Below are 110,389 nucleotides of genomic sequence, written 5' to 3' on the forward strand. Positions count from 1 at the left end.
ATACATATCCCTTGGTCATGTGTGCGGGCCGGCCGTGGGCATGGCGGGCCGAGCATTTATTGTCTTGCGCCGCGCCAGATCGACCCCCCCTCCGTCGAGCTTCGCTCGACACCTCTCCCCCGATCGACGGGGGAGAGGAAGGGCTCTCTTCCGCAACCGCCGCGGAGGACGGGCGCACAGGATAGGAACAGCGCCGCCACTTGGAAGGAATCCTGAAGCGGTCTCCTGAGAAGAACGAGGCGGGATCAAGTCAATCTGTTAAGTCAGCGCCATCCACCCGCAACGCGGTATGACCAGCCGATGCAAAATCGTTTCCTGCCCTATCTGCTGACGCTCCCCAGCCTGCTCTTGGCGGCGGTGGTGATCTTCTGGCCGGTCTGGGATCTGCTGCAGATCTCGACGCATGACGTCAACCGCTTCGGCCAGTTGCGCGAGTTCAGCGGCTTCGCCAACTTCGCCGAGTTGTTCGCCGATCCGGATTTCGTCGCGGCGCTCTGGCGCACCGGGCTGTGGACCGTGCTGGTGGTCGGCGGCGCGCTGCTTTTGTCGGTCCCGGTGGCGATGATCCTAAACATGGATTTTTATGGCCGCAGCCTCGCCCGCGTCATCATCATGCTGCCCTGGGCAGTGTCGCTGACCATGACCGCGGTGGTCTGGCGCTGGGCGCTCAGCGGCGAGAGCGGCATGCTGAATTCGGCACTGATGAAGCTCGGCCTGATCAGCCAGAACATCCAGTGGCTGGCGAGCGCCGAGACCGCCTTCCCGATGCAGGTGCTGATCGGCATATTGGTGACGGTACCCTTCACCACCACGATCTTCCTCGGCGGCCTGTCATCGATACCCGACGATCTCTATGAGGCCGCGGCACTCGAGGGCGCCACGCCTTTCCAGCAGTTCCGCGAGATCACCTTTCCGCTCTTGAAACCCTTCATCAACATCGCGATCGTGCTCAACACCATCTACGTGTTCAACTCCTTCCCGATCATCTGGGTGATGACTCAAGGGGGGCCGGCGAACTCGACCGACATATTGGTCACGCATCTCTACAAGCTCGCCTTCCGCATCGGTAAGCTGGGCGAAGCCTCGGCGGTGTCGCTGGTGATGTTCGCCATCCTGCTCGTCTTCACCATGATCTATGTGCGGCTTGCCATGCGGGAGCAGCGCGCATGACCAGCAAGCTGAAACGCACCATCATCGCCTGGCTGCTGCTTTTGCCATTGATCGTGGTGACGATCTTTCCCTTCGCCGTGATGTTCCTCACCGCCGTCAAGCCGCGCACGGAGGTGCTCACCCCCACCTGGTGGCCGAGCGAATTCCGCTGGTCGAATTTCGCCGATATGTGGGTGGCGACCGGCTTCGGCCAGGCCCTCGTCAACTCGCTCTATGTCTCGGCGCTGGCGACCATCGGCGCCATCCTGATCTCGGTGCCGGCGGCCTATGCGATGTCGCGCTTTCGTTTTGCCGGCCATGGCGCGTTCCGCCAGTTCCTTTTGATCTCGCAGATGATCTCGCCGATCGTGCTGGTGCTCGGGCTGTTCCGGCTGATGGCCGCCTGGGGCCTGGTCGAATCGACCACCGCGCTCGGCTTCATCTACATGGCCTTCAATGTCGCCTTCACGGTGTGGATGCTGCAGAGCTATTTCGACACCATTCCGCGCGACCTCGAGGAAGCCGCCTGGATGGAAGGCGCCGGCCGCTGGCTGACCTTGCGCAAGGTCTTCCTGCCGCTCTGCCTGCCGGCGATCGCCGTGACGGCGATCTTCACCTTCATCAACGCCTGGAACGAGTTCGTCGTCGCGCTCACCATGCTGCGCAGCCAGGAAAGCTACACGCTGCCGATCCAGGTTTTCTCGCTGGTCGCCGGCCGCTATACGATCGAGTGGCACCATGTCATGGCAGCCACGCTGCTGGCGACACTGCCGGTGGCGATCCTCTTCATCTGGCTGCAGCGCTATCTGGTCCGCGGACTGGCGCTCGGCGCGGTTAAGTAGCTTCCACCATACGGAGCGTTCATGCGCATCTTCACCGCCTCGCTGGCGACGGAAACCAACACCTTCTCGCCGGTGCCGACCGACCGGGCCTCGTTCGAGATGGCCTTCTATGCCGGTCCGGGCAAGCACCCGGAGACGCCGACGCTCTGCTCCTCGCCGATCGTGGCTTTGCGCAAACGCGCGGCCAGGGAAGGATTGACCGTCATCGAAGGCACCGCCACCTGGGCGGAGCCCGGCGGCCTCGTGCAGCGGCAGACCTATGAGGCGCTGCGCGACGAGATCCTCGATCAGCTCAAGGCCGCGCTGCCGGTCGATGCGGTGATCCTCGGCCTGCATGGCGCCATGGTCGCGCAGGGCTATGACGATTGTGAAGGCGATCTGCTGGAACGGGTGCGCGCCATCGTCGGCCCAAAGGTGGTGATCGCCTCCGAGTTCGATCCGCATAGCCACCTGACGCCGAAACGCGTCGCGGCCTGCAATGTCATGGCCTATTTCCTCGAATTCCCACACACCGATTTCTACGAGCGCGGCGAGCACGTCGTCGAGCTTGGCCTTGCCGCGGCGCGCGGCGAGATCAAGCCGGTGATCTCGACCTTCGACTGCCGCATGATCCAGGTGCTGCCGACCAGCCGCGAGCCGATGCGCTCCTTCGTCGACAGGATCAAGGCGCTGCATGGCAAGGACGGCGTGCTGTCGGTCTCGGTCATCCACGGCTTCATGGCCGCCGACGTGCCGGAGATGGGCACGCGCATCCTGGTCGTCACCGACAACGACAAGGAAAAGGGCGACAAGCTCGCGGAAACGCTGGGGCGCGAGCTCTACGCCTTGCGTGAAAAGACGGCGATGACGATGCTTTCCGCCTCGGCAGGCATAGAGCAGGCGCTGGCTGTGCGGGCCGAGCGCCAGGACAAGCCGGTCGTGATCGCCGACATCTGGGACAATCCGGGCGGCGGCGTGCCGGGCGACGGCACCATCGTGCTGCGCGAGCTGCTTTCGCGCGGAATCGACAAGGTCGGCGTGGCGACGATCTGGGATCCGATCGCGGTCACCTTCTGCCATGCGGCCGGCGAAGGCGCCGTCATCGACCTGCGCTTCGGCGGCAAGGCCGGGCCTCAGGCCGGCGAGCCGATCGACGCCCGCGTCACGGTGCGGAAGACCACCAATGAGGGCTGGCAGAGCTTCGGCCCGAGCCGCGTGACGCTGGGGCCATCGGCGGTGGTGCGCATCGAAGGCACCGAGGTCGAAATCATCTTGAACACCAACCGCACCCAGACCTTCGAGCCGGATATCTTTTCCAACGTCGGCATCGATCCGCTGGCGAAAGACATCCTGCTGATCAAGTCGACCAACCATTTCTACGCCGCCTTCGCGCCGGTCGCCGCCGAGATCATCTACGTAGCGGCACCGAGTTCCTATCCGAGCAACCCGGCGAAGACGGATTACAGGAAGCTGACGAGGCCGATCTGGCCGAGGGTGGCGGATCCGTGGAAACTGCCAATCTCCCCCCTTGTGGGAGATTAGCCAATCACACCAGCCCGCGCTTGACCATCATCGCCTCGGGCGAAGGCATCTTGCCGCGAAAGGCCGTGTAGAGCTCTTCCGGGTCCTTCGAGCCGCCCGCGGCATAGATGTTCTTCCGCAGCCGCTCGGCGAGCGCGGGATTGAAGGGATTGCCCGTCTCCTCGAAAGCCGCGAAGGCATCGGCGTCGAGCACTTCCGACCACATGTAGGAATAGTAGCCGGCTGAATAGCCGTCGCCGGCGAAGACATGGCCGAAATGCGGGGTGCGATGGCGCATCGCGATCGTGTCGGGCATATGCAGCTTTTCAAGCGTCTCGGCTTCGTATCGAAGCGGCTCGGTGGGTGCGTCCGGCCGCGCGTGATAGGCCATGTCGACCAGCGCCGAGGCGGTGAACTCGACCGTCGCGAAGCCGGCGCCGAATGTGCGGGTGGCGAGCATCTTGTCGAGCAGCGCCTTCGGCATCGGCTTGCCGGTCTTGACGTGCAGCGCGTGCTTTTCCAGCACCGCGGGCACCGTCAGCCAATGCTCGTATAGCTGCGAAGGCAATTCGACGAAATCGCGGCTGACCGACGTGCCCGAAACCGACGGCCAGGTGACGTCGGTCAGCATGCCGTGCAGCGCATGGCCGAACTCGTGGAACAGCGTCTTGGCCTCGTCGACCGACAGAAGTGCTGCCTCGCCGGCCGGCGGCTTGGCGAAATTCATGATGTTGTAGACGACCGGCTTGGCGCCATGACCGAGTTTATAGCCGGACTGCAGCGCGCTCATCCACGCGCCGGAGCGTTTTGAGGGCCGCGCGAAATAGTCGGCCAGGAACAGGCCGCGCTCGCTGCCGTCGGCATTCTTGACTACGAAGACACGCGCATCGGGATGCCAGGCGGCGATGCCCTTCTTCTCCTCGAAGGTGATGCCGAACAGTTTGGTGGCGACGTCGAAGCAGGCCTCGATGACCCGCTCAAGCTGCAGGTAGGGCTTCAGCTCCGCCTCGTCGAATGCGAATTTCTCGGCGCGCAGCTTTTCCTGGTAGAAGCGCCAGTCCCACGCCGCGAATTTCTCGTTGCTGCCGGCTTCGGTTGCCAGCCGCTCCAGCTCCTTCTGGTCGGCGGCGGCTTTTTCGAGCGCCTTCTCCCACACAGGATCGAGCAGGTCGTGCACGGCCTTCGGCGTCTTGGCCATCGTATCGTCGAGCTTGAGCGCCGCGAACGAGCCGTAGCCCAGCAGCTTCGCCTTCTCGGCGCGCAGCTTCAGCATGTCGCGCACGACATCGGTGTTGTCGGAGGCACCGCCATTCTGGCCGCGCATGATGAAGGCTTTGAACGCGATCTCGCGCAGGTCGCGGCGCTCGGAAAAGGTCGAGAACGGCTCATAGATCGAGCGCGACAACGTCACCGCATAGCGGCCCTTCTGGCCGCGGATCTCGGCCGCTTCGGCCATGGCGCTCTTCAGGAAATCGGGCAGGCCGGCAAGATCGGCTTCGTCGAGGAACAGCGCCCAGTCGCGCTCGTCGGCCAGCACGTTCTGGCCGAATTTGGTGCCGAGCGAGGAAAGCTCCTCATTGATGGCCGCGAGCCGTTTCTTGCCATGGGCGTCGAGTTTCGCGCCCGACCGGACAAAGCCCTTCCAGGTCTTCTCCAGCACGCGCAGCGTTTCGGCATCGAGCTTGAGGCTGTCGCGCCGCTGGTAAAGGTCGTCGATGCGGGCAAACAGTTTTTCGTTCATCGAGATCGCCGAGAAATGCCGCGACATCTTCGGCGAAACCTCGCGCTCCATCGCCTGGATCGTGTCGTTGGTATGGGCGCCGGCGCGGCACCAGAAGATTGACGAGACATGGTCGAGCGCCTCACCCGCGAGTTCGAGCGCTGCCAGCGTGTTCTCGACGGTCGGCGTCTCGCTGTTGCCGGCGATCGCGTCGATCTCGGCCTGGTGCGCCTCGAGCGCCGCGTCGAAGACAGGCCCGAAATCATTGTCGCCGACGCGCGAGAAATCCGGCAGGCCGAGCGGCCCCTGCCAGACGGTCAGCGGATGGGCGGCGAGATCGACGGTTTTTGACATGGGCAGATCCAATGGGGAGTTTCGATAGGCGGAGGGCAGCCCGGATGTAGGGCGGTGTCGCGTACGGCGCAACTCGGGCTTCGCCTCAATAGGCGCTGCAATCCTGCGCCACCGCCGTCTGCGTGATGGCGACGATGCGGCCGCCGGCGACGGTGAAGGTCTCGCGCATCAGCGTGTCGTTGCTGGGGAAGTCGTAGCAGGCGAGCACCGTGGTCTCGCCGTTCTCGCTCCTTTCGACGCGGTGGCGGATCGCGGCGCCCGCGACCGCGCCCTGCCATTCGTCGATCGAGGCGATGAAGTCCTGTTTGGTCTGGACGACACCGATGTCGTCGAGCTTCATGCGCACGTCGTCGGCAAGCAGGTCGGACAATTCGGTGCGGTCGGCGACCAGCAGCGCCGAGTACCAGCGGTCGATGATGGCGCCGTCATCGGCGCTGGCGCGGGCGATCGTGGACATGAGCAGCGTCGCCGCGAGAAAGACCTTCCACCGGCTCCGGGGCATTATCCCTCCGTCACAGCTCCGGCCGCTCGAAATCGCCGGTGTCCTTGTTCATCACCCAGAGCTCCCCGGTCGAGATGTCGAACCAGGCGCCGTGCAACGAGAGCCGTCCCTTGCCTTCGAGGATAGAGACGCAGGGAAAGGTCCTGAGATTGGCGATCGAATAGCGGATGGAGATGCGCTCCAGCGCCGTCTGGCGCTCCGTCGCCGTCATCATCGTGCTGGCAGCCACCGTCTCGGCGGCGGGCGCGATCAGGCTCATCCATTTGCCGATGAAATCGCCAGGCGACAGCGGCGCCGCATTGGTGTCGAGCGCGGCGCGAATGCCGCCGCAGCGGCCGTGTCCCATCACCACGATGTTCTTCACCTTGAGGCGCTGCACGGCGAATTCGAGCGCGGCCGAGGTCGAATGGAACTCGCCGTCCGGCTCATAGGGCGGTACCAGATTGCCGACATTGCGCAGCACGAAGAGCTCGCCCGGCCCTGCGTCGAAGATCGCTTCCGGGGCCGAGCGGGAATCGCAGCAGGCGACGATCATCGTCTCCGGCGCCTGGCCTTCCCGCGCCAGCGAGCGGTAGCGGTCGCTTTCGGTAGGATAGCGACCGGTCATGAAGTTGCGGTAGCCGTTCAGCAGGTGCTCGGGCAGATGGGGCATTGGCGGCTAGAGCCTTTCCGGGGGTTGAGACGGCAGCTCGTTGCGATGGAAAAAGGCTCTAACGGCAAAAGCCGGTCGCGGGCAATGCCGAATTGCGGATCGCTGCGTCGCAATCGTTGCGGCAATCATGGCTCGGCCCGATATGCGTCACGCCCAGATGGCAACGGGGATGCCGAAACGGTCGGCCAGCGGCGGATCGGGCGACGGTCGCGCCTCGCCGCTGGCGATCCGCCCGGCAATCAGCATCATCGCCGCCGCATCGAGGAAGTCGTCGCTCGCAGCGCCTCGCGGCGCTGCCTGGTCGAGAAAGGCTTTCTCGTAGCCATGCCGGCAAAGCAGCGCCTTGCGCTCCTCCATGCCGGCCGGGTTGACCGCGCCCTTGATCTTCTTCGGCAAGGCCATCGCCGTGCCGCCATTCAGCCGGCAGAACGCCATTTCCGGATGCGATTCGAAGATGCGGCGACGCAAATCGGGCCGTGCGATCACCAACTGGTCGATCTCGCGGATTTTTGAAAAAATACCGAAGGCCTGTATCGAAATGCCGCGCGGCGGGTCGGAGGTCTCCATCGCCACCGCGCTTGCCAGCCGGTGCGCCGCATACCAGGCCTCGATCGTGGTGAAGTCGCTGGTATCGGCATAGAGCGCCGCTCGGGAGGGGATGGCGAACACGCTCGATTGCCGCGCCCCGAGCAGCGGCCGCACCAGCGCTTCCGGTCCGCGGCCGCCCTTGCGCGAAAAATCCGGCAGGCCGATCGGCATGTCGACGGCGATGGTGACATTCGGCAGCGCGTCGAGCAGCGACTGGAAGCTCGGGAAGACCGAAACCGACGGCGCGACGCCCGCTTCGCGGTGGACGGCGATCCAGCCGGCCTTGCAGCCGTCGACGCCGGCCAGGCCGCCGTCTGGCGTCACGCCCGCTTGTCCCGCCCCGGATGCAGCAGGTGGCGCAGCTGCACCATGGCCATCGGATGCGACAGGCTCTGCGCGTCGGTTTCGAGCTGCAGCTCGTCGCCGCCGCGCTTGGCGGTGCGGGCGAGGATCTCGTAGACCGCGGCGGTGGTCGATTGCAGCGCCTTGACCGGCGCCTGGCCGGAGAGAACGCGCGCCAGATAGACGGCGGCCGTCAGGTCGCCGAGCCCATTCGGCGGCTTCTCGATCACGCGGTGCTCGGCAAGCAGCGCCTGGCTGCCGTCGAGCAGGAAATTGCCGGTGCCGCCCATCATCATGGCGGGTGCCGAGGTCACCAGCATAGTCGAAGGGCCGGCATGAAGCGCCGCCGCCGTCACCGCCTTGATGTCGGGCAGCGGCGCGCCCGCCATCCATTCCAGCTCATAGCGGTTGGGCGTCGCGATATCCGCGATCGGCATCAATTTGTCGCGCATGGCAACGGCCGTCGGTTCAGGCACGTAGAGCCCGCCGGAATCGCCCATCACCGGGTCGCAGACGTAAAGCGCGTTCGGCGTCTTTTCCCTGACGGCGGCGACCAGCGAGGCGACCGCGTCCGCCTGGCCAGCCTCGCCGAGATAGCCCGAAAGCACGGCCCTGACCTCGCCCAGCCACGGCGCCCGCTCGAGATCGGCCATCAGCGCCTTGAACTGATCGAGCGGCGGCACGATGCGCGTGGCCCGGCTGTGGCCCGGATGCCAGGGCAGGATGACGGTGGGCACTGCCCAGACCGGGAAACCCAGCGTCTCCAGCGCAAAGACCGCGGCGCGGTTGCCGACCGAACCGCGGGCGACATGGCTGGAGATGACGATGACCGCGCGCGGCGCGTCGGTTTTTTCTGCATTCATGGAATCTGAATCCTAGCCGCCACGTGTGGCGGCATACACCAGCCAGGCCAATAGCCCAATGGCAATGACGAAACCGAGCGTTCGGCCAATGCGGGTTCCCCAATATTCGATGGGATCGGCTCGGTCAGCATCGGCGGCGGTGACACGGTCGCGCGCGTCCTTCGCCGTGCGTGCGATGAACGAGGCGCCACCCGGCGCCGTCTCGCGCGCCACGCGCTCGAGGATGCGGCGCGATTCGGTCTCGTCGTCCCGGCGCTCGGCCATGCAATTGCCCTTTCCTGCCCGGAGCTTAGAGCAATTCCAGGAAAAGTGCGAAGCGTTTAGACTCGGCGACTTCGCCGTGGCCTTCCGACCGGAATTGCGTCAGACAAAGAGAGGGAATCCTGTTCGCTCGACTATTCACAGCGGCTCGCGCCCGCGTCGGAATCGGCGTCATCGGCCGGACATTTTCTTACGCGTGGATTGTGGTAATGCTTCGCATGCAACTTCTGTCGAGGGACCAACCATGATTACAGAGCGCCTCTCACCACCTTCCGTCTTCCGCAATCTGCCTGCCTTCCTGATGATGGCTTTCGTGCTGCCGCTGCTCGCCGGCTGCGGCTACAACACCATTCCGACGGCGGAAGAGAACGCCAAGGCGGCCTGGAGCGAGGTGCTCAACCAGTATCAGCGCCGTTCCGACCTGATCCCGAACCTGGTCGAGACGGTGAAGGGCTATGCCTCGCATGAAAAGGATACGCTCGATGCGGTCGTCCAGGCGCGCGCCAAGGCGACGCAGATCACGGTGACGCCCGACACGCTGAAGGATCCCGAGGCGCTGAAGAAGTTCCAGGATGCCCAGGCCGGGCTGACCAGCGCGCTGTCGCGGCTGATCGCGGTGTCGGAAGCCTATCCCGACCTCAAGGCAAACCAGAACTTCCTGGCGTTGCAGGCTCAGCTCGAAGGCACCGAGAACCGCATCGCGGTGGCGCGGCGCGACTACATCCAGGCGGTCAGGGACTACAATCTGACGCTGAAGACCTTCCCGTCCGTGCTGTGGGCGACGTTGTGGTTCCGCGGCAACGAACCTTACGCCAACTTCACGGTGGAAGAGGACAAGATGCAGGTGCCGAAGGTCGATTTCGGCACGAGCACCACCAAGCAGGGCGGGTGAGAGCCTCGACTGAAATTTAATCGAGCTTGCAGGCCTTGAGTTCCTTCACACCCCCCTCTGTCCTGCCGGACATCTCCCCCGCAAGGGGGGAGATTAGCAGCTTCTTTGCCGACGCCTCTCCTGCAACGTTGGCGATTGGCGAAGACCGCATTGAAGTCCAATCTCCCCCCTTGCGGGGGAGATGGCCGGCAGGCCAGAGGGCGGTGTGCCGGAGCGCCTTCGCCGGTGTTTTGCTCGCTCTCTTCCTCCTCCCCCTCGCCGCCCTCGCCGCCGACCTCCCCGCGCTGACGGGCCGCGTCGTCGACAATGCCGGCATCATCGATGCCGGTACGCGCGCGACGCTGACCCAGAAACTTGCCGACTTCGAGACAAAAGGCTCGGACCAGATCGTCGTCGCCACCATACCCAGCCTCGGCGGCGAGGAGATCGAGCCTTACGCCAACCGGCTGTTCCGCTTCTGGAAGCTCGGCCAGGCCAAGGAAAACAACGGCGTGCTGCTCCTGGTGGCGCCCAACGACCGCAAGATGCGCATCGAGGTCGGTTACGGGCTGGAAGGCACGCTCACCGACCTGCACACCAAGCTGATCATCGAGAACGACATGGTGCCGGCCTTCCGCGCCGGCGATTTCTCCGGCGGCATCACCAAAGCTGTCGACGACATGATCATGGTGCTGGAGGGCAATCCGGAGGAGCTCGAAGCGCGCGGCAAGCGCAACGAGCAGGCGCCGTTCAACTCGGATGACCTGTTCTTCGCCATCTTCATCACCATCTGGGCGCTGATCTTCTTCGGCGGCATCGCGATGACGGTGCTGCCGCCGATCTTCGGCCAGAAGATCGGACCCGGCCGCTACCGCTGGCTCGGCATGACTTTCGAGCCTGGCCGGCGATCCTCCTCGTCGAGTGGCGGTGGCTGGTCGTCGGGCGGCGGAGGCTGGTCGTCGGGTGGCGGCGGTGGCGGGTTTTCCGGCGGCGGCGGCTCGTCCGGTGGCGGCGGCTCCTCGGGAAGCTGGTGAGGCATCATGGCAACGCGATCGATCAGCGCCGAGGACCATGACCGCATCGCCGAGGCGATCCGGACGGCCGAGTTGAAGACCGACGGCGAGATCTACTGCGTCGTCGCTCGAGCCAGCGACGGCTACTTCTTTCCGGCTGCGTTCACGACGACGATCGGCCTGTTCATCGCCAGCCTTGCCGTCGCCTACGGGCTGGAGGCCTGGTGGTTGACCATCCGGCTACCGCATTTCGTCCTGGCACAAGTGCTGGCGCAGGCCTCGGTGCTCGCCCTGCTCTGGTTTCTGCCCGCCTTGCGCATTCATTTCGTGCCGAGAAGGCTGCGCTATCAGGCGGCGCACGCCAATGCGATGAAGCAGTTCCTGGCCCGCAACGTCCACCGCACGCAGGCGCGCACGGGCGTGCTCATCTTCGTCTCCATCGCCGAGCGCTATGCCGAGGTCGTCGCCGACTCCGGCATCGATGCCAAGGTCGGCCAGCATGTCTGGGACGGCGTTGTGCGCGACCTGACGAAGCATGCCGGCGACGACCGGCTGCCCGACGGCTTCGTCAAGGCCATCGGCACGGTCGGCGCGGTGCTCGCCGAGCATTTCCCGGTGACCGAAGGCGACGCCAACGAGCTCGACGATCATCTCGTCGAAATCTGAGGCGCCTTGTCCGCTCACGCGCCTTTCGCCTGTGCGAAAGCGTCGAAGGGGTTTGGCGGACTCTTTGCAATCAGCCGATGCGGGTTTATGGTTAACCAATCATGAACACGCTGACGATCGACATCCGGAAGGCAGAGCCGCGCGACGCGAGCGCCATTGCCGAGGTGCACCAGCAGGCCTGGCGCGGCGCCTATTCCGGCATCATCCCGCACCGCACGCTGACCTCGATGATCAACCGCCGCGGCGTCGACTGGTGGGCCAACGCGATTCGCCGCGCCGCCACCGTGCTGGTGGTCGAGATCGGCGGGACGGTCGCCGGCTACGCCACGATCGGCAAGAACCGCGCCCGCGAGCTCCGCCAGCAGGGCGAGATCTACGAGCTTTACCTGCGTCCCGAATATCAGGGCATCGGGCTCGGCAGCCGTCTGTTCAAGGCGGCCAAGGCCCGGCTCGCCGACCATGGCCTGCGTGGCCTGGTGGTCTGGGCGCTGGAAGACAACCACAACGCCCTGGCCTTCTATGCCGGCAATGGCGGCCGTGATATCGCCGAAGGCGTCGAGGTCTTCGAGCAGAAGGCGCTGAAGAAGGTCGCCTTCGTCTGGAATGACTAGCGTCGCCTAAGTTACAGGCCATCACAAACTGTGCGCTTTCATTAGCGTTCAGTGCTATTCACCGCATTGCACCATGACGTTTCGCCCGCTATCGGTCTTGGAATCGAGAGAGGGATAGATCATGCGTATCGAAGCGATTGCGACCGGAAAGAACCCACCTGACGACGTCAACGTCATCATCGAGGTGCCGATCGGCGGCGAGCCGATCAAATACGAGATGGACAAGGGGGCCGGCACGCTGTTCGTCGACCGCTTCCTGCACACCTCGATGCGCTATCCCGGTAATTACGGCTTCGTGCCGCACACGCTGTCGGGCGACGGCGACCCGATCGACGTTCTGGTCTGCAACACGCGCGCGCTGGTGCCAGGCTGCGTCATCAATGTTCGGCCGATCGGCGTCTTGATCATGGAAGACAATGCCGGCCAGGACGAGAAGGTGATCGCCGTTCCCTCGCCGAAGCTGACGCTGCGCTACGAGAACGTCACCGAATACACGCATCTGCCGGAAATCACGCGCCAGCAGGTGCAGCACTTCTTCGAGCATTACAAGGATCTCGAGCCCGGCAAGTGGGTCAAGATCGAGGGCTGGCACGACTCCAAATATGCCAAGAAGATGATCGTCGACGCGATCGCGCGGGCCAAGGCCGCTAAATAGGGCTTCAATGCAATCCCGGACGGAAGACCGTTTGCTCAGTGGCACTGCACGGGGATTTTGACCGGTCGGCTTTGTTTGTGTTGGCAGGTGCATGCGTTCGAGATTGGCCGAAACGCCCATCGCGATCGTCATTCTAGGGCGGAGCAGGAGCGAAGCTCCGTCGCGAAGACCCTGGAATCCATGCCGTTACCTTCACCAGGGAGTACAGCGGAGCAAAATTCTGCACGGTGGCGACGCCTTGACGTAACGGAATGGATTCTATGGTCTGCGCCGCGTCGCTTCGCTCCTTGCTCCGCCATAGAATGACGAGGTTGCGGCGGCTTCAACCAATCCCCGGCGTTTGCGCTGATTTCACGGACATGAACGGAAAATCTTGCGCCAAGACAAACGGTAACCTTTCAAAATCCCTGTGTCGGGGAATTAGGGCGATCCCAGGAAAAGTGTGAGCGGTTAGGTTCGGCGGTTTCGCCGCAGCCTTCCGTCCGGAATTGCGTCAAAACAAAGAGATAGAGCGGTTCGCCGTTTCCGTGAAACGGTGAAACGCTCTAGCGCACCGCCTTCTCGCCGCCGGCCGCCGTGATTACGCCGACGATGATCAGTCCGGTCAGCACCAGCCGCACGCCGGCGCTGACGCCGAAGGTGTTGAGCATGGTGAGCAAGAGCACCAGGAACAGGCCGGCGCCCCAGACGCCGGGCACGTTGGCCTTGCCGCCGGCGACCGAGGTGCCGCCGATGACCACGACCGCGATCGAGGCCAGCAGGTATTCGTTGCCGATGTCGACATTGGCGCCGCGGAAGTAACCGGCGAGCAGCGCCCCGTCGATGCCGCCCAGCGCGCCGCACAGCGTGTAGGTGAGGAAGCGGATGCGGCCGACATGGACGCCGGCGAGCCAGGCGGCGCGGATGTTCTGGCCGATCGCCAGCACCGATCGGCCGTAGATCATGCGCTGCAGCGCAAGCGCGGCGCCGACGGTGAAGACCACCGTCAGCATCGCCAGCGCCGGAATGCCCAGCACCTGCCAGTTGGTGAAGTCGGCGAAGCCCGGCGGCGGCTTGATCTGCAACCCGCGGCCATAGCTGATGTCGACGGACTGGATGATGAAGCTCGCCGACAGCGTGGCGATGATCGGCGGTATCCTCAGCGCCCAGATCAGCAGGTAGTTGATGGCGCCGATCGCGGCGCCGCAAGCAAGTGCCGCGAGCAGCCCGACGACGATCATGGCATCGCTGCCGCCCATCACCTTCATCGCGACCGCGCTGGCCAGCCCGATATTGGCCGGCAGCGACAGGTCGACATTGCCGGGTCCCAGCGTGATGACGAACATCTGGCCAACGCCGACGATGACGGTGAAGACGGCAAGCGAGAGCGCCGCCGTGACCATGCCGCCGGCGCCATAGCCGCCGGTGAAGACAATCGTTGCCAGCCAGACGACCAGCGCGCCGACGAAGGACCAGATCCAGGGTTTTTCAAGCACCATACGCAGCGAGGCCATCGCTACCTCTCCCTGCGGCTGATCAGCACCCGCGCGGCAAGCACGATGATCAGGATCGCGCCATTGGCGGCCACCTGCCAGTCGGGCGGGATGTGCATGAAGGTCAAGAGCGGTGATGCGGCCAGCGCCAGCGTCAGCGCCCCGAGCACCGCGCCGATCGGCGACACGCGCCCGCCGACGAACTCGCCGCCGCCGAGGATGACGCCGGCGATCGACAGCAGTGTGTAGCCGTTGCCGATATTGGCGTCGGCCGAGGTGGTGATGCCGATCAGCGCCATGCCGGAAAGCACGCCGAACAGGCCTGTCAGAGCGAAGAGCACCACCTTGGTGCGGAGCAGCGACCAGCCGGCGCGCCTGAGCGCCGCGGCGTTGCCGCCGGAACCGCGCAGGATCACGCCATAGGAGGTGCGCATCAGGCCGAAATGCACGACCGCGGCGATCAGCAGCGCGGCAAGGATCGGAAACGGGATGTAGGGCGGCTTGAAGGACATGATCGAAAGCAGCCAGTCCGGCGCCTTGCCGCCCGGCTTGGGCAGAACCAGAATGGCAAGCCCCTGCCAGACGAAACTCATGCCGAGCGTGACAACGATCGACGGCAAATTGCGCAGATGGATCAGCGCGCCGAGCAAGGCATAGACGCCGATCGATCCCAGCAGAACCACGATGCCGATGAGCGGCGCATCCCTAAGCCAAGTTGCAGTCACGCAGCCGACGAAGCCGACGAATGTCCCTATGGACAGATCGAGCTCGTTGCCGGCGATGACGAACATCTGCGCGATCGTCGCCAGCGCGATCGGGATCGCCAGGTTGAGCATCAGGTTGAAGCCGAAATAGCTGATGGCGCGCGGATTGAGCCAGGCGATCGCGATCAGCACCAGCGCCAGCGACAAGGCCGGCAAGAGGCCGCGCAGCAGGCGCGCCCGGGCAGCGTTGCCGCGCGGCGAGGATTTCGGGAGCGTGCCGGGAGCGATCGCGGTCATCTCAGGCCGCATCGCCGAACGAGGACTGGATGATCTTTTCCTCCGTCAACTCGTCGCGCCCAAGATTGGCGACGATGCGGCCGTTCTTGAAGACATAGACATGATCGCAATTGTCGAGCTCCTCGGTCTCGGTGGTGTACCAGAGGAAAGTGCGGCCCTTGGCGGCCTCCTCGCGCACGAGGTCGTAGACTTCGAGCTTGGTGCCGATATCGACGCCGCGCATCGGGTCGTCCATCAGCACGATCTCGGCGTCGGAGCCGAGCGCGCGGGCAAACAGCGCCTTCTGCTGGTTGCCGCCCGACAGCGAGAAGATGTTGTTGTTCATGTCCGGCGTGCGGATGCCGATCTTCTGCTTCCAGAATTCGGCGAGCTCGGCCTCGCGCTGCGGCGAGATCAGCAGGCCGTTGCGCAGCCGGGCCAGCGAGCGGATGCCGATATTCTGCGCGATCGACCATTGCGAAAAGATGCCGTCCGACTGGCGGTCGCCGGCGACCAGCGCCACCGGCGCGGTGACCTCGATGCCTGCCCTGGCGCGGGAGGCAGCTGAGAATATGGCCAGGAGCAGGTCCGTCTGGCCGTGCCCAGCAAGGCCGGCAAGCCCGATGATCTCGCCGGCGCGGGCGACAAGCTCCTTGCCGTCCTGCTGCCTGGCCGGGCGCGCGCGAACCCTGAGCGCGCCAGGCTCGCTCTTGCGGGCCTCGGCGGCGGCTTTGTGATGCCCTTCGGCGCCACCCATGGCGGCGACCAGCTTATCGCGATCGAAGGCATTGGCGGCATCCGCCGCGACCACCTTGCCGTCGCGCATCACCACGATGCGGTCGGCGTTCTGCAACACCTCGCCCAGCACATGCGAGATCAGGATGCAGCTGCCGCCCTTTTCGACGAAGCGGCGCACGAATGAAAGCAATTGCCCCGCCGTATGCGCATCGAGCGAGGAGGTCGGCTCGTCGAGGATGACAAGGTGCAGCGGCTCGCGGGTCAGCGTGAAGGCGCGCGCCACCTCGACCATCTGCCGCCTGCCGATCGAAAGGTCGCCCGCGATATCGTCCGCCGAAATGCCGTGGTCGGGAAAGATCTCGTCGAGCTTGGCGCGGATGAGATCCGCGGCCTTGCGCCGCCAGCCGAAACCGGTGAGCGAGGGGTGGTTGATGCGCGTATTCTCGGCAATGCTGAGATTGGGGCAGAGCGACAATTCCTGAAACACGCAGCGTATGCCGAGCTCGAGCGCCCGCGCCACCGAATAGCTCGCCTCCTGATTGCCGCGCACGGCGATCTGCCCGCCATCCGGCCGCAGCGTGCCGGCCACCATGTGCATGAGCGTCGACTTGCCGGCGCCGTTATGCCCGACCAACCCGACGCATTCGCCAGCGCCGACATGGAAGTCGACGCCGTTAAGCGCCCGGACGGCGCCGAAATGCTTTTCGGCGCCGTCCAGTCTGACGATATCCGCAATAGCCTGGAGCATCCTCAACTTTTATCCGGTTGGCGATGCGGGCGGCAACCTGCCCACCACTATTGCTTGATGTTGGCCTTGATGGCCGCGATGGCGTCTTCCTGCGTGTATTCGTGGGTGGCGACGCCGCCTTCCTTGATGTTCGGCAGCGCGGCCTCGAAATCGTCCTGGGTGAAGGCCAGATAAGGCACCAGCAGATCGTGCGGGATGTCCTTGCGGCCGTCGAGCACCTGCTGCGCCACCCAGAAGGCCAACGTCGACACGCCGGGCGCGATCGAGGCCGACCAGGTCTGGTAGCCGTCCTTTTCCTTCTGCTCCTTCCACCACTTCAGCTCGTCCTGGCGGTTGCCCATGATGATGGTCGGGCGCGGTTTGCCGGCTGCGGCGAAGGCCTGCGCGGCGCCATAGCCGTCACCGCCCTGGTCGACGATGCCGACGACATCGGGCAGCGATGGCAGGATGGTCGCCACCGCCTTCTGCGCCGTGGTCTGGTCCCAGTCGCCGGTCACCGAACCGACGATCTTGAACTCCGGATGGGCGGCGACGCCTTCGAGGATGCCGGCATGGATGGCATCGTCGATCGAGGTGCCGGCGAGACCGCGGATTTCCAGCAGATTGCCGCCCTTGGGCTGGAACTTGGCCATCTGCTCGACTTCCTGCTTGCCCATGTCCTTGAAGTCGACGACGACGCGGTAGGCGCAGGGTTCGGTGACAGTACCGTCGAAAGAGACGACCGTGATGCCGGCATCGCAGGCCTGCTTGATGGCGCCGTTGAGCGCATCAGGCGAGGCGGCGTTGATGACGATGGCGTCATAGCCTTGCAGGATCAGGTTCTGCACCTGCGCGGCTTGGGTCGGCACTTCCTTGTCGGCGGTGGTGAAGACGTCCGCCGCGGCGACGATCTTGTCGTCGACCGCCTTCTTGGTGACGATGCCGTAGCTGTCGAGCATCGCCTGGCGCCACGAATTGCCGGCATAATTGTTGGAGAAGGCGATCTTCTTGCCGCTGGTGTCGGCAAGCGCGGTGCCCGAGGCGAGCATCGCCGCAAGTGCACTCAATACGAGCAGTTTCTTCATGTCGGTTCCTCCCGAGGTTGCTGATATTGCCTGATGATCGTTACGTGCAGTGCCTGTTTTTTATCTATTGTCAGACAAATTCAGACGAACCGCAAGCTGTCAACTGCAAAGCCTTGGCGCCGTCGATCAACTTGCGGTGCGACGATTGATAAGCCGCCGCGTCATGGTCTAGGAACACGGGCAGGAGACAGATTGCATGGCAGTGACGCCGACCGTTGCTCGAGGCGCGCCCGGAATACCGGCACGCTGGACATCAAGCGCCAAAAGCGGTGTCGGCACCGCGCTTTCGGCAAAAAGCCCGCTCTGGTTCACCATCAGTCACGGCATTCTGAACGAAATCTATTATCCGCGCCTCGACAGCGCCTGCACGCGTGACCTGGGGCTGGTCGTGACCGGTCCCGGCGGTTATTTTTCCGAAGAGAAGCGCGATGCGGCCCACACCGTCGAACCTTTCGAGGACGGCGTCCCCGGCTACCGGCTGACCAACGTCGCTTCCGACGGCGCTTACAAGATCGAGAAGCGCATCGTTACGGATTCGAAACGACCCGTCCTGCTGCAGGAAATGCATTTCACCGCCCTCAAGAGCCAAGCTGCCGATTACCGCGTCTACGCGCTGCTGGCGCCGCATCTCGTCAATGCCGGCATGGGCAACACCGCCTGGATCGGCGAGCACAAGGGGGAGCGCCTTCTCTTTGCCACCGGACGCGGCGTCTCGCTCGCGCTCGCCTCCTCCCTGCCCTGGGGCGCCTGCTCGGCCGGCTATGTCGGCTTCTCCGACGGCTGGCAGCAGTTGCACGACAATGGCGGGCTCGATCCCTCCAGCCGGGCGGCCGAAAACGGCAATGTCGCGCTGACCGGCGAGATCGGCTTTTCGGCCGGCAAAACGGTTGCCTTGCTGGCGCTGGGCTTCGGCGCTTCGCCGGAGGAAGCCGCCGACCTTGCGCTTGCAAGCCTGCAACAGGGTTTCGAGCCGGCGGCGAAAACCTATGTCGAGACCTGGCGGACATTCCAGGCAGGGCTGGAAAAACTCGACCGTCACGCCGCCTCCGGTCTGAACGCCTACCGCGTCAGCAGCGCGGTGCTGGCGACGCATCTCTCCCTCGCAAGGCCCGGCGCCGCGGTCGCCAGCCTGTCGATCCCCTGGGGTTTCAACAAGGGCGACGACGATCTCGGCGGCTATCACCTCGTCTGGCCGCGCGACCTGGTCGAGACGGCGGGCGGCTTCCTCGCCGCCGGCGACGGCAGGCAGGCGCTGCAGATCCTCACCTATCTGCGTTCGATCCAGCAGCCGGACGGCCATTGGCCGCAGAATTGCTGGTCCGACGGGACCGCCTATTGGCCCGGCATCCAGATGGACGAATGCGCCTTTCCGCTGCTGCTTGCCGATGCGTTGCGCCGCGCCGGCCATCTGCAGAAGTCGAGGCTCGCCGACTTCCTGACCATGATCGAGAACGCGGCCGCCTATGTCGTGCGCAACGGCCCGGTCACCGGCGAGGATCGCTGGGAAGAGGACGCCGGCTACAGCCCGTTCACGCTGGCCGTGGAAATAGCCGCATTGCTCGCAGCTGCCGACATGCTGGACGCCTCCGGTAAAAATGAGCCGGCAAACTACCTGCGCGAGATCGCCGATTGCTGGAACGACCAGATCGAGCGCTGGACCTATGTCACCGGCACCCCGGCAAGCACCAGGGCGGGCATCGAAGGCTATTATGTCCGTATCGCCCCGCCCGACGATGGCGGCGCCGCGTCGCCGAAGAACGGCTTCGTGCCGATCAAGAACCGGCCGCCGGCCGATACCGACAGACCGGCCGAGGCCATCATCAGCCCGGATGCCCTGGCGCTGGTGCGTTTCGGGCTCAGAGCCGCTGACGATCCGCGCATCCTCAACACCGTCAAGGCGATCGACGCCGAGCTGCGCCGCGACCTGCCGCAAGGGCCGCTCTGGTACCGCTATACCGGCGACGGCTATGGAGAGCATGAGGACGGGGCACCCTTCGACGGCACCGGCCGGGGGCGGCCGTGGCCGCTGCTTGCCGGCGAGCGCGCCCATTACGAGTTGGCCGCCGGCCGCAAGGACAAAGCGGCGCAACTGCTTGAGACTTTCGAACGCTCGGCGGGCGTCGGCGGCCTTCTGCCGGAACAGGTCTGGGATCGCCCGGACATGCCGGACCGTGAATTGCGGCTGGGCGCCCCTTCCGGCAGCGCCATGCCGCTGGTCTGGGCGCATGCCGAGCACATCAAGCTGTTGCGCTCGCTGCGCGACGGCGCCGTCTTCGACCTGCCGCCGCAGGGCGTCGAGCGCTACATCAAGGGCAAGACGGTCTCGCCGATGCGGATCTGGCGCTTCAACAACAAGATCCGCTCCATTCCCGCCGGCAAGGCTCTTCGCGTCGAATTGTCGGCGCCCGGCGTCGTCCATTGGAGCAGCGACAAGTGGCTGACCGTGCAGGACAGCAGGACGGCCGAAAATGCGTTCGGCATTCATCTGGTGGATTTGCCCGTTAGCCGCCTGCGGCCGGGAACCACCATCGTCTTCACTTTTTTCTGGCCCGGGGCGATGCGTTGGGAGAATGTCGACTTCAGCGTCGGCATCGACGCGTCATAAATCGACGCAACAGGGCCAGTAGATTTCTCCTTTCCTCAAGCAATCGGGATGAAACCATGCAGATCGGAATGATGGGACTGGGCAGGATGGGCGCCAACATGGTGCGGCGCCTGATGCGCGACGGCCATGAATGCGTCGTCTACGACATCAATTCGGCAAGCGTCGCCGGCATGGTCAAGGACGGCGCCATTGGCGCGGCCTCGCTGGAGGAATTCGTCGGCAAGCTCGCCAAGCCGCGCTGCGCCTGGCTGATGCTGCCGGCCGCGATCACCGGCAAGATCGTCGACCAGGTCGCAGCACTGATGGAGCCGGGCGACATCATCATCGACGGCGGCAATTCCTACTACCACGATGCCGTCGACCAGGCGGCGAAGCTGGCGGTGAAAGGCATCAACTTCGTCGATGTCGGCACCAGCGGCGGCGTCTGGGGCCTGGAGCGGGGTTACTGCCTGATGATCGGCGGCCCCGACGATGCGGTTAAGCATCTCGATTCGGTCTTCGCCACGCTGGCGCCAGGCGCCGATGCGGGCGCCAACCCGCCCAAGGATGCCGGCACGGCGCCCTTCGGCTATCTCCATTGCGGGCCGAGCGGCGCCGGCCACTTCGTCAAGATGGTGCATAACGGCATCGAATACGGCGTCATGGCCGCCTATGCCGAGGGCATGAACATCCTGAAGTCGGCCAATGCCGGCAAAAGGCAGCGCACCGCCGACGCCGAAACCAGCCCGCTGGAAAACCCGCAATACTACCAGTTCGACGTCGACTTGCCCGCCGTCGCCGAGGTCTGGCGGCACGGCAGCGTCATCGGCTCCTGGCTGCTCGATCTCACCGCCGGCGCGTTGAAGAGCGATCCGGCGCTCGCCCAGTTCGGCGGCCGCGTCTCCGATTCCGGCGAAGGCCGCTGGACGCTGAAGGCGGCGATCGACACCGGCGTCCCGGCGCCGGTGCTGTCCTCGGCGCTGTTCGACCGCTTCTCCTCGCAGGGCGAATCGCAATTCGCCGACAAGCTTTTGTCCGCCATGCGCTACGCCTTCGGCGGCCATATCGAAAAGCCGAAGGCGTGAGGGGAGAAACGGCATGAGCCAGGAGAGGTCCGACACGCTGGTGCTTTTCGGAGCGACCGGCGACCTTGCGCACAAGAAGATTTTCCCGGCGCTCTACCAGATGGTCGCCAAGGGGACGCTGACCGAGCCGGTGATCGGCGTCGCCTTCGACCCCTGGGAACTCCCCAAACTGGTGGACCGCGCCCGCGACGGCATCGTCACGGCGCTGGGTTCGATCGACGACGGGGTCTTCGCCAAGCTCGCCTCGCTGCTGCGCTATGTCAGCGGCGACTACCGCGACGGCGCGACCTTCGAGAAGCTGAAGACGGCGCTGGGTTCCGCGCAGCGGCCGCTGCACTACATGGCCGTCCCCCCGACCATGTTCGAAACCGTCGTGCAAGGACTGGAGCAGTCCGGCACCGCGCGCGGCGCGCGGCTGATGGTGGAAAAGCCGTTCGGCCACGATCTGCAGTCGGCGCGCTGGCTGAACCGGGTGCTGCATCTGGTGTTCGACGAACAGTCGATCTTCCGCATCGACCACTATCTCGGCAAGGAAGCGATCCAGAACCTGCTCTATTTCCGCTTCGCCAACGCCTTCCTCGAGCCGATCTGGAACCGCAACTTCGTCGAAAGCGTGCAGATCACCATGGCCGAGGATTTTGGCATCGAGGGCCGAGGCAAATTCTATGACGACGTCGGCTGCATCCGCGACGTGATCGAGAACCACCTGCTCAACATCCTGCTGCTTTTGGCCATGGAACCGCCGGTCGGCCGCTCGGCCGACGACTTGATCGACGAGAAGGTGCAGGTGCTGCGCGCCATTCGCACGCTGACCAAGGGCGATGTCGTGCGTGGCCAGTTCGACGGCTATCTGGCCGAACCGGGCGTCAGGCCCAACTCGCCGGTCGAAACCTTCGCGGCGGTGCGCTTCTTCGTCGACACATGGCGCTGGCAGGACGTGCCTTTCTTCATCCGCGCCGGCAAGAACATGCCGGTGCACGCCACCGAGGTGATCGTGCGTATGAAGCGGCCGCCGCTCGACGTCTTCGACCCGATCAAGCCGGGCGACGCCAATTATGTGCGCTTCCGCATCGACCCGCAGGTGGCGATCTCGATCGGCGCCCAGCGCAAGGTCGCCGGCGACGACATGATCGGCGAGCAGGTTGAGCTGACCGCGCTCGACGACACCAAGGGCGACATGCCGCCCTATGAGCGGCTGATCGGCGACGCCATGAACGGCAACGGCCAGCTCTTCACGCGCCAGGACGCGGCAGAGCTTGCCTGGCGCATCGTCGGCCCGGTGCTCGGCGACACCACGGCACCGGCAATCTATGCGCCCAAGACCTGGGGGCCGGCCGATGCCATGAACGGCTTCGGCCCGCCCGATGGCTGGATCAATCCGAGCAAGTAACTTCGGGGAGGACGGGATGGCGAAGACAGCAAAAACCGCCGCGGCGAGCAGCGATCCGATCGTGCTCGCCATCGATGTCGGTGGCTCGCATGTAAAAATCCTCACCAGTGCCGGCGGTGAGATGCGCCGCGTCGCGTCCGGGCCGAGCCTGACCCCTGACCAGGTCGTCGCTTCGGTGAAGAAACTGGCGGAGGACCTGGACTACGACGTCATCTCGATGGGCTATCCCGGTCCCGTGCGCGACAACAAGCCCTCGCTCGACCCCTTCAATCTCGGCAAGGGCTGGAACGGCTATGATTTCACCGCCGCCTTCGGCAAGCCGGTGAAGCTCGTCAACGACGCGCTGATGCAGGCGATCGGCAGCTATGACGGCGGCCGCATGCTCTTCCTCGGCCTTGGCACGGGCCTGGGCGCCGCCATGATCATCAAGAATGTCGGGCAGCCCATGGAGCTTGCCCACCTGCCCTACAAAAAAGGCGCCAGTTTCGAGGATTATGTCGGCGAACGCGGCCTGGTAAAGCGCGGGAAGAAGAGATGGCGCAAATACGTATTCGACGTGGTCGACAGGCTTCGCGCCGCCTTGCAGCCGGACTATGTCGTGATCGGCGGCGGCAATGTCGACAAGCTCGATGAATTGCCTGAAAAATCCCGGCGCGGCGACAACACTCGCGCTTTCGCGGGTGGATTTCGACTATGGCGCGACAAGGCGCTGATCGTCTGATATTGTTACATTTCAGTATAATTGTTCAAAACAGCGTGTAGTGACACGACAGATCATTGCGTCGCGCAGATTTGCCGACTAGGAATTCGCGGGCCTGCGGCGCCAAGCACCTTTCCGGATTCGCAAAACAACGCTCGCGGCGCTTTGACATTACACACCGCGAAGACCGCAGCGTTTTCGCGGCCTTGCGGCAATATGGAGGGACTACGTGGACGAGGACACCAGCACAGCCAGGGAAGTCGACCTGCTCGAACTCACCGCTCACATCGTATCGGCTTATGTCGCGAAAAACCGCCTGCCTGCTTCGGGCCTGGGCGAACTGATCGCCAGCGTCGCCTCCTCGATCGGCGGGATAAGCCGGCCGGCGGAGCCCGCGGCACCCCCGCCGGTTCCCGCCGTCAATCCCAGGCGCTCGGTGACGCCGGATTACATCATCTGCCTCGAGGACGGGAAGAAGTTCAAATCGCTGAAGCGCCATATCGGCGTGCATTTCGGCCTGACGCCCGAAGCCTACCGCACCAAATGGGGCCTCCCCGTGGATTACCCAATGGTCGCGCCCAACTATGCGGCGTCGCGCTCGCAGCTCGCCAAGTCGATCGGCCTCGGCCGCAAGGCGGAACCGGTGCCGGCGAAGCCCGCAAAGGGCAGGAAGGCCAAGGCGACGGCCTGAAATAACGCGCCTGCACCAATGGTTTAAGCAAGCCTGCCGAGGAATCCGCCTTGGCAGGCTTCCTGCTTTTATGGCTTGGATGCGGCCGGAGACCAGAGCAATTCCAGGAAAAGCGTGAAGCGTCCGGAATTGCAAACAGGACGATCGGTTTGTCGTTTCCATGAACGATCAACCGCTGGGGGACATAGCCATGAACTACGCCAGAATGGTGATCGAGAAGGAAGCGCCGGAGGAATACGGCTACGGCCGCATCCGCTACAACCTTTCCGAAAGCTCGATCGCCGACCAGAAACTGTCCGACATCGGCCTCGCGCTGCCCGACCTCACCTTGTTCTATGGCGAGCATCGCGGCGACAAGGACTTGCGGGCGCTGATCGCCGGGCAGGACAGGGGCGTTTCTCCCGACGATGTGCTGGTGACCGCGGGTGCGGCCGGCGCGCTGTTCATCATCGCCACGTCGCTTCTTTCGGCCAGCGACCATCTCGTGGTCGTGCGGCCGAACTACGCCACCAACATCGAGACACCCAAGGCGATCGGCTGCGCCATCTCCTATGTCGATCTCGATTTCGACCAGGGCTTTGCCGTCGACATCGACCGTGTGAAGGCAGAGCTGCGGCCGAACACGAAACTGATCAGCGTCACCTGCCCGCACAACCCGACCGGCACGATGATGACACGCGCCGATCTCGACGCGTTGATTACGCTCGCCGAACATCGCAAGTGCCGGCTGCTGGTCGACGAGACCTATCGCGACCTCTCCTACGGCGAACGCCTGCCCGCGGCGGCCTCGCTCAGCCCAAGCGCCATCAGCGTCTGCTCGCTGTCCAAGGCGTTCGGAATTCCGGGCATCCGCATCGGCTGGCTGGTGACCCACGATCCGGAACTGCAGGAAACCTTCCTCGCCGCCAAGGAGCAGATCGGCATCTGCGGCAGCGTCATCGACGAAGCGATCGCCCGCACCACGCTCGAACGCCGTGACGCCCTTCTCGCCTCGCTTCTCCCCGAAATGGCCAGGCGCCGCGACATCGTCCAGGCCTGGATCGAAGGCGAGCCTCTCGTCGACTGGGTGCGGCCGCAAGGTGGTGTCGTCGGCTTCCCCCGACTCAACGTCGATGCCGGCTTCGACCTCGACAAGTTCTACACCAGGCTGCTGGAAGAGCACGGCACCTATGTCGGTCCCGGCCACTGGTTCGAGATGCCGAAACGCTTCTTCCGCCTCGGCTTCGGCTGGCCGAAGGAAGCGGAGTTGCGCGGCGGGTTGGCGGCCATCTCGGCTGCTCTAAGGCGGTAACTTCCTCGTGCAATCGGCTGAAAAGTCCAAAAGCCCTTGATCCAAACTCGATTTTGAAGCATATGCCCCGCGAACTTTATTAAGTTTCATTGGCCGGAACAGCGCCCATTCGGGAAGTGCCCCGCTGGCCAATGTTTTTCGAAACGGGGCCTACCTCCATGACCGCAGAACAAGTATCGCCGGAGCAGCGCTACGCTGCTTTCCGCCACCGCCCGTTCCTCAGCTATTGGACGGCGCGCTTCCTCACCACCTTCGCCACCATGATCGTGTCGGTCGCCGTCGGCTGGCAGGTCTATGATCTGACCCGCGACCCGTTCGACCTCGGCATTGTCGGCATCGTCCAGTTCCTGCCTTCGCTGCTTCTGGTCCTGGTCACGGGCGTGGTCGCCGACCGCTTCGGCCGCCGCCTGATCATGACCCTGGCGACTCTGGTCGAGGCCGGCTGCGCGTTGGCCCTGCTGCTTCTGACGCTGCGCGGCCTGACCAGCCCGCTGCCGATCTTCATCGTGCTGGTGATGTTCGGCATCGCCCGCGCCTTCTACGGCCCGGCCTCGTCCTCGCTGTTCGCCAATCTCGTGCCGCAGGAGGATTTCGCCAACGCGATCGCCTGGAACTCGTCGGCCTGGCAGACGGCGACCATCGTCGGCCCGGTCGCCGGCGGCCTGCTCTACGGCGTTTCGGCGGAAGTCGCCTACGCCACCGCCGCGGTGCTGATGCTCGCCGCGGCCGCGCTCATCTTCACCATTCCCAAGCCCGCCCAGCAGACGGCCACCGACAAGCCGACGATGCAGACGCTGTTTGCCGGCTTCGGCTATATCTGGGGCGAGAAGATCGTCCTCGGCGCGATCTCGCTCGACCTGTTCGCCGTGCTTCTGTCGGGCGCCTCGGCGCTGCTGCCGGTCTATGCGCGCGACATATTGGAGCTCGGCCCCTGGGGGCTCGGCCTGCTGCGCTCGGCGCCGGGCATCGGCGCCATCTGCGTCGCCGTCTGGCTTGCCGGCCATCCGATCCGCGACCATGCCGGCAAGATCATGCTGGGCTTCGTCGCTCTGTTCGGCGCCTTCACCGTGCTGTTCGGCGTCTCGACCATCACCTGGCTGTCGATCGTGGCGCTCGCCCTGCTCGGCGCCACCGACATGTTCAGCGTCTATATCCGCGAGACGCTGATCCAGCTCTGGACACCGGACGAGGTGCGCGGCCGCGTCAACGCCGTCAACCAGGTCTTTGTCGGCGCCTCCAACGAGGTCGGCGAATTCCGCGCCGGCACGATGGCGGCGCTGATCGGCACGGTTCCCGCAGTGGTGATCGGCGGCATCGGCGCCATCGCCGTCGCCGGCCTGTGGGCCTATCTGTTTCCGGCGCTGCGCCAGGTACAGCACCTCAACAGCCGCAACTGATAAAGTTCTGGATCTAGGCCACTGGATCCGACACTCGGGCCAATCAGGCGCCGCCGTCGCTTAATGAGATAGGAGCAGCTTCTACTCCGAAAAACTCACGCTAACGCCGCGCTGCCGAAAATAGGCCTGCATCAACTTGCGGCCGGCGCGGTTGTTCTGCACCAGCCTGGTTGGATCGAACACCGCCTGTTTTTTCCCCTCTCGCGCCAGCGCTGCCTTGAGTGCCGCGATATGGGCGTCGATATCGGCATTGTCCGCTCGGAGTGAGGCGTAGATGCTTTCGGTCGCCTCGGCCACGGTCAGTTCGTTCACAGGGTGTCGTCCTTTGATTGATCGGGCGGCGCATAACACAGATTCGTGGCCGCGCCGATACCATCCATTTTTGTTCCTCGCGTTTTGAGGGGATGGCTTCTATTTTGGACAGGGCCCGATGCCGATGTGGAGAGGCGGGCTCTCACCTGACAGGAGGATTACGTTGTGAAAATACGCACGACGACGCACAATCATCCCGGAGAACCAGGCGTCATTCTGCTGGATCAGCCATTGGCGAACATGGCCGTGGCGACCGACATTCGCGATGGCGCAGCGACGCTGTTCGGAACCGTTGATCTGCAGGTGAACTATTCCGGCAAGTACGACATCAGAGTTGAATTATCACCGGACGAACTCACGCGCGTCTACCAGCTGCTCGTCAAAAATCTCCTCGGGAAAATACAGGAACTTGCCGCTGAACCAGTGCCTTGAAATTCCTTAACCCCGGGGATTTCGCACAAGCACCTGATACCGAGCGGCGCGAAGTTCGGCGTGGTCTCCTTGACATCCCACGACCGAGACCAGGCGCAAGTGCGGGGCGCATAGGTTTCGGTACCACTTATCCTTTGACGATCTCCGTCATGCAGTGGACGTAGTCCATCCGATGGCCTTCGGGGGCGCGCGCGACATCGGCTTCGTACGCGCCGTAAAGAGCGTCGACGATTGCGGAACGATCGGCCGCGGGACGCGAGGGGTCGAGCGCGTTGGCAAAGACGGTTTCCGACCAGGAGCGGAGCGTCGGCACATAGGCCCTGGCGAAGGTCTGCGCATTGCCATGGACCCGGAAGGCTTCGGCATAGGGGCACGGCGTCACCATGGTGAAGATGTTTTCCAGCCTCAGTCCGGCCTGCGACACCGGCGAAGCCGGATCGCGGAAGGGTGCCGCGAACTCGCCCGGCGTCTTGTAGAATTGCTGGAACGTCGCGTTGACATATTCCGTCTCGCTGATCCGCCCCGCCTGAGCCAGGTCGCGCCAATGGCGCGCGAAGCCGTCGAACATATCGACCCCGGTCGTGTGTCCGAGATAGCGCCCTTCCTCGTCGACGCAGAAATTGGCCAGCGCCAGCCTGCCGCCCGACCTGAGCTCGCGCGCCCTGGCCAGCAGGATCGTCTCCCAGTCGCGCAGCCCCTGGGCCCGAAACTGCGCCCGCTCGGCATCGGTCGCGCCGACAGCCTGGACATGGTCGGCGATCATGCAGGGCCGCTTGCTGATCCAGTGCATCGCCGTGGCGGAAAAGCCGAACGAGAGCGAATTGTCCGGCACGATCTGGCGATAGAAGCTGGTGCCGCTGCCGAAGATGTAGAGCCCGGGTGTCTCGGCCAGCGGAACCTCCGTCGAGGTGCCAAGCAGTCCCTGGCTGAGCCGGAACAGCGTCGAGAAATCATTGTGGGGCAGGTCGGTGTAGGTGATCGATATCGCCCGGTCCGGTTCCCTCTCCCGAACGGCGCCGACCAGCCGCCGCATCATGTCCATCGAGGTGCCGCCGTCGGCCGCGCCGAAATCGGCGATGGCGAATGGCTGGCCGTCGGCCAGCCGGGGCATGCCGGCGACGGCCTCGACGACGAGATCGCCGACCTTGTCGATGACGTATTTGGCGCCCACGGTGTTGGCCGAGTAATAACCCGCTCCGCGCATGGCGATCTTCTGGCCGTCGGCTGCGCTCATTTTTTTCTCCCCTTATTCGTCGTCCACCCGGCCGCCGCCGGCACCACGCACACGCGACCCTTCGCTTTCCGGCACATAAGTTCTGGTGGCGAAGGAATTGAGCGCCGCAAGCGTCCGCTCGTCGATCGCGCCGCGCCGGCCCGAGGCGGGTTGCTCGATTTCGGGGCGGCGTTCGATGACGACATCGGCGCGCGTCACCGGCCCCACGGGCCGCGCCATGCGCATGGCCGAGCGGCGCAGCATGGCGTCGAGCCAGATAGGCAGGCCGACATCGATGATCGCCAGCGGCAGCGCGCTCGCTGGAAGCGGATCGTCGAGCAGCAAAGCCGCGGTTCGGATCGGGCAAAGCGGCGTTTCGGCCGGCTTGTCCGTCTCGCCTTTTCGCCAGCGCGCCGCGCGGGCAGGGTCGGGCGCCGCGAAGGACTGCGCGTTTTCGGCAAGGCTCAGCATGGCTACGCCCCATTTGTCGTCCTCGACCGCGATCCGGCGTGCCGCGCGGCCGATATCCTCGGCCAGTCCCCATGAAAATCCGGCGCCCCGCGCCGCCTTGGTGCTCAGCGTTTCCACCTCGTTGAGCGACAGGTCGATCACGCCGCCTCTCCTGCCGGCGCCATGGCGGCGACATCCTCGATCAGGGGCTCGCCGCTGAACAGCGCGATCCGCAGCCAGCGGTCGGAGCGCGGATCGAAGCTGCGCGCGCCGAAGAAAGCGAGCTTTGCGCGCAAGATGTCGACGGGCCGCAAGTCGGCGCCGATCAGATTGTCGTGGATTTCGGCATAGGGAAACCTGGCGACGATCTGGGCCCGCCGCACCGCGTGGCGCCATTCGGGCCGGCGCAGCAGGAAGTCCGCGACACTGGCCGTGGGTGGCTCCCCCGCAAGAGCCTCGACCAGGCTGAGCGCGTCGCGCGCGGTGGCCAAAGGCTGTTCGAGATCGGCGCCGTCCTCCTCGAAGCGTTCGCCGAGCCGGGGCTCGAGCTTCTCCGCCGAGACATACCAGAAGCGCGCGTTGGCGGACGGCTCAGCGAAGTCGACCTTGGCCGCCCAGGAATAAGAGGCGACAAGCGCCTGACGAAGCGAGGCGCAGCTCATGGCGCCGTCAATGGCATGGCCGGGCGTCTCGTCGGCCTTCATCGTGTCGCCGAGCTCGTCAATCAGGGCACCGTGCGGCTCGAGGATCAGCGATAAGCAGGCCTCCTGCCCCTCGAGCGAGAAATGGTCTTCGGCGAAGCGATAGAGCGCATCCCAGGGGCGGGGCTGCGCCAGAAGCCGGTCGAGGTTTTCGGCCAGCGCGTCGAGATCGGCGGCCAGCGACAAGGTCGCGGCGGCCTGGCGGGCATCGTCGCTATGCCAGCGGGCAACGCGCTGGCGCAGATCGGCGAGCGCTTTCAAGAAACCGTCTCGTTCCGTCGCACCGGCTTGCGGTTCGACGCGCACCCGCGCCAGCGCGGTTTCGCGGGCCAGGAACCAGCTATGCGTCAACAACGGATGGCGCACGAGAAACGGCGCCATGCCGAGCCCCGTCGCATTGCCCACGCCGAGCGCTCGGCGCAAATCCGGCGCCAGCCTTGCCGCGCCGGCCGGATTGCGGCGATAGGCGATGTGGTCGACAAGATCGAGCGTGAAGGATCGGATCAGCCAGACCGTGAGCATTTCCGCCTGGAAGGATCCCGCAAGCTCCGGCCGTGTTGCGATCTCGTCGCGATCGGCGATGCCGAACTTGCCATTGCCGTAAACCGCCGTGGTGCGCAGCAGATAGCCGACGCCGAGCAACTGCTCCTCGTCCGGCTGTCGTCCCTGTGCCAGTGCCGCGGCGACTTCCTCGAACAGCCGCACGCTCTTGTTGGCACGCGCCAGCACCAGTTCGCTTCTGGTGTAGCGGCCTGCCTCCTGCAGCGGCGCATTTGCCTCCAGCCGCGCGATTTCGGCGGCGTCCGGCAATCCGTCGTAAAGCACGTAGCTCGTGTCCCAGGCCTGCGCGATCACCCGGTCGGACCGCTTCTCGTCGTCGAGCGGGGTCGAGAACGCGACCAGGCTGTAGGTCCTTGCCGGCGTCTCGACCGCATAGACCGCGCGCCCGAATCCCTGGTCGTCGAGATCGAACAGGTGCTTGCGCACTTGCCATTTCTCCCTGGTGGCGCGGCGGATCAGCTGGCGCAGAAAACTGAGCCGCGTCGGATGCGCGGCGCCCAGCCGCTGCAGGCGCATGACGATCTCGGGCGGGCGCAGCGCGATCGCCGTCATGCGGCGGTCCCTGCGAGCTTTTCCAAGGTGGCAAGCGTTTCCGCCGCTACCTCGATGCCCTCTTTGGCGTTCTGTTCGCGCGCGCCGAAGCGCCTTGTGCCCGGAAGCCTCGCCTCGCCGATGAAGGCGCCGGCGACGGTTTGCAGATTGCCCGCGAATGCCCCGGCCGATGTCGCTTCGGGCGAGACCGCCAGGAAGAATTGGCCGGTTCCAGGCGGGCCGCCGGCCGTGCCGGAGAAGGGGCTGGCGACCAGCCCGGGATTGGCTCCCGTCAGGCATGCGGCAAAGATCTCCACCAGCAATGCGGAGCCGACGCCCTTGTAGGCGCCCGCCGGCGCCATCGTACCCTTCAACGCTTCGCCGGCATCGGTGGTCGTCTCGCCGCTTGCGTCGAAAGCCCAGCCGGGCGGGATCGGCTCGCCGGCGCGGGCCCGCTTGATGACCTCACTCTTGGCGACGACGCTGGCGCTCTGGTCGATGACGAAGCGCGCGCCGCCGTGCCCGTCCGGGACGGCCAGCGACCACGGATTGGTGCCGAGGGCCGCCTTGCGGCCGCCCCAGGGCGCGATCGAGGCCGGCGCGTTGGTGAAGCCCAGACCGACCAGGCCGTCCCGGGCGATACGTTCGGTGTGATAGCCGAGCGCGCCGCAATTGTAGGAATTGCGGATGGCCAGCGCCGCCACGCCTTGCGAGCGCGCCGCCTCGATCAGCGCCGGCAGGCCGATGGCGATGGCCGCGTGCGCAAAGCCGTTGCCGGCATCGACGGCGACGACCGCCGGAGCCGGACGCGTCAAGCGCGGCTCGGCCTGTCCCAGCACCTTGCCGCAGGTCAAATGCTCGCAATAGGTCGGCAGGTACATCAGGCCATGCGACTTCAGGCCGTCGCGTTCGGCTGCCGCGATGGCTGCGGCGAGCGCACGGGCCTGCGCCTCGCTGGCGCCATGGCGCAGCAGCGCGGTGTGGGCTAGCCTCTCGATGCGGGCTTGCGTCAGGCGCGTCATCCGGTCATCCGCCAATCATGCCGCCGCATAGCCGAACTCTCCTTCGCTCGCCCGCGTCTGCAGGCGAATGCATTCGATGAACCGCAGCGACGCCGGCTGCAGGTTGCGGCCTTCCTTGGCGATCCAGCCCACGGTCCGGCTCGAGCGCGGGTCGGCAAGAGGAACGAAGCGCACGTCATGGCTGCTTTTCCAGCGGCAGAGCCGGGGCAGGATGGTGACGCCGAGCCCTGCCTCCACCATCGCCAGGTTGGAGCTCACATTGGTCGCGGTGAGTTTCGAGCCGGCGGCGAGCGCCTCGGTCTCGGCAAGCCCGAGCGCCGCGGCGGCGCCGTTTCGAATGAAGTTCTCGCCGTCGAGCTGCGCCCATTTCAACGGGCGCTTGGATTTTGCCAGAGGATGATCGGCCGGGCAGACGAAATCGAGCGGTTCGTGGAACAGGGGCTCGAAGCTGAGCTGCGGCCGCCTGGCGGCGAGCACGCACAGCCCCACTTCCACCATGCCGTTTTCGACGGCGTCGACGATGGCGCTGGAATCGCTGTCGCGGATGTGGATGTCGAACCGGCTGCCCTCGGCGCGAAGCTGGGCGATGGCGCGCGGCAGCAAGGTCACGGCGACCGAAGGCACGCTGGCAACGTCGCAGCGGCCCTGCCGGTCCGCCGCATAGCTGGTCATTGCCAGGCAGGCACGGTCGTAATGCGCGATCATTGCGCGCGCCTCGTCGAGCACGATGCGGCCGACCGGCGAAAGCGCGCCCTTGCGCTCGCTCTCGAACAATGGCGCGCCGATGTCATCTTCCAGCTGTTTCAAGGTCATCGACACGGCCGACGGGGTGCGGCCGATCTGATCGGCGGCGGCGCGCACGCCGCCGGTCTCACAGACCGCGACGAAGCTGCGCATGCCGGTCAGGCTGATGGTTTTGGTCACTGTTAAGCTTGCCTGAACATTTGCGCCAAAAATTGAGCTTGATTGAAGTTCACAGCATTGGTTAGGTCGTTGTCAACCGAATTGATGCAGGTCGAACACGATGCTGAATGGTCAGAACTTCGTTGCAGGCGAATGGCGCGATGGCGCCGACTGGGTCGAGGACGTCAATCCCTCCGACGTGACCGACATCGTCGGGCGCTTTGTCCAGGCGCGGCCGTCCGACGTCCACGACGCCGTGGCGGCGGCGCAAGGCGCGCAACGGGAATGGGCCGCGGCCGGGCTCGAAGCGAGAGCCGCCGTTCTCGACGCCATCGGTCGCGAACTGATGGCGCGCTCGAAGGAGCTTGGCGAACTGCTTTCGCGCGAGGAGGGCAAGACCCTTCCCGAGGGCGTCGGCGAGGTCTATCGCGCCGGCCAGTTCTTCACCTATTTCGCGGCTGAAGCCTTGCGCAATCTCGGCTCCTCGGCCGATTCCGTCAGGGCTGGCGTGGACGTTCTGATCGAGCGCGAACCGCTCGGCGTCGTCGCGATCATTTCGCCGTGGAATTTCCCCATCGCCACCGCGTCCTGGAAGATCGCGCCGGCGCTCGCCTTCGGCAATGCCGCGGTCTGGAAGCCGGCCAGCATCACCCCGGCCAGCGCCTGGGCGCTGACCGAGATCATCAGCCGGCAGGCGATCCCGAAAGGCCTGTTCAGCCTGGTCATGGGATCGGGGTCGACGATCGGCCGCGAGCTTGCCGCCAATGCCGACATACAAGGGTTGAGCTTCACCGGCTCCGGTGCCGTCGGTTCCGGCATCGCGGCATTGGCCGCTGCGCGGTTCGTGAAGCTGCAGCTCGAAATGGGGTCGAAGAACCCGTTCGTGATCATGGACGATGCCGACCTCGACCGTGCCGTCGACCTTGCCGTGAACGGCGCCTTCGGCGGCACCGGGCAGAAATGCACGGCGGCGTCCCGCCTGATCGTCCATCGGCCGATCCACGACGCCTTCGTCGACAAGCTGCTGGTGAAAACCAAAGCCCTCAAGGTCGGCCATGCGCTTGCGGCCGGCGTCCAGATGGGGCCGGTCGTCAGTGCCGAGCAGCTCTCGGCCAATCTCGATTATGTGACGCTTGGCATAAACGAAGGAGCGGAGCTTGCGACCGGCGGCGAAGCGCTCGACCTGGCGCATCGGGGCCACTACATGGCGCCTGCCGTCTTCCTCAACGGTCGCTCGCGCATGCGCATCAACCAGGAGGAGATGTTCGCGCCGATAACCTGCGTCATTGCCGCCGACGATCTCGACGAGGCGATCCTGCTGGTCAACGACACGCCTTACGGGCTGACGGCCGGCATCGCCACGCGCTCGCTGGCGCGCGCGACGAAATTCCGCCACGCCTCTCGCTCGGGCTGCGTCATGGTCAACCTGGCTACCGCCGGCACCGACTACCACGTGCCGTTCGGCGGCGTTCGCGCTTCGAGCTACGGCCCGCGCGAGCAGGGCCGCGCCGCGGTCGAGTTCTACACGCAGATCAAGACATCCTACATCCACGCGGGCGTGGCCGAATGACCAGCGACGCGCCGCAAGTACTCATCGACGGGCTGCAATACTGCAACTGGTCGCGCGAAATTTTCGAGGAGATGCGCCGGGGCGGGCTGACCGCGGTTCATGCCACGGTCGGCTATCACGAAGGTTTTCGCGAGACAGTGCGCCATCTCGTCGATTGGCGCACTTGGCTTCGCGACAATGAGGACCTGATCCTTCTGGCGCGCGATGCCGGCGACATCGAGCGGGCGCGGGCCACGAACCGCACGGCGATCTTGCTTGGCCTGCAGAACCCGATGCCGATCGAGGACGACATCGGCCTGATCGAAATGCTCTTCGATCTCGGCATCCGCTTCATGCAGCTCACCTACAACAACCAGTCGCTGCTCGGCTGCGGCTGGATGGAGAAGGAGGACAGCGGCGTGACGCGGATGGGGCGCGAGGCCATCGCCGAGATGAACCGGCTCGGCATGATCATCGATCTGTCGCATGCGGGCGAGCGGACCGCGCTGGAAACGATCGCGCTCTCGGAGCGGCCGGTGGTCATCAGCCACGCCAATCCGCGCTGGCTGCGCGACAGCAACCGTAATGTCTCCAGGGCCGTATTGCAGGCATTGCGCGCAAAGGAGGGGCTGCTCGGCCTTTCGCTCTATCCGCTGCACCTCCCGAACGGCTCGGACACCACGCTGGAGCAGTTCGGAAAGATGGCTGCCGAAGCGGCCGGGATCATGGGGGCGGATCATCTCGGCATCGGCTCGGATCTCTGCCAGGACCAGCCCGACAGCATCGTGCGCTGGATGCGCGAGGGTCGCTGGACCCGCGAGATCCAGGCGACCGCGAGCTTTCCGGGTCAGCCATCCTGGTTCAGATCGAACCTCGATTTTGCGAAGTTGGCGCAAGGCCTTTCCTCGGCGGGATTCGGTGCGGCCGAAACCGCGCTTGTTCTTGGCGGCGCCTGGCACCGCTTCCTCGAGGCCAGCCTGCCTTCCGCCCGGGATTCGCAAGAAACGAGCAGATAGGCGCGCGCCTCGGCAGGCGTAAGTCGTCTTCGGGTCAAGCTCGGCCGTTCAGGGCAATCGGTTTTGCTCTACCCGAGGCCGGCCTACCAAAAATCAGCCCCAGAAATTCGCTCAGCCAGCGCTTGAGATGCATGTCCCAGATCAGCCTGCCGCCGAGATGGTCGCGGCCGGGCTGCGCGCCGGGCAATTCGAAGCGATGCGCGCCGCGCACCACCCAGCGCTGCATCATCATCCGGGTCAGCTCGCCGTGGAACTGGATGCCCCAGGCATTCTCGCCATAGCGGAAGGCCTGGTTGGGATAGGTCTCCGCCGTCGCCAGCAGCGTCGCTTCCTTCGGCAGCGAAAAGCCTTCGCGGTGGAACTGGTAGACCATCTCCGGCCAGTGCAGCAGTTTCTTGCCGGCGTCGGTCGCCTTCAGCGGATACCAGCCGATCTCGACCAGGCCCTCGCCATGGCCCTCGACCTTGCCGCCGAGATGGTTGGTGAGCATCTGCGCGCCGAGGCAAATGCCGAGGAACGGCCGGTTCTCCTTGAGCGGGATTTGCAGCCAGTCCGTCTCGCGGCGGACGAACTCGTCCTCGTCATTGGCGCTCATCGGCCCGCCGAACACCACAGCGCCGGCATGATCGTCCAGCGTGCAGGGCAGCCCATCGCCGAGCGGCGGCCTGCGGATGTCGAGATCGAAGCCTTCTTCCAGGAGCATGTGGCCGACGCGGCCGGGGCTCGAATTCTCCTGATGCAGCACGATCAGGATTCTTGGTCTCGGCCTCGGTCTTGATGGCATGGAAGGCGAAGGGTCCTGTTATTCGTCGCTCGATTTGCCCCGCGCGCCGGGCGCCTCGGCCGCCGCTTTTTGGCGCGCCTCGATGCGGTCATGGCGCTCGACGCCGATCAGCTCGGCGACCCGCCAGACCGTGTTGTCCTCGAGCTCGTGCAGCTCGCCGTCGGCATAAACGATTTCCCACATCAGGCCGATGAAGGCCTTGCGCGCCTCGGCGTCGAGATCGCGCTTGAGCACGCTGGTGAAGGCGTAGAGGTCGATCGCCTCATTGTCGGCGCGCTCGCCGGCCGCGGCCAGCGCGTCGAGCTCCTCGCCGCTCACCGAATAGGTCTCGGCCAGGATCTCCTTGAACCGCTCCCATTCGACGTCCTGGCGCACGCCGTCGGCGTTCATCACATGGTAGAGCAGCGCCGAGGCCGCGACGCGCGGATCGTCGGCGCTCGGCCTGGCATGGCCAGCAGCCGGCAGATCTCTCAGGAAGGACAACACACGCTCGAACATCGACACCTTTTCCCTGCCCACCAAAACCCGACCTCAGAACAAACGAAACCGGCGCGGCGATTTATCCGCTTCTTCTTCCGGCGCGACACCTGGATCGTCCGGCAAAGGCGGTAATTCCGAACCCCGTCCGGTGGTTTCAGCTTCGCTGACGGCTTCCGCAACGGCCGCGTCCCTCTCGCCGCCATTCGCCGGCACCGGCTTCTGGGCGGGCGCGTCGGCAACAATATCGATCGCCTTTTCAGCGGGTGCGGCGGGCTGCGCAGCGGTGATCGCCGGCACCGCAACGTCCGTCTCGCTGTCGATCAGCTGGCCAAGCCGTTCCATCGGCGCGCGCCAGGTGAAGGCGTCGAGCTTGCCGGTGACCGGCGACACCGGCGCCCAGCGCTCGGAGATGACGCCGTCCGCCACCCAGGCCGGATCGCGCGGGGCGCGCACGGCCTTCGACAGCAGCTGCCGCACCTTTCCCTGGTCGCCGGTCTCGGCTTCCTCGATATCGGCGAGCAGCAGATAGGCGCCCTCGCGGCGATCCATGCGGATCGCGGCCTCCACCTCGCGCCGCGCGGTGGCAAAATCCTGCGCGTCGAGCGCCGCCCGCGCCACGGTCATGGACGACTCGGCGTGATTCTTCTTCAATTCCTGCAGTTTCTTCGCCCGGTTGAGGCGGTCGAGCACGGCATCGCCCGGCCTGGCATGGGTGTAGAGCTCGGCGATATCCGGATGCGGCTCGGCCTTCCACGCGGCCTCCAGTATCTTGGAGCCCTTGCGCACGTCGTTTTGCCGGATAACCAGATCGGCGGCGATGACCGCCGCAGGCGCAAAATCCGGCGCCAGCTTGTTGGCTTCGAGCGCCGCGGTGCGGGCCGCGTTCGGATCGCTGTCGACCAGCGCCTGCGCCTTGGCGGTGAGCAGCACGGCGCGGCGGCGGTTGGCCGCGTCGCGCTCGATCTGCCTTGTCGATTTCTGCGCCTCGACCAGCTTCAGCGCGCCGTCCCAGTCGCCGCGTTCGGTCAGCTCCTCGAGCGTCGATTCTGCCGCCCAGGCAAGCTGCGGCGCCACCGCCGCCGCACGGCCGGCATAGTGGCGCGCGGCATTGCGGTCGCCGAGGCGCTCGGCCTCGAGATAGAGCCCGCGCAGGCCGAGCAGCCGCATCTCGGGATCGTCGAGCATGCGCTCGAACTTTTCCCGCGCGCCTTTATGGTCGCCTTCGAGCAGCGAGGCCTGGGCGTCGAGCAGATTGATCAGCGGCTCCTGATCCGAGTTGATCAGCTTGACCGCCTCCTTGGTCTTCTTGCGCGCCAGCGCGCCGTCGCCGGCGCCGGCGGCGATCATGCCCGTCGACAGCGCCTGGTAGCCGCGGTCGCGGCGGCGCACCCGGAAATAGCGCGAGATCGTGTAGGGGCTGTTCCACAGCGACTTGATCAGCCACCAGACGATCATCACCGCGGCGACCACGGCGACGATCGCCACCGCCGCCACCATCAGCGTGATCTGGTACTGGTAGCCGTTGAAGGTAACGATCATGTCGCCCGGGCGGTCGGCCAGCCAGGCGAAGCCCAGTCCCAGCGCGAAGACGACGGCGAGGAAGACGAGGAGGCGGATCATCTTGTCGTCCTCACGTCTTCGTCGCGCCGGCAATCAGCGCTTCGAGCTGCTTTTCGACCTCCAGCCGCGCCTTCAGTTTGCCGGCAAAATCGGCGCCGGCCGCTTTCGCCGCGTCGGGCAGCGTATCGTATTCGCCGAGCGCCTTGGCGTAGTCGCCCTGGTTGACCGCCACTTCCATGCGGGCCACGGTTTCCGGCGCGCCCTTGCCCTCGATAGTCCCGACCGGCCGTACCTTGACCAGCGATTCCGCGCTCGACACCAGGCTCTGGAAGAAGCCGGCATTCTGGTCGACCGGTGTCGCCGCCTCGACCATGGCATTGGCGGCCGCATCGGCCTCCGACGCGATGGTGGCGCGGGTCGGCACGCCCTTTTCGGCATAGGAGCGCAGCGCCGCGAGCTCCGGTGCATCCGGCGCGATCGCCGCGAACGTATCGAGCTCGGTCGCGAATGGCGCGCCGCCATCGAGCGCCGACTTCAGCGCCGAGGCCGCGATCGCCAGCGCGATCTTGGGCTGCGAGGCCTGCGCCTCGACCTTGCCGGAAAGCTGCGACACGGACTGTTCCAGCGCCGCGACCCGGCCGTCCTCGGCCTTGGCCGCGTCGCCGGTCGATTTCACCAGCGCGTCGAGCCCGGCGATCTTCTCGTTGAGCGGCCCGAGATCGACGGGCGCCACGCTGCCGTTCTTCTGCAGGCCGGCGACGGTCGTCTCGATCTGGCCGATCTTGTCGCCGAGCGCCTTGAGCGCGGCGCCGTCGCCGCTCTGTCCCGCCGAGGATTTCAGCGCCGCTACATCGGCCTTGACCTGATCGAGCGCCGATGAAAGGCCGTCGACCTTGGCCGACGCACCCGTGTCGCCGCTTTCCTTCAGTGCCGCGATCTCGCTCTTCAGCGAAGCGATCTCGCCATTGACGCCATCGAGGGATCCGCCGCCCGAGCCTGGCGCGCCAAGCATGCCGACCGCCTGCAGCAGGCCGGCGCCGGCAAGCGCGATCACGCCGCCGATGACGCCCGCGGCGATGGCGTTGACGCCGGTTTTGCGCGATGGCTGCGGCACGCGATCCTCGCTCAGTGTCTCGCTTGGCTTCTCTGTGGAGGCGCCGGCGCCGGGCGCGGAGGCGTCCTCAAAATTATACTCGAAGCCCTTGGACTGGCTCTTCGACGCATCGGAACCGCCGGGATACGGCGCCTCCGGCTCGTCCTTGCCGGCCTCTGATTTATCGGCCGCTGCCTGCGCGGCGTCGCTATGCTCCCACGGCTCGATATCGGCCTGCTCGGCATGAATCGGCTCTTCCGGCGCCTCCGGCTGCGAAGCAGCGGCGGCCTCTTGCGCCTTCGCCTCGTCGGTCTGCGCGGCCTCGGCCTTGGCGGCATCCTCGTCGGTGATTCGCGAGACGGCGCCGGGCTCGAGTTCGATGGTCACCGGCTCGCGCCGGGTCTTCGAATGTCGCATCTTCGGCGTCTTGACCATGCTTGGGCTCCGCAAAATGGCTTGAGGATGGATCAATGGGTCCAGAGCGTCAGGATGCTCTAGCACATCACCAAGCGGTGAAAAGGGGGCGGTGTGATGACGCGGCTCAGCAGGGCAGCGACAAAAGCGCCAGCAGCGCATCTTCCTCGGGCTTGGATGCGATGCGGATCGGTTGACGGACGATCCCCTGCAGCGGCTCGGCGACACGCGCCGAAAGCGCTAAAAATTCTGTTTTTCCAAAGAGATGCCGCAGGGCTGGCCGCGTTGCCAGGTCGACCAGCGCGGCACCGGCCTTGGCCGAATAGAGCAGCGCCGCCTCGACCGGATGGCTCGACAGGCGGGCGACCACGTCGGCATCGCCATAGTCGACACCTGTCGTGTCGTAGGTCTCGATCGCCTGGACATGCACGCTCGCCGCCGCCAGCCGCCGCTCGAATACCGGGAAGCGGACGCGGCCGCACAGATAAACGATTGCCTTGCCGGCAAGGCCGCCGGCGATGGCGTCGGCCAGCGCTTCGGCGTCACCCGGACCTTCCGTGACGGAGAGGAACCCCGCTGCGCGGCAGGCTTCGGCCGTCCTTTTGCCAACCGCGTGGCAAGGCAGGCTCGCAAGCGCCGCGATCAGCGCCCCGGGCGCATGCCGCACCGCATTGGCGCTGGTGACGGCGACCGCGGCGCTCTCGCCGCCGATGCTCGTCTCGACAGGCAAGCCGCTCGTCTCGGTCAATGGCAGCAGGATCGGCCGGAATCCCAAGGTTTCGAGGCGTCGTGCCGTGCGCGACGCGCCGGGCTCCGGCCTCGTCACCAGGACGCGGACCATGTCAGGCCCAGCCGTCGAAGAATTTAGCACCGGCCCTGGCGCGAACCGTCCGCGCGGCGTCCAGGCCGATCTCCGCCGCGTCCGCGGCCTCGCCTTCCAGCCGGACCTCATGCGATTCCGTGCCGTCGGGCGAGATGATCAGCCCGGCGAAGGACAGTTTCTCGCCCGAGACCGTCGCATGACCGGCGATCGGCGTGCGGCACGAGCCGTCGAGCGCGGCGAGGAAGGCGCGCTCGCAGGCCAGCGCCTGGCCGGTCGGCACGTGATGGATCGCCGCCAGCATTCTCTCGACGTCGCGGTCGCCGATGCGCGTTTCGATGCCGATCGCGCCTTGCCCCGGCGCCGGCGGGAAAGCCTCCAGCGGCATCAGGTCGGTGACGACATGTTCGAGCCCGAGCCGCTTCAGCCCGGCATAGGCGAGGATGGTGCCCTCGGCGACGCCTTCGTCCAGCTTGCGCAGCCGCGTCTGCACATTGCCGCGGAACATCACCACCTCGAAATCCGGCCGCATGCGGCGAAGCAGCGCCTGGCGGCGAAGCGACGACGATCCGACGATCGCGCCATGCGGCAGGTCGGCGATCCGTTTCACCTTCTTGCCGATGAAGGCGTCGCGGGCGTCCTCGCGCGGCAGGAACGTGGTAAGCTCCAATCCGTCGGGCAGCACGGTCGGCATGTCCTTCGAGGAATGCACGGCGATGTCGATGCGGCCATCGAGCAGCGCTTCCTCGATTTCCTTGGTGAACAGGCCCTTGCCGCCGGCTTCCGACAGCGGCCGGTCCTGGATGCGGTCGCCGCTGGTCGAGATCGGCATCACTTCGAATGCCCGCTCGGGCAGCCCATGCGACTGCATCAGCCGCGCCCGCGTCTCATGCGCCTGGGCGAGCGCCAGCGGGCTGCCGCGTGTTCCGATTTTCAAAGTTTGCATGGCGCGCGGTCCGTGATAACCCCCGAGTGAACTCGAGGTCTGCCGAGATTCAAGGTCAGGCCGCGCCGAAAATGGTGGGTTTCGAGAACCGGAGCGGAGCGTACTTTTGGGTACGTGAGCACCGGAAGCGCAGAAACCCGCCATTTGCAGGCCGGCATCACCTGAATATCGACAGACCTCCGGCGATACAATCTTTGTGGACAGCGACCAATTGATCCGCGTTCTGGGCATTGAGACGAGTTGCGACGAGACGGCGGCCAGTGTGGTGGCGCTGGACGGCGGCTCCGCGCCCGAAATCCTGTCCAACGTCGTGCTCAGCCAGATCGAGGAGCATGCGGCCTTCGGCGGTGTCGTGCCGGAGATTGCCGCGCGCGCCCATGTCGAGGCGCTGGACGGCATCATCGAGGCAGCACTTGCCGACTCGTCGGTCTCGCTCGACGAGGTCGACGCGATTGCCGCGACGGCGGGGCCGGGTCTGGTCGGTGGGCTGATCGTCGGCTTGATGACCGCCAAGGCGATCGCCGCCGCCGCCAACAAGCCGCTGATCGCCATCAACCACCTCGAAGGCCATGCGCTGACGGCGCGGCTGACCGACGGTCTCGACTTCCCCTATCTGCTGCTGCTCGTCTCCGGCGGCCACACCCAGATCGTCGCGGTGCGCGGCGTCGGCGATTACCAGCGCTGGGCGACCACCATCGACGATGCGTTGGGCGAAGCCTTCGACAAGACGGCCAAGATGCTCGGCCTGCCCTATCCCGGCGGGCCGAATGTCGAGAAGACAGCCGCCAACGGTGATCCCCGCCGCTTCGCCTTCCCGCGCCCGATGAAGGGTTCTGCGCAGCCTGATTTCTCCTTCTCGGGCCTGAAGACGGCGGTGCGGCAGGCGGCGACCGCCATCGCGCCGCTCAGCGACAAGGACGTCGCCGATATCTGCGCCTCTTTCCAGGCGGCGGTGGCCGACGCATTGGGCGACCGTGTGGCGCGCGCGCTTGCCCGCTTCCGCCAGGAATTCCCCGGCCAGGCGAAGCCGGCGCTGGTCGTCGCCGGCGGCGTCGCCGCCAACCGCACCATCAAGGCAACGCTTGAAGCGCTTTGTTCGCAAGCCGGCTTCGCCTTCGTCGCGCCGCCGCAAAAGCTCTGCACCGACAATGCGGCGATGATCGCCTGGGCCGGCATCGAGCGGCTGCGCGCCGGCATCGCCGACGAAAACACCGCCGATTTCGTGCCGCGCTCGCGCTGGCCGCTCGACAGTGTTTCGGCGCCCCTGGTCGGCTCGGGCCGGCGCGGGGCCAAGGCATGACCAAGAAAAGCACCAGCGGCTGGCGCGTCTCGGTGCTGGGCGGCGGCGCCTGGGGCACGGCGCTGGCGCTGGCCATGCTGCGCGCCGGCCATGATGTCCGGCTCTATGCGCGCGACGCCGAAACCGTGGCCGCCGTCGCCCGCGGCGAGAACCCGCGCTACCTGCCCGGCATCCGGATCGCGCCGGGCATCGCCGCCACCAGCAATATGGCCGCGGCGCTCGACGGCGCCGACTGCGTGCTCGCCGTGACGCCGGCGCAGTCGCTGCGCGCGGTCCTGGCCGATGCGCGCAACCACGTCCCCGCAGGCGTGCCGCTGGTGCTTTGCGCCAAGGGCATCGAGCGCGACACCGGCGCGCTGCTGTCGGCGATCGTCGCTGAAAGCCTGCCGGGCAATCCGGTCGCGGCACTGTCCGGTCCGAGTTTCGCCAGCGACGTCGCGCGCGGCCTGCCGACCGCTGTGGTGGTTGCCGCCCGCGATGGCGATCTTGCAGCGGAGCTCGCCGCGCGCTTCTCGGCGGAGAACCTGCGCTGCTATTCGAGCGACGACCTGATCGGCGTCGAGATCGGCGGCGCGCTGAAGAATGTCTTTGCCATTGCCGCCGGCGCCGTCACCGGCGCCGGGCTTGGGGCCAGCGCCCAGGCCGCGATGGTGACGCGCGGCTTCGTCGAATTGCGCCGCATCGGCGCCGCCTTCGGCGCCAGGCCCGAGACGCTGATGGGGCTTTCCGGCCTGGGCGACCTGTTGCTCACCTGTTCGTCATCGCAGTCGCGCAACTTCGCCTATGGCCTGGCGTTGGGCCAGGGCAAGCCGCTTGCCGGCCTGCCGCTGGCCGAAGGCGTGCCGACGGCCGGCATTGCCGCCCGAATCGCCGCCGAGCGCGGCATCGAGGCCCCGATCATCTCGGCCGTCGCCGCCATCCTCGACGGTAAGATAACCATCGGCCAAGCCGTGACCGCCCTGATGACACGCCCGCTCAAAACCGAAACCGACATCTGACCATCGGAGTTGAAAAATGCTGTTTGCGTTGATTTGCAAGGACAAGCCCGGCAGCCTGCAGCTGCGCGTCGACACGCGGCCGGCGCATGCGGCTTTCCTGGAAGGCCTGATCAGCGAAGGCAAGCTTGCCTTTGCCGGTCCCTTCCTCGACGCCGACGGCAAGCCGGACGGCAGCCTGGTGATGATCGATGCGCCGGACATGGCTGGGGCCCAAGCGCTCGCCGCCGCCGACCCCTACGCCAAGGCCGGCCTGTTCGAAAGCGTCCACATCCGTCCGTGGAACTGGGTCTTCCAGAAGCCTGCCGACGCGTGATCGTTCGCGGCTCTCGTCGCGGCGACGGCGAGAGAGTAAGCATAGACGGGAACGCCATGCGTGGCGGCAAAGCGATGGGACAAGAAATATGAACTACTGGCTGTTCAAGTCCGAACCTTCGGTCTTTTCCTTCGACGCGCTAAAGGCCAAGGGCAAGGCCGGCACGCAGTGGGACGGCGTACGCAACTACGCCGCCCGCAACAACATGAAGGCGATGCAGATCGGCGATCTCGGCTTCTTCTATCATTCCAATGAGGGGCTCGACATCGTCGGCATCGCCGAGGTCTGCGCGCTGGCCCATCCCGACACCACGACGGACGATCCGCGCTGGGAATGCGTCGACATCCGCGCTTACAAGGACGTGCCGAAGCCCGTGACGCTGGAACAGGTCAAGGCCAATCCCAAGCTCGCCGAGATGGCGCTGGTTCGGCTCGGCCGGCTTTCCGTTCAGCCGGTGACGCCGGCCGAATGGAAAGAGGTCTGCCGCATGGGCGAACTCAACCCGGCGCCGTGACGAAGCTCACGCCGAAGAGCGCGAAAAAATTCATCCTCGACAACACGGCGCTGATGGCGCCGCCGCATGTGCCGGAAGTGCTTTTGCACCTCGCCGACGAGGCGCATGATCTGTGGCTGCGCACCGAGGAAGAGCTGGCCGAGATCGGCCTGCCGCCGCCTTTCTGGGCCTTTGCCTGGGCCGGCGGCCAGGGTCTCGCCCGCTATGTGCTCGACAATCCCGGAACGGTGCGCGGCAAACTGGTGCTCGACTTCGCTTCCGGTTCCGGCCTCGTCGCCATCGCGGCGATGAAAGCCGGCGCGGCAAAGGTGATCGCCGCCGACATCGATCCGTTTTGCGAGACGGCGATCGCGCTCAACCTCGAAGCCAACGCCGTCGAAGCGCAATTCCTCGGTACGAATTGTGTCGGCTCCGACGATGGCTGGGACGTCGTGCTTGCCGGCGACGTCTTCTACGACAAGGCTTTCGCCGACAGCTTGCTGCCCTGGTTCACGTCCCTGAACGCGCGCGGCGCCGAGATCCTCGTCGGCGATCCGGGCCGCGCCTATCTCCCCAGCATCGGGTTGGAGTCGCTGGCCGTCTACCAGGTTCCGGTGACGCGCGTGTTGGAGGACGCCGAGGTCAAGCGCACGACTGTCTGGCGCCTTGCTTGACGGAATGGCCGAACAAGCGTTCCATCGCCTGTCGACTTGGAGGGGAAAGCATGGATTTTTCGGTCGTGAACTGGCTGGCGGTGATCGCCGCCGCTGTCGTGGCATGGTTGTTCGGCGCCGCCTGGTACATGGGCTTGAGCAAGCCCTGGCTGAAGGCGGCCAAGCTCGACCCCACGACCATGAAACGCTCGGCCGTTCCCTTCATCGTCAGCTTCGTCGCCGAGCTCATCATGGCGCTTGTCCTGACACTGGTGGTGGGCGCGATAACCGGCGGCGAGCCCAACCCGATCGCGGGGCTGCTGTTCGGCTTCGTGCTCTGGCTCGGCTTCATCGCCACCACGCTCACCGTCAACCACCGCTACGAGGGCTTCGGCTGGGCCCTGACACTGATCGATGCCGGCCACTGGCTGGGCGTGATGCTGATCATCGGCGCCGTCATCGGCTGGTTCGGCGCGCCAGCCGCGCCCGCGGGCTGACCATCCTACTCTATGTCGGCGTCCTCGCCGCTTCCTCGGTAAGCCATTCGCGGAAGGCGGCGATGCGCGCGTCGTCCTTCGCGGCCTCAGGGTAGACGAGGAAATAGGCGAAGTCCGGCGCGACCTTGATGCCGAGCTCGAAAGGGCGCACCAGCCGCCCTTGCGAAAGGTCGTTTGCCACCATGGCGAAATCGGCCAGCGCCACCGCGTTGCCGTCGAGCGCCGCCTGCGTGGCATCCGTCGAGGACCTGAACACCAGCGTGCGGCTGTCGTCGAAATCGTCGACGCCGGCCGCCTGCATCCACATGCTCCAGTTCGGCCATGTCACGCCCTGCCGCGACCATTCGATATGCGCAAGCGTATGGTTGAAGAGATCGCGCGGCTCCTTCAGCGGCGGACCAGAGGCAAGGAGTGCCGGGCTGCAGACCGGGATGATGATATTTTCGAACAGCCGGTGCGCGGTGAGCCCCGGATATCTGCCGGTGCCGAAGCGGATGCCGACATCGACGTCGTCAAGGTCGAAATCCCGTACATCGTAGGTGATGTCGAAACGCAGCTCGACGCCCGGCTTCTGCTTGCGGAAATCGTCGACCCGCCGCATCAGCCATTTCGTCGCGAATTGGGCGTCGAGCGTCACCTTCAGCAGTGCCGTGCCGCGCGTCATCTTGCGGGCGCGGCTGACGGCGCGGTTCAGCAGGTCGAGCGCATCGACCGAGGCCTCCAGAAGCACGTTGCCTGCCTCGGTCAGCCGGATGGTGCGGCTGGTGCGCGTGAACAGCACCAGATCGAGCTGATCCTCGATTTCCTTGATCTGATGGCTGACCGCCGCCGGGGTCAGGCCGAGCTCGTCGGCGGCGCGGGTGAAGTTGAGATGCCTGGCGGCCGCTTCGAACGTCCGCAGCGCACGCGTTCCGGGCAGCAGCTTGGACATGAGACCTCCAAATAAAACTTGATGATCGAAAAAGAACTACTCGTTTCTCGTTTGTTTTTCAATCCGGCATGATGGCTTCATCGAAACACTATCAAACCGGATTTGATATCCGGAGAACACGGATAGAGCCATGACTGAGATCGCCCTGAAGTCCTGCACCTCCCTGGAACGCCCTTCCGGCCTCACCCTTTGGCTGCGTTCGGCACGCGATTGGCTGCGCCAGGCCCGGGTCGCCGCCCGACTGCCCCACGAGTCGGTCGAAGACCTCCCCAGCAGCCAGTTGCGCGACATCGGCGCCGGGCGCCGGGATGTGGCAAAGGCGATGGACCGGGAGCTTCGCGAGATCGGCCTGCTCGGCACGGGCTGGCAGAAACGGGGAAAGAGGCAGTAGGGATTAGGCAGTAGGCAATAGAAGGAGAGCGGTCTTATGTAGCAAAAGCACCAAGCCCCGACGACGGGAGGGGACCGTGAGCTAGGCGGCGCGCCATGTGGGCGCGAGCGGCGTTGGCCGCATTAGCCGTTCTGGGTTGGTGCCACCCCGCGACGGCGGAAGGTGTAGGCCGGGATGTTTTCCAGATGGAACATCTGCCCATGGGTCGAGTAGCGATAAATGAAGCCTATTTGATCGGTGATCCCGTAGACGCTGGTATAGGTGATCTCGCCATAGAGATACATGTGGAAGGGTTCACGCCCCTGGATGTGAATTTCGGACAAGAAAAGCTCTTTCAAAATTTTGTTTGTGATCAAGCCGCCGCGATCAAACGCCACTGGGTTAAAGGCATCATCGGGTCCGATTACTCGTTCGATGTTATTGATTTCTCCGGGATGATAATGCGGGGTTGGCGGCAAGACACAGAGACGAAGACTTGCGCGAATCTCGTTTATGATCGCCGGAGTTCGACCAAAGTTTTTGATCGAGTAAGCCGCCTCCGGCGTCGGTCGTTGATTGTCTGGCAAGTCGGCCCATTCATGTTTTATGGGAACCAGCGGTTTGGTGGCGGTGATGAACAGATGCGGGCGCTCTATGTCGAGCAAGGCCCTTTCAGCAATGTCAGCGCTGCGCTTGGCCTGTTCGACGGCTTTCGTATTGGCGCTGAGAGTGCGCCAGATGAAGAAAATACCGATGGCGGTGAACACGAGGCCGCCCCACGCAGCCCAATGCATTCCTTTGGTGTCTTCAGCGACCGATTGCTGGGCTGCGAGATCACACCAATCAGGCTGGGCTTTCTGGCTGTTGTCGGCTGGCTGGGCTTCTGGCTTGCCGGCAGAGGAATGGATATTGGCAGCCGCAAAGGGGCTGTCTGGATATTGTTGGGCGCAGCGCTGTGCGTAATAGGAACTTTGATGTTTGCTGGTCGTGTATGACTGCCCCAGCGCGCCAAAGAGCAATAGGCCGATGATCGTGGCTATCCATCCAAACGTAATGTAGTCGTGCCCACCGCCGTCATGCATTGAAGTAAAAACGCCGCCGTGAATTTGCCCCTAGAGAGCTTATTCCGCACGTTCACTTCCTTCTCGTCAACGCCAATCGCATTCAGCCTTTCAACGAGCTGGCCGTAGGTCATGCCTTTGCGCTTCAATTCGGCTTTCAGGAGGTTAGCCGCTAGGGCTTCGTAGTCGGTCTTTTCTCCCATGCCCCGGATTTTATGGGAACCCGCTCTTTAGGTCGTGCGGGAAGTTGGTGCGTTTGCTACATAAGGCCGAAGGAGAGCCCTACTGCCTACTGCCTACTGCCTACTGCCTACTGCCTACTGCCTACTGCCTATCTAACTACCCGCACCACCGTCCTGTCCGACAGCAACGGAAGCAGCCTTGCCATGGTCCGCGCCGTCACCGCCACGCAGCCTTGCGTCGGCGTGAAGCCCGGCCGGGCCAGATGGACGAAGATCGCGCTGCCGCGGCCGCGCCGGCGTGGCGCGATGTTCCAGTCGAGCACCAGGCAGACATCGTAGAGCCGGTCGTCGCGCCGCATCCGCTCATGGCTCGCGCCATAGGGGATCTTCACCGACCGGTTGTAATTGCGGTCGTCCGGCACCTCGCACCAGCCGAGATCCGGACCGATCGGCGCCATCGGCAGCCTCGTCCTGCGCCCGCCCGCGAAATGATCGCCTCGAAAATAGCCTGACAGGATGCGCATCGACGCCAACGGCGTCGCGCCGTCCCCTTCATGCTTGTTGGCGGTGATGCCGCCGCGCCCCAAAGCGCACGGAAACACCGTTTTGCCGGCCTGCAGGAACCCTTGCGCCGGATTGCCGGGCCGTGCGCGCACGACCAAAACACGCAAGGCTTTCGGCAAAAATGCGGCCGCCTCATTGCGCGCGCGTTTTTTCTTGTATGATTGTCTCACGGAACAAATCACTGTGATCGGCTGTTGCGCCGGTGAGCTTCCGCATAAATGGGGGGAGGTCAACTGAATATTCTTTTTAAAACAACGGATTGATCCATGACATCACGCACCATCCTGATCGTCGATGATGACGACGACCTGCGCGCCACCCTGGTCGAGCAACTGGCGCTCTACGAAGAATTCGACGTCCAGCAGGAATCGACCGCCGCAAAAGGCGTTGCCGCGGCGCGCGGCGGCGTCGTCGACCTGCTCATCATGGATGTCGGCCTGCCCGACATGGATGGTCGCGAGGCGGTGAAAATCCTGCGCAAGGGCGGCTACAAGGCGCCGATCATCATGCTGACCGGCCATGACACCGATTCCGACACGATTCTGGGTCTCGAGGCCGGCGCCAACGATTATGTGACCAAGCCTTTCCGCTTCGCCGTGCTGTTAGCCCGCATCCGCGCCCAGCTTCGCCAGCATGAGCAGAGCGAGGACGCGACCTTCTCGGTAGGCCCCTATACGTTCAAGCCCAGCCAGAAGCTGCTGATCGATCCGCGCGGCGCCAAGGTGCGGCTGACCGAGAAGGAAGCCTCGATCATCAAGTATCTCTACCGCGCCGACCAGAAGGTGGTGACGCGCGACGTGCTGTTGGAAGAGGTCTGGGGCTACAATTCCGGCGTCACCACGCACACACTGGAGACCCATGTCTACCGGTTGCGCCAGAAGATCGAGCGCGATCCTTCCAATGCCGAAATTCTTGTGACAGAAAGCGGCGGCTACAAGCTGGTTCCTTAAACATTCATGATCTAGAGCAATTCCAGGAAAAGTGTGAGGCGGTTTTCCGTCCGGAATTGCGCCGAAACAAACGGAATGAGCGGTCGGGGCGGGACCGCTTCGGGTGCGATCCTGGTGCTGGAGGGTGATGGATCGGCTCGTTGCACGCATCGCACGATGCACGGTGGAGCGTTTCTCGCGCGCCCAGGAGGGCGCGCCGCTCCAAAGGAGGGACTGGACTGACCGCTCGGGGACACAGCTAGGATGGCGCTGGATGACGACATCCAAATCCTGTCCAGCGTGAAGCTTTTCCAGGGCTTCACGCAGGAACAGCTGCGCCTGCTCGCCTTCGGCGCCGAGACCACCGTGCTCCAGGCCGACCATAAGCTCTACCGCGAGGACGACGTCGCTGACTCTGCCTACATTGTAGTCAGCGGCTTGATCGCACTCTATCGGGAGCTGGGCGGTGAACGCGTCCCGATCGGTACGGCAGGCCCGGGCACCATGCTGAGCGAACTGGCGCTGATCGCCGACACCAACCGGCTGACCAGCGCCTCCGCTGCGGTCGATTCGGAAGTGATCCGGCTGAGCCGCAAGATGTTCCGCCGCATCCTGGAGGAGTATCCGGACCTCGCCGTGCAACTGCACGCGCGCATCCTGGAGGAATTTCAGCAGATGATTGCCCGCATCGAGGAATTGGCGCCGCGGTTTACGGGTTAGCGGTAGGCGTCGGCCAGAGAGCGCCTTCGTCATTCTAGGGTCTGCGCGCGTCGCTTCGCTCCTTGCTCCGCCCTAGAATGACGACCGCAAAGGCAGGCGCCCCTCCCGCCGTCCCACGCTAATCCAGGTCGAACCGCGCGATGACCGGCACATGATCGGACGGCTTCTCCCAGCCGCGCGCCGCTTGCAGGATCTCGTAGCCGGTGAAGCTCGGCACCAGATTGGCTGACGACCACACGTGATCGAGCCTGCGCCCCCTGTTGGAGGCTTCCCAGTCCTTCGCGCGGTAGCTCCACCAGGTGTAGAGTTTCTGCTCGGCGGGCACGTTGAGCCGCATCAGGTCGACCCAACCGCCGGCCTCGCGCATCGCCTCGAAATTTGTCGTCTCGACCGGCGTATGGCTGACGACGTTGAGCAATTGCTTGTGCGACCAGACGTCATGCTCCTGCGGCGCGATGTTCAGGTCGCCGACCAGGATCGACGCGGATAGCTCGTCCTGGCTCGCCGGCATGCCGTTCATCTCATGGACGAAATCGAGCTTGTGCCGGAATTTGCGGTTGATCTCCGGGTCCGGCTCGTCGCCGCCGGCCGGCACGTAGAAGTTGTGCACCAGCACCGACTTGCCGCCCGCCTGCACCCTGACCGACAGATGCCGGCTGTCGTCGATCTCGCAGAACCGCCGCTTCTCGACCAGCTCGATCGGACGGCGGGCGACGGTGGCGACGCCGTGATAGCCTTTCTGGCCGTGGAACAGGATGTGCTCGTAGCCCGCCTTGCGGAAGGCTTTTTCCGGGAACAGTTCGTCGGGAACCTTGGTCTCCTGCAGGCACAGCACGTCGGGCGCGTGCTCTTTCAGGAGCCGCTCGACAATCGGCATGCGCAGGCGCACGGAGTTGATGTTCCAGGTGGCGATGGTGAAGGGCATGCGGCGGAGTCCAGGACGGCGAAAGTCGCCGCACTAGTGCCAGCCAAGCGCGGCAAAAACAAGCTAAGCGACAACGGCTAAGGTCAGCGCTGCCCCTCTTTGCTCTGCCGGGCATCTCTCCTCGTAGACGGGGAGAAAGAGCTTATCTGGTTTTCGTATTCAGCTCGCGGTTCGCGGTATAGTCGATGGCAAACGTGTCCGGCGGGAAGCTGACGCCTTCCTTGGTGTTGAAGATCATCACCGTGGTGTCCTTGCCTTGAGCATCGGTGATCGTCCACTGGCGCAAATCATAGGTCTTCGGGTCGAACATCATGGTGATCATCGCATTGCCGAAGACCGACTTGTCGGAAAGCTTGATGGTGGTCAGGTCGTCCTCTTCCTTGATGGCCTTGACGCGCCCGCCGGAGAGATCGATCCGGTCGTCGAGCAGCAGCTTCAGCGGCGTCTTCGACAGCGGATAGAGGTCGGAGGTGTTGAGCTTCTTGTTGAGGATCACCACCGACTTGCCGTCGGAGATGACGCGGAAGTTCGAGGATCCGTCATAGTTGAAGCGGATCTTGCCCGGGCGTTCGAGGAAGAACTTGCCGCCGGTCTGCTCGCCTTTCGGGCCGAACTGGACGAACTCGCCGCTCATCGACTTCACCGAGGAGAAATGGTCGGCGATCTTCTGCGCCGCCGGCGGCACGGCGGCCTGCGCCGCGGCCACGAGCTGGTAGCCCGGCACGAGGTTGAGAGCGGCGACTCCGCCAAGCATCAGGCCGAGGCCGAGGACCTGGCGGCGGGTGATGGCGAATTCTGTCTGGGTCTTCATGCCGGTCGCTTCCTGTGATTCGTGTTGCCGCAGTTTCTGCACTCCCACTAGGGCTTAAGTTTGGCGGGTGCGCGACAGATCCGCCGGATATGCGCGGGCGACAGCCCATCGCACAAACGCGCAAGGTGATTTCAAGTTGCTTGCCGACCCGTTTCGGCGTCTCGCCGGGCCAGGGTTTGTCGAGATTCAGGTCAGGCCGAGACGAAAATGGTGACTTCCGAGAACCGGCCTACGCCGACCGTAGCCTTCATAGAGCGGAGACACTTATGAGAGCTTCGGCCGGCGAAGGCCGGAGCGGAGCGTATTTTCGTACATGAGCACCGGAAGCGCAGGAAGCCGCCATTTGCAGGCCGGCCTCACCTGAATATCGACAAACCCTAGAACTTGTCCTCTTCGGTTGGCACCAGTATTTCGCGTTTGCCGGCATGGTTGGCCGCGCCGACAATGCCTTCCTTCTCCATCTTCTCGATGATCGAGGCGGCGCGGTTGTAGCCGATGCCGAGCCTGCGCTGGATGTAGCTGGTCGAGGCCTTGCCGTCGCGCAGCACCACCGCCACGGCCTGGTCGTAAGGATCGTCGGAATCCTCGAAATTGCCGCCGCCACCGCCGCCGGAGCCGCCCTTGCCCGACGGACCGTCCTCGTCGTCTTCCTCGTCATCCTCGGTGATGGCGTCGAGATACTCCGGCACGCCCTGCAGCTTCAGATGCCCGACGACCTTCTCGACCTCGTCGTCCGACACGAACGGGCCGTGCACGCGCTGGATGCGGCCGCCGCCGGCCATGTAGAGCATGTCGCCCATGCCGAGCAGCTGCTCGGCGCCCTGCTCGCCAAGGATGGTGCGGCTGTCGATCTTCGACGTCACCTGGAAGGAGATGCGGGTCGGGAAATTGGCCTTGATGGTGCCGGTGATGACGTCGACCGACGGGCGCTGCGTTGCCATGATGACATGGATGCCGGCGGCGCGCGCCATCTGCGCCAGGCGCTGCACCGCGCCTTCGATGTCTTTGCCGGCCACCATCATCAGGTCGGCCATCTCGTCGATGATGACCACGATGTAAGGCATCGGCTCGAGATCGAGATCCTCGGTCTCGTAGATCGCCTCGCCGGTCTGGCGGTCGAAGCCGGTCTGCACCGTGCGCGAGATCTTCTCGCCCTTCTTCTCGGCCTGTTGGACGCGCGCGTTGAAGCCGTCGATGTTGCGCACGCCGACCTTGGACATCTTGCGATAGCGGTCCTCCATCTCGCGCACCGTCCATTTCAGCGCGACGACAGCCTTCTTGGGATCGGTGACGACCGGCGTAAGCAGATGCGGGATGCCGTCATAGACCGAGAGTTCGAGCATCTTCGGGTCGATCATGATCAGCCGGCATTCCTGCGGCGTCAGCCTGTAGAGCAGTGAAAGGATCATGGTGTTGATGGCGACCGACTTGCCCGAGCCGGTGGTGCCGGCGACCAGCACGTGCGGCATTTTGGCGATGTCGACGATGACCGCCTCGCCATTGATGGTCTTGCCCAGCGCCAGCGCGAGCTTCGCCTTGGTCGTCTCGAAATCGCGGCTGGCCATGATCTCTCTGAGATAGACCGTCTCGCGCTTGGCGTTGGGCAGCTCGATGCCGATGGCGTTGCGGCCGGGCACGACGGCGACGCGGCAGGCGATCGCGCTCATCGAGCGGGCGATATCGTCGGAAAGGCCGATGACGCGCGAGGACTTTATGCCGGGCGCCGGCTCCAGCTCGTAGAGCGTGACGACGGGACCGGGGCGGACATGGATGATCTCGCCCTTGACGCCGAAATCCTCCAGCACGCCTTCGAGCAGGCGCGCGTTCTGCTCCAGCGCGTCCTTCGACAGGCTTGGATCCTTGGCGACGTTCTTCGGCTCGGACAGGAAATGCAGCGACGGCATTTCGAACATGTCGGAACCGATCAGCGAGGTCTGCGCCTCGCGCTGGACGCGCGCGCCCGGCACCGGTCGCGCCGCCGGCGCGGCGACGCGGGTGGCGGCATCGGAGCGGAAATTCTGCACCTTGGCGCCTGCGCCGCGCCGCTGGGCGGGCACTTCGTCGTCGAAATCGTCGAGGTAGACGTCTTCGTCCTGTTCGTCGTCGAAGATATCCTGGTCGGCCGGATCGACTGAAACGCTTCGGTCATTGACCATGGCGGCGAAGAATTCCGGCTCGACGCGGGCGCGGCCGCCGGGGCTCATGCGGGCTTCGGCGAACTCGGCCGATTCAACCCGCTCGGCGGCGCGCCGCCAGGCGCTGGCCTTGGGCTCCATCGGCGGTTCGAATTCGTCGCGCTCCCGCCTGCGGCGCTCGGCGCGGCGATGCAGGAAGGCGCGGAACGACAGCCACCAATGGGTGATGGCGCCGAGCGCCAGTATTCCTTCGTCGCCCTCGTCCTCATCCTCGTCGAACAGCATCTCGTCCTGCTCGCGCGGATCGGGCCGGGCGGCGCGCTCCATGACGGCAAAGCCGTTCTTGCGCGTGATCAGCGCCGAGCCATAGGCGAACAGCCACAACATCGGCGCTGCGAGGATGACCGCTATGATGCTGGCGAACAGACCTTTCGGATAACCGCCGACCGCGATGCCCGGGATTTTCAGCACCATGTCGCCGAACACGCCGCCGAGCCCGGTGGGCAGCGGCCAGGTGTTGGGCGGCGTCACGCAGCCGGCGATGGCCGCGGCGAGAAGCGCGAAGCCGAACCACGCGAAGCCGCGCTTCGGCAATTTGTCGACGCCGCGCGCGGAAAACAGAAGGAAACCCCAGATCACCGCCGGCACCAGCCCGGCGACGGCGGCAAGGCCGAAGAACTGCATGGCGAGGTCGGAGAACACCGCGCCGGCATAGCCCATGGCATTGGTGACGACATTGCTGGTGGCGTGCGAGAAGCTCGGGTCGGCGACGTTCCATGTGGCCAAGGCCGCGATGCCGAAGGCGGTGAACAGGAACAGCCCGGCGCCGACCAGCCGCCCGACCTGGCGCCGCGCGAATGCCTGGATGCCGTGCCCCGTATCGGTCAGCGCGAGCGGTGCTGAGGCGCCTGAACGCATGCTCTTCCCCGTGATCGTTGCCTGGCCGGGCGCATGGCGCATTCCGGCAGATTCGAACGCCAGACTATCGGGGGGAAGGTTAAGGCCGCATTAACCATGGCCCTTTACCGGGCCTCGGCTCGAACAAAGATGGCAGGCCTCGCGGCCCGCCACCCTGTGTCCTGAAACGACGAAGCGATCGGGCCCTAACGGACCCGACCTGCCGCAAATCACCTGTTGCCGGCGTAGGTTACCAGATTGCCGCAGAACTCGGCGTGAGGCTTGCTCATCGCCGCGTCCTGGCATTCCTTCATCATCATGTCCTGCTTGTCCTTGGGCATCGCCGCCCAGGCTGCTTTGAAGTCGGCCTCGGACTTCATCGTCTTCATGCTGGAATCGGTGAAGAACGGGGCCATGTTGGCCGGCTCATCGAGAGCACCGGCAAGTGCAACGCCGCTGATCATCGAAAGAGCCATTGCTCCCAGGTAGATGTTCTTGAAGTTCATCGGTTGGTTCCTTCCCTCTTGTTTGGCAGGCGCCTGGATGACGCTCGCTTTCCCATTACGGAATCTGGAGGGTCGATGTTTCACATGGGCTCGATCAAGTGAATGTGATCGAAGCTTCGCCCGGCAGGCGTCGAACAAAAAAGAGGCCCGGAAGGTTGTTCCGGGCCTCAAGGCGTGAGCCCCTTTGGGGAGCGTCACGACGGGATCTTGGGAGGAATTCGGGCCGGCGGGAGGAGGATCCGCCGGCCCCTGAGGAAGACGGCCTTACGGCACCACTTCGCCGTGCTGGGTGACGTCGAGGCCTTCCACCTCTTCCTGGGTCGACGGACGCAGGCCGACCAGGGCCTTGACGATGTAGAGGATCACGAAGGTGGCGATCGCCGTCCACAGGATGGTGAAGACGATGCCGTAGAGCTGCTTGCCCACCGAAGCGTCCTTGCCAAGGGCGTTGATGGCCGGATCGGCCAGCGCGCCGGTGAGCAGGGCGCCGACGATACCGCCGATGCCATGCACGCCGAAGGCATCGAGCGAGTCGTCATAGCCGAGCGCATGCTTGAGCTTGACCGCCGAGAGGTAGCAGACCACGCCGGCGATGATGCCGACGATGAAGGCGCCCGTCGGGTTGACGAAGCCGGAAGCCGGCGTCACCGCGACGAGGCCGGCGACGGCGCCCGAGATGATGCCCAGAACCGAAGGCTTCTTGGCGACGATCCATTCGGCGAACATCCAGGCCAGCGCCGCGGCGGCGGTGGCGACCTGCGTGTTCATCATGGCAGCACCCGCGAGGCCGTCTGCGGCGAGTTCCGAACCGGCGTTGAAGCCGAACCAGCCGACCCACAGCAGCGAGGCGCCGATGACGGAATAGACCAGGTTGTGCGGCGCCATGTTGGTGGTGCCGTAGCCTTCGCGCTTTCCGAGAACCAGCGCGCAGACCAGGCCCGCGACACCGGCGTTGATGTGGACGACCGTGCCGCCGGCGAAGTCGAGCACGCCGGCCGCGCCAAGGAAGCCGCCGCCCCACACCCAGTGCGCGATCGGCGCATAGACGAAGACCAGCCACAAGCCCATGAAGATAAGCAGCGCCGAGAATTTCATACGCTCGGCGAAGGCGCCGGCGATCAGCGCCGGCGTGATGATGGCGAAGGTCATCTGGAACATCGAGAAGACGAACTCGGGGATGTTCGAGACACCCGGCAGCCAAAGCGTCGAGACGGTGATGCCGTGGTGGAAGAACCGCGAGAAGCCGCCGATATAAGCATTCAAGCTGGCGGATTCATTGGTCGTGAAGGCCAGCGAATAGCCGAACATGAACCACAGCACGGTCACCAGGCAGGTGATGGCGAAGCTCTGCATGATGGTGGCGAGCACGTTCTTCTTACGCACCATGCCGCCGTAGAACAGCGCCAGGCCCGGGATGGTCATCATCAGCACCAGCGCCGTCGAGGTGAGCATCCAGGCGGTGTTGCCGGTGTCGAGCGCCGGTGCCGGCGCGGCAGGCGCCGCGGCGGTGGCTGCCGGGGCGGCTTCCTGCGCGATGGCGGCGACGGTGCTCATGGCCACGAGCGCGAGCGAAGCGGCCGCGCGTCCCGTCGTCTTCAAGGTGGAAGGAATATTCATTGAACTCTCCGTTGGAATGGATGGTCGCCGCTTAGAGCGCGTCGGTGTCTGTTTCGCCGGTGCGGATGCGTACCGCCTGGTCGATGCCGAAGACGAAGATCTTGCCGTCGCCGATCTGACCGGTCTTGGCGGCCGCGGTGATGGCTTCGACGGCCTTGTCGACCATGTCGGCGCCGACGGCGACCTCGATCTTGATCTTGGGCAGAAAGCTGACTGCGTATTCCGCGCCGCGATAGATTTCCGTATGCCCCTTCTGACGCCCGTAGCCTTTGACCTCGGTGACGGTCAGGCCCTGGATGCCGACGGCGGTGAGCGCTTCGCGCACCTCGTCGAGCTTGAACGGCTTGATGATTGCCATCACGATTTTCATAAGGTTTCACCCTTTGCTGTTGCGGTCCCCCGCGTTTGCACACCTTCACCGATCCCGAGGAGAGCCGGAGAGTGTCCCATAGGATTCAAGCTCCGTGCCAGTTGCCGAAGCAGGGCGCTAACCTGTTGTAAAAAAACAGAATGGGCGGCCGGTGCACATCATTCGCGCACAGGCATGGCGGAGCCGTTGCCTATAAAATAGGCAGAAAATCAAAAAAGCGCGTTTAGCAGGCAGACTTTGAAGCCGGCTCAGCGTTTGAGCCGGATGAGGCCTTCCTGGGCGACCGAGGCGATCAGTGTCCCATCCCGCGCGAACAGCGAGCCGCGGGTGAAGCCGCGCGACCCTTGCGTCGACGGGCTGTCCTGATTGTAGAGGATCCAGTCGTCCAGCGAATGGCTGCGGTGGAACCACATGGCGTGGTCGAGGCTGGCGGCCTGGATGTCGCGGTCGAAAATGGCGCGGCCATGCGCGAAGGTCGAGGTGTCGAGCAGCGTCATGTCGGAGAGATAGGCGAGCACGGCCGCCTGAATGGCGCGGTCTTCCGGCACCGGGCCGGTGGTGCGGATCCAGATATTCTGCTGCGGCTCCAGCTTCTCGCGGCTCGTATAGTGCTTCAGCATCACCGGCTTCATCTCGATCGGCCGGTCGCGCTCCCAGTAGCGCCTGATGCCTTCCGGCACCGCCTCGCCGAACTTGCCGAGCAGCTCGCGTTGTGTGAGCAGCGTGTCGGGCGCCGGCACGTCGCGCGGCATCGGCAGCTGATGCTCGAGCCCGACCTCGTCCTGCTGGAAGGACGCCTCCAGCGAGAAGATCGCCTGGCCATGCTGGATCGCCACCACCCGGCGCGTGGTGAAGGAGCCGCCGTCGCGGATGCGGTCGACCTCGTAGACGATCGGCAGCTTGGTGTCGCCCGGCCGCATGAAATAACCGTGCAGCGAATGCACGTGCCGCTTCGGCTCGACGGTACGCTGCGCGGCGACCAGCGCCTGGGCGATGGTCTGGCCGCCGAACACGCGCTGCCAGTCGACCTTGGGGCTGCGACCACGATACAGATTGTGTTCGAGCTGTTCGAGGTCGAGAATGTCGAGAAGCTCGTCCATGGCCGCTGTCATGTTTGAAATCCTTCGAGGATGTGCCATGGCCGGTTTCGGACAGGACGTGCGGGCAGTCAAGGCCGCAAGCGGCGGCCGGCCGAAGCCGTGAAAGGATGATGCCATGGTCGACCGCAAGCCGGACGGAGCAGGGGCCAATGGAAAGCGCGAGGCTCTGGACGTGCTCATCGCCGGCGCGGGCTATGTCGGCCTCACCGCGGCCGTGTCGCTGAAACAGGCGCGGCCGGGCCTCGCCATCGCCATCGTCGACGCGGCCCCTGCCGGCGTCTGGCAGCGCGACGGCCGCGCCTCGGCCATAGCGGCGGCGGCCAGCCGCATGCTGGAGCAGCTCGGCGTCTGGGAAGAGATCGCGCCGGAAGCGCAGGCGATCACTGAAATGATCATCACCGATTCGCGCGCCGCCGACCCGGTGCGTCCGGTGTTCCTGACCTTCGGCGGTGAGGTGGCGCCCGGCGAGCCCTTCGCCCACATGGTCGCCAACCGCGACTTGAACGGCGCGCTGCGCCGGCGCGCCGAAAAGCTCGGCATCGACATCATCGAAGGCATGGCGGTCAGCGCCTTCGATGTGAACGGCGCCGGCATCACCGTGCACCTGGCCGACGGCGCCGCGCTGAAGGCGCGGCTGTTGGTCGCCGCCGACGGCGTCAACTCCAGGCTGCGCGACATGGCCGGCATCAAGACCGTCAAATGGGAATACGGCCAGTCCGGCATCGTCTGCACGGTGGCGCATGAGCGCCCGCACAACGGCCGCGCGGAAGAGCATTTCCTGCCGGCCGGCCCGTTCGCGACGCTGCCGCTGAAGCCGGACAAGGATGGCACCAACCGTTCGTCGATCGTCTGGGTGGAGCGCACGCAAGATGCCAAGGCGCTGGTCGACGGCGACGAGTTCGTCTTCGAGCACGATCTGGAGCAGCGCTTCGGCCTGAAGCTCGGCGAAATAACCGTCGCCGACAAGCCTCGCGCCTGGCCGCTCGGCCTGACGCTCGCCCGCGCCTTTGTCGCGCCGCGCTTCGCGCTGGCCGGCGACGCCGCGCATGGCATCCACCCGATCGCCGGCCAGGGCCTCAATCTCGGCTTCAAGGATGTCGCGGCGCTCGCCGAAGTCGTGGTCGAGGCCGACCGGCTCGGCCAGGATATCGGCGCGCTCGACGTGCTCGAGCGCTACCAGCAATGGCGCCGCTTCGACACGCTGCAGATGGGCGTCACCACCGACGTTTTGAACCGGCTGTTCTCCAACGACCTCGGCCCGCTGCGCGCCGCGCGCGATCTCGGCCTAGGGCTGGTCGAGCGCATGCCGAGGTTGAAAGAATTCTTCATCCGCCAGGCTTCGGGCCTCTCCGGCGAAACCCCACGACTGTTGAAGGGCGAGGCGATCTGAGCGTTAGCCGATTGGCGTAGGCCTTCGACATAGAATGACGCGGCGAGAGGCGTTTCGGCCAATCGTGAAGGCAGGCGATCCGGCCGCTGCAGCTCGGCTTAATGCATGTCGCGCAAAAGTGACCTCGGTTTTGCGACAACGACATGCATCAAGCAACGACCTAAAGCGCGTCGCCTGAATCCGCTTCAGCGCGACGCGCTTTAGTTCACTTCAAAGCCCAGCTTCTGCCGCAACCTCAGCATCCGCTGGTCGGCGATCTTGAGGCTCTGCCCGCCGCCCTGCGCGACCCGGTCCAGCATCCTGAGCAGGTCGTCCCGCTCATGCGGATCGAGGCGTTCGCGCAGGAACGGCGCCAGCTTGTCGATGACGAGCGTCGTGTCGTCGACCTGAGAAGCCGCCCATTTGGCGTAGACGACCGCCTCGTCGGTCTTCTTCGCATTCTCGGCGATCCGCGCGATCACCTCGCGGATGACCGCCTCGCGCTGCGGCAGGACCGGGCCGTGCTCCGAGACGATCGCGGTGATCAGCGTCGTCGCCGCCACCACCGGATCGTCGATCGCCGTCAGCGGCGAGAGCGCGGCCTGGTTGCGCAATTTCTTGCGGCGGATGTTGCCCTGGACGCGTCCGACGACATCGGCGACCTCGCGCGCGGCGTCGCTCATATATTTCAGCCGGTACCACCAGATGGCGGCCGCTCCGAGCAGGCCGAGGATGGCGATCAGGAAAGGCATGCCGAATTCCCCCGAAATCGCGGCGACAATAAGAGAAGCGCGGCCCTGCTTCAACACGCAACGGTTGCGACAGGTGAAGAAACGCTGAAGATATGATCGCGCAAGGGACAGCGCCAGCCGCGCCGGATCCATACCAGGCTTATGACCCCGGTATCTGGTAGATCGCCCTGACCTCGACGGTGCCGAGCTCGGCCAACGGAACGCGGTCGGCGATCGCCATCGCTTCGTCGAGATCCGCCGCCTCGACCATAAGGAAACCCAGCAATTGCTCCTTGGTCTCGGCGAAGGGGCCGTCGGTCACCAGCCGTTTGCCTTGGCGCCGCCTGAGCGACTTCGACATCTTCACCGGTTGCAGCGCCTGCGCGACGATCAGCTTGCCTTGCCGGTCGAGCTCTCTGTCATAGGCGAGCGAATCGGCATCGAGCTTGGCCGATTCCCGCGGGGTAAGCGCGAAGAGGTCCTTTTCCTCGCCATAGACCAGCAGGACATATTTCATTTCGAGCTTCCTTTCGTTGATGATTTATAGGAGGCGACGGTGTCGGTCTTGCTTGCCGTCGCCGCATGGTCGAGCAGGCACGCCGCGACGCCGATGATGGCGATGGCCGCCGCCAGCCGGCCGAAGCCGGGCGCCGGCGGATCCAGCCAGAACTCTTCGAGTCGCCGGCCTTTTCGCCCCGGCCGTCCCCAAATCGCAAGAAACAGATTGTCCATCTTAACCTCCATCGGCCGCGAATGGCCGCCCGCAGGACGGGTCGGGCAGACGGGAAGTCGACATTTTTGCACGCGCTTTTTTGGAGAATTTTCGAAGCGCGTCGCGCGACCTCAATCATACCAGGCCATGGATGGTCTTCCGGCCCGCTCGCGCTATAGTCACAGGGAACGCCGGCGCCTGCCGGCGAGAACCCCAACAGACCAGGAGGACTTCATGGACCGCACCGCAAACGCCGTCTGGAAAGGCAATTTGAAAGAGGGCAAGGGCACGCTCGACACCCAGAGCGGCACCTTGAAGGGCACGCCCTATTCGTTCAAGGCTCGTTTCGAGGACGAGAGCGGCAAGTCCGGCACCAATCCGGAAGAGCTGATCGCCGCCGCCCATGCCGGCTGCTACGCCATGCAGCTTTCGCATTTTTTGGCCGAGAACGGCACGCCGGCCACCGAGCTCGACGCCAAGGCGGTCGTGACGCTGGTGCCCGGCACCGGCATCACCGGCAGCGCCATCACCCTGGTCGGTAAGGTGCCGGGTATCGACGCGGCGAAATTCAAGGAGCTGGCCGAGAAGGCCAAGGCCGAGTGCCCGGTGTCGAAGGCGCTAGGCGCGATCAAGGTGTCGCTGGACGCGAAATTGGGGTGAGACGGGAAACGGCGTCGCCCTCGGCGGTCAACCCTTGAGAGCGGCGGCACGGACATCCGACGGCGTCGCGTCATAGCGGCGCCGGAACGCCCGGTTGAAATAGGAGAGGTCGTTGAAGCCGGCCTCGAACGCGATCGCGGTGATGCTGCGCCCGGCGTTGCGCGGGTCGCAGAGCATGCGATGCGCGTGCAGCAGCCGCTGGCGCAGCATGAACTCCGACAAAGACGTGCCGTCGCTTTCGAACAACTTGCGCACATAGCGCGTCGAAAGCCGGTGGCGCCTGGCGACATCCTCGGCCGAAAGGTCGCCGCCTCTGGCGATGATGTCTGCCTTGATGGCACGCAGCCGCGCCACTCGTACGCCGCGCCCGCGCGCGATTTCCACCGCGTCCCTCGTCCCGCCGATGGCAAGCGCCGCCAGATCGAAGATATGCGTTGCCGCCACATGCAGCTCTTCCGGGCTGAGCCCGTCGCCCGCATCCTGGACCGAATGGACATAGTCGATCAGCAGCCGCATCGCTCCGGTGCCGGTCGGTAGCGGCCGCATCAGCGCGATCGCGGGATCGCCGATCAGCGGCGAAAGCTGTTTGAGGGAAAAGCTCATATTGACGAAGCGGATGCCGCCCGGCTGGATGACGTTGAGGCCGACTTCTTCACCGCTCATCATCAGCGCGTGGCCGCCGCCGACCGGCTCCTCACGGCCGCGATGCTTCATCACGCTTGCGCCGTCCAGTGCCGCGAGCAGGACAAGATCGTCGCTGTCGATCAGCGTCGTCGAATGATAGACCCGGAATGCCGAGCAGGTGCCCGTAGCGATGCCCAGCCCCGGCAGCGCGCGCACCCGCATATCGACATGCGTCGGGTCGAGCGGATCGAGATCGACCTTCAGCACCGTGCGGCCATAGACCTCGCGCATGACCTCGACACGATCCCGCTCCGGGACCATGTCCGTGACCAGCCTGAACGAAGCCGACGGCCCCCTTGCCGCAGTCATCGGCACCCCCTGCCTCTGACGGATGGCCCGCGGGACCATCGCCAATTTTGGAGCCCGGTTCCCGCTGTGGACGAACCGGCTCCAGAGGCGCGCTGATATGCGCCGAGGTTCCCGAAACGTCAATACAGGGCCGTTTTGGCCGCTTTAAGGGCCGCCTCGTCCAAGCTGCCCCTCGCCGGCCTCACCTAGTTTGCGGCGCGCTTCGGCAAAAGCCGGCAGCGCATTCGGAAACAATCGAAGGGGGTTCGATGTATCACCTGCAACTGTTCAAGACGCTGTCTCAATTGTCGTCAGCCGGCTTCAATCCTCGCGTCTATCTTTTGTCTCTCGCGCTCGGCAAAGGCGCAGCCGACCATCGCGACCTGAAACTGCCGCCTCGCCTTGGCGAGCGCCGGCCATGACCGCGAGACCTGTCTTTCCGATATCGTCGCTTGTCGGCCTTTTCGTTCTCGCCGGCTGCACAAGCCCTCAGGGGGCCGGCCTTGCGATGGGCGCGGTCGGCGCCGTGGCCGGCGGCGGCGGGTTGAACCCGCTTTCGGCGGCGATCGGCCTCGGCACCATGGCGGCCGCCGATTCCGCGGCCGCGTCGCAGGCGGGTGTCATCACGCCGCAGGAGCAGGCCAAATATGCCGGCATGTCCTGCGCGGAATTGCGTCAACTGACGGCAAACTATGCGGCGGCTCAAGGCGCGCGCCCGGCGGCAAAGAAATATGGCGGCATGGCGCCTGCCGGCAAGATGGCCATCGCCAATCAGGTCATCTCCACCCGGCTCACCTATCTGAAACAGCTTGTGGCGAGCAAAGGATGCTGACCAGCCTTTCGCGTTTGGAGCGGGCGAGGCTTGTTGGCCTGGCTGCGCTGGCGGGATCGTTGGCCTTGGCAGCCACCGACGGCTTCGGCCAGGGAATCGGGCCGGCGACCCGCTCGCATCGCGGCCCGATACCGGTGGCGCTCGTAGGCCAGTGGAGTTTTGCGGCCGCGACCGGCCAGTATTGCGACCCGCTTGGCGATTGCGCGCCGGGCAGCGGCGGCAGCATCACCTTCACATTCGGCGTCGGCGGGCGTGCCGAATACAGCCTGTTTCAGTCCTCGCTGGTCGAAGGCTGCGGTCAGGTTCAGTCGCTGAGGTCTATGACCGGCACGGCAAGAGTGGACGGTTCCACGCTGGTGCTTACGCCGAGATCGGGGAACCTACAAATCGTTCAATGGCTGCCGGCCGGACCTCACCGGAAACTGGAAACTTGGCGCTGAAGACTTGAAGCCCGTTTCGTTCAGCTGGCAATTGGACGAAGGGGAACTGCAACTCGTCGACCCTACGGGCGAGGCCAGCGGCATCTACAACAGGAGGTGATACGCCGGGTTGTTATCCGGCGCCCAGCGCGTCGATCTTCGTGCGCAATGCCGCGACCTCTTCCTCGAGCGCCTTCACGCGCGCTTCGAGATCGCTATCCGAAGCTGACGCTGCCGCCTGCCAGGGCGCCGCCATCGCTGCCGCTTCCGCCGGCCCGCTCAGCAGATGAACATAGCGCTCCTCGCGCTGCCCGGGCGCGCGTTCGAGCAATTGGATCAGCGGCGGCCGGCGGCCGATCATCAGGTCGAGATTGTCGCGCAGCTCCTCGATCGAGGCGAAGCGCGCCATACGCTCCGAGCGGGCCAGAAGCTCATGCGCGGTCTGCGCGCCGCGCAGAAGCAAGAGGCCGATGACCGCGATCTGCGGCGTCGTCAGCGAAAAGCGCTGCGCCATCAGATGCTCGTAGCGCTCGACGCGCGAGGCGAAGGCCTGCCGCACCAGGCCCTTCTGCTCGAGCGAGCTCAGCGCCCGCCGGATCTCGGTGAGCTCCAGCGCCATGACAGGCTCGCGCGCGGTCTTCTGGTTGGCCGCCTGGTGCGCGCCGTTGAGCGTCAGCGGATAGACGTCCGGCGTCAGCTCCTTCTTCTCGATCAGCGAGCCGAGGACACGGGCTTCGACGGGGGACAGGGTCGGAAGATCGGTCATGGGCTGCAATCCTTTCTTGCGCCGGCGGGACAGCGCCCCCCTCTGTCCTGCCGGACATCTCCCCCACAAGGGGGGAGATCAGCAGCTTCGTCAACAGCGCTTATTCTTCGACGGCAGCGATTGGCGAAAGCCGCGGTGACAGCCAATCTCCCCACCTGTGGGGGAGATGTCCGGCAGGACAGAGGGGGGCGCGAAGGATCGCTGCCTTCAAAGCACCGCGAGCGAATTCGCCCGACTAGACCCGCCGCTCCACCATCATCTTCTTGATCTCGGCGATCGCCTTGGCGGGATTGAGTCCCTTCGGGCAGGTCTGCGCGCAGTTCATGATGGTGTGGCAGCGATAGAGCCGGAACGGGTCTTCCAGATTGTCGAGCCGCTCGCCTGTCGCCTCGTCGCGGCTGTCGATCAGCCAGCGATAGGCCTGCAATAGGGTGGCCGGGCCGAGATAACGATCGCCGTTCCACCAGTAGCTCGGGCACGACGTCGAGCAGCAAGCGCACAGGATGCACTCGTAGAGCCCGTCGAGCTTCTCGCGGTCCTCGTGGCTCTGCAGCCATTCCTTGGCGGGCGTCGGCGAGACCGTCTGCAGCCAGGGCTGGATCGAAGCGTGCTGGGCATAGAAATTGGTGAGGTCAGGCACCAGGTCCTTGATCACAGCCATGTGCGGCAGCGGATAGACCTTCACGGCGCCCAAAATGTCCTCGGCGCCCTTGGTGCAGGCCAGCGTGTTCGAGCCGTCGATATTCATGGCGCAGGAACCGCAGATGCCTTCGCGGCAGGAGCGGCGCAAGGTCAGCGTCGGGTCGATCTTGTTCTTGATCCACAACAGCGCGTCGAGAACCATCGGCCCGCAATCGTCCATGTCGACGAAATAGGTGTCCATGCGCGGGTTCTCGTCGTCGTCCGGCGACCAGCGGTAGATGCGGTATTCGCGCAGGTTCGTGGCGCCTTCCGGCTTCGGCCAGGTCTTGCCTTGCTGGACCTTCGAATTCCTGGGAAGCGTGAGTTCGACCATTACTTGCGGTCCTTTCGGATGACGAGCTTCAGCCCGGACCAGATTTCGTTCACGGCAGCGACCTTGACGTCGACGAGGTCGCGTTTCAGCGCCTCCGACCGGATGACGTCCTCGGTGACGTCGGTCGGCACTTTCGATGCCTTCTTCGGCCAAGAAACCCAGACCATGCCGTCGCGTTTGATCGCCGTCTCGATATGGGCCAAGCCGTCCTCGATCTCGGCGCGCTGCAGGGTGAAGGCATGCACGGCATCGTATTTCCGGCGGCCCGAGATCGCCGACCATTTGGACAGCCGATCGACGCCGGCAAAGGACACCGCCTCGGTCAGCGCATCGAGCTCCGGAGGCAGCGCAATGAAGGCGGCGACCATGCCGTCCCTCAGGCCGAGCTTGGCCGGAAGGGGCGTGCCGGAATATCCCGTGGCCGCCGGCGCCATGATCAGTACACCCGCGCCTTCGGCGCGATCTTGGCCAGGCTGATGCCGCCGTCCTTTTCCGCCAGCAGCGGCTCGGTGTGCACCGGCCGGTAGGTCAGCGTCACCTTGCCGTCTTCGCTCAGATGAGCCAGCGTATGCTTACGCCAGTTGGCGTCGTCGCGCTTGTCGAAATCCTCACGCGCGTGCGCGCCCCGGCTCTCCTTGCGCGCCTCGGCGCCGTAGACCGTGGTGATGGCGTTGGCCATCAGGTTTTCCAGCTCCAGCGTCTCGACGAGGTCGGAATTCCAGATCATCGAGCGGTCGGTGACCTTGATGTCCTTGAGCTCGCCCCAGAGTTCCGAAATGCGCTTGCAGCCGTTCTCGAGCGAGTCCTGCGTGCGGAACACGGCGGCGTCTTCCTGCATGGCGCGCTGCATCTTCTCGCGCAACACCGCGGTCGGGATCGAGCCGTTGGCGTGGCGCAGACGATCGAAGCGCTCCATGATCTTTTCGACCGAAGCTTCGTTGGGCGATGGGATCGCCGACTTGCGGTCGATCACCTGGCCGGCGCGGATGGCCGCCGCGCGGCCGAACACGACGAGGTCGATCAGCGAGTTCGAGCCGAGCCGGTTGGCACCATGCACCGAAGCGCACCCGGCCTCGCCCACCGCCATCAGGCCGGGCGACACCTTGTCCGGATTTTCGGCCGTCGGATTGAGCGCCTCGCCCCAGTAATTGGTCGGCACGCCGCCCATATTGTAGTGCACCGTCGGCAGCACCGGGATCGGCTCCTTGGTGAGGTCGACGCCGGCGAAGATCTTGGCCGATTCCGATATACCCGGCAGCCGCTCGTGCAGCACGGCCGGGTCGAGATGGTCGAGATGCAGGAAGATGTGGTCCTTGTTCTTGCCGACGCCGCGGCCCTCGCGGATCTCCAGCGTCATGCAGCGCGAGACCACGTCGCGCGAGGCGAGATCCTTGGCAGACGGCGCATAGCGCTCCATGAAGCGCTCGCCCTCGGAATTGACGAGATAGCCGCCCTCGCCGCGCGCGCCTTCGGTGATCAGGCAGCCGGCACCGTAGATGCCGGTCGGATGGAACTGCACGAACTCCATGTCCTGCAGCGGCAGCCCGGCCCTGGCTGCCATGCCGCCGCCGTCGCCGGTGCAGGTATGCGCCGAGGTGGCGGAGAAATAGGCTCGCCCATAGCCGCCGGTCGCCAGCACCACCATCTTGGCCGAGAAGCGGTGGATGGTGCCGTCATCGAGGTTCCAGGCGACGACGCCGGTGCAGGTGCCGTCCGGCTCCATGATCAGGTCGAGCGCGAAATACTCGATGAAGAACTGGGCGTTGTTCTTCAGCGACTGGCCGTAGAGCGTATGCAGGATGGCGTGGCCGGTGCGGTCGGCGGCAGCACAGGTGCGCTGCACCGGCGGACCGTCGCCATAGTTCATCATGTGGCCGCCGAACGGCCGCTGGTAGATCTTGCCTTCCTCGGTGCGCGAGAACGGCACGCCGTAATGCTCGAGCTCGTAGACGGCGGCCGGCGCCTCGCGCACCATGTATTCCATGGCGTCGACATCGCCGAGCCAGTCCGAGCCCTTGACGGTGTCGTACATGTGCCATTGCCAGGAATCGGGGCCCATGTTGGACAGCGAGGCGGCGATGCCGCCTTGCGCGGCCACCGTGTGCGAACGCGTCGGGAACACCTTGGTGATGCAGGCGGTGCGCAATCCCTGCTCGGCCATGCCGAGCGTGGCGCGCAGGCCGGCGCCGCCGGCGCCGACGATCACGACGTCGAATTTGTGGTCGACAAAAGTGTAGGCGGAAGCCGTGCTGGCTGTATTTGCGTTGGCCAAGACGTCAGCCTCCGAATGCGAGTTTGAGCAGGGCAAACAGCGAAGCGACGCCGACTGCCACGCAGAAGAAGGTGTTGAGCGCGATCAGCGCCAACCTCAGGCCTTCGCCATGCACGTAATCCTCGATGATCACCTGCATGCCGATGCGCATGTGGTAAAGCGGCGAGATCAGCACCAGCCCGAGCATGACCACCACGAACGGGTTCGCAAGCGCCGCCCGCACATCCGCGTAGTCATGGCCGTTGATCGCGATCAGGAAGCCGACGAAGAACAGGATCAAAGGAATGTTGGCGATGGCGGTCAGCCGCTGCCGCCAGAAATGCCCGGTGCCTTCGCGGGCCGAACCGAGGCCGCGGACTCTCGCCAGCGGCGTGCGCATGTCTGAATTGTTCGCGCTCATCAGAAAGCTCCCCGCGCCATGTAGCCGGCGATCCAGATCAGCAGCGTGAGCACGATCGAGCCGGCGAGCGTCGCCCAGGCGATCCTCGACGCGGTGTGTTTTTCCAGTCCCGCGCCGGTGTCCCAGACAAGGTGGCGCAGCCCGCCCAGCATGTGGTGCATCAGCGCCCAGGTGTAGCCGAACAGAACCAGCCGGCCGAGCCAGGAGCCGAAGGCCCAGTTGACCCAGTCGAAGGCGGCCTGCGAGCTCGAAGCTGCGATCAGCCACGCCGCCACCAGCAGCGTCCCGAAATAGAGCGCGCCGCCGGTGATGCGATGGATGATCGACATCGTCATCGTGATCGGCGGCCGGTAGACCGTCAGATGCGGCGAGAGCGGCCGTTCACGTCTGGCAACTGCGCGGGTGGCTGGTGATTTGCTCATGGCTCCCCCAGATCGGCATCCTGGAGCCGCGATGGGAATGCGGCGTTTGCCGCCCTCATATATGGCTTCGGACAGCCGGTTTCTAATGCTCTTTTTGCACCGCGTCAAAGCCGGAAAAACGTTTTGGAAACATCATTTAGTCTGACAAATTGGAGGCCGCGCGCTTCAATCGATTAGCGGCTGTTTAGAAGCCGGCGCAGCGTTCGCTGCAGTGCAACAAACTGCGCTATCTTCTGCAAGTCTGCGGGGTGGATCCCCTCTTCATCACCAGCGCCTCGCGTCCGTCGATCACGATTGCGTCATGCGTCGCCGCTTCCTGGTAGCGGCTGCTCTGGTTGGCGGGCGAGGCGGCGAACTCCTCGGCCGAGCCATCGGGCCGCATGACGCGCAACGCGCTGCCCAGATTCTGGATGGTGATCAAGCCGCCATTGCCGCATCTGTAGCTGGCCGTGCCGATGCCGGACCGCGGCGTCGTAAGGTCGGTGACGATCTTGGTTGGTGGTGCGGGCGTCTTGGCCGCTGTCGGGACCGACACTGCCGCAGGTACTGGGGGCGTCGCAGGTATCGACGTCGCCGCTGGCGCGGCGGGCTGCTGGTTCGGCGCAGGCGAAGCCGGCAGCGGTGCGGCATCGGCCGACTTGGGCGCGCCGTCCTGCGGCACGCAGGCCGCGGCCGCGAGAAGCAGCGGGATGATGATCGAGACCCGAACCGTGTGGCCAAAGCTCATACGCTGCCCTTTCGTGCGCGGCACCCTACAGCAATTCCGGGAAAAGTGTGAACGGTTGGGTTCGGCGTCTTCGCCGTGGCCTTCCGTCCGGAATTGCGTCGAAACAAAGAGATAGCCGCTTGCCGTTACTGTGAAACGGTGGACCGCTGTAGCCACGCGACGTTGCAAGATCAAGGTGACCTGAAGTCAGATCGGCACTGCGACCGCCCTGTTGCCTGGCAAGCCGGCCCTCGAAATTAACCATGTTCCCTAAGAACCGGCGCCGAAGGCCTCCCGCCTCTTAACAAAGGTTAAGAAAGAGTTAATTTCCGATTCGAACCGGATTCCAGGCGCGATCTGTCGCGCCGATCAAGGGAGAGCGACATGCGTTCGAATTCAGTGCGGGCAAGCCTCGCGGCCGCGGCGCTGGCGGGCTTTGTCATGGCAATCGCCGCGCCGGCCGAAGCCGGCTTGCGCCATCACGACCGCGTCTATGCCGATTCCTTCGGCAATCTCGTCATCGACAGCGCAGCCGGCTACAAGCGCATCGTCGTCGGCGAGGGCAAGCTTGCGAAGAAGCTTTCCGAATTCACCAGCGCCGGCCTGCCGGATGTCGTCTATGACGATGCGGACGAACCCGGCGCGCCCGGCTGCTACCAGCCGCCAGTGCTGGTGAAGGGCCGCTCCTATATGTACGGGCTTTCCGACGGCGAGATGCCCAATCTCAGCCCTTGCCGTTGAAGCTCGTCGGCGCCTGGCGCCGCCGCGCCTGACACGCGTCCGGTGTCATAGACGACAACCGCCATGAATGCCGCCGCCGGCAGCCCGGCGACGAGCAGGTTGATCATCAGGCTGAAGTCGGTGCTGCCTATATCTGCCTTCGTCGGACGTTCCGGACAGAAAAGCATCGACGGGCGAAGAACACGTTAATGCCAAGGCATGACCGCAGGCTACAGGTCTCTGCGATTAGCTGCAAACGCCCACGCGCTCGTCATTCTAGGGCGAAGCAAGGAGCGGAGCGACGCGCGCAGACCCTAGAATCCATGCGGTTCCGTTAAGGCGTTGCGGCAATTATAGGATTTGCACTGCAGTATTCTACGCCAGAGGTAACGGTATGATCCTCGGGGTCAAGCCCGAGGATGACGAAGTTGCAGGAGCTTCGGGCAATCGCGAACGTTGCGATCGCCTTCTGGACTAAGCAGGGGGGTTGCGCCGGGCCTGTATGTATCAGCCGACGGCGAGCGGCTCGGCAGCGAAGGCGGTTTCAGGTCTCTCATAGGAAAGCCGCACGCTGTCGCGGCCGTTCTTCTTGGCCTTGTAGAGCGCTTCGTCGGCGCGCCGCATCAGCGGCGCCAGGCCTTCCCTGCCGCTTCGCGCGGCAACGCCGAAGCTGGCCGTGACCCTGGTGTCGGGCGGCAGCCCGTCGATCGCGCCGGCCGAATAGAAAGCGCGGATCGCTTCGGCGAAGAGCCTTGCCGCCCCCAGGTCGCTGAGCGGCAGAAGCACGGCGAACTCTTCGCCGCCGATGCGGCCGGCGGCCCCGCGCGCGCCGGTGGCGGAGCGCAGCTTGGCAGCGAAGTCGGCGATCACCCGGTCGCCGGCCTCATGCCCATGTTGGTCGTTCAGCGCCTTGAAATGATCGAGATCGGCAAGCACCAGGGCGACGGGAAACCCCGCCTTGCCGCACTGGTCGAGCAACACGGTTGCCCGCTCCTCGAAGCCGCGGCGGTTGAGGATGCCCGAGAGCGGATCGGTATGGGTCTCGGCCTTCAGCGCCCGCATCACATCGAGCGCCGCGGCCGTGAACAGGCTAAGCGCGATCAGCAGCGACAACAGCGCGTGCGAAAGCAGCGCCGTCGTCCAGTAGGACGATCCGTAGAAGCCGTCATAGCCGGGGAACGGTCCATGCGCGATGACGACGATCAGCGTGCGGGCGATGAAGTTCAGCCCGGAAAGCAGCGACAGCGCGAACAGGATTTTCTCGGTCGGACCGTTGTTGCGCACCGTTCTCAGTTCCGCGGCGACCAGCAGGCTGAGCGCGCCAAAGCCGAAATTCATGACGAGCACGCGCCAGGTGAGGTCCGGCTCGACGAACATGAACCAGATGAAAGCGGCGAGCCCGCCTCCGGTCACGATACCGATGCCGACATAGGGCACGCGCCGCCCATAGCGCGCGACGATCGCGCTGGAGAGACAGCAGGCCGCAATCGTGAAGCAGCTATTGGAAGCCAGCTTGGTCAGCGCCACGCCGATCGGAAGCGTGAAATACTGCAGCAGGAAACCCGGCGCCGACAGGCAGTAGCTCGCGCCGAGCGCAGCCAGATACGGGCGATGGCGCTGATAGGAAAACAGCACGAGGAACGCGGCGCCAAGCGCCAGCGCTATCGTCGGATTGAGCAGCGCTATGAGCAGACCGGTGTCCAAAGGACTGCGACTTTCCCCAACTTACCCAGGGGGAATACTAGGACCTAAGCCCAAACAAGCGGTTAAGCCCCCGACGAGCACATCGCATGCCACACGGAACCGGCCTGCCGGAGCGGCGTTGTCCGGCCAGACAGGAGACGCCAGACGGGAGACGATCGAGATGGCCGGCACGATCACTTTGACGAACCACGATGAAATCCGCTCCTGGGCGGCGGCGCGCGCCGGCTTCCCGGCCATTGTCGACATCTCGCCCGAGGCGGGAACGCAGCCCATGCTGCGGCTGGTTTTTGGGCAGCAGGCGTATGAAGACACCGACCGCCCGGAGCGTTCGATCAACAGCGGCGGCTACGAGCTCGTGGAGTGGGACGAGTGGTTCAGGATTTTCGACGAGCGGCAGTTGGCCTTGGTCGTCGCCGCCGACGAGCCCGGCCGGCGCGAGGAGTTTCACGAGATCATTCGCAGATAGAGCGCTGAAAGCAAAAGGCCCGGACGTCCTGTCCGGGCCTTTGTTGAGAGACGCAGCCGGCTGTTACTTCCAGTCGCGGATGTCGACAAAGTGGCCGGCGATCGCGGCGGCCGCCGCCATGGCCGGCGACACCAGGTGGGTGCGGCCCTTGAAGCCCTGCCGGCCCTCGAAATTGCGGTTCGAGGTCGAGGCGCAGCGTTCATGCGGCTTCAGCCGATCATCGTTCATGGCCAGGCACATCGAGCAGCCCGGTTCGCGCCAATCGAAGCCGGCGGCAACGAAGATCTTGTCGAGGCCTTCGGCCTCCGCTTGTTCCTTGACCAGGCCGGAGCCGGGCACGATCATGGCGTTGACGCGCGGATTGACCTTCTTGCCCTCGACCACCTTGGCGGCGGCGCGCAGGTCTTCGATGCGGCCGTTGGTGCAGGAGCCGATGAAGACGCGGTCGAGCGCTATGTCGGTGATCTTGGTCCCCGGCGTCAGCCCCATATAGTCGAGCGCGCGGATCTTCGACGTGCGCTTGTTCTCGTCCGCGATCTCTTGCGGATTGGGCACGATGCCCTGCACCGAGACGACGTCCTCGGGCGAGGAGCCCCAGGAGACGATCGGCGGCAGTTTCTGCGCGTCGAGCACCACGACCTTGTCGAAATGCGCGCCTTCGTCGGACTGCAGCGTCTTCCAATAGGCGAGCGCGGCATCCCAGGCAGCGCCCTTCGGCGCGCGCGGCTTGTCCTTCACATAGGCAAAGGTCGTCTCGTCCGGCGCGATCAGGCCTGCCCGCGCGCCGCCCTCGATCGACATGTTGCAGATCGTCATGCGGCCTTCCATCGACAGCGAACGGATCGCTTCGCCCGCATATTCGATGACGTAGCCGGTGCCGCCGGCGGTGCCGATCTCGCCGATGATGGCGAGGATGATGTCCTTGGCGGTGACGCCTTCCGGCAACTGGCCGTCGACGCGCACCAGCATATTCCGGGCCTTGCGCTGGATCAGCGTCTGGGTGGCCAGCACATGCTCGACTTCCGACGTGCCGATGCCATGCGCCAGCGCGCCGAAAGCGCCATGGGTCGAAGTGTGGCTATCGCCGCAGACGATGGTCATGCCCGGCAGGGTAAAACCCTGTTCCGGCCCGATGATGTGGACGATGCCCTGGCGGATATCGTTCTCGGAATAATATTCGATGCCGAAATCCTTGGCGTTCTTGGCCAGCGCCTCGACCTGGATGCGGCTTTCCTCGTTCTTGATGCCGAACTTGCGCTCGGGCGAGGTCGGCACGTTATGGTCGACCACGGCCAGCGTCTTTTCCGGATGGCGGACCTTGCGGCCGCTCATGCGCAGGCCTTCGAAGGCCTGTGGGCTGGTGACTTCGTGGACGAGGTGGCGGTCGATATAGAGCAGGCAGGTGCCGTCGTCCTGGCGGTCGACCGTGTGGTCGTCGAAGATCTTGTCGTAGAGGGTGCGCGGTGCGCTCATGTGCGTAAATCCGTCGATATGAGAATAGGAAAAGCTGGCGTGGCTTCGGCCGGCAAGCGACTTCGATCAGTCGGCCCGGCGAAGTCGGCAGGTGAGCGCGCCGCAGACCCGCGCGGCAAATCGCGACGGCAGGCGCTTTCTGTCCTGCAGCACGAAGCCCTTGTAGGCCGGATCGCTGAAAAGCTTTTCCATGGCGGCGTAGATAGCAATGTTTTGGCTTTTCGGCAATTGCGCGCGGGGCCTGGTTCCTCGCCCTCACATTCCCACACCTTCGGAGGGCAAAGGCAGAGCGCCAAGGTCGGCGAGCGCGCGCCCTTCCTCTCCCCCGCCGATCGGGGGAGAGGTGGCGAGCGAAGCTAAACGGAGTGGGGGTCGACTTGGCTCGGCCATTGTTATTTCAAACCGAGCAATGCCTCGGCTTTATAGTGGCCGGTGGCGAGTTATTAGCGACGGCGCATTTGAGCACCGCCGTCCCCCGCTCCGTCGCTGCTTCGCAGCGCCACCTCTCCCCCTCCGGAGGGAGAGGAAGGGAGCCAAGATCGGCGAGCTCACGGCTCAAACCACCTCGAACACGAATGTCTTCACCAGCGCTTCCGGGTCGCCGATCGCGTAGCAGCGGAACCACGGGCTTTGCTCTACGAGCCGCCATCTCTTCGCCTGGGTCAGCTCGTCGAACACCGTTTGAAAACCGCCGCTCTCGAAAACCTGGTCGCGCACGGTGAAGATGGCGTGGCCGCCGCTTTTGGTGATGCGCACCAGTTCGTGCAGGCCGGAGGCAGGGGCATGACCGATGGTGAAGACGCCGGTCGAGAAGAAGGCGCGGAAATGCCGGTCGGGCCAAGGCAGCGGACCGCCGAGCATCGCCTTCTTCAGCTCGCCATAGGCCGGCTTGCCGTTGGCCTGGCGGCTGCCGGCGATCTTCAGCATGTCGTCGGAGAGGTCGAGGCCGGCGATGTCGCCATAGCCCAGAGCGTTGAGCGACGGCCCCGACAGGCCCGTGCCGCAGCCGGCGTCGAGCAGCGGACCTTCGCCCGCCGGCACGTGCCGCGCCACCCAGGCGGTGATCAGGAAAGGCAGGAGATAGCCGAGCGAGGCGGTCTCGCTGTCATAGGTCGCAGCCCAGTCGGCATAGGCCTTTGCGAGTCCTTCCGGCGAGTCGGCCGAATAGACGGAGTCCAGCGCCGCATTGGCCTTGTCGAAATTCATGGGACGTCTCCTCCGCCGGATGCATGTGACCAAGGTAGAGCAATTCCAGGAAAAGTGGGAACCGGTTTTCCGTCCGGAATTGCGTCGGAAACAAAGAGGTAGCGCCGACTTTGGTGCCCCCGCTATTCCTGATGCTGCCGGCGCAGCCGCTGTTCCAGCGTCCGCAGCGCCAGCGACAGGCCGACGGTCAGGATGAGGTAGATATAGGCGACGATCGAATAGGTCTCGAAGAAGCGGAACGAGCCCGCGGCATAGACCTTGCCGATCTGGGTAATGTCGGCGACGCCGAGCACCGAGACCAGCGAGGAATCCTTGACCATGGCGACGAAATCGTTGCCGAGCGGCGGCAGGATCATGCGGATCGCCTGCGGGAACACGATCAGCCGGAAGCGCTGCGCCCGGCTGAGCCCAAGCGCCTTCGCGGCTTCGATCTGTCCCTTCTCGACCGACTGGATGCCAGCGCGGAACACTTCCGAGATGAAGGCCGAGTAGCCGATGGTCAAAGCCATGATGGCGCGCCAGAGCAGCGACACGTCGCGCACCAGCAGTTCGCCGATCAGGCCGGCGCTCTGCAGCGGCGCAGTCAGCGCATTCCAGGCGGCGACCAAGGCCGGCGCGCCGGCAAAGGCGATCCAGAACAACAGCACCAGGATCGGCACGCCGCGGATGATCTCGACATAGAAGCGCGCGATCTGCCGCAGCCATTGCGACCCCGACAGCGCCATTAACGCAATGCCAAGTCCAAGCGCGGAGGCCAGCGCGAATGCGACCGCGGTAACGAAGATGGTGACGCCGATGCCCTTGGCGACGGTGGCGAAGACTTGCGCATAGAGGTCGCTGGAGGCAATGGCAAGGGCGGCGGCCAAAGCAAGGGCGAGGGCGGCGGCCAGCCACCAGGGGAATTCGGATTTGGCGGATGATGTGGGTGGCATCAGTTCCCAACGCTGGTGAATAGATGCCTTCGCAAGAGCTGCCGATCTCCCCCCTTGTGGGGGAGATGTCCGGTAGGACAGAGGGGGGTGCTGTCCCGCCGGCCTATCAACTGGTTGCGATCACCGCCTCTGACCGGATTCTCTTCGCAGAAGCTTAGAACGGAAATGTCGCGATCCTGCACACCCCCCTCTGCCCTGCCGGGCATCTCCCCCGCAAGGGGGGAGATTGGCAGCTTTGCCGGCCGTCGCGACAACAGCGCCTACTGCCCCATCTTGTAATCGAGGAACCATTTCTTGTTGAGCTTGTCGAACGTGCCGTCCGCCTTGAGCGCGGCGATCGCGGCATTGACAGGCTTCACCAGGTCCGAGCCCTTCGCGAAGATGAAGCCGAAATCCTCGGTGCCGAGCGGCCCGCCGATCAGCTTCAGCTTGCCTTCGGAGGCATCGACATAGCCCTGGCCGGCGGTGCCGTCGGTGAGCACGACGTCGACGTCGCCCGTCTTCAGCGCCTGCACGGTCGCGCCGAAGGTCTCAAACAGCTTTATGCGCGGGTTCTGCTCGTTGCCGTCGAGCACGCTGTAGACGGCGGTGTAGAAAGGCGTGGTGCCCGGCTGGGCGCCGATCAGCCCGTCCTTGAAGGCGCCGAAGGTCTTGGCGTCGGTGAAGCGGCTTTCATCGCCGCGCACCAGCATGAATTGCTCCGAACGCATATAGGGGTCGGAAAAGTCGACCTTCTCCTTGCGGTCGTCCTTGATGGTGATGCCGGTCATGCCGATGTTGTACTGGTTGTCGGAAACAGCCTGGATCATCGCGTCCCAGGAGGTGTTCTGATACTCGACCTTGAAGTTCAGCCGCTTGGCGATCTCGTCCATCGCGTCATATTCCCAGCCGATTTGCTTGCCGGTCTTCTTGTCGATGAACTGCAGCGGCGGATAGGCGTTTTCCGTCACCACCACGACTTTTTTGCCGCCGAGATCGGGCAGATTGTCGGCGAGCGCCGCGACAGGCGCGAGAAGCCAGGCCACCATGGCGGCCAGCAGCAGTTTCGACTTGGTCATGACAAATCTCCGAGGGTGCAGGCCGCGCTGCAATCTCGCGGCCAGGAAAAATCCGGTGCCGACTTTAGAGCAATTCCAGGAAAAGTGTGAAGCGGTTTTCCGTTCGGAATTGCGTAAAAACAAAGAGATAGAGCCGCATGCGCCTTGCAAGCCGGTCCGCGCTGACGCAGGCCGGCCAACACGCAATCCGATGCTCTTCGGGGATGGTTTCGAGGACAGCCTTAGCGGCGATCAGTCCTGATCGGCCGTGGCTTCGCGTAATCCGGCGACCAGTCGCGTCAGCGTGCCGTGCAGGGCTTTGAGTTCGGCTCGCTCTAGCGGCATACCGCAGCTCAGTCCCTCCTGCACGTCCTTCATCTTCGCCCGCAGCGCCTGACCCTTCGCTGTCGGCTCGACCAGAACCCGGCGTTCGTCGGCGCTATCGCGCTGGCGGGTGACGAGGCCGCCGGCTTCCATCCGCTTGATCAACGGCGTCAGCGTCGCCGAATCGAGGCCAAGTGCTGCGCCGAGCTCGCCGATCGTGCTCGGCGAATGCCGCCACAGGGCCAGCATCGCCAGATATTGCGGATAGGTGAGGCCGAGCGGATCGAGCAGCGGCCGGTAAAGCTTCGTCATCAGCCCGCTTGCCGAATAGAGCGCGAAGCAGAGCTGCTGGTCGAGGCGCGGCACCTCGAGCGCCCCGACGCCCTGCGCCGGAGCTTGCTTTGTCATGATTTCGGTTTTCGTCGTCATGCAGCCTTTGCCGAGAGCGCCACGTCGATATTGCCCCGGATGGCATTGGAATAGGGGCAGATCTTGTGCGCTTCGGATACAAGCGCCTCTGCGCCCGCCTGATCAAGTCCCTTGATCTCGGCCGCCAGTGAAACGCCGAGCCTGAAGCCGCCCTGGTCGTTCGGATAGAGGCTCACCGTGGAGGTGACCGAAGCGTCCTCAAGCGGCAGGTTCTGCTGGCGTGCGACGAAGCGCACCGCGCTCTCGAAGCAGGCGGCATAGCCGACGGCGAAAAGCTGTTCGGGATTGGTGGCGCCGCCCTTGCCGCCGAGTTCGTTCGGCATCGCCAGATCGACCTTGAGCAGGCCGTCGCTCGTCTCGCCGTGACCGTTGCGGCCGCCGGTGACGTGAGCCTGGGTGCTGTAAAGTGCCGACATTTTTGTCTCCATTTGATTTGTATGCGATTATTTAGTGTACAAGATAATTTGTTGTCAACGATGGCGAGGCGACTTTCCTGCGGCTGGCGATCACGGCTCGGTGAAAATGAAAAAGGCGGCCGAAGCCGCCTTTCCAAACCTGTTTCGACGAAACCTTATTCGGCGGAGGCGGCCTCGGCCGAAGCAGCCTCAGCGGCGGCCTTCTTCTCGGCGGCTTCCTTGGCGGCCGTCTCGGCGGCCAGCGCCTGGGCGGCCGCGACCTTCTCGGCCTCGATGCGGGCGCGCTCGGCGGCCAAAGCATCACGCTCTTCGTCGTTCAGCTTGCGGGCGCGCACGCCGGTGTTTTCCGAAATGCGAGCCGACTTGCCGCGACGGTCGCGCAGGTAATAGAGCTTGGCGCGGCGAACCTTGCCGCGGCGCACGATCTCGACGCCCTCGACCATCGGCGAGTAGACCGGGAAAACGCGCTCGACGCCTTCGCCGTAGGAAATCTTGCGTACGGTGAAATTCTCCTGGAAGCCCGAGCCGGCGCGGGCGATGACGACGCCCTCATAGGCCTGGACGCGGGTGCGGGTGCCTTCGGTGACGCGCACCTGGACGCGCACGGTGTCGCCCGGCTGGAATTCTGGCAGCTTGCGCTTGGCTTCGATCTTGGCGGCCTGTTCGGCCTCGAGCTGACGGATGAGATCCATCTCAAATATCCACTTCTTGTTCTTCCGACAGTCAGAGCGTCCAACGCTCGCCTTGCAGTTCCAATGACCGCTCGGCTATGCCCCCAGTCCCCAAATTGTATCGGGGAACATCGGGCAGGGACGGCTACACCGCACTTGTTGACGGGTCCGAAAGATCGTTCTTCCGGTTCGGGCGGGCACATACAGGCATTTTGCCGCTTTGTCACGCCCTAATGCATGTCGCCTGGAAGTGTGAGCGGTTCTGGCACGGCCACATGCATCAAAAAAGGACCTTGAGGCATATTTTTTGCCCCCATGGCCCCACATTACTGCGGCCGTGCCGGGTTGCGCGCGGTTTGCAAGCTTCCTAAGCGGGGAAAATGACTTTTTTCGATGCCGCCTTGCTCTTTCTCTCGGGTTTTGTCTCCGGTGCGGTCAACGCCGTCGCTGGCGGCGGCACCTTCGTTACCTTCGGCGCCATGACGCTGGTCGGCGTACCGCCGATCGTCGCCAACGCCACCTCCTCGGTGACGCAGTTTCCCGGCTACATCACCTCGACACTGGCCTATCTCGACGACATCAGGCATTTCTGGCGCCAGGCGCTGCTGCTCTGCGTGATCTCGGCCTTCGGCGCACTGGTCGGTTCGCTCATCCTGCTTGCGCTTTCCAACCCGTCCTTCCGTGCGCTGGTGCCCTGGCTGCTGATCGCCGCGACCGCGCTGTTCGCCGCCGGGCCATGGCTGAAACCGGCGCCCAAGCCCGGCGCCGAAGCCAGGGTCGGCTCGTTCGCCGGATCGCTCGCCCAGTTCGTGACCTCGATCTATGGCGGCTTCTTCGGCGCCGGCATGGGCGTGATGATGCTGGCCACGCTCGGCCTGACGCAGGCCGGCGATTACCACCGGCTCAACGCGCTGAAGAACATGCTGGCCGTGGTCATCGCGGCCATCGCCATCCTGGTCTTCGTTTCGGGCGGCGTCGTCGCCTGGCCGCAGGCGATCGTCATGATCCCGGGCGGCGCGCTCGGCGGCTATGCCGGCGTCTGGATCGCCAAGCGCGTGCCGCAGGGCCTCGTGCGCGGCTTCGTCGTCGCGGTCGGCCTGTTCCTCGCCTTTTACTATTTCACCAAGGGCTGAACCGCCCCCAGCAAATCCGGCCGACGCTCCCGTGTGAGCTTCTCGGCCTCGGCGCGCCGCCATTCGGCTATTTTCTTGTGGTTGCCGGAGATCAGCACGTCAGGGATCGGCCTGCCTTCGAATTCCTGCGGCCGCGTGTAATGCGGATGCTCGAGCAGGCCGTTCTCGAAACTCTCTTCCTCGCCCGACACCGCATTGCCCATGACGCCGGGCAAAAGCCGCACCACGGCGTCGAGCAGCACGAGCGCCGCAGGCTCGCCGCCCGACAGGATGAAATCGCCGATCGACACCTCCTCCAGCCCCCGCGCTTCGATCAGCCGCTGGTCGACGCCTTCGAAACGGCCGCACAGGATGACGGCGCCCGGCCCGGCGGCCAGTTCGCGCACGCGCGCCTGCGTCAGCGGTTTTCCACGCGGGCTCATCAGCAGCCTTGGACGCTCATCGCCCGGCGGCGAGGCGTGGTCGATCGCCTTGGCCAGCACGTCGGCGCGCATCACCATGCCGGCGCCGCCGCCGGCCGGCGTGTCGTCGACCGTGCGGTGCCTGTCGGTGGCGAAATCGCGGATCTGGATCGCCTCGAGCGACCAGGTGTCGGCCTCCAGCGCGCGGCCGGCCAGCGACAGGCCGAGCGCACCCGGGAACATCTCCGGATAGAGCGTCAGCACCGAAGCGGCAAAGCTCAACGGTTGCCTCCGGCATCCTTCGGTCCGCGCGGCCGACCCTTAGGGTCGAAGCCGGCATCCCTGGGCGCTTCGCTGTCTTCTTCGTCTTCAACCAGCCCCGCCGCCTGAGGGTTGACCTCCACGAATCCGTCGGCGATCGAAACATGCGGCACGGCGGCCTGCGTGAACGGGATCAGCACGCCTTTGCGGCCGGCAAGCGTGACGTCGAGGATGTCGCCGCCACCGAAATTATGCACGGCGACGACCTTGCCGATGATGCCCGTATCGTCCCTGACGTCGAGACCGATGAGATCGGCGTGATAGAACTCGTCCTCCTCGCCGTCGTCGGGCAGCACCGAGCGGTCGACGAACAGCTCGGTGCCGGCCAAAGCCTCGGCGGCATTGCGGTCACCGACGCCCTTGAAGCGCACGACCACGACGGTGCCGGCCGGCCTGATGTCCAGGATCTGGAAGGCGCGGCCATCCTTGGCATAAAGCGGACCGTAGTCGGCCAGCGCCAGCGGGTCCCCGGTGAAGGTCTTCACCCGCAATTCGCCCTTGATGCCGTGCGCGGCGCCGATAACGGCCATCTGTACGGGGTTTTCGAGCTTCGACATCGGCGGCGCTTCCTTTGCCCTGCTCTACCCCCCTGAGGCCATCATTTCAATGATCGCCTCTTCACCGCTTCCTAACTTGCATGCCCGAAACTGCCGCCATGCAGAAATTCCTCATCCCGGCCAAACCCGACCTCCAGGCGGCGCGCCAGACCTGGCTGAAGACGCTGGCGCATGAGCGCCGGCTGTCGCCGGAGACCGTCGAGGCCTATGAGCGCGACACCCGCCAGTTCCTGCATTTCTTGACCGAACATCGCGGCGGCTCTCCAGGGATCTCGGACATCGCCGACCTGCGCCCCGCCGATTTGCGCGGCTTCCTCGCCAAGCGCCGCAATGAAGGCGCTGGCGCGCGCACGCTGGGCCGCGGCCTTGCCGGCATCCGCTCGCTGCTGCGCTTTCTCGAACGGCGCGGCCTGGTCAATGCCGCCGGCGCGGCTGCTCTGCGCGCGCCGCGCCAGCCGAAATCGCTGCCCAAGCCGCTGACGGCAAGCGACGCCAAACAAGTGGTGGCGATGGAAGGCCAGCTCGCGGACGAGCCATGGATCGCCGCCCGCAATGCCGCCGTGCTGACGCTGCTCTATGGTTCCGGCCTGCGCATCTCCGAGGCGCTCGGCCTGACCGGCGCCGATCTCGCGACGGAAGCCGACACCGTGCTGCGCGTCACCGGCAAGGGCGGCAAGACGCGGCTGGTGCCGGTCCTGCCGGTGGCCCGCAATGCGGTCATCGAATACCGCCGGCTCTGTCCCTTCCACATCGATACCAAGGAACTGCTGTTCCGCGGCGCGCGCGGCGGCCCGCTCAACCCGGCCATCGTCCAGCGCGAGATGGCCAGGCTGCGCTCGGCGCTCAACCTGCCCGACACGGCGACGCCGCATGCCTTGCGGCATTCCTTCGCCACCCATCTGCTTGGCCGCGGCGGCGACCTGCGCACGATCCAGGAACTGCTCGGCCACGCCAGCCTGTCGACCACCCAGATCTATACCGGCGTCGACACGGCAAGGCTGCTGGATATTTACGAGAAGGCGCATCCAAGGGCCTGAAGCCGCTGGGGGATGGCGCGAAGCCCTCCGGACTTCGTCATTCCAGGGCGGAGCAAGGAGCGAAGCGACGCGCGCAGACCCTGGAATGACGAAGCGATAAGCGTTGCGGCCAAAGCATTCTCTCCGAAAACCCGAGCGAACGTCAAAAGAGCTCACCGCACCGAAGACAATTTCCTCGACCCAATTAACCGTTTTGCCGCTTTTCGGCGCTAAGACGCTTCTCCATGAAACGCGTCATCGCCATCGCCGACCGCGCGGCCCTTGTCTCGTTGAAGCTGCTTGCGGCGCTCAACCTGCTGTTTTTCCTGTCTTTCCTCGTCGTTCTGCTGATCGCCGGCCGAGCGCATGCTGAAGCGCCAAGTTGCGCCGGCACCGATCTTTTGACCGCTCTGGAAAAGAACGACCCCGCCGCGTTCAAGAAGGTCGAGACCGAAGCGGCGGCCGTTCCCAACGGCAAGGGCCTGCTTTGGAAGCTGGAGAAGCCGGGCGAAAAGCCATCCTATCTGTTCGGCACCATGCACATGACCGATACGCGCGTCACCACGCTGCCGGCCGCCGCGCAGAAGGCCTATGACGGCGCCGGCACAATAGTTATCGAGACCACCGACGCGCTCGACAAGGCCAAGATGATGGCCGCCATGGCCAGCGAACCCGGCCTGATGATGTTCACCGACAACACCACGCTGTCGTCGCTGTTGTCGCCGCAGGATGCGGCGGCGCTGGACAAGGGGCTCGACGCCCGCGGCATTCCGCCGGCGACGGTCGCCAAGATGAAGCCGTGGATCCTGTCGGCGATGATGGCGTTGCCGGCCTGCGAGGTGGCGCGCCAGAGCGCCGGCGAACCCGTGCTGGACGTCAAGCTTGCCTCGGACGCCAAGGCTTCGGGGAAAGACATCGAAGGGCTCGAGACTGCCGTCGATCAGTTGCGCGCCATGGCCTCGCTGCCGCTCGAATTCCATATGAAGAGCCTGGTCGAGACCATGAAGCTTGGCGACAAGGTGAACGACGTCAACGAGACGATGATCGTGCTCTACCAGCGTGGCGAGGTCGGCATGTTCTGGCCGCTCTTCCGGGCCGTGCTGCCGGAGACGGCGGACGACAAGGCCGGCTATGCCGCCTTCGAGCAGACCATGATCACCAGCCGCAACAAGGTGATGGCGGCGCATGCCGGGCCGATTTTGGCCAAGGGCAACGTTTTCATGGCCGTCGGCGCCATGCATCTGCCCGGTCCGGAAGGACTGGTCGAGGATTTTCGCAAGGCAGGGTATAGTGTTACCGCCGTCAACTGAGTCGTCTGGCGGCTGGCGGACCTGAAAACGCCGGTTTTTCAGCGCTTTCCGTCCGTCCGCGTGAAACCCGATGCGGGCTCAGCGCGTTGATGGCTGTTATTTTGATGACTTTCATCCAAGGAGGACACGTTTCATGGCGAACCCTAACGACCCCTTCACCCCTTCGAGCACGCCTCCCAAGTCGGGTGGTGGCGGCAGCGGGTGGCTGATCGCCCTAGTTGTTATTATCCTGGCCATTGTTGCCTATTATGTCTTTGGCAGAAGCGGCGGCGAGCATGCGCCGGCCCCGGCTGAGCCGCCGGCCGCCAGCACGCCGGCTCCGGCGCCTGCAACGCCGGCTCCAGCCCCTGAGCCAGCTCCGGCGCCTGCCCCGGCTCCCGCGCCAGCTCCGGCACCTGCACCCGCCCCTGCGCCGACCCCTGCGCCAGCTCCGGCACCTGCACCGGCTCAGTAATAGGACGGCATCAAACGACAAACGGCCCGCCAACAGGCGGGCCGTTTTGTTTTTGGCAACCCCGCCTTCGTCATACTCGGGCTTGACCCGCGTATGACGAAGCGATTTGTGTTCGGCGCCTAATGCATGTCGCGCAAAAGTCACCTCGGTTTGCGACAACGACATGCATCAAGCAACGACCTAAAGCGCGTCGCGTGAATCCGTTTCGACGCGGCGCGCTTTAGCGCGATCAGATATGAATCGGCTTGAAGAAGGTCGCCAGAGCCGCTTCCTTCACCGCTTCCGACATCGTCGGATGCGCGTGGCAGGTGCGGGCGAGATCTTCGGACGAACCGCCGAATTCCATCAGCACCGCCGCTTCGTGAATCATCTCGCCGGCGCCGAAGCCGACGATATGGACGCCGAGCACGCGGTCGCTGGCCTTGTCGGCCAGGATCTTGACGAAGCCGTCGGTGTGCAGCATGGCGCGCGCGCGGCCATTGGCGCTGAACGGGAATTTGCCTACCTTGTAGTCGATGCCGGCCTTCTTCAGCTCTTCCTCGGTCTTGCCGACCGAAGCGATCTCCGGGCTGGTGTAGACGACGCTCGGGATGACGTCGTAGTTCACATGGCCGGCCTGCCCGGCGATGGTCTCGGCGACTGCCACACCTTCATCCTCGGCCTTGTGCGCCAGCATCGGTCCGGCGATGACGTCGCCGATGGCATAGATGCCGGGCACATTGGTTCTGAGATGCCCATCGGTCTTGACCCGGCCGCGCTCGTCGAGCTCGACGCCGGCTTCCTTCAGTCCGAGACTGTCGGCATAGGGACGCCGCCCGGTGGCGACCAGCACGACATCGGCCTCGATGGTTTCCGCCGCGCCGCCCTTGACTGGTTCGAAGGTGACAGTCGCGCCCTTCTTGGCCTTGGCGACGCCCGTGACCTTGGCGCCGAGCTTGAACTCGAAGCCTTGCTTGGAGAGCAGCCGCTGGAACTGTTTCGACACCTCGCCGTCCATGCCGCCGAGGATGGTGTCGAGGAACTCGACGACCGTGACCTTGGCGCCGAGCCTTGCCCAGACTGAGCCGAGCTCCAGCCCGATGACGCCGCCGCCGACCACCACCAGGGTGGCTGGCACCTTGGCCAACGACAGCGCGCCGGTGGAGGAGACGACCGCCTTCTCGTCGAAATCGACCTTGACGCCCGGAATGCCGGCGACGTCCGAACCGGTGGCGATCACGATGTTCTTGGTCTCGATCTCCTCGACCTTGCCGTCCTCGCCGGTCACCGACACCTTGCCGGCGGAAATCACCTTGCCGGTGCCGCGGAAGGAATCGATCTTGTTCTTCTTGAACAGGAAGGCGACGCCGTTGACGTTGGAGGCGACCGTCGCGTCCTTGTGCGCCATCATCTTCTTCAGATTGAGCTTCGGCGCCGGTATCTCGACGCCCAGCGTGTCAAAGGCGTGGCCGGCTTCCGCGAACATCTCGGAGGCGTAGAGCAGCGCCTTCGACGGAATGCAGCCGATGTTGAGGCAGGTGCCGCCGAAAGTGGCGTTCTTCTCGACCACCGCCGTCTTCAGCCCGAGCTGCGCCGCCTTGATGGCGCAGACATAGCCGCCAGGCCCCGATCCGATGATAACGACGTCATAAGCCATGTCTTTTTCCTTGTCCTGGCGCCGGACTGGTTCGGATAGGAACCACTCCAGATTATTTCCTTGTACGCAATTCCGAACCGGAAAACCGCTACGCACTTTTCCTGGAATTGCTTTAGCGGCCGCCGCTCACATCGAGGATCGTGCCCGTTATATAGGAGGCCGCGTCCGACAGAAGATAGAGAACCGCGCTCGCGACTTCATCCGCCGTTCCCGCGCGTTTCATCGGCAGCGCGTCCTGCATCCGCGCCACGCGGTCTGGCTGGCCGCCCGAGGCGTGGATTTCGGTCTCGGTGATGCCGGGGCTGACCGCGTTGACGCGGATGCCTTCCAGCACGACTTCCCGCGCCAGCCCGATGGTCATGGTATCGATCGCGCCCTTGGAGGCGGCATAGTCGACAAATTCGCCGGGCGAGCCGAGCCTCGCGGACGCCGAGGACAGGTTGACGATGGCGCCGCCCTTGCCGCCATGCCCCATCGACATGCGCTTCACCGCCTCGCGGGCGCACAGGAAGGAACCAACGACATTGATGCGCATCATGCGCTCCAGCCGCGCCATGCTCATCTCGTCGACCCGCGCCTTGACGTCGACGATGCCGGCATTGTTGACGAAAGCGTCGAGCCGGCCAAAGGCCTGGTCCACGGCTTCGAAGATTGCGATGACATCGGCCTCGTTGCCGACATCGCCCTTGACCGCGAAGGCGTCGCCGCCAGCGGCTTTGAGTTCGGCGACAAGAACATCGGCAGCCGACTGGTTGGAGACGTAGTTCACCGCCACGCGATAACCAGCCTCACTCGCCTGCCGGCAGATGGCCGCGCCGATGCCGCGGCTGCCGCCGGTGACCAGCAGTGTCTTCCTGTCCACGCTCATTCCTGGCAGCCTTTCAGCACGAAGATGTCCCACGGCACTTTGGAGAAGCCGGCGGGACCGTAAGCGGCCGACATTTCGAGCGACGGCCCGAGATCGGGAAGGATCAGGCTTTTAGGCGCATCGGCGCCTTCGGCTGGCAGCAGGCCGATCGTGCCCTTGTCGTCGGCGCTGTAGACGACGCCTTCCCAGACCGTGCAGGCGGCAAGCTCCTCGCCGGTGACGTCGCCGGTCGGGCATTTGTACATCAGCGAGCCATGCGGCCGCGCGGTGCTGCCCTCGGTCCACATCGCGATGCCGTCGAGCACGACATTGTTGTCGAGGATCATGCGAAAGGCGTTGGTGATCGTCGCCGAGCTGCCGGCCGCGCCGAAGTCGATTTCGGCGCCGCTCTGCGCCTCGCCATAGACGGCGAGCTGGATCGGGCAGGCAGCCTGCGCGCCGGAACTCGCCGCAGTGAGCACCAGCGATCCGGCCATCAATCCGATCATGGGCGAGGCGGCATTCGTCATCACTTGGCCTGGTCGCCTTCTCGGCCGTCGGCGTTTTCCAACACGCCGAAATCGGTCATCAGGACGACCGGCTCGCCGGCTGCGTCCAGTCCCCAGAAAGACGGATAGAAGCCATCGCCCCAGCCGCTCCAGAACATCGCGACGTTGACCGGATTGCCGGCGTCCGGATGGTGCATGACGAACCGGTCCTGGTTGGGCGCGAACTCGGCCGCCAGCACATCGTCATAATAGTTCTGGTCGGGCTTGAGCTTGTCCTGCGCCGCCGACATCAGGGCCATCGCGGCCTTGTCCATGAACGAGCCGAGGCCGGCATCGACTGGATAGCCGAATATCTCGTCGCCGTTCAGCGTCGAGACGTCCTGGCCGGGCAAGGTGGCGAGCTCCCAGCGCACCGGCACGCCGGGTCGAAAGCGAAGGAATGCGGCGGCCACGCGGCCCTGCGCCTCGAACAGCGCGACTGGATAATGCCCCGGCTTCACCCTGCGCGCCAGCGCCGGCCAGTCGTCGGTCGTGATCAGAGGATCGCAGGCGATGATCTCGCCGGTCGGGAGTTCGAGCTCGCCGATCGGCGTGACGGTGATCTTGCGCTCCGCCAATTGCGCATCGGAGAGCGCAAAGATGCCGAAATTGCTGCTCGCCGTCGCCGGATCCCAGTCGGCGGCCATGGCGAGCGATGGGATGGCGGCGGAGAAGCCAAGCAGGACAGTTCCGCACCGGAAAGTCCGCCGCATGCCGCGCGCCGTCTGGCCGAGCCCGAACCCGAACTTTTCCAGCCAGCTGCTCACGGCACGACCGATCCGATCACAGATCGAGCACCAGCCGCTCGGGGTCCTCCAGGCTCTCCTTGACCCGCACCAGGAAGGTCACCGCTTCCTTGCCGTCGACGATGCGGTGGTCGTAGCTGAGCGCCAGATACATCATCGGCCGGATCACGATCTGGCCGCCGACCACCACAGGCCGGTCCTGGATCTTGTGCATGCCAAGAATGCCGGACTGCGGCGCGTTCAGGATCGGCGTCGACATCAGCGAACCGTACACGCCGCCGTTGGAGATGGTGAAGGTGCCGCCTTGCATGTCGGCGACCGACAGCTTGCCGTCTCGCGCCGCCAGCCCAAGCCGGCCGATCTCCTTCTCGATCTCGGCGATGGACATCTGGTCGGCATCGCGCACCACCGGCACGACGAGGCCCTTTTCGGTGCCGACGGCGACGCCGACATGGGCAAAATTCTTGTAGATGATGTCGGTGCCGTCGATCTCGGCGTTGACCGCCGGGATTTCCTTCAGCGCATGCGTCACCGCCTTGGTGAAGAAACCCATGAAGCCGAGCTTCACGCCATGCTTCTTCTCGAACACGTCCTTGTACTTGGACCGCAACGCCATCACCGCGCTCATATCCACCTCATTGAAGGTGGTGAGCATGGCGGCGGTCGACTGCGCCTCCTTCAGGCGGCGTGCGATGGTCTGGCGCAGCTTGGTCATGCGCACGCGTTCCTCGCGCGGCGCATCCTCGGTCGAGGACGGCGCCCGGGCAACGACCGGCGCCGGAGCAGCCTTCGGGGTCTCGGCGGGCTGCGACGGCGCGCCCTTGGCGATGGCGTCGAGCACGTCGCCCTTCAGCACCTGGCCGCGTTTGCCGGAGCCGGACAACTGGTCGACCGACAGATTGGCCTCCGCGATCAGCTTGGCGGCGGCAGGCGCCGGCGGCATGGTGCGCGGCTCGATCTGGCCGGCATCGCCAGCGATCCTGGCGGTTTCGGCCGCAGCCTGCTTGCCGGTGGATGCGGCATCCGGGCTGGAGGCCTGGGCGACTGCCTGCGGCTTGGTCGCCGGGGCCGCGCCGCCCGCCGAAATCGAGCCGAGCAGCGCCCCGACATTGACTGTCTCGCCTTCCTTGACGGCGATCTCGGCCAGCGTTCCGGCGCCCGCGGCGGGCACTTCCACCGTCACCTTGTCGGTTTCGAGCTCGACCAAGGGCTCGTCCGCGGCGATCGCGTCGCCGACCTTCTTGAACCACTTGCCGACAGTCGCCTCGGTGACGGATTCGCCGAGAGTGGGGACGCGGATTTCGGTAGCCATTGTGCCTGTCCGTTGTCTTCTTGAGGTCTGTTTAATCAGGTCCGCTTATTCACCAAGCGCCCTATTCGCCGAGAGCATCGTCGAGCAACGCGGCGAGCTGGCTGAGATGCTTCGACATCAACCCTGTTGCAGGCGAGGCCGAGGCCGGCCGGCCGGTGTAGCGCACCCGCTGATGCTTGGCGTCGATATGCGCCAGCACCCATTCGAGATAGGGATCGATGAACGACCAGGCGCCCATGTTCTTGGGCTCCTCCTGGCACCACACCATCTCGGCGTTGCGGAAGCGTGACAGCTCGGTGATCAGCGCCTTGGCAGGGAACGGATAGAGCTGCTCGACGCGCAAAAGGTAGATGTCGTTGATGCCGCGCTTCTCGCGCTCTTCGTAGAGGTCGTAATAGACCTTGCCCGAGCACAGCACGACACGGCGAATCTTGGAGTCCTTCACCAGCTTGATCGGCTGGTTGGGGAGCAGCTGCGCATCGTCCCACAACAGGCGGTGGAACGAACTTTCGCCCGACATCTCCGGCAGCGTCGACACCGCCCGCTTGTGGCGCAGCAGCGACTTCGGCGTCATCAGGATCAGCGGCTTGCGGAAGTCGCGCTTCAACTGCCGGCGCAGGATATGGAAATAGTTGGCCGGCGTGGTGACGTTGGCGACCTGCATGTTGTCTTCCGCGCAGAGCTGCAGGAAGCGCTCCAGGCGCGCCGACGAATGCTCCGGCCCCTGGCCTTCATAGCCATGCGGCAAGAGGCAGACGAGACCCGACATTCTGAGCCACTTGCGCTCGCCCGACGAGATGAACTGGTCGAACACGACCTGGGCGCCGTTGGCGAAGTCGCCGAACTGTGCCTCCCAGAGCGTCAGCGCCTTGGGCTCGGCCAGGCTGTAGCCGTATTCGAAGCCCAGCACCGCCTCTTCCGACAGCATCGAGTTGATGACCTCGTAGCCGGCCTGCGCCGCCGACAGATTGTTGAGCGGGATGTAGCGGTTCTCGTCGCGCTGGTCGTAAAGCACCGAATGGCGCTGCGAGAAGGTGCCGCGCTCCGAATCCTGGCCGGAAAGCCGGATCGGATTGCCATCGAGCAGGATGGCGCCGAAGGCCAGCGCCTCGGCTGTCGACCAGTCGATGCCTTCGCCGGACTCGATCGCCTGGCGGCGGTTCTCGAGGAAGCGCAGGATGGTCTTGTGCGCCTCGAAATCCTTCGGCACCTCGGTCAGCTTCTTGCCGATCTCCTTCAGCGTGCGCACCGGCACGGCGGTCTTGCCGCGCCGCTGTTCGTCCTGGTTGTCGGCGGTGCGCAGGCCCGACCACGCGCCGTCCAGCCAGTCGGCCTTGTTGGGCTTGTAGTGCTGGCCGACTTCCCATTCGGCTTCCAGATGCGCGCGCCAGTCGGCCCGCATCTTGTCGACCTCGGCCTGGGTGACGTGGCCTTCGGCGATCAGCCGGTCGGCATAGACCTGCACCACGGTCTTATGAGTGCGGATGTTGCGGTACATGATCGGCTGGGTGAAGGCCGGCTCGTCGCCCTCATTGTGGCCGAAGCGGCGGTAGCAGAACATGTCCACCACCACCGGCTTATGGAACTTCATGCGGAACTCGGTCGCGACCTTTGCGGCATGCACCACGGCTTCCGGATCGTCGCCGTTGACGTGGAAGATCGGCGCCTCGATCATCTTGGCCACATCCGACGGATAGGGCGAGGAGCGCGAGAAGCGCGGATTGGTGGTGAAGCCGATCTGGTTGTTGATGATGAAATGCAGCGTGCCTGCGACCCGATGGCCGCGCAGGCCCGACAGGCCGAGGATTTCGGCGATCACGCCCTGGCCGGCAAAGGCGGCGTCGCCATGCAAAAGCAGCGGCATCACCTTGGCGCGCTCCGACAGCGGAACGACCTCGCCGCGCTCGCGGCCGGCGAGCTGGTCCTGCTTGGCGCGCGCCTTGCCCATCACGACGGGGTCGACGATTTCCAGATGCGAGGGATTGGCCGTCAGCGACAGATGCACCTTGTTGCCGTCGAACTCGCGGTCCGACGAGGCGCCGAGATGGTACTTCACGTCGCCCGAGCCTTCGACCTCGTCGGGCGCGGCCGAGCCGCCCTTGAACTCGTGGAAGATGGCGCGATGCGGCTTGGCCATCACCTGGGAAAGCACGTTGAGGCGGCCGCGATGCGCCATGCCGAGCACGATTTCCTTCAGGCCGAGCTGGCCGCCGCGCTTGACGATCTGCTCCAGCGCCGGGATCAGCGACTCGCTGCCATCGAGGCCGAAACGCTTGGTGCCCTTGTACTTGACGTCGATATACTGCTCGAAGCCCTCGGCCTCTACCAGCTTCGACAGGATCGCCTTCTTGCCGGTGGCGGTGAAGGTGATCTCCTTGTCGGCGCCTTCGATGCGCGCCTGGATCCAGGCCTTCTCTTCCGGGTCGGAGATGTGCATGAACTCGACGCCGAGCGTCGAGCAATAGGTACGGGCCAGGATGTCCAGCATCTGCCGCACGGTGCCGAATTCGAGCCCCAGCACATTGTCGAGGAAGATCGGCCGGTCGTAGTCGGCTTCGGTGAAGCCGTAATTCTCCGGCGACAGCTCGTTGTAATCCTCGAGCGGCTTGGCGATGCCGAGCGGGTCGAGATTGGCGTGCAGATGGCCGCGCATGCGGTAGGCGCGGATCATCATGATGGCGCGCACGGAATCGCGCGTCGCCTGGTGCACGTCGGCGTCGGAAAGCACGGCGCCGTTGATGACCGCCTTTCCCTTCACCTTCTTTTCGATCGCCTTCTCGATCAGCCCCCAATTGCCGTCGAGCGCCGAGACCAGCTCGCCATTGGCCGTCAGCGGCCAGGAGGGCTTCGCCCAGGAGGCGCCCTTGGCGTTCTTGCGGACGTCGCCCGCGTCGTCCTTCAGCGCCGCGAAGAAGTCCTGCCACTCCGGATCGACGGAGGCGGGGTTGTCTTCATAGGCGGCGTAGAGCGCGTCGATATAGTCGGCATTGCCGCCATAGAGGAATGAGGTGAGCGAGAATTGGTCGTTGGCCTGATCTTGTCTTGCCATTTTCGTCTGCGGAGCCTGGCTCCGTCTCCTTTCGAGGGGAATAGTGAGTAGTCAGTAGTGAGTAGAACGATGGAAATTCCCGCTCAGCTGCTACTCGCCCGTTCTTCCCTGTTCACTACTGACTACTGCCTACTCACTACTGCCTTAACCCTTGATCGCCTCGACCAGCGTCGTGCCGAGCCGCGCCGGCGATGGCGAGACCTTGATGCCGGCCGATTCCATCGCCGCGATCTTGTCTTCCGCGCCGCCCTTGCCGCCCGAGATCACCGCGCCCGCATGGCCCATGGTTCGGCCGGCCGGCGCCGTGCGCCCGGCGATGAAGCCCGCCATCGGTTTCTTGCGGCCGCGCTTGGCTTCGTCCTTGAGGAACTGCGCGGCGTCTTCCTCGGCCGAGCCGCCGATCTCGCCGATCATGATGATCGACTTGGTCTCGTCGTCGGCGAGGAACATCTCCAGCACATCGATGAACTCGGTGCCCTTGACCGGGTCGCCGCCGATGCCAACCGCCGTGGTCTGGCCAAGGCCGACATTGGTGGTCTGGAAGACTGCTTCATAGGTAAGTGTTCCCGAGCGGGAAACAACGCCGACCGAGCCCTTGCGGAAGATGTTGCCCGGCATGATGCCGATCTTGCATTCGTCGGGCGTCAGCACGCCCGGGCAGTTCGGGCCGATCAGCCGCGAGGTCGAGCGGTCGAGCCGCGCCTTGACCTTGACCATGTCCATCACCGGGATGCCTTCGGTGATGCAGACGATCAGCGGGATCTCGGCCTCGATCGCCTCGATGATCGCTTCGGCAGCACCTGCCGGCGGCACATAGATGACCGAGGCGTTGGCGCCCGTCTTTGCCTTGCCTTCGGCCACCGTGGCGAAGATCGGCAAGCTCTCGCCCTTGGCGCCCGTCCAGGTCTCGCCGCCCTTCTTCGGATGGATGCCGCCCACCATCTTGGTTCCGTGATAGGCCAGCGCCTGCTCGGTGTGGAACGTGCCGGTCTTGCCGGTCAGGCCCTGCACCAGCACCTTCGTGTTCTTGTCGACGAGAATGGACATGGTGGCCCTTTTCTAAAAACCGTTGGTCGTGGAAGACTGCGCGGTCATGGTCACAGCCGCTTGAGATCGGCGACGGTGAGGTCGCTCTTGGCATTGCCGGTGTTGAGCGTTGTCGCCGGCTCGAACATCAGCACCACAGGCTCCTTGCTGAGCGAGCGCGGCCGGTGTTCGGTGCCTTTCGGCACGACGATGAAGTCGCCCTCGCCGAGCTCGACCGGCCCGTCGCGGAAGTCGATGGCGATCCTGCCGCGCAGCACCAGGAAGGCTTCGTCTTCATGCTCATGCGCATGCCAGTCGAAGACCTCGCCGAACTTGGCGACCTTGGCTTGGGCATCGTTCACGTCACCGGCGATATGCGGATCGAAGACCTTGGTGATCTTCGCGTCCGCCGCCTCGACCAGATTTATCTTGCGCGGAGGCATCCGCTCATTCCCTTGTCATCGGGCGTCAGCAACATGCTGGTCACCCATCTCTTCTTTCAAAAAATGGTCGGGCGTCAGGCCGAGATCGTTCTCTTTGCCATACATCCAACCCCTCATCTTCATCGAGGGCTTGAACGGGCTCTTCCCGCTTCCGACGACCACGTACCACTCACGCCCGACTTCGTCCGATGCACGGTGCAGCCAGAAATGCCGCCCACCGTCCATCCCTTCTGCGACAACGCCGTGCACCTTGTAGTGCATCGGCTTCTCATCCAGCATCCAATGGTAGTGGCACGACTCAAGGTACCGCTCGATTTCTTCGACCGAATACGGACACACGGCCGACCGGTCGAGGCTCTCGACTTCTTCCTCCCAATGGATTGGGAAGCCACCCAATTCGACGCTCCTTCGATTAACCCTTCACCGCCGCCACGATCTTCTTGGCCGCGTCGTCGAGATCGTCGGCCGACACCACGTTCAAACCGCTGTCGTTGATGATCTTCTTGCCGAGCTCGGCATTGGTGCCTTCCAGCCGTACGACCAGCGGCACTTTCAGGCCGACTTCCTTGACCGCGGCGATGACGCCTTCGGCGATGACGTCGCACTTCATGATGCCGCCGAAGATGTTGATCAGGATGCCTTCGACCGCGGGGTCCTTGGTGATGATCTTGAACGCCGCCGTCACCTTCTCCTTCGAAGCGCCGCCGCCGACGTCGAGGAAGTTAGCCGGCTCAGCGCCGTAGAGCTTGATGATGTCCATCGTCGCCATGGCAAGGCCGGCGCCGTTGACCATGCAGCCGATATTGCCGTCGAGCGCGACATAAGCGAGGTCGTATTGCGACGCCTCGATCTCCTTCTCGTCCTCTTCGGTGGTGTCGCGCAATTCCATCACGTCCGGGTGGCGGAACAGCGCGTTGTTGTCGAACGATACTTTTGCGTCGAGCACGCGCAGATGGCCGTCCTTCATGACGATCAGCGGATTGACCTCGAGCAGGCTCATGTCCTTCTCGACGAAGGCCTTGTAGAGAATCGGGAACAGCGTGCCGCCATCCTTGGCCGCGTCGCCGTCCAGTTTCAACGCGGCGTTGAGCTTCTTCACGTCGTCGGCGCTCACGCCCTTTTCCGGGTCGATGGCGACGGTGACGATCTTTTCGGGCGTGTCGTGCGCGACCGTCTCGATATCCATGCCGCCCTCGGTCGAGACGACGAAGGCGATGCGGCCGACCGAACGGTCGACCAGGATCGACAGATAGAGCTCGCGGGCTATGTCGGCGCCGTCCTCGATATAGAGGCGGTTGACCTGCTTGCCGGCCGGACCGGTCTGCTTGGTCACCAGCGTGTGGCCGAGCATCTCGTTGGCGTTGGCGACCACTTCGGCCGCCGACTTCGCCAGCCGCACCCCGCCCTTGGCGTCGGGACCGAGTTCCTTGAACTTGCCCTTGCCGCGGCCGCCGGCATGGATCTGGCTCTTCACGACATAGAGCGGGCCGGGCAGCGCTCGTGCCGCGGCTTCCGCCTCGCTTGCCTTGAACACCGGAACGCCGCTTGCTACCGGCGCGCCGAACGTCTTCAGCAGCGCCTTGGCCTGATACTCATGGATGTTCATGCGCTTGGTCTCCGGGGAGGACAGTTTACTTGCCGGCGAGATGCGGCGCGATCTTGGTGCAGGCCTCGGTCAGGCCCTGCACGGCCGCGACCGAAGAATCGAACATCTTCTGCTCGGTCTTGGAGAGGTCGATCTCGATGACGCGCTCGACGCCGCCGGCGCCGATCACCACCGGCACGCCGACATAGGTGCCCTTGATGCCGTACTGGCCCGAGAGGTGCGCCGCGCAGGGCAGCACGCGCTTCTTGTCCTTGAGGTAGGATTCGGCCATGGCGATCGCCGAGGCCGCCGGCGCGTAATAGGCCGAGCCGGTCTTGAGCAGGCCGACGATCTCGGCGCCGCCGTCGCGGGTGCGCTGCACGATCTGGTCGAGCTTCTCCTTCGAGGTCCAGCCCATCTTGACGAGGTCGGGCAGCGGGATGCCCGACACGGTCGAATAGCGGATCATCGGCACCATCGAGTCGCCGTGGCCGCCGAGCACGAAAGCGGTGACGTCCTCGACCGAGACCTTGAATTCCTCGGCCAGGAAGTAGCGGAAACGGGCGCTGTCGAGCACGCCGGCCATGCCGACGACATGGCTGGTCGGCAGGCCGGAGAACTTCTGCAGCGCCCAGACCATCGCGTCGAGCGGGTTGGTGATGCAGATGACGAAAGCCTTCGGCGCGTACTTCTTCAAGCCGGCGCCGACCTGTTCCATCACCTTGAGGTTGATGCCGAGAAGGTCGTCGCGGCTCATGCCGGGCTTGCGCGGCACGCCGGCGGTGACGATGCACACATCCGCGCCCTCGATGCCGGCATAGTCGTTGACGCCGGTCAGCCTGGAATCGAACCCGTCGACAGGAGAAGACTGCGCGATGTCGAGGCCCTTGCCCTGCGGAATGCCCTCGGCGATATCGAACAGCACCACGTCGCCGAGATCCTTGAGGCCGATCATATGGGCGAGCGTGCCGCCGATCATGCCCGAGCCGATGAGCGCTATCTTGTTGCGTGCCATGTGAGGATGTTTTCCTTTGTCTGTGACGAGGTCGTGACGGGCCAGGGAGGCCGAAAGGATGCGGGAAACCGCGAGATTGGCCGCATCGAATAACTCCGACACGGAAGAAATTCAAACGATTATTTTGAGCTCAACATTTTCAATCGGTTAGATGCATCGGGAATTACGTAAACGTCAAAGTTTGTGAGCCGACTGAGGAGAATTTACACAATGAACGTCGAAATCAGAAGGCTTCATCCCGGCGATGACGCCCTTGTGATGCGGGTGGCCGACGACGTGTTCGACGAGCCGGTGCGGCCCGACCGCCTCGCCGCCTATCTCGCCGCGCCCGGCCATTTCATGATCGTGGCTATAGTTGACCAAACCGTGGTCGGCCAATGCGCCGCCGTCATCCACCGCCACCCGGACAAGGTGAGCGAGCTCTATATCGACGAGGTCGGCGTGGCGCCGCCCTTCCAGCGGCAGGGAATCGCGCGAAAAATGCTCGACGCCATGTTCGCGCTCGGCCGCGAGCATGGCTGCGAGGAAGCATGGGTGGGGACCGAGCCCGATAACGAGCCGGCGCGGGCGCTTTACGAAACGCGCAAGGAGCCGCATGGGAAGGCGGAGGATTTCGTGATGTATGTGTATCGGCTTTGAGGCTAGCCGAAGACCCCTCCGCTTCGTCATTCTAGGGCGGAGTAAGGAGCGAAGCGACGCGCGCAGACCCTGGAATGACGAAGGTAACCCCTTCTACCCCTGCGCCTGTCTCGCCGCGGCGGTCGCCGCCCCGTCCTTCCGCCGCTCCGTCCAGTCGTCCAGCCAGTCGCGGCTCTGCATCTCGACCAGGCGCGAGGCGGTGCGCTCGAATTCGAATACCTCCGTGCCGCGCTTGGCCGTGTAGAGCCCTTGCGGAGGCGCCGCGGCGCTCATCACCAGCCGCATGCGGTGGTCGTAGAGCGTGTCGATCAAAAGGATGAAGCGCTTGGCCTCGTTGCGCATGCCTTCGCCAAGCACCGGCACATGGTCGATGAACACGGTCGAGAAGCGGCCGGCGATCGCCAGATAATCGCGCGCGCCGAGCGGCTTTTCGCAAAGGTCGGCAAAGGAAAAGCGCGCGGCGTCGCCGGCGGCGCGCGGCACGACGAGGTGGCGGCCTTTGAGCGTCAACGTGACTTCGCCGGCCGGCTGGCCATATGTCATCGCCTTCCAGGCTTCGTCCAGCGCGCGCTCGGCCGCGGCATCGTCCGGCGTGACATAGACCGGTTGGCGGTTGAGCTTTTCCTGCCGGTAGTCCTTCTCGGCATCGAGCGTTATCACATGGGCGTTGCGCTCGAGCAGCGAGATGAACGGCAAAAAGAGCTGGCGGTTCAGCCCGTCGCGATAGAGGTTCTCCGGCGCCACGTTGGAGGTGGCGACCAGCACCACGCCGCTGGCGAACAGCGCCGAGAACAGCCGCGACAGGATCATCGCATCGGCAATGTCGGTGACGGAGAACTCGTCGAAACACAACACCCAGGCCTGTTCGGCAAGCGACCGCGCCACCGGCGGGATCGGATCGTCTTCCTTGACGTCGCCGTTCTTTCGCGCCGCCCGGTGCTTCTGGATGCGGTCCTGCACATCGGCCATGAAGTCGTTGAAATGCACACGGCGCTTGCGCCGAACCGGCAGCAATTCGAAGAACATGTCCATCAGCATGGTCTTGCCGCGGCCGACGCCGCCATGGATGTAGAGGCCCTTGACCGGCTCGCGCGGCTGCCGCTTGGCCGCGAACAGCCAGCCCAGCGCGCTCGATTTCTGCGCCAGCCTTTTTGCCGAGATCTCTTCGATCAGCCGGTCGAGCGCTGCGACGATGCGCTCCTGCGCCGGGTCGCGCTCGACCGCGCCACTCTGGACGAGATGGTCATAGCGCTGCCTGACGGTCGCATGGGTCTGGATACCGTCGCGAAGATGCATGGGTTACGTCAGCTGGAGCAATTCCGGCTTTCCGCCCGGAATTGCGTGGAAGCAATAGTCGGTTTCGCTCACCTTGTAAGCGAGATCGGCTGCCCGCTGGAAGTCTGGCCGTCGAACTTTTCGCCGCCCGACGAATAGAGCCTGGCCAGCGTACCGCCATTTTCGTCATAGAGCGTCAGCTGCTTGCCGGCGACGTTCCACGACTTGATGCCGTCGATCGGAGCCGGGCAATGCAGCGGACCGGCGCGGTAGCCGGCGCCGAACTTGGTCTGCGGCGTCGCCACCTTGCAGCTCTGCCCGGAGACGTTGACGTTCCAGACGCCGGCGACGCTGGCCGCGGTGAGATCGGTGGCGCCGGCGGGCGCCGTGCCATCCGGCGGCAGCGAGGCGACCTGGCTGTTCTTCGGAGCGGTCGGGAATTGCGACGGATCGGTGGCGCCGGGGGAGGCCGGCGGCGGCAGCTGATTCTGCGTCACCGTGCCGGAGGGCGCCGGGGTCAGCGGCGCCGGCTGCTGGTCGTCCATCGACGAGAAGCGCGAGGTTGAGCAGCCGCTCGCAACCAGCGCGGCCAGCGATACGGCCAGAAGGCCAGTCCTTGAAAAATGCATTTACCACCTCCGTCGGATCTGGCCGGGGGGAGCCATCCGCGTAATCTCCGCTTCACCAAGACGGCGAAGGTGGCAGAATTTCAACCCGATATGGTTAAAATAGGGTTTTCGAAGCGGCTGTTGCAAATTTGTCGCAGCGGAAAGCCACAGTCGGGGGACTGCCGCTGAAAACCTTATAATCTATTGAAATATCAATGTTAAATCCTGGCGCTCGGCACGAACACATAGCCATCCGGGCCGACGATGTAGCATTCGCGCAAGCCATGCGGCTTGTCGATCGAGCCGGCCAGCACGATGTGGCCGAGCGCCGCCGCCTTTTTCTCGACCGCATCCGGATCGGCGCCGTAAAGGCGCAGTTCGATACCGGCCCCGCGAGTCTCTGCGCCCGCGGTGATGCCGGTCATCGGATTGTCCAGATAGGAATGGTCGGCGTGCAGCATGAAGATTGAGCCCAGAAGCTCGATCGCCGCAAAGTCCTCGTCGGCATAGATGATCCGGGCGCCAAGCACGTCGCGGCAGAAAGCCTCCATCGCCGTCATGTCGGTGACCAACAGGTTGACGCCGACCCCATGCGGCAGCGAGCGGCCGAAATCCTCGGCCTTCATCCACGGTGTCTTGGTTCGCTTCATTGCCATGGCGATCACCCCTGTCTCCCGATCCTAGACGAGCCGGGCTTCGGCCATTGGCATTCGCCGGCAAAATGCTTGCGCCAGGCAGGCGCGTCCTTATCTCAGGAAACGACACAAACGGGCGGGAGACAGAATGGCCGCGAGAACAGGAACCGCCAACCGCTACTACAGCGGGCCGCCCAGCGATCATTTCGATGGCGCCTTGTTCTTCAATCCCGGCGGCAAGCCGCCCGGACGCTTCACCGATCTCCTCAAATGGCAGTTCGGCGGCGGGCGGGCGAAATGGCCGGCCGCCTTTCCGAGCCCTTATCCCCCGGCCAAGCCGGACCTACGGGTGGAAGGCAGCGCGCTGAGGCTCACCATGGTCGGCCATGCCTCGCTGCTCATCCAGACGGCGGGCTTGAACATCCTGACCGATCCGGTCTGGTCGGAGCGCGCCTCGCCTTTCGCCTTCGCCGGGCCGAAAAGGGTCAATGCGCCGGGAATTATCTTCGCCGACCTGCCGCCGATCGACCTGGTCCTGATCAGCCACAATCACTACGACCATCTCGACCTCGCCACGCTGAAGCGGCTGAAAGAGAGCCACGACCCGCTGGTGATCGCGCCGCTCGGCAACGACGCCATCATCGGCCGCGCGGCGCCCGGCATGCGGCTCAGCGTGCATGATTGGGGCGACAGGCTGAGCGTCGGCGCGGCCGCCATCCACATCGAGCCGGCGCATCACTGGTCGGCGCGCGGCGGGCGCGACCGCCGCATGGCGCTGTGGGCGGGCTTCGTCATCGAGACGGCGGCGGGCAATATCTATTTCGCCGGCGACACCGGTTTCCATGACGGCATCAATTACCGGCTGATGGGAGAAAAGCATGGCGGCTTCCGCCTCGCCATCCTGCCGATCGGCGCCTATGAACCGCGCTGGTTCATGGCGCCGCAGCACCAGAACCCGGAGGAAGCCGTTCAGGGCATGAAGCTGTGCAATGCGGCTCACGCCGCAGGCTGCCATTGGGGCACATTCCATCTCACCGACGAGCCGATCGAGGAGCCGGCGCAAAAACTGGCCGAGGCGCTGGCGGCTGAAGGCTTGCCCTCGGAACGATTCCGCGCCATGCGGCCCGCAGAGGTATGGGACGTGCCGCCCGTCTGACAAAGGAACCCAAGCCGGCGAAACGCGTTGGTTCGCGACGCAATTTCGCCGGAGCTTTATCAAGTGGATCATCATCCTTTTGATTGTCGCCGCCGCCGCGAGCCTGCTTGGCATGCCGGCGCTGGCCGGCGCCGCCGCCACGGGCGCGCGCATCCTTATCGGCATCGTGCTGATCATCTTCCTGCTGATCGTGCTCGGCGTCTTCGCAGTAACTTAAGCGCGACCCCTTGGTCGTCGCGGCGCGACCTCTTGGTCGTCGCGGCGCTACCTCTTGGTCGTCGCCACCTGGCCGGACTGGTAATTCCCGCCCGTTTCCGCCATATAGCGCCCAAACGGATTGGAATGACCGGTTAGATGGCAGGCACCGCCCCCTTCGCCAAGATGAACGGCATCGGCAACGAGATCATCGTTGCCGATATGCGCGGCCGTGCCGACAAGGTGACGGCCGCGGCGGCGATCGCGCTCAATGCCGGCGAGGCGACGAAGTTCGACCAGATCATGGCGATCCACGATGCGAAGACGCCGGGCACCGCCTATTATATCGACATCCTGAATTCCGACGGCACCAGTGCGCAGGCCTGCGGCAACGGCATGCGCTGCGTGGTGCAGGCTTTGGCGGCCGAGACGGGCAACAAGAGCTTCAGCTTCGAGACCCGCGCCGGCATCGTGAATGCGCAGGAGCACCCCGACGGCCTGATCTCGGTCGACATGGGCAAGCCCCGCTTCGGCTGGCGGGAGATCCCGCTGGCGGAAGAATTCCGCGATACCCGCATGATCGAATTGCAGATCGGCCCGATCGACGCCCCGGTGCTGCATTCGCCCTCGGCGCTGTCGATGGGCAACCCGCATGCCATCTTCTGGGTCGACAACGACGTCTGGTCCTACGAGCTCGACCGCTTCGGCCCGCTGCTCGAGAACCATCCGATCTTTCCCGAGCGCGCCAACATTACCATCGCCCAGGTGACCTCGCCTGAAACCATGATCATCCGCACTTGGGAGCGCGGCGCCGGCCTCACCAAGGCCTGCGGCTCGGCGGCTTGCGCCGCCGTGGTCGCGGCCGCCCGCACCAGGCGCACCGGCCGCAGCGTTTCGCTGCTGACGCCGGGCGGCGGCGAGCTCAATGTCGAATGGCGCAATGACGACCACGTCATCCTGACCGGCGCGGCCGAATGGGAATTTTCCGGCAGCTTCGATCCCTCGACCGGCGCCTGGGCCCGCGACACCGAAAGCGCCGCCTGATGTCCGCCCTTCAAAAGGGCGCGCCCCAAGCCCCCACCGGCAAGGGTATCGACGTCGTCACCTTCGGCTGCCGCCTCAACACCTATGAATCGGAAGTGATGCGCCGCGAGGCCGAAAGCGCCGGCCTCGGCGCGCTCCAGGGCGGCGCTGTCATCTTCAACACCTGCGCCGTCACGGCGGAAGCCGTGCGCCAGGCCAAGCAGGCGATCCGCAAGGCGCGCCGCGAGAACCCTTCGGCCCGCATCATCGTCACCGGCTGCGCGGCGCAGACCGAGCCGCAGAATTTCGCCGCCATGGACGAGGTCGACCTGGTGCTTGGCAATGAGGAAAAGCTCAAGGCCAACTCCTACCGCGCGCTGCCCGATTTCGGCGTCAACGACACCGAGAAGGCGCGCGTCAACGACATCTTTTCCGTGCGCGAGACGGCAAGCCACATGGTCGACGCCATCGAGGGCCGAGCGCGCGCTTTCGTCCAGGTCCAGAACGGCTGCGACCATCGCTGCACCTTCTGCATCATCCCTTACGGCCGCGGCAATTCGCGCTCCGTGCCGATGGGCGCGGTGGTCGAGCAGGTGACGCGGCTGGCCGGCAACGGCTATGCCGAGATCGTTTTGACCGGCGTCGACATGACCAGCTTCGGCGCCGATCTTCCGGGCAGTCCGAAGCTTGGAAAGCTGGTGAAGACGATCCTGCGCCAGGTGCCGGACGTGAAGCGGCTGCGGTTGTCCTCGATCGATTCCATCGAGGCCGACGACGACCTGCTCGACGCCATCGCCACCGAGCAGAGGCTGATGCCGCATCTGCATCTGTCGCTGCAGTCGGGCGACGACATGATCCTGAAGCGCATGAAGCGCCGGCATCTGCGCGATCAATCGATCCGTTTCTGCGAGGACGTGCGCAAGCTCCGCCCTGCAATCGTCTTCGGCGCCGACATCATCGCCGGCTTCCCGACCGAGACCGAGGCGATGTTCGAGAATTCGGAAAGAATGATCGAGGAATGCGGGCTGACGCATCTCCACGTCTTTCCGTTCAGCCCACGCGAAGGCACGCCCGCTACGCGCATGCCCCAGGTCCCCCGCGAGGTGGTGAAGGCGCGCGCCGCAAGGCTTCGCGCCGCCGGCGAGGCCGCCTATCGTCGTCACCTTTCGTCGCTTCCCGGCACGCGACAGTCGATCCTGGTCGAGCGCGACGGACTTGGCCGCACCGAGGGTTTTACGCTGGCCGCGATCGACACCGGCGCGCCCGGGGAGATCGTCGATGCCGTGATCGCCGGCCATGACGGCGCCCGACTGATTGCGGCGCCCTTTGCCGCGCAAGCCGCCTGAGACTGCGAGACGCATGGCTGGTTTCTTCAAGAAGATATTTTCGTTCGGCAGGAAAGAGGTCGTCGAGGAGCGCGCCGACGAGACGCTGCCGCCGATCAAATGGGACGCGCTGGACGCGCTGAAGCCGGAGGCTGAGCCTCAATCGGTTCCCGAAGAGCCGAAGCCCGAGCCTGCTCCATCCATCCCGCCGGCACCGGAGCCGACCATTCCCGCCGAGCCGGAACCGCTGCCGCAGCCCGAGCCGGAAGAAGAGCCGCAACCGGCGCCCGAGAAGCCGGAGCCGCCTGCCCCCGAGGAAGTGCCGCCGGCACAACCCGAACCCTTACCCGCGCCGACACCAGAACCCGAACCTGCTCCGCAGGAAGTGCCCGCACCCGCGCCGGCTCAGCCGGACATCGAGCCTTCGCGTCCGGAACCGCAGCCGGAGCAGCCACCGGTCGAAGTGCCGACGCCGCCTGCCGAAGTCCCGGTCGAAACGCCGCCGCCCATCGAGGTTCCGCCAGTGGCGCCGCCCTCTGTGGAACCATCCGCCGAAGCCGGCGCGGAAATCGCGCCTCCTATTCGACAGCCAGCGCCCGTCGAGCCGCAGCCGATCCTGGCCGAGATCGCGCCGGAACCGGAGGCCGTGCCGCCGCCAAAGCCCACGCCCTCTGCCGGCAAGGTGACGGTTTCAAAGAAGGTCGAGCAGAAGGCGGAGCCGGTAAAGGCGCCGGAGCCGGCGCCGCGGCGCTCCTGGTTCCAGCGCATGCGCGAAGGGCTCGCCCGCTCCTCGCGCGAGCTCACCGGCAACATTGCCGGCGTCTTCACCAAGCGAAAGCTGGACGAGGACACGCTGCAGGATCTGGAAGACGTGCTGATCCGCGCCGATCTCGGCGTGGAGACAGCTCTGCGCGTCACCGATTCTCTCGCCTCGAGCCGCTACGGCAAGGATGTCTCCGACGCGGAAGTCCGCGCCGTGATGGCGGCGGAGGTGGAGAAGGTGCTGGCGCCGGTCGCCAGGCCGCTCGAGCTCGATCTCAGCCATAAGCCGCATGTCGTCCTGGTCGTCGGCGTCAACGGCACCGGCAAGACGACCACCATCGGCAAGCTCGCCGCTAAGCTCACCGACGGCGGCCTCAAGGTGATGCTGGCCGCCGGCGACACGTTCCGCGCCGCCGCGATCGAGCAGCTCAAGATCTGGGGCGAGCGCACGAAATCGCCGGTCGTCGCCTCCAAGCTCGGCGCCGATGCGGCCGGCCTCGCCTATGACGCCTTCGAGAGGGCGAAGGAGGCCGGCTCCGACGTGCTGATCATCGACACGGCCGGGCGCCTGCAGAACAAGACCGAGCTGATGGCGGAGCTGGAAAAGATCGTGCGCGTGTTGGGCAAGCTCGATCCGGAAGCGCCGCATACGGTGCTGCAGACGGTCGACGCCACCACTGGCCAGAACGCGCTGAACCAGGTCGAGATCTTCCGCAACGTCGCCGGCGTCAACGGGCTGGTGATGACCAAGCTGGACGGCACGGCGCGCGGCGGTATTCTGGTGGCGATCGCCGCCAAGCATCGGCTGCCGGTCTATTTCATCGGCGTCGGCGAGCAGGTCGACGACCTCGAACCGTTTTCCGCCAGCGAATTCGCCAGGGCGATCGCCGGCGTGGCTTGAACAAAGGCGCGATCTTGGAAGGGCCGCCTGCTTTTCGGCCAGATCATGCGCAAGAAGGACTTTTATGAACATCCTCGAACGCGACCCGTCCGATCCTCGCCGCAAGCCGATCAACCCCGGCTTGAAGTTCCTGCTCGAGCTTGGGCCAGGGCTGGTGTTCTTCTTCGCCACCATTCGCGGCGAATGGCTGGCCGAGAAATTTCCGATACTCAGCCATCTCGGCGAGCCGATCCTGATCGCCACCGCCTTCTTCATGGTCGCGACGGCGCTTTCGCTCGGCGTCTCCTGGCTGCTGACGCGCAGCCTGCCGCTGATGCCGCTGGTCTCGGCGATCGTGGTCTTCGTCTTCGGCGCGCTGGCGCTTTACCTGCAGGACAAGACCTTCGCCTTCATGAAGCCGACGATCATCAATTCGCTGTTCGGCGTCACGCTGCTCGGCGGGCTTCTGTTCGGCCGGTCCCTGCTTGGTTACGTTTTCGATTCCGCCTTCCAGCTCGATGCCGAGGGCTGGCGCAAGCTGACCTTCCGCTGGGGGCTGTTCTTCCTCTTCCTCGCCGTGCTCAACGAGGTCGTCTGGCGCAACTTTTCCGAGGCGACCTGGCTTTATTTCAAGGTCTGGGGCACGATCCCGATCACCTTGCTGTTCACCTTCAGCCAGATGCCGCTGATCATGCGCCACTCGCTGGAGGAAAAAGCTAAGGAAGAGAAGGCCGGGAATTAAAGCAACCCGGGAAAAGCGTGCAGCGGTTTTCCATCCGAAGTTGCGTCGAAACAAAGAGGGGGCGGCATGGAATTCCTCACCACGCACGATGAGCTGAGGACGATCTACAAGACGCCCCGGCCGACCGACGGCTCGATCCGCAAGGAGCTCAAAAACCTCGACGGCCATTGCCGTTCGTTCATCGGCAAGAGCCCCTTCGTGCTGATCGGCTCTTCCGACGGCGCCGGCAATGCCGACGTGACGCCTAGCGCATGACCCCGAAAATCGAAATCGATTTTCGGAAAGGATCATGCGCCAAATCAAAAGTGTTACAGCGTCCTTTGCGCGTCCAAAGGACGCGCGGCGCTGTAATGGCGACAAGCCCGGCTTCACCGCCATCCTCGACAACTCCACCATCGCCATTCCCGATCGCCCCGGCAACAACCGGCTGGACACGCTGGAAAACATCATCCGCAACCCATCGGTCGGGCTGCTCTTCCTCATCCCCGGCATGAACGAGACGCTGCGCGTCAATGGCGATGCCCGCATCACCGTCGATCCCGTCTTACGCGAGCGCCTTGCGGTCGACGGCAAGGAGCCGCAAAGCGTCATCGTGGTGACGGTCAAGGCCGCCTATATGCACTGCGCCAAGGCCTTCATGCGCTCGGATCTGTGGAAGCCGGAGACCTGGTACGACCGCGCGACCCTGCCGACGCTCGGCCAGATCATACGCGACCAGCTGGCCCTTGGCGAAAGCGCCGGCGAGATCGACCGCGAGCTGGACGACGATTACCGCCAGACCATGTGGTAGGCTTCGCGGACGACTCAACCCTTCGTCCGGTTCTCCCTTGATCGAGATCATCGCCATATCGGGCAGCCTGCGCGCCGCCTCGACCAACTCGGCCCTGGTTGCCGCATTGGCCGCCAACGCGCCCGCGGACTGCCGTGTCAAGGTTTATGACGGCCTTGGCCGGCTGCCGATTTTCAACCCCGACGACGAGGGCGAGCGCACGCCGCCGGAAGCGGCACGCCTGATCGAGATGGTCACCCAGGCCGACGGCGTCATCGTCTCCTGCCCGGAATATGCGCATGGCGTGCCCGGCGGCATGAAGAACGCGCTGGACTGGCTGGTCTCGCGCGACGCCGCGGTGGGCAAGCCGGCGATGCTGGTCCACGCCTCGCCCCGTTCGCTCTATGCGCGGGCGGCACTGGCCGAGATCATGCGGACGATGTCGTTCGCGATGTATGAGGAGGGGACGCTGGAGATCGCGCTGCTGGGCAAGAAGCCGGCGGAGATGGAGGCTATTTTGGCAGACCCTGCGAACCGAAGGGCGATACGTGGAGCGATCGAGGCTTTCGTAGGGTTTATTCGATCACAGTAACCGCTGACCTGCTTCGCTTGCGATCCTTGGCGCCCCCCTCTGCCCTGCCGGGCATCTCCCCCACGAGGGGGGAGATTGGCAGTTTCGGCGCCGGTGCGCTTCCTGCAACGTCGACGATTGGCGAAAGCCGAGCGACATCTGATCTCCCCCCTTGTGGGGGAGATGTCCGGCAGGACAGAGGGGGGCGCTGTCCCGCCGACCCCTCGCAACTTTTTAGGCGCTGGAAGAGCCCTACCCCTTCCTTCGCGTCTCGACATCGGTCTTGCCGACATACCAGTCGCGGGCGTTGACCTCCTCGAACACCACCCAGACATCGTCATTGCCGAGCCCGGTGGCGTCCATGATGGCCGCGGTCACCTTCTTGGCGATGTCAGCCTTCTTGCCGGCCGGATCGGCGGCGATCACTTCCTTGACGATGCGGATGTTGACGAATGGCATGATGTTCTCCCCGTGGGTTCTTCCGTTTGGCGTCAGGCGACGGTTTGGCAATTCGCTCCGGCAAAGCGGATGGCGGTGGTTGCGGGAGCCGCAGCGCCGCGGGTGCTGCTGGGATGCGCAGAAAGGCCAGGAATGGCCGAAGAAGCGCCTGCAGAACCTTCAATAGGTTTTCGCCCCATTCACCATCAGCCGCACCATGTAGAGCGAGGTGGTGCCGGCGATGTAGAGACAGTTGAGCTTGTTGCCGCCGAACACGCAGTTGGCGGTCACTTCCGGCACCTTGACCTTGCCGATCAGCGTGCCGTCCGGATCGTAGCAATGGATGCCGTCGGCAGCACTCGTCCAGATGCGCCCGTCGGAATCGAGCCGGAACCCGTCGAACAGGCCGGCGGTACAGTCTGCGAAGACCTTGCCGCCGGAAACCTTCTTGCCGTGCTTGCCGACGTTGAAGACGCGCATATGCGCCGGGTTCTTCTCGCCATGCGTGCGGCCGGTGTCGACGACGTAGAGCAGGCTTTCGTCGAGCGAGAAGGCGAGCCCGTTCGGCCGCACCATATCGGTGATGACGGCCTCGACATCGCCCGTATCGGGATCGACGCGATAGACATTGCAGGCGCCGATCTCGCTCTCTGCCTTGTCGCCCTCATAATCGGTGTCGATGCCGTAGCTCGGATCGGTGAACCAGATCGAGCCGTCGGAGCGCACCACCACGTCGTTGGGCGAGTTCAGCCGCTTGCCCTTCCACTTCTCGGCGATGGTCGTGATAGAGCCGTCGAATTCGGTGCGGCTGACGCGGCGGCCGGAATGCTCGCAGGTCACCAGCCGGCCCTGCCGGTCGACGGTGTTGCCGTTGGAATTGCCGGACGGCTGGCGGAACACGCTGACGCTGCCATCGGTCTCGTCATAGCGCAGCATGCGGTTGTTCGGGATATCCGACCAGACGACATAGCGGCCGGCGGCGAACCAGGCTGGCCCTTCCGCCCAGCGGCAGCCGGTGAACAGCTTTTCCACCTGGGCGCTGCCGCTGAACAGGCGCGCGAAGCGCGGATCGAGAACGTCGTAATAGTCTTCGGCCGCCATGCATTTCCTCCCGGCATCAGGTGACGGGGCGGATCAAGCCAGCCCGGAAGCGATCTGGCAAGACGGCAGGCCCGTAATTTGTATGACAAAACAGATGAGCACTGCGTGAAGCGGGCCGGTCTTGCGTACCGCGTCGGATGCATAGCCTGTTAGCCTGCGATTAACCGGCTATGCGCTGGTTGCAATGGTGCATTGCAACATCTTTCTTTTGCAATGCATCATTCCTATGTCATCCTCACAATCGTCAGGGAGGAACAACTAAGAAGGAACCCTGTCATGTTCGACAATCTTGTCTCCCGCGCCCGCGCCAGCATGGCCAAGCGCCGTCATTACAACCGCCTCGTCGCCGAAATCGAGAACCTGTCCAGCCGCGATCTCGCCGATCTGCGCGCCGACCGTTCGGAAATGCTCTACCAGGTCCACAAGCAGATCTACGGTTGAGCGGTAGGCCGATCGTCCGGCCACTTCGTCATTCTCGGGCTTGACCCGAGAATCCATTCCGTGACTTCCAGGCGTCGCAGCGATGCAGAACGCGCTGCACAAGCGCCGAAATCCAGGCCGCCGCGCTCCTCGATCAGCGTCACGGAATGGATTCTAGGGTCTGCGCGCGTCGCTTCGCTCCTTGCTTCGCCCTAGAATGACGACGCAAGTATCCGTCTTGACCTGGCGCCCCCGCGCTAACCCGGCGCCGCCAGCGCTTTCTCGATCTGCGGCAACAGCAACGCCCTGACCGACTCGGGCGTCAGCGGACCGACATGCTTGTAGGCGATCCTGCCATCCTTGCCGATGACGAAGGTCTCGGGCACGCCGTAGACGCCCCAGTCGATCGCCGCGCGTCCGGCCGGATCGACGCCGATCGCCTGATACGGATTGCCGAGATCGCCAAGGAAGCGGCGGGCGTTTTCCGGCTGGTCCTTGTAGTTCAGCGCGGCAAGCGTGAAGCGCTTGTCCTGCGACAGGCCGAGCAGCACCGAATGCTCCTCCCGGCACGGCGCGCACCAGGACGCGAACACGTTGACCAGTGTCACCTTGCCGGTAAAGGACTTTGTATCCAGCCCCGGCAGGCTGGTCCCTTCGAGCGGCGGCAGGCTGGTCTGCGGCGCCGGCAGTCCGATCAATGCCGAGGGGATTTCAGAGGCGTCGCGGCCCGAAAGCAGCTGCCACAGGAACAGCCCCGCCAGGCCCAGGAACACCAGCAGCGGCAGAAGCACGAACAGGCGGCGCCGCGGCGCCGGCGTTTCGGTTTCGATGCTCATGATTTAACCGCCTTGTCGGAGCGCCGGCGCACTCCGGCCGCTTCCAGCGCCGCGAGCTCGCGCTTGCGCGCCC

At 64.8% G+C, this 110,389-nt stretch carries 120 protein-coding genes and 1 pseudogene (1 of these 121 cut by a window edge); 48 read left to right on the forward strand and 73 right to left on the reverse strand.

Annotated features, from left to right (window positions below; translation table 11 throughout):
• Positions 1-300: 300 nt before the first annotated feature.
• Genes FJW07_RS17485 through FJW07_RS17495 form a run of 3 tightly spaced genes read left to right on the forward strand, consistent with a single transcriptional unit; the run spans position 301 to position 3,512 of the window.
• The gene (locus tag FJW07_RS17485; protein WP_140857838.1) at positions 301-1,170 is read left to right on the forward strand and encodes a sugar ABC transporter permease; all 870 of its coding nucleotides are present in this window, start codon (positions 301-303) and stop codon (positions 1,168-1,170) included.
• A complete protein-coding gene (locus tag FJW07_RS17490; protein WP_140659273.1) occupies positions 1,167-1,991 on the forward strand; it encodes a carbohydrate ABC transporter permease in 825 nt (274 codons plus the stop codon). Before FJW07_RS17485 ends, FJW07_RS17490 begins: the two co-directional genes overlap by 4 nt.
• Positions 1,992-2,012: 21 nt before the next feature.
• Positions 2,013-3,512 (forward strand): M81 family metallopeptidase, encoded by a 1,500-nt coding sequence (locus FJW07_RS17495; protein WP_140857840.1) that lies wholly within the window; start codon positions 2,013-2,015, stop codon positions 3,510-3,512.
• Positions 3,513-3,516: 4 nt separating this feature from the next.
• Here the strand turns inward: FJW07_RS17495 and FJW07_RS17500 are convergent, their stop codons facing one another.
• From FJW07_RS17500 to FJW07_RS17525, 6 genes are all read right to left on the reverse strand, one after another.
• A complete protein-coding gene (locus FJW07_RS17500; RefSeq protein ID WP_140858113.1) occupies positions 3,517-5,571 on the reverse strand; it encodes a M3 family metallopeptidase in 2,055 nt (684 codons plus the stop codon).
• Between the two features lie 79 nt (positions 5,572-5,650).
• On the reverse strand, positions 5,651-6,067 hold the full coding sequence (locus FJW07_RS17505; protein WP_140857842.1) for a nuclear transport factor 2 family protein: 417 nt from the start codon (positions 6,065-6,067) through the stop codon (positions 5,651-5,653).
• Between the two features lie 10 nt (positions 6,068-6,077).
• Complete coding sequence (locus FJW07_RS17510) at positions 6,078-6,719, reverse strand: carbonic anhydrase (RefSeq protein ID WP_140857844.1); 642 nt, start codon at positions 6,717-6,719, stop codon at positions 6,078-6,080.
• 147 nt (positions 6,720-6,866) lie between these two features.
• Entirely contained in the window at positions 6,867-7,631 is a 765-nt protein-coding gene (locus tag FJW07_RS17515) for a DUF429 domain-containing protein (RefSeq protein WP_140857846.1), read from the reverse strand.
• Complete coding sequence (pdxY, locus tag FJW07_RS17520; RefSeq protein ID WP_140857848.1) at positions 7,628-8,512, reverse strand: pyridoxal kinase PdxY; 885 nt, start codon at positions 8,510-8,512, stop codon at positions 7,628-7,630. The genes FJW07_RS17515 and pdxY overlap by 4 nt, the downstream gene beginning before the upstream one ends.
• Positions 8,513-8,524: 12 nt before the next feature.
• On the reverse strand, positions 8,525-8,776 hold the full coding sequence (locus tag FJW07_RS17525) for a hypothetical protein (protein WP_140647049.1): 252 nt from the start codon (positions 8,774-8,776) through the stop codon (positions 8,525-8,527).
• Positions 8,777-9,017: 241 nt separating this feature from the next.
• Here FJW07_RS17525 and FJW07_RS17530 point away from each other — a divergent pair, with 241 nt between their 5' ends.
• The 5 genes from FJW07_RS17530 to ppa all read left to right on the forward strand — a co-directional run bounded on the left by FJW07_RS17530 (position 9,018) and on the right by ppa (position 12,589).
• Positions 9,018-9,665: a LemA family protein gene (locus FJW07_RS17530; protein WP_140658702.1), complete on the forward strand. Its 648-nt coding sequence runs from the start codon at positions 9,018-9,020 to the stop codon at positions 9,663-9,665.
• Positions 9,666-9,868: 203 nt separating this feature from the next.
• Complete coding sequence (locus FJW07_RS17540; RefSeq protein ID WP_246680795.1) at positions 9,869-10,678, forward strand: YgcG family protein; 810 nt, start codon at positions 9,869-9,871, stop codon at positions 10,676-10,678.
• A 6-nt stretch (positions 10,679-10,684) separates the two neighbouring features.
• A complete protein-coding gene (locus FJW07_RS17545) occupies positions 10,685-11,323 on the forward strand; it encodes a TPM domain-containing protein (protein WP_140710896.1) in 639 nt (212 codons plus the stop codon).
• Positions 11,324-11,424: 101 nt separating this feature from the next.
• Positions 11,425-11,934: a GNAT family N-acetyltransferase gene (locus FJW07_RS17550; RefSeq protein ID WP_040991512.1), complete on the forward strand. Its 510-nt coding sequence runs from the start codon at positions 11,425-11,427 to the stop codon at positions 11,932-11,934.
• A 121-nt stretch (positions 11,935-12,055) separates the two neighbouring features.
• Positions 12,056-12,589: an inorganic diphosphatase gene (gene ppa / locus FJW07_RS17555; RefSeq protein WP_140857852.1), complete on the forward strand. Its 534-nt coding sequence runs from the start codon at positions 12,056-12,058 to the stop codon at positions 12,587-12,589.
• 545 nt (positions 12,590-13,134) lie between these two features.
• Here the strand turns inward: ppa and FJW07_RS17560 are convergent.
• The 4 genes from FJW07_RS17560 to FJW07_RS17575 are packed head-to-tail and all read right to left on the reverse strand — an operon-like array spanning position 13,135 to position 17,591.
• The gene (locus tag FJW07_RS17560) at positions 13,135-14,082 is read right to left on the reverse strand and encodes an ABC transporter permease (protein WP_140857853.1); all 948 of its coding nucleotides are present in this window, start codon (positions 14,080-14,082) and stop codon (positions 13,135-13,137) included.
• A 2-nt stretch (positions 14,083-14,084) separates the two neighbouring features.
• On the reverse strand, positions 14,085-15,062 hold the full coding sequence (locus tag FJW07_RS17565; RefSeq protein ID WP_181166912.1) for an ABC transporter permease: 978 nt from the start codon (positions 15,060-15,062) through the stop codon (positions 14,085-14,087).
• 1 nt (position 15,063) lies between these two features.
• A complete protein-coding gene (locus FJW07_RS17570; protein ID WP_140658697.1) occupies positions 15,064-16,527 on the reverse strand; it encodes a sugar ABC transporter ATP-binding protein in 1,464 nt (487 codons plus the stop codon).
• A 47-nt stretch (positions 16,528-16,574) separates the two neighbouring features.
• Positions 16,575-17,591, reverse strand: coding sequence for an ABC transporter substrate-binding protein (locus tag FJW07_RS17575; RefSeq protein WP_140658696.1), 1,017 nt, complete (start codon positions 17,589-17,591; stop codon positions 16,575-16,577).
• A gap of 196 nt (positions 17,592-17,787) precedes the next feature.
• On the opposite strand from FJW07_RS17575, the gene FJW07_RS17580 reads away from it, so the two are divergent.
• The 7 genes from FJW07_RS17580 (at position 17,788) to FJW07_RS17610 (ending at position 26,729) form a co-directional block, all read left to right on the forward strand.
• Positions 17,788-20,196, forward strand: a complete 2,409-nt coding sequence (locus tag FJW07_RS17580) for a glucan 1,4-alpha-glucosidase (RefSeq protein WP_140857857.1) — start codon at positions 17,788-17,790, stop codon at positions 20,194-20,196.
• Between the two features lie 56 nt (positions 20,197-20,252).
• Positions 20,253-21,260, forward strand: coding sequence for a phosphogluconate dehydrogenase (NAD(+)-dependent, decarboxylating) (gene gnd, locus FJW07_RS17585; RefSeq protein ID WP_140707067.1), 1,008 nt, complete (start codon positions 20,253-20,255; stop codon positions 21,258-21,260).
• Between the two features lie 13 nt (positions 21,261-21,273).
• On the forward strand, positions 21,274-22,650 hold the full coding sequence (gene zwf, locus FJW07_RS17590; RefSeq protein ID WP_140857859.1) for a glucose-6-phosphate dehydrogenase: 1,377 nt from the start codon (positions 21,274-21,276) through the stop codon (positions 22,648-22,650).
• A gap of 16 nt (positions 22,651-22,666) precedes the next feature.
• Positions 22,667-23,371, forward strand: coding sequence for an ROK family protein (locus tag FJW07_RS17595; RefSeq protein ID WP_140785481.1), 705 nt, complete (start codon positions 22,667-22,669; stop codon positions 23,369-23,371).
• Between the two features lie 208 nt (positions 23,372-23,579).
• Positions 23,580-24,041, forward strand: coding sequence for a MucR family transcriptional regulator (locus FJW07_RS17600; protein WP_140646091.1), 462 nt, complete (start codon positions 23,580-23,582; stop codon positions 24,039-24,041).
• A 190-nt stretch (positions 24,042-24,231) separates the two neighbouring features.
• Positions 24,232-25,332, forward strand: coding sequence for an aminotransferase class I/II-fold pyridoxal phosphate-dependent enzyme (locus tag FJW07_RS17605; RefSeq protein ID WP_140857861.1), 1,101 nt, complete (start codon positions 24,232-24,234; stop codon positions 25,330-25,332).
• A gap of 158 nt (positions 25,333-25,490) precedes the next feature.
• Entirely contained in the window at positions 25,491-26,729 is a 1,239-nt protein-coding gene (locus tag FJW07_RS17610) for an MFS transporter (RefSeq protein ID WP_140857863.1), read from the forward strand.
• An 81-nt stretch (positions 26,730-26,810) separates the two neighbouring features.
• On the opposite strand, the gene FJW07_RS17615 is transcribed toward FJW07_RS17610, so the two are convergent.
• Entirely contained in the window at positions 26,811-27,041 is a 231-nt protein-coding gene (locus FJW07_RS17615) for a hypothetical protein (protein ID WP_140658689.1), read from the reverse strand.
• Positions 27,042-27,206: 165 nt separating this feature from the next.
• On the opposite strand from FJW07_RS17615, the gene FJW07_RS17620 reads away from it, so the two are divergent.
• Entirely contained in the window at positions 27,207-27,473 is a 267-nt protein-coding gene (locus FJW07_RS17620) for a hypothetical protein (protein ID WP_140857865.1), read from the forward strand.
• Between the two features lie 127 nt (positions 27,474-27,600).
• Here the strand turns inward: FJW07_RS17620 and FJW07_RS17625 are convergent, their stop codons facing one another.
• The 5 genes from FJW07_RS17625 to FJW07_RS17645 are packed head-to-tail and all read right to left on the reverse strand — an operon-like array spanning position 27,601 to position 32,875.
• Complete coding sequence (locus tag FJW07_RS17625) at positions 27,601-28,707, reverse strand: SAM-dependent methyltransferase (protein ID WP_140857867.1); 1,107 nt, start codon at positions 28,705-28,707, stop codon at positions 27,601-27,603.
• A 12-nt stretch (positions 28,708-28,719) separates the two neighbouring features.
• Positions 28,720-29,298 (reverse strand): DUF3726 domain-containing protein, encoded by a 579-nt coding sequence (locus FJW07_RS17630; RefSeq protein WP_181182666.1) that lies wholly within the window; start codon positions 29,296-29,298, stop codon positions 28,720-28,722.
• The gene (locus tag FJW07_RS17635) at positions 29,295-30,950 is read right to left on the reverse strand and encodes a hypothetical protein (protein ID WP_140857871.1); all 1,656 of its coding nucleotides are present in this window, start codon (positions 30,948-30,950) and stop codon (positions 29,295-29,297) included. The genes FJW07_RS17630 and FJW07_RS17635 overlap by 4 nt, the downstream gene beginning before the upstream one ends.
• On the reverse strand, positions 30,947-31,951 hold the full coding sequence (locus FJW07_RS17640) for an Ldh family oxidoreductase (protein ID WP_140857873.1): 1,005 nt from the start codon (positions 31,949-31,951) through the stop codon (positions 30,947-30,949). The genes FJW07_RS17635 and FJW07_RS17640 overlap by 4 nt, the downstream gene beginning before the upstream one ends.
• A gap of 15 nt (positions 31,952-31,966) precedes the next feature.
• Positions 31,967-32,875 carry a LysR family transcriptional regulator gene (locus FJW07_RS17645; protein ID WP_140857875.1) on the reverse strand — a complete coding sequence of 303 codons (909 nt, stop codon included), beginning with the start codon at positions 32,873-32,875 and terminating at the stop codon, positions 31,967-31,969.
• A gap of 100 nt (positions 32,876-32,975) precedes the next feature.
• Between FJW07_RS17645 and FJW07_RS17650 the strand changes: the two genes are divergently transcribed.
• Together FJW07_RS17650 and FJW07_RS17655 are read left to right on the forward strand one after the other, a co-directional pair.
• Entirely contained in the window at positions 32,976-34,424 is a 1,449-nt protein-coding gene (locus FJW07_RS17650; RefSeq protein WP_140857877.1) for an aldehyde dehydrogenase family protein, read from the forward strand.
• Positions 34,421-35,419: a membrane dipeptidase gene (locus tag FJW07_RS17655; RefSeq protein WP_140857878.1), complete on the forward strand. Its 999-nt coding sequence runs from the start codon at positions 34,421-34,423 to the stop codon at positions 35,417-35,419. Before FJW07_RS17650 ends, FJW07_RS17655 begins: the two co-directional genes overlap by 4 nt.
• 34 nt (positions 35,420-35,453) lie before the next feature.
• Here the strand turns inward: FJW07_RS17655 and FJW07_RS17660 are convergent, their stop codons facing one another.
• The 6 genes from FJW07_RS17660 to hemC all read right to left on the reverse strand — a co-directional run bounded on the left by FJW07_RS17660 (position 35,454) and on the right by hemC (position 41,516).
• A complete protein-coding gene (locus FJW07_RS17660; protein WP_140857880.1) occupies positions 35,454-36,203 on the reverse strand; it encodes a glutamine amidotransferase in 750 nt (249 codons plus the stop codon).
• Between the two features lie 18 nt (positions 36,204-36,221).
• Positions 36,222-36,701 carry a TerB family tellurite resistance protein gene (locus FJW07_RS17665; RefSeq protein ID WP_140857881.1) on the reverse strand — a complete coding sequence of 160 codons (480 nt, stop codon included), beginning with the start codon at positions 36,699-36,701 and terminating at the stop codon, positions 36,222-36,224.
• 33 nt (positions 36,702-36,734) lie between these two features.
• On the reverse strand, positions 36,735-38,303 hold the full coding sequence (locus tag FJW07_RS17670) for a heme biosynthesis protein HemY (RefSeq protein ID WP_140857882.1): 1,569 nt from the start codon (positions 38,301-38,303) through the stop codon (positions 36,735-36,737).
• 10 nt (positions 38,304-38,313) lie between these two features.
• Positions 38,314-39,771 (reverse strand): COG4223 family protein, encoded by a 1,458-nt coding sequence (locus FJW07_RS17675; protein WP_140857883.1) that lies wholly within the window; start codon positions 39,769-39,771, stop codon positions 38,314-38,316.
• Positions 39,772-39,877: 106 nt separating this feature from the next.
• Complete coding sequence (locus FJW07_RS17680) at positions 39,878-40,591, reverse strand: uroporphyrinogen-III synthase (RefSeq protein WP_140857884.1); 714 nt, start codon at positions 40,589-40,591, stop codon at positions 39,878-39,880.
• A 1-nt stretch (position 40,592) separates the two neighbouring features.
• Positions 40,593-41,516, reverse strand: coding sequence for a hydroxymethylbilane synthase (gene hemC / locus FJW07_RS17685; RefSeq protein WP_140857885.1), 924 nt, complete (start codon positions 41,514-41,516; stop codon positions 40,593-40,595).
• Between the two features lie 214 nt (positions 41,517-41,730).
• On the opposite strand from hemC, the gene tsaD reads away from it, so the two are divergent.
• The 6 genes from tsaD (at position 41,731) to FJW07_RS17715 (ending at position 45,770) form a co-directional block, all read left to right on the forward strand.
• Entirely contained in the window at positions 41,731-42,816 is a 1,086-nt protein-coding gene (tsaD, locus tag FJW07_RS17690) for a tRNA (adenosine(37)-N6)-threonylcarbamoyltransferase complex transferase subunit TsaD (RefSeq protein ID WP_181182675.1), read from the forward strand.
• A complete protein-coding gene (locus tag FJW07_RS17695; RefSeq protein WP_140857887.1) occupies positions 42,813-43,814 on the forward strand; it encodes an NAD(P)H-dependent glycerol-3-phosphate dehydrogenase in 1,002 nt (333 codons plus the stop codon). Before tsaD ends, FJW07_RS17695 begins: the two co-directional genes overlap by 4 nt.
• 16 nt (positions 43,815-43,830) lie before the next feature.
• Complete coding sequence (locus FJW07_RS17700) at positions 43,831-44,127, forward strand: YciI-like protein (RefSeq protein ID WP_140646069.1); 297 nt, start codon at positions 43,831-43,833, stop codon at positions 44,125-44,127.
• An 88-nt stretch (positions 44,128-44,215) separates the two neighbouring features.
• On the forward strand, positions 44,216-44,641 hold the full coding sequence (locus tag FJW07_RS17705; RefSeq protein ID WP_140857888.1) for an EVE domain-containing protein: 426 nt from the start codon (positions 44,216-44,218) through the stop codon (positions 44,639-44,641).
• A complete protein-coding gene (locus FJW07_RS17710) occupies positions 44,596-45,294 on the forward strand; it encodes a methyltransferase (protein WP_181182667.1) in 699 nt (232 codons plus the stop codon). The genes FJW07_RS17705 and FJW07_RS17710 overlap by 46 nt, the downstream gene beginning before the upstream one ends.
• A 50-nt stretch (positions 45,295-45,344) precedes the next feature.
• Positions 45,345-45,770 carry a DUF1761 domain-containing protein gene (locus FJW07_RS17715; protein ID WP_140857890.1) on the forward strand — a complete coding sequence of 142 codons (426 nt, stop codon included), beginning with the start codon at positions 45,345-45,347 and terminating at the stop codon, positions 45,768-45,770.
• A gap of 10 nt (positions 45,771-45,780) precedes the next feature.
• On the opposite strand, the gene gcvA is transcribed toward FJW07_RS17715, so the two are convergent.
• Positions 45,781-46,701 (reverse strand): transcriptional regulator GcvA, encoded by a 921-nt coding sequence (gene gcvA, locus FJW07_RS17720; protein WP_140857892.1) that lies wholly within the window; start codon positions 46,699-46,701, stop codon positions 45,781-45,783.
• A 130-nt stretch (positions 46,702-46,831) separates the two neighbouring features.
• Between gcvA and FJW07_RS17725 the strand changes: the two genes are divergently transcribed.
• Positions 46,832-47,092, forward strand: a complete 261-nt coding sequence (locus FJW07_RS17725; RefSeq protein WP_140857894.1) for a hypothetical protein — start codon at positions 46,832-46,834, stop codon at positions 47,090-47,092.
• 122 nt (positions 47,093-47,214) lie between these two features.
• Here FJW07_RS17725 and FJW07_RS17730 read toward each other — a convergent pair whose 3' ends face one another.
• The 3 genes from FJW07_RS17730 to FJW07_RS17740 all read right to left on the reverse strand — a co-directional run bounded on the left by FJW07_RS17730 (position 47,215) and on the right by FJW07_RS17740 (position 49,060).
• Entirely contained in the window at positions 47,215-48,153 is a 939-nt protein-coding gene (locus FJW07_RS17730; protein ID WP_140857896.1) for a hypothetical protein, read from the reverse strand.
• The gene (locus FJW07_RS17735; protein ID WP_140857897.1) at positions 48,108-48,335 is read right to left on the reverse strand and encodes a DUF6471 domain-containing protein; all 228 of its coding nucleotides are present in this window, start codon (positions 48,333-48,335) and stop codon (positions 48,108-48,110) included. The genes FJW07_RS17730 and FJW07_RS17735 overlap by 46 nt, the downstream gene beginning before the upstream one ends.
• A 128-nt stretch (positions 48,336-48,463) precedes the next feature.
• Positions 48,464-49,060, reverse strand: a complete 597-nt coding sequence (locus FJW07_RS17740) for a L,D-transpeptidase (RefSeq protein ID WP_140857899.1) — start codon at positions 49,058-49,060, stop codon at positions 48,464-48,466.
• Positions 49,061-49,144: 84 nt separating this feature from the next.
• Here FJW07_RS17740 and FJW07_RS17745 point away from each other — a divergent pair, with 84 nt between their 5' ends.
• Positions 49,145-49,828 (forward strand): response regulator transcription factor, encoded by a 684-nt coding sequence (locus tag FJW07_RS17745; protein ID WP_040991447.1) that lies wholly within the window; start codon positions 49,145-49,147, stop codon positions 49,826-49,828.
• A gap of 243 nt (positions 49,829-50,071) precedes the next feature.
• Positions 50,072-50,527, forward strand: coding sequence for a cyclic nucleotide-binding domain-containing protein (locus FJW07_RS17755; protein ID WP_140646062.1), 456 nt, complete (start codon positions 50,072-50,074; stop codon positions 50,525-50,527).
• Positions 50,528-50,645: 118 nt separating this feature from the next.
• On the opposite strand, the gene xth is transcribed toward FJW07_RS17755, so the two are convergent.
• The 7 genes from xth to tesB form a co-directional block, all read right to left on the reverse strand.
• Complete coding sequence (gene xth / locus FJW07_RS17760) at positions 50,646-51,452, reverse strand: exodeoxyribonuclease III (protein WP_140707126.1); 807 nt, start codon at positions 51,450-51,452, stop codon at positions 50,646-50,648.
• Between the two features lie 142 nt (positions 51,453-51,594).
• A complete protein-coding gene (locus tag FJW07_RS17765) occupies positions 51,595-52,263 on the reverse strand; it encodes an outer membrane lipoprotein carrier protein LolA (protein ID WP_140832545.1) in 669 nt (222 codons plus the stop codon).
• 377 nt (positions 52,264-52,640) lie between these two features.
• Entirely contained in the window at positions 52,641-55,316 is a 2,676-nt protein-coding gene (locus FJW07_RS17770) for a DNA translocase FtsK (RefSeq protein WP_140857901.1), read from the reverse strand.
• A gap of 209 nt (positions 55,317-55,525) precedes the next feature.
• Positions 55,526-55,801, reverse strand: coding sequence for a hypothetical protein (locus tag FJW07_RS17775; RefSeq protein ID WP_140857902.1), 276 nt, complete (start codon positions 55,799-55,801; stop codon positions 55,526-55,528).
• A gap of 264 nt (positions 55,802-56,065) precedes the next feature.
• On the reverse strand, positions 56,066-57,355 hold the full coding sequence (locus FJW07_RS17780) for an ammonium transporter (RefSeq protein WP_281405341.1): 1,290 nt from the start codon (positions 57,353-57,355) through the stop codon (positions 56,066-56,068).
• A gap of 94 nt (positions 57,356-57,449) precedes the next feature.
• Complete coding sequence (locus FJW07_RS17785) at positions 57,450-57,788, reverse strand: P-II family nitrogen regulator (RefSeq protein WP_006327120.1); 339 nt, start codon at positions 57,786-57,788, stop codon at positions 57,450-57,452.
• A gap of 248 nt (positions 57,789-58,036) precedes the next feature.
• Positions 58,037-58,900, reverse strand: a complete 864-nt coding sequence (gene tesB, locus FJW07_RS17790; protein WP_140857904.1) for an acyl-CoA thioesterase II — start codon at positions 58,898-58,900, stop codon at positions 58,037-58,039.
• A 103-nt stretch (positions 58,901-59,003) separates the two neighbouring features.
• On the opposite strand from tesB, the gene FJW07_RS17795 reads away from it, so the two are divergent.
• Positions 59,004-60,278: a ubiquinone biosynthesis hydroxylase gene (locus FJW07_RS17795; RefSeq protein WP_140857905.1), complete on the forward strand. Its 1,275-nt coding sequence runs from the start codon at positions 59,004-59,006 to the stop codon at positions 60,276-60,278.
• A 200-nt stretch (positions 60,279-60,478) separates the two neighbouring features.
• Here FJW07_RS17795 and FJW07_RS17800 read toward each other — a convergent pair whose 3' ends face one another.
• The 3 genes from FJW07_RS17800 to FJW07_RS17810 all read right to left on the reverse strand — a co-directional run bounded on the left by FJW07_RS17800 (position 60,479) and on the right by FJW07_RS17810 (position 61,720).
• Positions 60,479-61,009, reverse strand: a complete 531-nt coding sequence (locus FJW07_RS17800; protein ID WP_140857907.1) for a hypothetical protein — start codon at positions 61,007-61,009, stop codon at positions 60,479-60,481.
• 139 nt (positions 61,010-61,148) lie between these two features.
• Positions 61,149-61,505 carry a YciI family protein gene (locus FJW07_RS17805; RefSeq protein ID WP_140785512.1) on the reverse strand — a complete coding sequence of 119 codons (357 nt, stop codon included), beginning with the start codon at positions 61,503-61,505 and terminating at the stop codon, positions 61,149-61,151.
• Positions 61,502-61,720, reverse strand: a complete 219-nt coding sequence (locus FJW07_RS17810; RefSeq protein WP_140646053.1) for a hypothetical protein — start codon at positions 61,718-61,720, stop codon at positions 61,502-61,504. Before FJW07_RS17810 ends, FJW07_RS17805 begins: the two co-directional genes overlap by 4 nt.
• Positions 61,721-61,934: 214 nt before the next feature.
• On the opposite strand from FJW07_RS17810, the gene FJW07_RS17815 reads away from it, so the two are divergent.
• On the forward strand, positions 61,935-62,360 hold the full coding sequence (locus FJW07_RS17815; protein ID WP_140646052.1) for an OsmC family protein: 426 nt from the start codon (positions 61,935-61,937) through the stop codon (positions 62,358-62,360).
• 27 nt (positions 62,361-62,387) lie between these two features.
• Here the strand turns inward: FJW07_RS17815 and FJW07_RS17820 are convergent, their stop codons facing one another.
• Positions 62,388-63,353, reverse strand: coding sequence for an AraC family transcriptional regulator (locus FJW07_RS17820; RefSeq protein ID WP_140857909.1), 966 nt, complete (start codon positions 63,351-63,353; stop codon positions 62,388-62,390).
• Between the two features lie 248 nt (positions 63,354-63,601).
• On the opposite strand from FJW07_RS17820, the gene FJW07_RS17825 reads away from it, so the two are divergent.
• Genes FJW07_RS17825 through FJW07_RS17835 form a run of 3 tightly spaced genes read left to right on the forward strand, consistent with a single transcriptional unit; the run spans position 63,602 to position 64,604 of the window.
• Positions 63,602-63,754, forward strand: a complete 153-nt coding sequence (locus FJW07_RS17825) for a hypothetical protein (RefSeq protein ID WP_140658655.1) — start codon at positions 63,602-63,604, stop codon at positions 63,752-63,754.
• Positions 63,751-64,164: a hypothetical protein gene (locus tag FJW07_RS17830; protein WP_140857910.1), complete on the forward strand. Its 414-nt coding sequence runs from the start codon at positions 63,751-63,753 to the stop codon at positions 64,162-64,164. The genes FJW07_RS17825 and FJW07_RS17830 overlap by 4 nt, the downstream gene beginning before the upstream one ends.
• On the forward strand, positions 64,158-64,604 hold the full coding sequence (locus FJW07_RS17835) for a hypothetical protein (RefSeq protein ID WP_181182668.1): 447 nt from the start codon (positions 64,158-64,160) through the stop codon (positions 64,602-64,604). Before FJW07_RS17830 ends, FJW07_RS17835 begins: the two co-directional genes overlap by 7 nt.
• 112 nt (positions 64,605-64,716) lie before the next feature.
• On the opposite strand, the gene FJW07_RS17840 is transcribed toward FJW07_RS17835, so the two are convergent.
• From FJW07_RS17840 to FJW07_RS17875, 7 genes are all read right to left on the reverse strand, one after another.
• Positions 64,717-65,349 carry a DUF480 domain-containing protein gene (locus FJW07_RS17840; protein WP_140857912.1) on the reverse strand — a complete coding sequence of 211 codons (633 nt, stop codon included), beginning with the start codon at positions 65,347-65,349 and terminating at the stop codon, positions 64,717-64,719.
• Between the two features lie 235 nt (positions 65,350-65,584).
• Entirely contained in the window at positions 65,585-66,364 is a 780-nt protein-coding gene (locus tag FJW07_RS17850) for a succinate dehydrogenase iron-sulfur subunit (protein ID WP_140857914.1), read from the reverse strand.
• Positions 66,364-66,798: a DUF3052 family protein gene (locus tag FJW07_RS17855; protein ID WP_140857916.1), complete on the reverse strand. Its 435-nt coding sequence runs from the start codon at positions 66,796-66,798 to the stop codon at positions 66,364-66,366. Before FJW07_RS17855 ends, FJW07_RS17850 begins: the two co-directional genes overlap by 1 nt.
• Before the next feature lie 2 nt (positions 66,799-66,800).
• Entirely contained in the window at positions 66,801-68,636 is a 1,836-nt protein-coding gene (sdhA, locus tag FJW07_RS17860) for a succinate dehydrogenase flavoprotein subunit (protein ID WP_140857918.1), read from the reverse strand.
• Between the two features lie 4 nt (positions 68,637-68,640).
• Positions 68,641-69,036, reverse strand: coding sequence for a succinate dehydrogenase, hydrophobic membrane anchor protein (gene sdhD, locus FJW07_RS17865; protein ID WP_140646043.1), 396 nt, complete (start codon positions 69,034-69,036; stop codon positions 68,641-68,643).
• Positions 69,036-69,458: a succinate dehydrogenase, cytochrome b556 subunit gene (sdhC, locus tag FJW07_RS17870; protein ID WP_140684948.1), complete on the reverse strand. Its 423-nt coding sequence runs from the start codon at positions 69,456-69,458 to the stop codon at positions 69,036-69,038. Before sdhC ends, sdhD begins: the two co-directional genes overlap by 1 nt.
• A 226-nt stretch (positions 69,459-69,684) precedes the next feature.
• Positions 69,685-70,185, reverse strand: coding sequence for a hypothetical protein (locus FJW07_RS17875; RefSeq protein ID WP_140857919.1), 501 nt, complete (start codon positions 70,183-70,185; stop codon positions 69,685-69,687).
• Positions 70,186-70,548: 363 nt separating this feature from the next.
• Here FJW07_RS17875 and FJW07_RS17880 point away from each other — a divergent pair, with 363 nt between their 5' ends.
• Entirely contained in the window at positions 70,549-70,905 is a 357-nt protein-coding gene (locus tag FJW07_RS17880; protein WP_140857921.1) for a hypothetical protein, read from the forward strand.
• A gap of 486 nt (positions 70,906-71,391) precedes the next feature.
• Here FJW07_RS17880 and FJW07_RS17885 read toward each other — a convergent pair whose 3' ends face one another.
• Positions 71,392-72,588, reverse strand: coding sequence for a GGDEF domain-containing protein (locus tag FJW07_RS17885; protein WP_140857923.1), 1,197 nt, complete (start codon positions 72,586-72,588; stop codon positions 71,392-71,394).
• A gap of 160 nt (positions 72,589-72,748) precedes the next feature.
• Here FJW07_RS17885 and FJW07_RS17890 point away from each other — a divergent pair, with 160 nt between their 5' ends.
• Positions 72,749-73,054 (forward strand): hypothetical protein, encoded by a 306-nt coding sequence (locus FJW07_RS17890; RefSeq protein WP_140659908.1) that lies wholly within the window; start codon positions 72,749-72,751, stop codon positions 73,052-73,054.
• 63 nt (positions 73,055-73,117) lie between these two features.
• Here the strand turns inward: FJW07_RS17890 and leuC are convergent, their stop codons facing one another.
• The 8 genes from leuC to rplS all read right to left on the reverse strand — a co-directional run bounded on the left by leuC (position 73,118) and on the right by rplS (position 79,563).
• Positions 73,118-74,527 (reverse strand): 3-isopropylmalate dehydratase large subunit, encoded by a 1,410-nt coding sequence (gene leuC, locus FJW07_RS17895; protein ID WP_140857925.1) that lies wholly within the window; start codon positions 74,525-74,527, stop codon positions 73,118-73,120.
• Between the two features lie 66 nt (positions 74,528-74,593).
• Positions 74,594-74,719, reverse strand: a complete 126-nt coding sequence (locus tag FJW07_RS32295; protein WP_140659910.1) for a hypothetical protein — start codon at positions 74,717-74,719, stop codon at positions 74,594-74,596.
• 363 nt (positions 74,720-75,082) lie between these two features.
• Positions 75,083-75,733 (reverse strand): methyltransferase domain-containing protein, encoded by a 651-nt coding sequence (locus FJW07_RS17905; protein WP_140857927.1) that lies wholly within the window; start codon positions 75,731-75,733, stop codon positions 75,083-75,085.
• 122 nt (positions 75,734-75,855) lie between these two features.
• The gene (locus tag FJW07_RS17910) at positions 75,856-76,665 is read right to left on the reverse strand and encodes an amino acid ABC transporter permease (protein WP_140646033.1); all 810 of its coding nucleotides are present in this window, start codon (positions 76,663-76,665) and stop codon (positions 75,856-75,858) included.
• 260 nt (positions 76,666-76,925) lie between these two features.
• Positions 76,926-77,723, reverse strand: coding sequence for a transporter substrate-binding domain-containing protein (locus tag FJW07_RS17920; RefSeq protein WP_140857929.1), 798 nt, complete (start codon positions 77,721-77,723; stop codon positions 76,926-76,928).
• A 231-nt stretch (positions 77,724-77,954) separates the two neighbouring features.
• Positions 77,955-78,434 (reverse strand): MarR family transcriptional regulator, encoded by a 480-nt coding sequence (locus tag FJW07_RS17925; protein ID WP_246680796.1) that lies wholly within the window; start codon positions 78,432-78,434, stop codon positions 77,955-77,957.
• Between the two features lie 17 nt (positions 78,435-78,451).
• Entirely contained in the window at positions 78,452-78,871 is a 420-nt protein-coding gene (locus FJW07_RS17930; RefSeq protein ID WP_140646030.1) for an organic hydroperoxide resistance protein, read from the reverse strand.
• Between the two features lie 155 nt (positions 78,872-79,026).
• Positions 79,027-79,563, reverse strand: a complete 537-nt coding sequence (rplS, locus tag FJW07_RS17935) for a 50S ribosomal protein L19 (protein ID WP_140646029.1) — start codon at positions 79,561-79,563, stop codon at positions 79,027-79,029.
• 359 nt (positions 79,564-79,922) lie between these two features.
• On the opposite strand from rplS, the gene FJW07_RS17940 reads away from it, so the two are divergent.
• Entirely contained in the window at positions 79,923-80,675 is a 753-nt protein-coding gene (locus FJW07_RS17940) for a sulfite exporter TauE/SafE family protein (RefSeq protein WP_140857933.1), read from the forward strand.
• On the opposite strand, the gene trmD is transcribed toward FJW07_RS17940, so the two are convergent.
• Both trmD and rimM read right to left on the reverse strand, forming a co-directional pair.
• Positions 80,657-81,358 carry a tRNA (guanosine(37)-N1)-methyltransferase TrmD gene (trmD, locus tag FJW07_RS17945; protein ID WP_140857935.1) on the reverse strand — a complete coding sequence of 234 codons (702 nt, stop codon included), beginning with the start codon at positions 81,356-81,358 and terminating at the stop codon, positions 80,657-80,659. The genes FJW07_RS17940 and trmD overlap by 19 nt on opposite strands.
• Positions 81,355-81,954 (reverse strand): ribosome maturation factor RimM, encoded by a 600-nt coding sequence (rimM, locus tag FJW07_RS17950; protein WP_140857937.1) that lies wholly within the window; start codon positions 81,952-81,954, stop codon positions 81,355-81,357. Before rimM ends, trmD begins: the two co-directional genes overlap by 4 nt.
• 98 nt (positions 81,955-82,052) lie before the next feature.
• Here rimM and FJW07_RS17955 point away from each other — a divergent pair, with 98 nt between their 5' ends.
• Positions 82,053-82,991 carry a tyrosine recombinase XerC gene (locus FJW07_RS17955; RefSeq protein WP_140857939.1) on the forward strand — a complete coding sequence of 313 codons (939 nt, stop codon included), beginning with the start codon at positions 82,053-82,055 and terminating at the stop codon, positions 82,989-82,991.
• 224 nt (positions 82,992-83,215) lie between these two features.
• Positions 83,216-84,280, forward strand: a complete 1,065-nt coding sequence (locus tag FJW07_RS17960) for a TraB/GumN family protein (protein ID WP_140659922.1) — start codon at positions 83,216-83,218, stop codon at positions 84,278-84,280.
• Between the two features lie 683 nt (positions 84,281-84,963).
• Here FJW07_RS17960 and lpdA read toward each other — a convergent pair.
• From lpdA to mdh, 11 genes are all read right to left on the reverse strand, one after another.
• Positions 84,964-86,370 (reverse strand): dihydrolipoyl dehydrogenase, encoded by a 1,407-nt coding sequence (lpdA, locus tag FJW07_RS17970; protein WP_140857942.1) that lies wholly within the window; start codon positions 86,368-86,370, stop codon positions 84,964-84,966.
• Between the two features lie 112 nt (positions 86,371-86,482).
• On the reverse strand, positions 86,483-87,238 hold the full coding sequence (locus FJW07_RS17975) for an SDR family oxidoreductase (protein WP_140857944.1): 756 nt from the start codon (positions 87,236-87,238) through the stop codon (positions 86,483-86,485).
• Complete coding sequence (locus FJW07_RS17980) at positions 87,235-87,747, reverse strand: hypothetical protein (protein WP_140857946.1); 513 nt, start codon at positions 87,745-87,747, stop codon at positions 87,235-87,237. The genes FJW07_RS17975 and FJW07_RS17980 overlap by 4 nt, the downstream gene beginning before the upstream one ends.
• A complete protein-coding gene (locus tag FJW07_RS17985) occupies positions 87,747-88,478 on the reverse strand; it encodes a DUF4241 domain-containing protein (RefSeq protein WP_140858115.1) in 732 nt (243 codons plus the stop codon). Before FJW07_RS17985 ends, FJW07_RS17980 begins: the two co-directional genes overlap by 1 nt.
• 70 nt (positions 88,479-88,548) lie before the next feature.
• A complete protein-coding gene (odhB, locus tag FJW07_RS17990) occupies positions 88,549-89,823 on the reverse strand; it encodes a 2-oxoglutarate dehydrogenase complex dihydrolipoyllysine-residue succinyltransferase (RefSeq protein WP_140707184.1) in 1,275 nt (424 codons plus the stop codon).
• 61 nt (positions 89,824-89,884) lie between these two features.
• Entirely contained in the window at positions 89,885-92,872 is a 2,988-nt protein-coding gene (locus FJW07_RS17995) for a 2-oxoglutarate dehydrogenase E1 component (protein WP_140786357.1), read from the reverse strand.
• Positions 92,873-93,016: 144 nt separating this feature from the next.
• Positions 93,017-93,919, reverse strand: a complete 903-nt coding sequence (sucD, locus tag FJW07_RS18000) for a succinate--CoA ligase subunit alpha (RefSeq protein WP_140857948.1) — start codon at positions 93,917-93,919, stop codon at positions 93,017-93,019.
• Positions 93,920-93,969: 50 nt separating this feature from the next.
• Positions 93,970-94,341 carry a cupin domain-containing protein gene (locus FJW07_RS18005; RefSeq protein WP_140857950.1) on the reverse strand — a complete coding sequence of 124 codons (372 nt, stop codon included), beginning with the start codon at positions 94,339-94,341 and terminating at the stop codon, positions 93,970-93,972.
• Positions 94,342-94,356: 15 nt separating this feature from the next.
• Positions 94,357-94,737 (reverse strand): hypothetical protein, encoded by a 381-nt coding sequence (locus tag FJW07_RS18010; RefSeq protein ID WP_140707192.1) that lies wholly within the window; start codon positions 94,735-94,737, stop codon positions 94,357-94,359.
• A gap of 16 nt (positions 94,738-94,753) precedes the next feature.
• Positions 94,754-95,947, reverse strand: coding sequence for an ADP-forming succinate--CoA ligase subunit beta (sucC, locus tag FJW07_RS18015; protein ID WP_140857952.1), 1,194 nt, complete (start codon positions 95,945-95,947; stop codon positions 94,754-94,756).
• A gap of 25 nt (positions 95,948-95,972) precedes the next feature.
• Positions 95,973-96,941, reverse strand: a complete 969-nt coding sequence (mdh, locus tag FJW07_RS18020; protein ID WP_140646014.1) for a malate dehydrogenase — start codon at positions 96,939-96,941, stop codon at positions 95,973-95,975.
• A gap of 210 nt (positions 96,942-97,151) precedes the next feature.
• On the opposite strand from mdh, the gene FJW07_RS18025 reads away from it, so the two are divergent.
• Positions 97,152-97,580 carry a GNAT family N-acetyltransferase gene (locus FJW07_RS18025; protein ID WP_140857954.1) on the forward strand — a complete coding sequence of 143 codons (429 nt, stop codon included), beginning with the start codon at positions 97,152-97,154 and terminating at the stop codon, positions 97,578-97,580.
• Positions 97,581-97,673: 93 nt separating this feature from the next.
• On the opposite strand, the gene zapE is transcribed toward FJW07_RS18025, so the two are convergent.
• The 3 genes from zapE to FJW07_RS18040 form a co-directional block, all read right to left on the reverse strand.
• Positions 97,674-98,876 (reverse strand): cell division protein ZapE, encoded by a 1,203-nt coding sequence (zapE, locus tag FJW07_RS18030; RefSeq protein WP_140857956.1) that lies wholly within the window; start codon positions 98,874-98,876, stop codon positions 97,674-97,676.
• Between the two features lie 68 nt (positions 98,877-98,944).
• Entirely contained in the window at positions 98,945-99,484 is a 540-nt protein-coding gene (locus FJW07_RS18035; RefSeq protein ID WP_140857958.1) for a protease inhibitor Inh/omp19 family protein, read from the reverse strand.
• 197 nt (positions 99,485-99,681) lie between these two features.
• Positions 99,682-100,119, reverse strand: coding sequence for a VOC family protein (locus tag FJW07_RS18040; RefSeq protein WP_140658605.1), 438 nt, complete (start codon positions 100,117-100,119; stop codon positions 99,682-99,684).
• A gap of 127 nt (positions 100,120-100,246) precedes the next feature.
• Here FJW07_RS18040 and FJW07_RS18045 point away from each other — a divergent pair, with 127 nt between their 5' ends.
• The 9 genes and pseudogenes from FJW07_RS18045 (at position 100,247) to FJW07_RS18085 (ending at position 107,542) form a co-directional block, all read left to right on the forward strand.
• Positions 100,247-101,254 (forward strand): MBL fold metallo-hydrolase, encoded by a 1,008-nt coding sequence (locus FJW07_RS18045; protein ID WP_140857960.1) that lies wholly within the window; start codon positions 100,247-100,249, stop codon positions 101,252-101,254.
• 58 nt (positions 101,255-101,312) lie between these two features.
• A complete protein-coding gene (locus FJW07_RS18050; RefSeq protein ID WP_140858117.1) occupies positions 101,313-101,471 on the forward strand; it encodes a DUF1328 family protein in 159 nt (52 codons plus the stop codon).
• A 137-nt stretch (positions 101,472-101,608) separates the two neighbouring features.
• On the forward strand, positions 101,609-102,493 hold the full coding sequence (gene dapF / locus FJW07_RS18055) for a diaminopimelate epimerase (protein WP_140857961.1): 885 nt from the start codon (positions 101,609-101,611) through the stop codon (positions 102,491-102,493).
• Positions 102,493-103,818 carry a tRNA (N(6)-L-threonylcarbamoyladenosine(37)-C(2))-methylthiotransferase MtaB gene (gene mtaB / locus FJW07_RS18060; RefSeq protein WP_140857963.1) on the forward strand — a complete coding sequence of 442 codons (1,326 nt, stop codon included), beginning with the start codon at positions 102,493-102,495 and terminating at the stop codon, positions 103,816-103,818. The genes dapF and mtaB overlap by 1 nt, the downstream gene beginning before the upstream one ends.
• A 13-nt stretch (positions 103,819-103,831) precedes the next feature.
• A complete protein-coding gene (gene ftsY, locus FJW07_RS18065; protein ID WP_140857965.1) occupies positions 103,832-105,460 on the forward strand; it encodes a signal recognition particle-docking protein FtsY in 1,629 nt (542 codons plus the stop codon).
• A 64-nt stretch (positions 105,461-105,524) separates the two neighbouring features.
• The gene (locus FJW07_RS18070; RefSeq protein ID WP_140658610.1) at positions 105,525-106,181 is read left to right on the forward strand and encodes a septation protein A; all 657 of its coding nucleotides are present in this window, start codon (positions 105,525-105,527) and stop codon (positions 106,179-106,181) included.
• Between the two features lie 66 nt (positions 106,182-106,247).
• Positions 106,248-106,427, forward strand: a pseudogene (locus FJW07_RS18075) (pyridoxamine 5'-phosphate oxidase family protein); the annotation flags it as partial.
• Between the two features lie 43 nt (positions 106,428-106,470).
• The gene (locus tag FJW07_RS18080; protein ID WP_181182669.1) at positions 106,471-106,971 is read left to right on the forward strand and encodes an MSMEG_1061 family FMN-dependent PPOX-type flavoprotein; all 501 of its coding nucleotides are present in this window, start codon (positions 106,471-106,473) and stop codon (positions 106,969-106,971) included.
• A gap of 37 nt (positions 106,972-107,008) precedes the next feature.
• Positions 107,009-107,542: an NADPH-dependent FMN reductase gene (locus FJW07_RS18085; RefSeq protein WP_140857967.1), complete on the forward strand. Its 534-nt coding sequence runs from the start codon at positions 107,009-107,011 to the stop codon at positions 107,540-107,542.
• Positions 107,543-107,773: 231 nt separating this feature from the next.
• Here the strand turns inward: FJW07_RS18085 and FJW07_RS18095 are convergent, their stop codons facing one another.
• A complete protein-coding gene (locus tag FJW07_RS18095; protein ID WP_140684309.1) occupies positions 107,774-107,980 on the reverse strand; it encodes a 4-oxalocrotonate tautomerase family protein in 207 nt (68 codons plus the stop codon).
• Positions 107,981-108,139: 159 nt separating this feature from the next.
• Positions 108,140-109,060: an SMP-30/gluconolactonase/LRE family protein gene (locus FJW07_RS18100; RefSeq protein ID WP_140857969.1), complete on the reverse strand. Its 921-nt coding sequence runs from the start codon at positions 109,058-109,060 to the stop codon at positions 108,140-108,142.
• Positions 109,061-109,336: 276 nt separating this feature from the next.
• On the opposite strand from FJW07_RS18100, the gene FJW07_RS18105 reads away from it, so the two are divergent.
• Positions 109,337-109,501 (forward strand): hypothetical protein, encoded by a 165-nt coding sequence (locus FJW07_RS18105; protein WP_181177681.1) that lies wholly within the window; start codon positions 109,337-109,339, stop codon positions 109,499-109,501.
• A 236-nt stretch (positions 109,502-109,737) separates the two neighbouring features.
• Here FJW07_RS18105 and FJW07_RS18110 read toward each other — a convergent pair whose 3' ends face one another.
• On the reverse strand, positions 109,738-110,316 hold the full coding sequence (locus FJW07_RS18110; RefSeq protein ID WP_140857971.1) for a DsbE family thiol:disulfide interchange protein: 579 nt from the start codon (positions 110,314-110,316) through the stop codon (positions 109,738-109,740).
• A protein-coding gene (ccmD, locus tag FJW07_RS18115) for a heme exporter protein CcmD (protein WP_140658615.1) crosses the window boundary here: on the reverse strand, positions 110,313-110,389 show its 3' end. 91 nt of this gene lie beyond the right edge of the window; the window shows 77 of its 168 coding nt (coding positions 92-168); its start codon lies beyond the right edge, outside the window — the gene reads right to left on this strand; the stop codon is at positions 110,313-110,315. Before ccmD ends, FJW07_RS18110 begins: the two co-directional genes overlap by 4 nt.

Source organism: Mesorhizobium sp. B3-1-9 (assembly GCF_006439595.1).
Classification (GTDB): domain Bacteria; phylum Pseudomonadota; class Alphaproteobacteria; order Rhizobiales; family Rhizobiaceae; genus Mesorhizobium.

Coding starts and splice junctions, on each gene's coding strand:
- FJW07_RS17485 (WP_140857838.1), top strand. CDS start 301: ATGCAAAATCGTTTCCTGCCCTATCTGCTGACGCTCCCCAGCCTGCTC.
- FJW07_RS17490 (WP_140659273.1), top strand. CDS start 1,167: ATGACCAGCAAGCTGAAACGCACCATCATCGCCTGGCTGCTGCTTTTG.
- FJW07_RS17495 (WP_140857840.1), top strand. CDS start 2,013: ATGCGCATCTTCACCGCCTCGCTGGCGACGGAAACCAACACCTTCTCG.
- FJW07_RS17505 (WP_140857842.1), bottom strand. CDS start 6,067: ATGCCCCGGAGCCGGTGGAAGGTCTTTCTCGCGGCGACGCTGCTCATG.
- FJW07_RS17510 (WP_140857844.1), bottom strand. CDS start 6,719: ATGCCCCATCTGCCCGAGCACCTGCTGAACGGCTACCGCAACTTCATG.
- pdxY (WP_140857848.1), bottom strand. CDS start 8,512: ATGAATGCAGAAAAAACCGACGCGCCGCGCGCGGTCATCGTCATCTCC.
- FJW07_RS17525 (WP_140647049.1), bottom strand. CDS start 8,776: ATGGCCGAGCGCCGGGACGACGAGACCGAATCGCGCCGCATCCTCGAG.
- FJW07_RS17530 (WP_140658702.1), top strand. CDS start 9,018: ATGATTACAGAGCGCCTCTCACCACCTTCCGTCTTCCGCAATCTGCCT.
- FJW07_RS17545 (WP_140710896.1), top strand. CDS start 10,685: ATGGCAACGCGATCGATCAGCGCCGAGGACCATGACCGCATCGCCGAG.
- FJW07_RS17550 (WP_040991512.1), top strand. CDS start 11,425: ATGAACACGCTGACGATCGACATCCGGAAGGCAGAGCCGCGCGACGCG.
- ppa (WP_140857852.1), top strand. CDS start 12,056: ATGCGTATCGAAGCGATTGCGACCGGAAAGAACCCACCTGACGACGTC.
- FJW07_RS17560 (WP_140857853.1), bottom strand. CDS start 14,082: ATGGCCTCGCTGCGTATGGTGCTTGAAAAACCCTGGATCTGGTCCTTC.
- FJW07_RS17565 (WP_181166912.1), bottom strand. CDS start 15,062: ATGACCGCGATCGCTCCCGGCACGCTCCCGAAATCCTCGCCGCGCGGC.
- FJW07_RS17570 (WP_140658697.1), bottom strand. CDS start 16,527: ATGCTCCAGGCTATTGCGGATATCGTCAGACTGGACGGCGCCGAAAAG.
- FJW07_RS17575 (WP_140658696.1), bottom strand. CDS start 17,591: ATGAAGAAACTGCTCGTATTGAGTGCACTTGCGGCGATGCTCGCCTCG.
- FJW07_RS17580 (WP_140857857.1), top strand. CDS start 17,788: ATGGCAGTGACGCCGACCGTTGCTCGAGGCGCGCCCGGAATACCGGCA.
- gnd (WP_140707067.1), top strand. CDS start 20,253: ATGCAGATCGGAATGATGGGACTGGGCAGGATGGGCGCCAACATGGTG.
- zwf (WP_140857859.1), top strand. CDS start 21,274: ATGAGCCAGGAGAGGTCCGACACGCTGGTGCTTTTCGGAGCGACCGGC.
- FJW07_RS17595 (WP_140785481.1), top strand. CDS start 22,667: ATGGCGAAGACAGCAAAAACCGCCGCGGCGAGCAGCGATCCGATCGTG.
- FJW07_RS17605 (WP_140857861.1), top strand. CDS start 24,232: ATGAACTACGCCAGAATGGTGATCGAGAAGGAAGCGCCGGAGGAATAC.
- FJW07_RS17610 (WP_140857863.1), top strand. CDS start 25,491: ATGACCGCAGAACAAGTATCGCCGGAGCAGCGCTACGCTGCTTTCCGC.
- FJW07_RS17625 (WP_140857867.1), bottom strand. CDS start 28,707: ATGAGCGCAGCCGACGGCCAGAAGATCGCCATGCGCGGAGCGGGTTAT.
- FJW07_RS17635 (WP_140857871.1), bottom strand. CDS start 30,950: ATGACGGCGATCGCGCTGCGCCCGCCCGAGATCGTCATGCGCCTGCAG.
- FJW07_RS17640 (WP_140857873.1), bottom strand. CDS start 31,951: ATGACGCGCCTGACGCAAGCCCGCATCGAGAGGCTAGCCCACACCGCG.
- FJW07_RS17650 (WP_140857877.1), top strand. CDS start 32,976: ATGCTGAATGGTCAGAACTTCGTTGCAGGCGAATGGCGCGATGGCGCC.
- FJW07_RS17655 (WP_140857878.1), top strand. CDS start 34,421: ATGACCAGCGACGCGCCGCAAGTACTCATCGACGGGCTGCAATACTGC.
- FJW07_RS17660 (WP_140857880.1), bottom strand. CDS start 36,203: ATGCCATCAAGACCGAGGCCGAGACCAAGAATCCTGATCGTGCTGCAT.
- FJW07_RS17665 (WP_140857881.1), bottom strand. CDS start 36,701: ATGTTCGAGCGTGTGTTGTCCTTCCTGAGAGATCTGCCGGCTGCTGGC.
- FJW07_RS17670 (WP_140857882.1), bottom strand. CDS start 38,303: ATGATCCGCCTCCTCGTCTTCCTCGCCGTCGTCTTCGCGCTGGGACTG.
- FJW07_RS17675 (WP_140857883.1), bottom strand. CDS start 39,771: ATGGTCAAGACGCCGAAGATGCGACATTCGAAGACCCGGCGCGAGCCG.
- FJW07_RS17680 (WP_140857884.1), bottom strand. CDS start 40,591: ATGGTCCGCGTCCTGGTGACGAGGCCGGAGCCCGGCGCGTCGCGCACG.
- hemC (WP_140857885.1), bottom strand. CDS start 41,516: ATGCAAACTTTGAAAATCGGAACACGCGGCAGCCCGCTGGCGCTCGCC.
- FJW07_RS17695 (WP_140857887.1), top strand. CDS start 42,813: ATGACCAAGAAAAGCACCAGCGGCTGGCGCGTCTCGGTGCTGGGCGGC.
- FJW07_RS17700 (WP_140646069.1), top strand. CDS start 43,831: ATGCTGTTTGCGTTGATTTGCAAGGACAAGCCCGGCAGCCTGCAGCTG.
- FJW07_RS17705 (WP_140857888.1), top strand. CDS start 44,216: ATGAACTACTGGCTGTTCAAGTCCGAACCTTCGGTCTTTTCCTTCGAC.
- FJW07_RS17710 (WP_181182667.1), top strand. CDS start 44,596: ATGGAAAGAGGTCTGCCGCATGGGCGAACTCAACCCGGCGCCGTGACG.
- FJW07_RS17715 (WP_140857890.1), top strand. CDS start 45,345: ATGGATTTTTCGGTCGTGAACTGGCTGGCGGTGATCGCCGCCGCTGTC.
- gcvA (WP_140857892.1), bottom strand. CDS start 46,701: ATGTCCAAGCTGCTGCCCGGAACGCGTGCGCTGCGGACGTTCGAAGCG.
- FJW07_RS17725 (WP_140857894.1), top strand. CDS start 46,832: ATGACTGAGATCGCCCTGAAGTCCTGCACCTCCCTGGAACGCCCTTCC.
- FJW07_RS17730 (WP_140857896.1), bottom strand. CDS start 48,153: ATGCATGACGGCGGTGGGCACGACTACATTACGTTTGGATGGATAGCC.
- FJW07_RS17735 (WP_140857897.1), bottom strand. CDS start 48,335: ATGGGAGAAAAGACCGACTACGAAGCCCTAGCGGCTAACCTCCTGAAA.
- FJW07_RS17745 (WP_040991447.1), top strand. CDS start 49,145: ATGACATCACGCACCATCCTGATCGTCGATGATGACGACGACCTGCGC.
- FJW07_RS17755 (WP_140646062.1), top strand. CDS start 50,072: ATGGCGCTGGATGACGACATCCAAATCCTGTCCAGCGTGAAGCTTTTC.
- xth (WP_140707126.1), bottom strand. CDS start 51,452: ATGCCCTTCACCATCGCCACCTGGAACATCAACTCCGTGCGCCTGCGC.
- FJW07_RS17765 (WP_140832545.1), bottom strand. CDS start 52,263: ATGAAGACCCAGACAGAATTCGCCATCACCCGCCGCCAGGTCCTCGGC.
- FJW07_RS17770 (WP_140857901.1), bottom strand. CDS start 55,316: ATGCGTTCAGGCGCCTCAGCACCGCTCGCGCTGACCGATACGGGGCAC.
- FJW07_RS17775 (WP_140857902.1), bottom strand. CDS start 55,801: ATGAACTTCAAGAACATCTACCTGGGAGCAATGGCTCTTTCGATGATC.
- FJW07_RS17780 (WP_281405341.1), bottom strand. CDS start 57,355: ATGAGCACCGTCGCCGCCATCGCGCAGGAAGCCGCCCCGGCAGCCACC.
- FJW07_RS17785 (WP_006327120.1), bottom strand. CDS start 57,788: ATGAAAATCGTGATGGCAATCATCAAGCCGTTCAAGCTCGACGAGGTG.
- tesB (WP_140857904.1), bottom strand. CDS start 58,900: ATGACAGCGGCCATGGACGAGCTTCTCGACATTCTCGACCTCGAACAG.
- FJW07_RS17795 (WP_140857905.1), top strand. CDS start 59,004: ATGGTCGACCGCAAGCCGGACGGAGCAGGGGCCAATGGAAAGCGCGAG.
- FJW07_RS17800 (WP_140857907.1), bottom strand. CDS start 61,009: ATGCCTTTCCTGATCGCCATCCTCGGCCTGCTCGGAGCGGCCGCCATC.
- FJW07_RS17805 (WP_140785512.1), bottom strand. CDS start 61,505: ATGAAATATGTCCTGCTGGTCTATGGCGAGGAAAAGGACCTCTTCGCG.
- FJW07_RS17810 (WP_140646053.1), bottom strand. CDS start 61,720: ATGGACAATCTGTTTCTTGCGATTTGGGGACGGCCGGGGCGAAAAGGC.
- FJW07_RS17815 (WP_140646052.1), top strand. CDS start 61,935: ATGGACCGCACCGCAAACGCCGTCTGGAAAGGCAATTTGAAAGAGGGC.
- FJW07_RS17820 (WP_140857909.1), bottom strand. CDS start 63,353: ATGACTGCGGCAAGGGGGCCGTCGGCTTCGTTCAGGCTGGTCACGGAC.
- FJW07_RS17825 (WP_140658655.1), top strand. CDS start 63,602: ATGTATCACCTGCAACTGTTCAAGACGCTGTCTCAATTGTCGTCAGCC.
- FJW07_RS17830 (WP_140857910.1), top strand. CDS start 63,751: ATGACCGCGAGACCTGTCTTTCCGATATCGTCGCTTGTCGGCCTTTTC.
- FJW07_RS17835 (WP_181182668.1), top strand. CDS start 64,158: ATGCTGACCAGCCTTTCGCGTTTGGAGCGGGCGAGGCTTGTTGGCCTG.
- FJW07_RS17840 (WP_140857912.1), bottom strand. CDS start 65,349: ATGACCGATCTTCCGACCCTGTCCCCCGTCGAAGCCCGTGTCCTCGGC.
- FJW07_RS17850 (WP_140857914.1), bottom strand. CDS start 66,364: ATGGTCGAACTCACGCTTCCCAGGAATTCGAAGGTCCAGCAAGGCAAG.
- FJW07_RS17855 (WP_140857916.1), bottom strand. CDS start 66,798: ATGGCGCCGGCGGCCACGGGATATTCCGGCACGCCCCTTCCGGCCAAG.
- sdhD (WP_140646043.1), bottom strand. CDS start 69,036: ATGAGCGCGAACAATTCAGACATGCGCACGCCGCTGGCGAGAGTCCGC.
- sdhC (WP_140684948.1), bottom strand. CDS start 69,458: ATGAGCAAATCACCAGCCACCCGCGCAGTTGCCAGACGTGAACGGCCG.
- FJW07_RS17875 (WP_140857919.1), bottom strand. CDS start 70,185: ATGAGCTTTGGCCACACGGTTCGGGTCTCGATCATCATCCCGCTGCTT.
- FJW07_RS17880 (WP_140857921.1), top strand. CDS start 70,549: ATGCGTTCGAATTCAGTGCGGGCAAGCCTCGCGGCCGCGGCGCTGGCG.
- FJW07_RS17890 (WP_140659908.1), top strand. CDS start 72,749: ATGGCCGGCACGATCACTTTGACGAACCACGATGAAATCCGCTCCTGG.
- leuC (WP_140857925.1), bottom strand. CDS start 74,527: ATGAGCGCACCGCGCACCCTCTACGACAAGATCTTCGACGACCACACG.
- FJW07_RS32295 (WP_140659910.1), bottom strand. CDS start 74,719: ATGGAAAAGCTTTTCAGCGATCCGGCCTACAAGGGCTTCGTGCTGCAG.
- FJW07_RS17905 (WP_140857927.1), bottom strand. CDS start 75,733: ATGAATTTCGACAAGGCCAATGCGGCGCTGGACTCCGTCTATTCGGCC.
- FJW07_RS17910 (WP_140646033.1), bottom strand. CDS start 76,665: ATGCCACCCACATCATCCGCCAAATCCGAATTCCCCTGGTGGCTGGCC.
- FJW07_RS17920 (WP_140857929.1), bottom strand. CDS start 77,723: ATGACCAAGTCGAAACTGCTGCTGGCCGCCATGGTGGCCTGGCTTCTC.
- FJW07_RS17925 (WP_246680796.1), bottom strand. CDS start 78,434: ATGACAAAGCAAGCTCCGGCGCAGGGCGTCGGGGCGCTCGAGGTGCCG.
- FJW07_RS17930 (WP_140646030.1), bottom strand. CDS start 78,871: ATGTCGGCACTTTACAGCACCCAGGCTCACGTCACCGGCGGCCGCAAC.
- rplS (WP_140646029.1), bottom strand. CDS start 79,563: ATGGATCTCATCCGTCAGCTCGAGGCCGAACAGGCCGCCAAGATCGAA.
- FJW07_RS17940 (WP_140857933.1), top strand. CDS start 79,923: ATGACTTTTTTCGATGCCGCCTTGCTCTTTCTCTCGGGTTTTGTCTCC.
- rimM (WP_140857937.1), bottom strand. CDS start 81,954: ATGTCGAAGCTCGAAAACCCCGTACAGATGGCCGTTATCGGCGCCGCG.
- FJW07_RS17955 (WP_140857939.1), top strand. CDS start 82,053: ATGCAGAAATTCCTCATCCCGGCCAAACCCGACCTCCAGGCGGCGCGC.
- FJW07_RS17960 (WP_140659922.1), top strand. CDS start 83,216: ATGAAACGCGTCATCGCCATCGCCGACCGCGCGGCCCTTGTCTCGTTG.
- lpdA (WP_140857942.1), bottom strand. CDS start 86,370: ATGGCTTATGACGTCGTTATCATCGGATCGGGGCCTGGCGGCTATGTC.
- FJW07_RS17975 (WP_140857944.1), bottom strand. CDS start 87,238: ATGAGCGTGGACAGGAAGACACTGCTGGTCACCGGCGGCAGCCGCGGC.
- FJW07_RS17980 (WP_140857946.1), bottom strand. CDS start 87,747: ATGACGAATGCCGCCTCGCCCATGATCGGATTGATGGCCGGATCGCTG.
- FJW07_RS17985 (WP_140858115.1), bottom strand. CDS start 88,478: ATGCGGCGGACTTTCCGGTGCGGAACTGTCCTGCTTGGCTTCTCCGCC.
- odhB (WP_140707184.1), bottom strand. CDS start 89,823: ATGGCTACCGAAATCCGCGTCCCCACTCTCGGCGAATCCGTCACCGAG.
- FJW07_RS17995 (WP_140786357.1), bottom strand. CDS start 92,872: ATGGCAAGACAAGATCAGGCCAACGACCAATTCTCGCTCACCTCATTC.
- sucD (WP_140857948.1), bottom strand. CDS start 93,919: ATGTCCATTCTCGTCGACAAGAACACGAAGGTGCTGGTGCAGGGCCTG.
- FJW07_RS18005 (WP_140857950.1), bottom strand. CDS start 94,341: ATGCCTCCGCGCAAGATAAATCTGGTCGAGGCGGCGGACGCGAAGATC.
- sucC (WP_140857952.1), bottom strand. CDS start 95,947: ATGAACATCCATGAGTATCAGGCCAAGGCGCTGCTGAAGACGTTCGGC.
- mdh (WP_140646014.1), bottom strand. CDS start 96,941: ATGGCACGCAACAAGATAGCGCTCATCGGCTCGGGCATGATCGGCGGC.
- FJW07_RS18025 (WP_140857954.1), top strand. CDS start 97,152: ATGAACGTCGAAATCAGAAGGCTTCATCCCGGCGATGACGCCCTTGTG.
- zapE (WP_140857956.1), bottom strand. CDS start 98,876: ATGCATCTTCGCGACGGTATCCAGACCCATGCGACCGTCAGGCAGCGC.
- FJW07_RS18035 (WP_140857958.1), bottom strand. CDS start 99,484: ATGCATTTTTCAAGGACTGGCCTTCTGGCCGTATCGCTGGCCGCGCTG.
- FJW07_RS18040 (WP_140658605.1), bottom strand. CDS start 100,119: ATGGCAATGAAGCGAACCAAGACACCGTGGATGAAGGCCGAGGATTTC.
- FJW07_RS18045 (WP_140857960.1), top strand. CDS start 100,247: ATGGCCGCGAGAACAGGAACCGCCAACCGCTACTACAGCGGGCCGCCC.
- dapF (WP_140857961.1), top strand. CDS start 101,609: ATGGCAGGCACCGCCCCCTTCGCCAAGATGAACGGCATCGGCAACGAG.
- mtaB (WP_140857963.1), top strand. CDS start 102,493: ATGTCCGCCCTTCAAAAGGGCGCGCCCCAAGCCCCCACCGGCAAGGGT.
- ftsY (WP_140857965.1), top strand. CDS start 103,832: ATGGCTGGTTTCTTCAAGAAGATATTTTCGTTCGGCAGGAAAGAGGTC.
- FJW07_RS18070 (WP_140658610.1), top strand. CDS start 105,525: ATGAACATCCTCGAACGCGACCCGTCCGATCCTCGCCGCAAGCCGATC.
- FJW07_RS18080 (WP_181182669.1), top strand. CDS start 106,471: ATGCGCCAAATCAAAAGTGTTACAGCGTCCTTTGCGCGTCCAAAGGAC.
- FJW07_RS18095 (WP_140684309.1), bottom strand. CDS start 107,980: ATGCCATTCGTCAACATCCGCATCGTCAAGGAAGTGATCGCCGCCGAT.
- FJW07_RS18100 (WP_140857969.1), bottom strand. CDS start 109,060: ATGGCGGCCGAAGACTATTACGACGTTCTCGATCCGCGCTTCGCGCGC.
- FJW07_RS18105 (WP_181177681.1), top strand. CDS start 109,337: ATGTTCGACAATCTTGTCTCCCGCGCCCGCGCCAGCATGGCCAAGCGC.
- FJW07_RS18110 (WP_140857971.1), bottom strand. CDS start 110,316: ATGAGCATCGAAACCGAAACGCCGGCGCCGCGGCGCCGCCTGTTCGTG.